Annotated in this window: 89 protein-coding genes; 61 read left to right on the plus strand and 28 right to left on the minus strand. The window is 66.9% G+C overall.

Translation table 11 applies throughout. From position 1 onward, the window contains the following. A partial coding sequence (locus tag GPA25_RS24210) for an Ig-like domain-containing protein (protein WP_169260521.1) occupies window positions 1–1711 on the plus strand: 1711 nt, incomplete at its 5' end. 66 nt (window positions 1712–1777) lie between these two features. On the opposite strand, the gene GPA25_RS11455 is transcribed toward GPA25_RS24210, so the two are convergent. The 6 genes from GPA25_RS11455 to argS all read right to left on the minus strand — a co-directional run bounded on the left by GPA25_RS11455 (window position 1778) and on the right by argS (window position 11668). Continuing rightward, window positions 1778–6598 (minus strand): NAD-glutamate dehydrogenase, encoded by a 4821-nt coding sequence (locus tag GPA25_RS11455; protein ID WP_169260522.1) that lies wholly within the window; start codon window positions 6596–6598, stop codon window positions 1778–1780. A gap of 142 nt (window positions 6599–6740) precedes the next feature. Then, window positions 6741–7652 (minus strand): DMT family transporter, encoded by a 912-nt coding sequence (locus GPA25_RS11460; protein ID WP_169260523.1) that lies wholly within the window; start codon window positions 7650–7652, stop codon window positions 6741–6743. 12 nt (window positions 7653–7664) lie between these two features. After that, window positions 7665–8480: an SDR family oxidoreductase gene (locus GPA25_RS11465; RefSeq protein ID WP_343034907.1), complete on the minus strand. Its 816-nt coding sequence runs from the start codon at window positions 8478–8480 to the stop codon at window positions 7665–7667. A gap of 95 nt (window positions 8481–8575) precedes the next feature. Beyond that, a complete protein-coding gene (locus tag GPA25_RS11470) occupies window positions 8576–9220 on the minus strand; it encodes a thiol:disulfide interchange protein DsbA/DsbL (RefSeq protein WP_169260524.1) in 645 nt (214 codons plus the stop codon). Between the two features lie 75 nt (window positions 9221–9295). Continuing rightward, window positions 9296–9889 carry an SPOR domain-containing protein gene (locus GPA25_RS11475; protein ID WP_169260525.1) on the minus strand — a complete coding sequence of 198 codons (594 nt, stop codon included), beginning with the start codon at window positions 9887–9889 and terminating at the stop codon, window positions 9296–9298. A gap of 15 nt (window positions 9890–9904) precedes the next feature. Then, window positions 9905–11668 (minus strand): arginine--tRNA ligase, encoded by a 1764-nt coding sequence (gene argS / locus GPA25_RS11480; RefSeq protein WP_169260526.1) that lies wholly within the window; start codon window positions 11666–11668, stop codon window positions 9905–9907. Window positions 11669–11813: 145 nt separating this feature from the next. Here argS and ubiB point away from each other — a divergent pair, with 145 nt between their 5' ends. The 10 genes from ubiB to GPA25_RS11530 all read left to right on the plus strand — a co-directional run bounded on the left by ubiB (window position 11814) and on the right by GPA25_RS11530 (window position 25567). Further along, the gene (gene ubiB / locus GPA25_RS11485; RefSeq protein WP_169260527.1) at window positions 11814–13343 is read left to right on the plus strand and encodes a ubiquinone biosynthesis regulatory protein kinase UbiB; all 1530 of its coding nucleotides are present in this window, start codon (window positions 11814–11816) and stop codon (window positions 13341–13343) included. Window positions 13344–13433: 90 nt separating this feature from the next. Then, window positions 13434–15590 (plus strand): ornithine--oxo-acid transaminase, encoded by a 2157-nt coding sequence (gene rocD, locus GPA25_RS24215; RefSeq protein WP_169260528.1) that lies wholly within the window; start codon window positions 13434–13436, stop codon window positions 15588–15590. 168 nt (window positions 15591–15758) lie between these two features. Next, window positions 15759–17225: a high affinity choline transporter 1 gene (locus tag GPA25_RS11495; RefSeq protein ID WP_169260529.1), complete on the plus strand. Its 1467-nt coding sequence runs from the start codon at window positions 15759–15761 to the stop codon at window positions 17223–17225. Between the two features lie 345 nt (window positions 17226–17570). Continuing rightward, complete coding sequence (hcrC, locus tag GPA25_RS11500) at window positions 17571–18047, plus strand: 4-hydroxybenzoyl-CoA reductase subunit gamma (protein WP_169260530.1); 477 nt, start codon at window positions 17571–17573, stop codon at window positions 18045–18047. Beyond that, the gene (gene hcrA, locus GPA25_RS11505) at window positions 18044–20434 is read left to right on the plus strand and encodes a 4-hydroxybenzoyl-CoA reductase subunit alpha (protein ID WP_169260531.1); all 2391 of its coding nucleotides are present in this window, start codon (window positions 18044–18046) and stop codon (window positions 20432–20434) included. Before hcrC ends, hcrA begins: the two co-directional genes overlap by 4 nt. Beyond that, complete coding sequence (gene hcrB, locus GPA25_RS11510; protein ID WP_169260532.1) at window positions 20434–21414, plus strand: 4-hydroxybenzoyl-CoA reductase subunit beta; 981 nt, start codon at window positions 20434–20436, stop codon at window positions 21412–21414. The genes hcrA and hcrB overlap by 1 nt, the downstream gene beginning before the upstream one ends. 1 nt (window position 21415) lies before the next feature. Next, the gene (locus GPA25_RS11515; RefSeq protein WP_169260533.1) at window positions 21416–22411 is read left to right on the plus strand and encodes an XdhC family protein; all 996 of its coding nucleotides are present in this window, start codon (window positions 21416–21418) and stop codon (window positions 22409–22411) included. A gap of 208 nt (window positions 22412–22619) precedes the next feature. Beyond that, the gene (locus GPA25_RS11520; protein ID WP_169260534.1) at window positions 22620–24275 is read left to right on the plus strand and encodes a sensor histidine kinase; all 1656 of its coding nucleotides are present in this window, start codon (window positions 22620–22622) and stop codon (window positions 24273–24275) included. Then, complete coding sequence (locus GPA25_RS11525) at window positions 24272–24937, plus strand: response regulator (RefSeq protein WP_169260535.1); 666 nt, start codon at window positions 24272–24274, stop codon at window positions 24935–24937. The genes GPA25_RS11520 and GPA25_RS11525 overlap by 4 nt, the downstream gene beginning before the upstream one ends. Before the next feature lie 183 nt (window positions 24938–25120). Further along, window positions 25121–25567 carry a hypothetical protein gene (locus GPA25_RS11530; RefSeq protein ID WP_169260536.1) on the plus strand — a complete coding sequence of 149 codons (447 nt, stop codon included), beginning with the start codon at window positions 25121–25123 and terminating at the stop codon, window positions 25565–25567. Window positions 25568–25645: 78 nt separating this feature from the next. Here GPA25_RS11530 and GPA25_RS11535 read toward each other — a convergent pair whose 3' ends face one another. Further along, entirely contained in the window at window positions 25646–26749 is a 1104-nt protein-coding gene (locus tag GPA25_RS11535) for a substrate-binding domain-containing protein (RefSeq protein WP_169260537.1), read from the minus strand. Between the two features lie 376 nt (window positions 26750–27125). Here GPA25_RS11535 and GPA25_RS11540 point away from each other — a divergent pair, with 376 nt between their 5' ends. From GPA25_RS11540 to GPA25_RS11585, 10 genes are all read left to right on the plus strand, one after another. Further along, window positions 27126–27947: an ABC transporter substrate-binding protein gene (locus GPA25_RS11540; RefSeq protein ID WP_169260538.1), complete on the plus strand. Its 822-nt coding sequence runs from the start codon at window positions 27126–27128 to the stop codon at window positions 27945–27947. Window positions 27948–28069: 122 nt separating this feature from the next. Beyond that, entirely contained in the window at window positions 28070–29083 is a 1014-nt protein-coding gene (gene ubiU, locus GPA25_RS11545; RefSeq protein WP_169260539.1) for a ubiquinone anaerobic biosynthesis protein UbiU, read from the plus strand. 5 nt (window positions 29084–29088) lie between these two features. Next, a complete protein-coding gene (locus GPA25_RS11550; RefSeq protein WP_169260540.1) occupies window positions 29089–29985 on the plus strand; it encodes a U32 family peptidase in 897 nt (298 codons plus the stop codon). 25 nt (window positions 29986–30010) lie between these two features. Beyond that, window positions 30011–30517 carry a ubiquinone anaerobic biosynthesis accessory factor UbiT gene (gene ubiT, locus GPA25_RS11555; protein WP_169260541.1) on the plus strand — a complete coding sequence of 169 codons (507 nt, stop codon included), beginning with the start codon at window positions 30011–30013 and terminating at the stop codon, window positions 30515–30517. A gap of 93 nt (window positions 30518–30610) precedes the next feature. Further along, window positions 30611–31690 (plus strand): VanZ family protein, encoded by a 1080-nt coding sequence (locus tag GPA25_RS11560; RefSeq protein ID WP_169260542.1) that lies wholly within the window; start codon window positions 30611–30613, stop codon window positions 31688–31690. Window positions 31691–31774: 84 nt separating this feature from the next. Further along, window positions 31775–32095 (plus strand): (2Fe-2S) ferredoxin domain-containing protein, encoded by a 321-nt coding sequence (locus tag GPA25_RS11565; RefSeq protein WP_169260543.1) that lies wholly within the window; start codon window positions 31775–31777, stop codon window positions 32093–32095. Further along, on the plus strand, window positions 32092–32739 hold the full coding sequence (locus GPA25_RS11570; RefSeq protein WP_169260544.1) for an alpha/beta hydrolase: 648 nt from the start codon (window positions 32092–32094) through the stop codon (window positions 32737–32739). The genes GPA25_RS11565 and GPA25_RS11570 overlap by 4 nt, the downstream gene beginning before the upstream one ends. A 27-nt stretch (window positions 32740–32766) precedes the next feature. Then, window positions 32767–33378 (plus strand): glutathione S-transferase, encoded by a 612-nt coding sequence (locus GPA25_RS11575; protein ID WP_169260545.1) that lies wholly within the window; start codon window positions 32767–32769, stop codon window positions 33376–33378. 55 nt (window positions 33379–33433) lie between these two features. Continuing rightward, entirely contained in the window at window positions 33434–34417 is a 984-nt protein-coding gene (locus GPA25_RS11580) for an ATP-binding cassette domain-containing protein (RefSeq protein ID WP_211163079.1), read from the plus strand. Window positions 34418–34419: 2 nt separating this feature from the next. After that, window positions 34420–35217, plus strand: a complete 798-nt coding sequence (locus GPA25_RS11585) for an ABC transporter permease (protein WP_169260546.1) — start codon at window positions 34420–34422, stop codon at window positions 35215–35217. A gap of 399 nt (window positions 35218–35616) precedes the next feature. Here GPA25_RS11585 and GPA25_RS11590 read toward each other — a convergent pair whose 3' ends face one another. The 3 genes from GPA25_RS11590 to GPA25_RS11600 form a co-directional block, all read right to left on the minus strand. Further along, the gene (locus GPA25_RS11590) at window positions 35617–37260 is read right to left on the minus strand and encodes an ATP-binding response regulator (protein WP_169260547.1); all 1644 of its coding nucleotides are present in this window, start codon (window positions 37258–37260) and stop codon (window positions 35617–35619) included. A 64-nt stretch (window positions 37261–37324) separates the two neighbouring features. Further along, the gene (locus GPA25_RS11595; RefSeq protein WP_169260548.1) at window positions 37325–38761 is read right to left on the minus strand and encodes a sigma-54-dependent transcriptional regulator; all 1437 of its coding nucleotides are present in this window, start codon (window positions 38759–38761) and stop codon (window positions 37325–37327) included. A 127-nt stretch (window positions 38762–38888) separates the two neighbouring features. Beyond that, window positions 38889–40067 carry a PAS domain-containing protein gene (locus GPA25_RS11600; RefSeq protein WP_169260549.1) on the minus strand — a complete coding sequence of 393 codons (1179 nt, stop codon included), beginning with the start codon at window positions 40065–40067 and terminating at the stop codon, window positions 38889–38891. Window positions 40068–40501: 434 nt separating this feature from the next. On the opposite strand from GPA25_RS11600, the gene GPA25_RS11605 reads away from it, so the two are divergent. From GPA25_RS11605 to GPA25_RS11620, 4 genes are all read left to right on the plus strand, one after another. Beyond that, window positions 40502–41980 carry an RNA polymerase factor sigma-54 gene (locus GPA25_RS11605; protein WP_169260550.1) on the plus strand — a complete coding sequence of 493 codons (1479 nt, stop codon included), beginning with the start codon at window positions 40502–40504 and terminating at the stop codon, window positions 41978–41980. A gap of 141 nt (window positions 41981–42121) precedes the next feature. After that, window positions 42122–42511: a ChaB family protein gene (locus GPA25_RS11610; RefSeq protein ID WP_169260551.1), complete on the plus strand. Its 390-nt coding sequence runs from the start codon at window positions 42122–42124 to the stop codon at window positions 42509–42511. A gap of 427 nt (window positions 42512–42938) precedes the next feature. Beyond that, complete coding sequence (locus GPA25_RS11615) at window positions 42939–43379, plus strand: PRC-barrel domain-containing protein (protein ID WP_169260552.1); 441 nt, start codon at window positions 42939–42941, stop codon at window positions 43377–43379. Window positions 43380–43598: 219 nt separating this feature from the next. Beyond that, window positions 43599–43760, plus strand: coding sequence for a DUF1328 domain-containing protein (locus GPA25_RS11620; RefSeq protein WP_169260553.1), 162 nt, complete (start codon window positions 43599–43601; stop codon window positions 43758–43760). A gap of 141 nt (window positions 43761–43901) precedes the next feature. On the opposite strand, the gene GPA25_RS11625 is transcribed toward GPA25_RS11620, so the two are convergent. Then, window positions 43902–44840, minus strand: a complete 939-nt coding sequence (locus GPA25_RS11625; protein ID WP_169260554.1) for a GGDEF domain-containing protein — start codon at window positions 44838–44840, stop codon at window positions 43902–43904. Between the two features lie 394 nt (window positions 44841–45234). On the opposite strand from GPA25_RS11625, the gene GPA25_RS11630 reads away from it, so the two are divergent. The 12 genes from GPA25_RS11630 to GPA25_RS11685 all read left to right on the plus strand — a co-directional run bounded on the left by GPA25_RS11630 (window position 45235) and on the right by GPA25_RS11685 (window position 54045). Further along, the gene (locus GPA25_RS11630) at window positions 45235–45456 is read left to right on the plus strand and encodes a CsbD family protein (protein WP_169260555.1); all 222 of its coding nucleotides are present in this window, start codon (window positions 45235–45237) and stop codon (window positions 45454–45456) included. An 18-nt stretch (window positions 45457–45474) separates the two neighbouring features. Next, window positions 45475–45930 carry a hypothetical protein gene (locus GPA25_RS11635; RefSeq protein ID WP_211163074.1) on the plus strand — a complete coding sequence of 152 codons (456 nt, stop codon included), beginning with the start codon at window positions 45475–45477 and terminating at the stop codon, window positions 45928–45930. A gap of 257 nt (window positions 45931–46187) precedes the next feature. Next, the gene (locus tag GPA25_RS11640) at window positions 46188–46361 is read left to right on the plus strand and encodes a DUF1328 domain-containing protein (protein ID WP_169260556.1); all 174 of its coding nucleotides are present in this window, start codon (window positions 46188–46190) and stop codon (window positions 46359–46361) included. A 281-nt stretch (window positions 46362–46642) separates the two neighbouring features. Continuing rightward, the gene (locus GPA25_RS11645; protein ID WP_169260557.1) at window positions 46643–47614 is read left to right on the plus strand and encodes a Bug family tripartite tricarboxylate transporter substrate binding protein; all 972 of its coding nucleotides are present in this window, start codon (window positions 46643–46645) and stop codon (window positions 47612–47614) included. A 109-nt stretch (window positions 47615–47723) separates the two neighbouring features. Further along, window positions 47724–48707: a Bug family tripartite tricarboxylate transporter substrate binding protein gene (locus GPA25_RS11650; RefSeq protein WP_169260558.1), complete on the plus strand. Its 984-nt coding sequence runs from the start codon at window positions 47724–47726 to the stop codon at window positions 48705–48707. Then, a complete protein-coding gene (locus tag GPA25_RS11655; RefSeq protein WP_169260559.1) occupies window positions 48704–49189 on the plus strand; it encodes a tripartite tricarboxylate transporter TctB family protein in 486 nt (161 codons plus the stop codon). Before GPA25_RS11650 ends, GPA25_RS11655 begins: the two co-directional genes overlap by 4 nt. A gap of 1 nt (window position 49190) precedes the next feature. Then, entirely contained in the window at window positions 49191–50708 is a 1518-nt protein-coding gene (locus GPA25_RS11660) for a tripartite tricarboxylate transporter permease (RefSeq protein WP_169260560.1), read from the plus strand. A 14-nt stretch (window positions 50709–50722) separates the two neighbouring features. Next, the gene (locus tag GPA25_RS11665; RefSeq protein ID WP_169260561.1) at window positions 50723–51472 is read left to right on the plus strand and encodes a YjbE family putative metal transport protein; all 750 of its coding nucleotides are present in this window, start codon (window positions 50723–50725) and stop codon (window positions 51470–51472) included. A gap of 21 nt (window positions 51473–51493) precedes the next feature. After that, the gene (locus GPA25_RS11670) at window positions 51494–51934 is read left to right on the plus strand and encodes a universal stress protein (protein ID WP_169260562.1); all 441 of its coding nucleotides are present in this window, start codon (window positions 51494–51496) and stop codon (window positions 51932–51934) included. A 17-nt stretch (window positions 51935–51951) separates the two neighbouring features. Further along, the gene (locus tag GPA25_RS11675; RefSeq protein WP_169260563.1) at window positions 51952–52944 is read left to right on the plus strand and encodes a tripartite tricarboxylate transporter substrate-binding protein; all 993 of its coding nucleotides are present in this window, start codon (window positions 51952–51954) and stop codon (window positions 52942–52944) included. Window positions 52945–53014: 70 nt separating this feature from the next. Beyond that, a complete protein-coding gene (locus GPA25_RS11680) occupies window positions 53015–53464 on the plus strand; it encodes a universal stress protein (protein WP_169260564.1) in 450 nt (149 codons plus the stop codon). A gap of 122 nt (window positions 53465–53586) precedes the next feature. Continuing rightward, window positions 53587–54045, plus strand: coding sequence for a ferritin-like domain-containing protein (locus GPA25_RS11685; protein WP_169260565.1), 459 nt, complete (start codon window positions 53587–53589; stop codon window positions 54043–54045). Here the strand turns inward: GPA25_RS11685 and GPA25_RS11690 are convergent. Beyond that, window positions 54042–55625, minus strand: a complete 1584-nt coding sequence (locus GPA25_RS11690; RefSeq protein ID WP_169260566.1) for a SagB/ThcOx family dehydrogenase — start codon at window positions 55623–55625, stop codon at window positions 54042–54044. The two genes, GPA25_RS11685 and GPA25_RS11690, sit on opposite strands and share 4 nt — an antisense overlap. A gap of 229 nt (window positions 55626–55854) precedes the next feature. On the opposite strand from GPA25_RS11690, the gene GPA25_RS11695 reads away from it, so the two are divergent. After that, complete coding sequence (locus tag GPA25_RS11695; RefSeq protein ID WP_169260567.1) at window positions 55855–56631, plus strand: ferredoxin--NADP reductase; 777 nt, start codon at window positions 55855–55857, stop codon at window positions 56629–56631. A gap of 87 nt (window positions 56632–56718) precedes the next feature. Here GPA25_RS11695 and GPA25_RS11700 read toward each other — a convergent pair whose 3' ends face one another. Beyond that, on the minus strand, window positions 56719–57468 hold the full coding sequence (locus GPA25_RS11700; protein WP_169260568.1) for a TorF family putative porin: 750 nt from the start codon (window positions 57466–57468) through the stop codon (window positions 56719–56721). A 334-nt stretch (window positions 57469–57802) separates the two neighbouring features. Here GPA25_RS11700 and GPA25_RS11705 point away from each other — a divergent pair, with 334 nt between their 5' ends. Beyond that, window positions 57803–60463, plus strand: a complete 2661-nt coding sequence (locus GPA25_RS11705; protein ID WP_169260569.1) for a molybdopterin-dependent oxidoreductase — start codon at window positions 57803–57805, stop codon at window positions 60461–60463. 55 nt (window positions 60464–60518) lie between these two features. Here the strand turns inward: GPA25_RS11705 and torT are convergent, their stop codons facing one another. Beyond that, window positions 60519–61598: a TMAO reductase system periplasmic protein TorT gene (gene torT, locus GPA25_RS11710; protein WP_169260570.1), complete on the minus strand. Its 1080-nt coding sequence runs from the start codon at window positions 61596–61598 to the stop codon at window positions 60519–60521. Between the two features lie 209 nt (window positions 61599–61807). Between torT and torS the strand changes: the two genes are divergently transcribed. Beyond that, window positions 61808–64822: a TMAO reductase system sensor histidine kinase/response regulator TorS gene (gene torS / locus GPA25_RS11715; RefSeq protein WP_211163075.1), complete on the plus strand. Its 3015-nt coding sequence runs from the start codon at window positions 61808–61810 to the stop codon at window positions 64820–64822. Between the two features lie 4 nt (window positions 64823–64826). On the opposite strand, the gene GPA25_RS11720 is transcribed toward torS, so the two are convergent. After that, window positions 64827–65552, minus strand: a complete 726-nt coding sequence (locus GPA25_RS11720; RefSeq protein ID WP_169260572.1) for a response regulator — start codon at window positions 65550–65552, stop codon at window positions 64827–64829. Between the two features lie 319 nt (window positions 65553–65871). Between GPA25_RS11720 and GPA25_RS11725 the strand changes: the two genes are divergently transcribed. The 7 genes from GPA25_RS11725 to GPA25_RS11755 all read left to right on the plus strand — a co-directional run bounded on the left by GPA25_RS11725 (window position 65872) and on the right by GPA25_RS11755 (window position 72716). Next, window positions 65872–66192, plus strand: coding sequence for a hypothetical protein (locus GPA25_RS11725; protein ID WP_169260573.1), 321 nt, complete (start codon window positions 65872–65874; stop codon window positions 66190–66192). A 207-nt stretch (window positions 66193–66399) separates the two neighbouring features. Further along, window positions 66400–67527, plus strand: a complete 1128-nt coding sequence (locus tag GPA25_RS11730) for a WD40/YVTN/BNR-like repeat-containing protein (protein WP_169260574.1) — start codon at window positions 66400–66402, stop codon at window positions 67525–67527. Next, complete coding sequence (locus GPA25_RS11735) at window positions 67524–67790, plus strand: MoaD/ThiS family protein (RefSeq protein WP_211163076.1); 267 nt, start codon at window positions 67524–67526, stop codon at window positions 67788–67790. The genes GPA25_RS11730 and GPA25_RS11735 overlap by 4 nt, the downstream gene beginning before the upstream one ends. Before the next feature lie 108 nt (window positions 67791–67898). Next, entirely contained in the window at window positions 67899–69716 is a 1818-nt protein-coding gene (locus GPA25_RS11740) for an ankyrin repeat domain-containing protein (RefSeq protein ID WP_169260575.1), read from the plus strand. A 133-nt stretch (window positions 69717–69849) separates the two neighbouring features. Then, window positions 69850–70257, plus strand: coding sequence for a VOC family protein (locus GPA25_RS11745; protein WP_169260576.1), 408 nt, complete (start codon window positions 69850–69852; stop codon window positions 70255–70257). Between the two features lie 130 nt (window positions 70258–70387). Continuing rightward, window positions 70388–71554, plus strand: coding sequence for a DUF3108 domain-containing protein (locus tag GPA25_RS11750; RefSeq protein ID WP_169260577.1), 1167 nt, complete (start codon window positions 70388–70390; stop codon window positions 71552–71554). Between the two features lie 367 nt (window positions 71555–71921). Beyond that, window positions 71922–72716: a hypothetical protein gene (locus GPA25_RS11755; protein WP_169260578.1), complete on the plus strand. Its 795-nt coding sequence runs from the start codon at window positions 71922–71924 to the stop codon at window positions 72714–72716. A gap of 135 nt (window positions 72717–72851) precedes the next feature. On the opposite strand, the gene GPA25_RS11760 is transcribed toward GPA25_RS11755, so the two are convergent. From GPA25_RS11760 to GPA25_RS11775, 4 genes are all read right to left on the minus strand, one after another. After that, window positions 72852–73595: a Mut7-C RNAse domain-containing protein gene (locus GPA25_RS11760; RefSeq protein WP_169260579.1), complete on the minus strand. Its 744-nt coding sequence runs from the start codon at window positions 73593–73595 to the stop codon at window positions 72852–72854. A 17-nt stretch (window positions 73596–73612) separates the two neighbouring features. Beyond that, the gene (locus tag GPA25_RS11765) at window positions 73613–74161 is read right to left on the minus strand and encodes a DUF2946 family protein (protein ID WP_169260580.1); all 549 of its coding nucleotides are present in this window, start codon (window positions 74159–74161) and stop codon (window positions 73613–73615) included. Window positions 74162–74228: 67 nt separating this feature from the next. After that, window positions 74229–75620, minus strand: coding sequence for a sensor histidine kinase (locus GPA25_RS11770; RefSeq protein ID WP_169260581.1), 1392 nt, complete (start codon window positions 75618–75620; stop codon window positions 74229–74231). Window positions 75621–75760: 140 nt separating this feature from the next. Then, a complete protein-coding gene (locus GPA25_RS11775; RefSeq protein WP_169260582.1) occupies window positions 75761–76438 on the minus strand; it encodes a response regulator in 678 nt (225 codons plus the stop codon). A gap of 114 nt (window positions 76439–76552) precedes the next feature. Between GPA25_RS11775 and GPA25_RS11780 the strand changes: the two genes are divergently transcribed. Together GPA25_RS11780 and GPA25_RS11785 are read left to right on the plus strand one after the other, a co-directional pair. After that, window positions 76553–77626: an ABC transporter substrate-binding protein gene (locus GPA25_RS11780; protein WP_169260583.1), complete on the plus strand. Its 1074-nt coding sequence runs from the start codon at window positions 76553–76555 to the stop codon at window positions 77624–77626. A gap of 75 nt (window positions 77627–77701) precedes the next feature. Further along, complete coding sequence (locus tag GPA25_RS11785) at window positions 77702–78781, plus strand: PA0069 family radical SAM protein (RefSeq protein ID WP_343034908.1); 1080 nt, start codon at window positions 77702–77704, stop codon at window positions 78779–78781. A 10-nt stretch (window positions 78782–78791) separates the two neighbouring features. On the opposite strand, the gene GPA25_RS11790 is transcribed toward GPA25_RS11785, so the two are convergent. The 4 genes from GPA25_RS11790 to GPA25_RS11805 all read right to left on the minus strand — a co-directional run bounded on the left by GPA25_RS11790 (window position 78792) and on the right by GPA25_RS11805 (window position 84634). Continuing rightward, on the minus strand, window positions 78792–79199 hold the full coding sequence (locus tag GPA25_RS11790) for an acyl-CoA thioesterase (protein WP_169260585.1): 408 nt from the start codon (window positions 79197–79199) through the stop codon (window positions 78792–78794). 84 nt (window positions 79200–79283) lie between these two features. Continuing rightward, entirely contained in the window at window positions 79284–81989 is a 2706-nt protein-coding gene (locus GPA25_RS11795; protein WP_169260586.1) for a CoA-binding protein, read from the minus strand. 28 nt (window positions 81990–82017) lie between these two features. Next, a complete protein-coding gene (locus tag GPA25_RS11800; protein ID WP_169260587.1) occupies window positions 82018–83304 on the minus strand; it encodes an ATP citrate lyase citrate-binding domain-containing protein in 1287 nt (428 codons plus the stop codon). Between the two features lie 265 nt (window positions 83305–83569). Continuing rightward, window positions 83570–84634, minus strand: a complete 1065-nt coding sequence (locus tag GPA25_RS11805) for a porin (RefSeq protein WP_169260588.1) — start codon at window positions 84632–84634, stop codon at window positions 83570–83572. A 179-nt stretch (window positions 84635–84813) separates the two neighbouring features. Between GPA25_RS11805 and cutA the strand changes: the two genes are divergently transcribed. From cutA to nusB, 6 genes are all read left to right on the plus strand, one after another. Beyond that, window positions 84814–85170 carry a divalent-cation tolerance protein CutA gene (gene cutA / locus GPA25_RS11810; protein WP_169260589.1) on the plus strand — a complete coding sequence of 119 codons (357 nt, stop codon included), beginning with the start codon at window positions 84814–84816 and terminating at the stop codon, window positions 85168–85170. 124 nt (window positions 85171–85294) lie between these two features. Beyond that, a complete protein-coding gene (gene dsbD, locus GPA25_RS11815) occupies window positions 85295–87118 on the plus strand; it encodes a protein-disulfide reductase DsbD (RefSeq protein WP_169260590.1) in 1824 nt (607 codons plus the stop codon). A gap of 87 nt (window positions 87119–87205) precedes the next feature. Continuing rightward, complete coding sequence (locus tag GPA25_RS11820) at window positions 87206–87811, plus strand: riboflavin synthase (RefSeq protein ID WP_169260591.1); 606 nt, start codon at window positions 87206–87208, stop codon at window positions 87809–87811. Next, window positions 87808–88896, plus strand: a complete 1089-nt coding sequence (ribBA, locus tag GPA25_RS11825) for a bifunctional 3,4-dihydroxy-2-butanone-4-phosphate synthase/GTP cyclohydrolase II (protein WP_169260592.1) — start codon at window positions 87808–87810, stop codon at window positions 88894–88896. The genes GPA25_RS11820 and ribBA overlap by 4 nt, the downstream gene beginning before the upstream one ends. Before the next feature lie 85 nt (window positions 88897–88981). Then, window positions 88982–89452: a 6,7-dimethyl-8-ribityllumazine synthase gene (gene ribH, locus GPA25_RS11830; RefSeq protein ID WP_169260593.1), complete on the plus strand. Its 471-nt coding sequence runs from the start codon at window positions 88982–88984 to the stop codon at window positions 89450–89452. After that, window positions 89449–89898 carry a transcription antitermination factor NusB gene (gene nusB / locus GPA25_RS11835; RefSeq protein WP_169260594.1) on the plus strand — a complete coding sequence of 150 codons (450 nt, stop codon included), beginning with the start codon at window positions 89449–89451 and terminating at the stop codon, window positions 89896–89898. Before ribH ends, nusB begins: the two co-directional genes overlap by 4 nt. A gap of 55 nt (window positions 89899–89953) precedes the next feature. On the opposite strand, the gene GPA25_RS11840 is transcribed toward nusB, so the two are convergent. The 5 genes from GPA25_RS11840 to GPA25_RS11860 form a co-directional block, all read right to left on the minus strand. Continuing rightward, window positions 89954–91150 (minus strand): amino acid aminotransferase, encoded by a 1197-nt coding sequence (locus tag GPA25_RS11840; RefSeq protein WP_169260595.1) that lies wholly within the window; start codon window positions 91148–91150, stop codon window positions 89954–89956. 165 nt (window positions 91151–91315) lie between these two features. Continuing rightward, a complete protein-coding gene (locus GPA25_RS11845) occupies window positions 91316–92716 on the minus strand; it encodes a DEAD/DEAH box helicase (protein ID WP_169260596.1) in 1401 nt (466 codons plus the stop codon). A gap of 436 nt (window positions 92717–93152) precedes the next feature. After that, on the minus strand, window positions 93153–93431 hold the full coding sequence (locus GPA25_RS11850) for an HU family DNA-binding protein (protein ID WP_169260597.1): 279 nt from the start codon (window positions 93429–93431) through the stop codon (window positions 93153–93155). A 139-nt stretch (window positions 93432–93570) separates the two neighbouring features. Next, on the minus strand, window positions 93571–94668 hold the full coding sequence (locus tag GPA25_RS11855; protein ID WP_169260598.1) for an alkene reductase: 1098 nt from the start codon (window positions 94666–94668) through the stop codon (window positions 93571–93573). A gap of 111 nt (window positions 94669–94779) precedes the next feature. After that, complete coding sequence (locus GPA25_RS11860; protein ID WP_169260599.1) at window positions 94780–95709, minus strand: LysR family transcriptional regulator; 930 nt, start codon at window positions 95707–95709, stop codon at window positions 94780–94782. Between the two features lie 102 nt (window positions 95710–95811). Here GPA25_RS11860 and aptA point away from each other — a divergent pair, with 102 nt between their 5' ends. The 6 genes from aptA to GPA25_RS11890 form a co-directional block, all read left to right on the plus strand. Further along, a complete protein-coding gene (gene aptA, locus GPA25_RS11865; protein ID WP_169260600.1) occupies window positions 95812–97119 on the plus strand; it encodes an omega-aminotransferase AptA in 1308 nt (435 codons plus the stop codon). Between the two features lie 45 nt (window positions 97120–97164). Beyond that, window positions 97165–98658 carry a CoA-acylating methylmalonate-semialdehyde dehydrogenase gene (locus tag GPA25_RS11870; protein ID WP_169260601.1) on the plus strand — a complete coding sequence of 498 codons (1494 nt, stop codon included), beginning with the start codon at window positions 97165–97167 and terminating at the stop codon, window positions 98656–98658. A gap of 260 nt (window positions 98659–98918) precedes the next feature. Further along, window positions 98919–101816 (plus strand): type VI secretion system tip protein VgrG, encoded by a 2898-nt coding sequence (locus GPA25_RS11875; protein ID WP_169260602.1) that lies wholly within the window; start codon window positions 98919–98921, stop codon window positions 101814–101816. Between the two features lie 9 nt (window positions 101817–101825). Continuing rightward, window positions 101826–102740: a DUF4123 domain-containing protein gene (locus GPA25_RS11880; protein ID WP_169260603.1), complete on the plus strand. Its 915-nt coding sequence runs from the start codon at window positions 101826–101828 to the stop codon at window positions 102738–102740. A gap of 54 nt (window positions 102741–102794) precedes the next feature. Next, a complete protein-coding gene (locus tag GPA25_RS11885; RefSeq protein ID WP_169260604.1) occupies window positions 102795–103241 on the plus strand; it encodes a DUF3304 domain-containing protein in 447 nt (148 codons plus the stop codon). 51 nt (window positions 103242–103292) lie between these two features. Next, window positions 103293–104601, plus strand: a 1309-nt coding sequence (locus GPA25_RS11890; protein WP_211163077.1) for a T6SS phospholipase effector Tle1-like catalytic domain-containing protein, incomplete at its 3' end; no start/stop codon positions are given.

A 104601-nucleotide genomic window follows, 5' to 3' on the forward strand; every position in this document is an offset into this window, starting at 1 on the left:
TACCGCGCTCAGCGACACCGACTCCAGCTCGCAGGTGACCTTCACCTTCAGCGAAGCGCCGGTCGGCTTCACCGCGGGCGACATCGTCGCCGTCGGCGGCACCGTCACCAACCTGCAGGCCACCGCCGATTCGCTGGTCTACACCGCGATCTTCACGGCAACCGACGGCTTCGCCGGCACCGCCAGCGTGAGTGTGGCCAATGACCTCTATACCGATGCCGCGGGCAACCTCGGCTCGGGCGGCAGCGACACCGTGCCGGTCGATCGCAGCAACCCGACGCTGACCGTCAACATCGTCGATACCGCGCTCAGCGACACCGACACCAGCTCGCAGGTGACCTTCACCTTCAGCGAAGCGCCGGTCGGCTTCACCGCGGGCGACATCGTCGCCGTCGGCGGCACCGTCACCAACCTGCAGGCGACCGCCGATCCGCTGGTCTACACCGCGACCTTCACGACCGATGGAACCTTCACCGGTACGGCCAGCGTGAGCGTAGCCAATGACCTCTACACCGATGCCACTGGCAACCTCGGCTCGGGTGGCAGCGACACGGTGCAGGTGACGATACCTCCGGTCATTTACGATGGCTCGGACTGGCAGGTCCAGAACGGCGCCATCCAGCCAAAGGGGCAAGGCAGCATCACCTTCACCGCTGGGGCATCGATCCACTTTGACTTCCATGTCAAGGATGGCGACGCAGTGCTTGCGCTGGACGCGGCCAGCAAGTTCTTCGCCAAGACGGGCATGACGGCGTCGATCGACAAGATCTTCAACGATGCCAATGAGACCGTGTACCGCGTAACGCTGACCAACACGACCGCTCAGCAGATCTCGATCGGCAACAGTGAGCAACTGGGGCTCGTCTGGAGCAACGTCAACAATGTTGCCAATGACGTCTCGCTCATCAACTCGGACGAGTACGTACTGCTGAACAACGACGGTGCGTCGATCAAGGTGGCGACATCGGCGTTTGCCGGCACCACCACCGTGAGTGGCGACCAGGACTATATCTGGCTGTCGAGCAGCAAGACCGGCCAGGAATTCGTGAAGGCGCCGATTTCCACCGGCGAGGTCGGCGACACGGTCGCGGGCAGCGGCGGGGACGACATTATTTACGGCAACCCCGGAGCGAACATCGCAGGGCTATCCAACGACAACCTTGCGGGTGGCGACGGCAACGACCTGATCGATGGCCGGTCGGGCAACGACATCCTGGATGGCGGCGCCGGCAATGACCACGTCCTTGGCGGATACGGCAACGACGCGCTGCTGGGCGGCACAGGCAACGACATGCTCTGGGGTGACGCGGGTAACGATACCCTGTCCGGAGGTGCCGGCAACGACATCCTCCACGGCGGATTGGGCGCCGACACCTTCAAGTGGACGCTTGCCGATGCCAGCTCCGTGGATGTCCCAACTGACGTGATCAAGGACTTCGACGCAGCCGCGTTTGGTTCGGGTGGCGACCGGCTGGATCTGAAAGATCTGCTGGAAGGCACGTCCGCAACAAACGAGAGCTTGGGCAATTACCTGGACTTCAGCTTCGACAGCGGCACGAACTCCACGACCATCGCCGTGCACTCCGGCGGCACCGGCGCACCGGTCGATCAAGTCATTGTGCTGGAGAACGTGAATCTCGCCGGCAGCTTTGCTGACGATGCGGCCATCATTTCCGACCTCTTAAGCAAGGGCAAACTCATCACCGACTGAGGTCCTTGCGAACCACCCGGCAGCTCGTCTCGCCGGGTGGTTTTTTCCTTTCAGCGGCCCCCCGCCTCACGCCATCCCGCGCAGCTCCCGCAGCAGCACCGACAGCATCGACATTTCGATGCTCGACGCCGATTTCACGTCGGCGAGCAGATGGCGGTAGCGTTCGATGTGCCGCAGATGCGCCGTCTCCCACGCGGCGACCAGCACATCCGGCGTGGCGAGCTCCGGCGACAGTTTCACGACGTCGGCGGCGAGCGCGCGCGCCTGGTTCGACAGGTCTATGCGCAGCGCCCCGCGCGCGAGCGCCTGCCAGCGCGTGTCGGCCGGCAGGGCCGAAATGTGCGCACCGAGCCAGTACAGGTCGAGGTGACCGCCAAGGGTGAAATACACCGCCGCGACGGTCGCTTCGGGACGCCCGCTGTCCGCTGCGACTTCGACGAGGTCAAGCGCGGAGTACAGCTCATCGAGCGAGGCGACGCGCCGGGCGAGTTCGTCGGGCACGCCGCGCTCGACATAGCGCCCGGCCATCGCGTCGAGTTCGGCGCGATAGTCGTCCGACACCAGTTCGTGCAGATCCGCCGACAGCGCCGCGACACCGGGCGAGAAGTAGGCGCGCGTCGCCTGCAGATCGGTGAGCCATTCGCGGTGGCGCAGGAACCAGAGCGTGCCGCGCTGCACGAGGCGACCGCAGTCGAGGATCATCGCGGTCTGCACGGCGTCCTCGACGAGGTTGTCGAGGGCCTCGATCGCGCGCCAGGTGGGCACCAGCCCGAACACCTCGCGCGTCGCCATGTAGGCGCGCACGATGTCCGGTGCCGACGCGCCGACTTCACCCTGCAGGCGGCTGACGAAACTCGGGCCGACGCGGTTGATCATGCTGTTGACGACGTGCGTGGAGATGATTTCGCGGCGCAGCGGATGTCGGGCGATCTGCGTCGCAAAGCGCTCGCGCAGCGGCTGCGGGAAGTAGCGCGACAGCGCAGTGCTGATGTAGGGGTCTTCCGGCACGTCCGAGGCAAGCACCTCGTCGTACAGTTCGATCTTGCTGTAGGCGAGCAGCACGGCGAGTTCCGGCGCAACCAAACCCATGCGTGCCGCGGCGCGGTCGGCGATCTCGTCGTCCATCGGCAGGAATTCGAGCTTGCGGTTGAGGCGCCCGGCAATGCTCAGGCGGCGGATGAAGTCTCCCTGCTCGTCGAGCAGGGTCGCCCCACGCGAGCACGTCACCGACAGCACCTGCGTCTGCGCGTAGTTGTCACGCAGCACCAGCGCGGCGACTTCGTCGGTCATCTCGACCAGCAGTGCATCGCGCTGCTTGCCGGTAAGCTCGCCTTCGATCACGACGCTGTTGAGCAGGATCTTGATGTTGACCTCGTGATCCGAACAATCGACGCCGCCGGAGTTGTCGATCGCATCGGTGTAGAGCTTGCCGCCCTTGAGCGCGAACTCGATGCGCCCGAGCTGGGTCATGCCGAGGTTGCCGCCCTCGCCGATGACGCGGCAGTGCAGTTCGGCGCCATTGACCCGCACCGCGTCGTTGGCACGGTCGCCGACTGCGGCGTCGGTCTCGCTCGCCGCCTTGACGTAGGTGCCGATGCCGCCGTTGTAGAGCAGATCGACCGGGGCGCGCAGGATCATGCGGATCAGATCGGACGGCGCCAAGGCTTCGGCATCGATGGCCAGCACTTCGCGCATTTGCGGCGACAGCGTGATCGACTTGGCGCTGCGCGGCCATACGCCACCGCCTGCCGAGATCAGGCTTTTGTCGTAGTCGCCCCAGGACGAGCGCGGCAACGCGAACAGGCGCGCGCGCTCGGCAAACGAAGTCTCCGGATCGGGATCCGGGTCGATGAACACGTGGCGGTGGTCGAACGCGGCGACCAGGCGGATCTGCCGCGACTGCAGCATGCCGTTGCCGAACACGTCGCCGGACATGTCGCCGATGCCGACGACTGTGAAAGGCTGCTCCTGCGTATTGAGTCCGAGTTCGCGGAAATGGCGCTTGACCGACTCCCATGCGCCGCGCGCGGTAATGGCCATCTTCTTGTGGTCGTAGCCGGCCGAACCGCCCGACGCGAATGCGTCGCCGAGCCAGAAGCCGTATTCGGCGGCGACCGCGTTGGCGTAGTCGGAGAAGCTCGCCGTGCCCTTGTCGGCAGCGACCACCAGATAGGGGTCGTCTGCGTCGTGGCGCACGACGTCGGGCGGCGGCACGACCTGCCCCTGCACAAGATTGTCGGTGAGATCGAGCAGCCCGCGCAGGTACAGGCGGTAGCACGCGATGCCCTCGGCGAGCACCGCCTCGCGGTCGCCGCCGACCGGGGGATTCTTGACGACGAAGCCACCCTTCGAGCCGACCGGCACGATCACCGCGTTCTTGACGATCTGCGCCTTCACCAGCCCGAGGATCTCGGTGCGGAAGTCCTCCATGCGGTCGGACCAGCGCAGGCCGCCACGCGCGACCTTGCCGCCGCGCAGGTGCACGCCCTCGAAGCGCGGCGCATAGACGAAGATCTCGAACATCGGCAGCGGCTGCGGCAGGTTCGGAATGCGCTTCGGATCAAACTTGAACGACAGGTAGGGTTTCAGTTCGTCGTCCGCGCCGCGCTGGTAGTAGTTGGTGCGCAGCGTCGCACGCACCATCGCGAGGAATTGCCGCAGGATGCGGTCCTCGTCGAGGTTGGCGACATTGTTGAGCGCGTCGTCGATGCCGGCGAGCAACGCGGGCGCATGGCGCTCGCGGGCACTCTCGCGCGCCGGATCGAAGCGCAGCGCGAACAGTTCGATCAGTTGCCGCGCGAGCCGCGGATAGGCCGCCAGCGTCTGCTCCATGTAGGCCTGGCTGAACGTGAATGCCGCCTGCTTCATGTGCTTCGCGTAGGCGCGCAACACCGTGATCTCGCGCCAGGTCAGGCCTGCGAGCAGGGTCAGGCGGTTGAAATCGTCGCTTTCGATCTGGCCGCGCCATGCGCGCAGGAAGGCCTCGTGGAACAAGGGCCGCAGCCTGTCGATGTCGAGTTCCTCGGCGCCCGGATAGGCCAACCCGAAGTCGTGGATCCACACGTTGCGCCCGTCCTGGCGCTCGATCTGCGACGGGCGCTCGTCGATCACTTTCACGCCCATGCGTTCGAGCATCGGCAGGCTCTGCGACAGCGGCACCGGCGCGCCCGTGCGGTAGATCTTGAAATTGAGCCGCCCCGGCGGCGCCTCGAGCGGGATGTAGAGGCTCATCGCCAGCCCGTCGTCGTCGATCGACTCCATCTGCTCGATGTCGAACACCGCCACGCGCGGCGAATATTCCTCGCGGTAGCCGGCGGGGAAGCCCGTGCCATAGCAACGCAGCAAGGCCATGCCGCGCTCCTCGCCGCAATGCTCGAGCAGCACACGCTGCAGTTCGTCCTCCCAGCGCCGCGTCGCACGCACCAGGCGCTGTTCCAGCTCATACACCTCGAACGGCGGGATCACCGAGTCGCGCGTGCGCACGATGATCAGGATGCGCGCCAGCGCCGACTCGGAAAACTGCACGTCGAAGTCCGAGCTGCTGCCGTTGAAAGCTTCCATCAACACCGCCTGCATGCGCAGCCGCTGGTCGGTGTTGTAGTGTTCGCGCGGCACGTAGATCAGGCAGGAGACGAAGCGCGCGAACGGATCGCAGCGTACGAACAGGCGCGTGCGCTGACGCTCGCCGAGCCGCAGGATGCCCATGGCCTGGGGGTAGAGTTCCTCGGTCTCGATCTGGAACAGCTCGTCGCGCGGATAACGTTCGAGTATCGTCAGCAGCGCCTTCGCGGCATGGCTCTTGGGCATCAGGCCGGCGCGCTCGATCACCGCATTGACCTTGCGACGCAGGAAGGGGATCAGCTTCGGGCTGGTGCTGTAGGCCGTGGACGCGAGCAAGCCGATGACGCGCCGCTCGCCGCACACGTGGCCGCTGGCGTCGAAGCTCTTGATGCTGAAACGATCGATGTAGCCGCCGCGATGCACGGTCGAACGCGTGTTCGACTTCGTCACCGTCAGCAGGATCGGCAGGTTCGGCAGCGTCGTCTTGAGTTGCGCGGGCAGCGCACCGAAGGAGCGCGACAACCCCTCGCCCGCCTTCTCCCGGAGCAGGCCGAGCCCGGAACCGGTGCGAATGCGCAGTTCGGGCTCGCTCTCGGTCGCGGTCAGCTCGTAATCGCGGCAGCCGAGCAGGACGAGGTTGTCGTCCATCAGCCACTTCAGGAAAGCCGCGGTCTCGGCCGTTTCCTCGGCGGGCACGGGCAGCGGATTCTGTTCGATCTCGCGCGTGATGTCCGCCATGCGCTGCTGCATCGCCGGCCAGTCGGTGACCGCCGCGCGCACGTCGGCGAGCACGCCCTCGAGGCCGCAGCGCAGCGCTTCGAGATCGGTCGCCTCGGTGCGCCGGTCGACCTCGACATGGATGATCGACTCATAGTGCCCCTGCTGCGCGTCGGCCCCTTCGGCAAGCTTCAGGTACTGGCCGGCGTCGTCGCGCACGATGCGCATCACGGGATGGATGATCAGATGCAGCGTCAACCCCTGGCGATTGACCTCCATGGTGATCGAGTCAACCAGGAAGGGCATGTCGTCATTGACGATTTCGACCACCGTATGGGTCGACTCCCAGCCATGCTCCTCGAGTTTCGGGTTGTACACCCGCACGCGCGTGCCGCCGCGATGCTTGCGGCTGAAGTGCCAGTGGCTGAGCACCGCACCATACAGATCCTCGACCGAACGATCGGCGAGATCCTCCGGGGCCACCTGACCGAACCAGCGCCGCGCAAACGGCGCGACCAGGGCGACCTGATCTGCGGGCAAACGGGTTTCGATCTGCTCCAGAACCGCTTCACTACTCGCGGCACCGCTTTCCGAATGGCGTGACTGCATCGCTGTCTCCCGCTTATCGGGGGCCGCGCCGCGACAGGTCATGCAGCCGGACATCGCCGCCCCACATTATTCGGATAACCATACGCGGATCGCGTGCGACGGGGAAGAGGCGGCGTTGCTGAAGCGGAAACCGCAAGCCGGATCAGCGTGCGGCGACGACGACGGCGCCGGAACGATTGGCCAGAAAGACCCCCGATACCACCATCGCGCCGCCGACGAGACTCGCCAGCACCGGGCGTTCGCCGAGGAAAATCACCGAGAAGATCACCGCGAACACCGGCACCAGATTGGTGAACAGCGTCGCGCGCGCCGGGCCGATCGCGGCAACCGCCTGGTTGTACCAGACAAAGGCGAGCGCGGTGCCGCACACGCCGAGGTAGGCCATCGCCAGCCACGACGCGCTGTCCGGCCAGCTCACCGCGCCCCCGGCGAGTTCCGCCAGCGCCGGCACCGCCAGCATCAGCGTGCCCCACAAGGTCGACCAGGTCGTGGCCGCCGTCGCCGACAGGCCCTCGAGCGCGCGTTTGCCGATGATGGTGTAGGCGACCCACGCCACCACGGCGAGGAAGATCCACAGCTCGCCGAGCCCCACCGCGCCGCTGAACGCGGCGGCCACGTCGCCGTGCGTGATCACCAGCGCCACGCCCGCCAGCGAGATCGCCACGCCGACAAAGCGCATCGCGCTCCAGCGCTCGCGCATCAACACGCGCATCACCAACATCGTCATGATCGGCGACAGCGCGACGATCAGCGCCGCGCGCGATGCCGGGATGAGCGCGAGGCCGGCGAAGAAGAAGGCGTTATAGGCGAACACGCCGGTCGCCCCGAGCAGCAGCGTCGCCACCACCTGGCGCCGCGCGAGCCGCGGGAAATTGCCCGTGGCGACCGCGAACACCAGCAGCGGCAGCAGCGCCGCGACGAAACGTCCGGTCGCGGCGAGGAAATGCGGCATGTGCTGCGCGAGATGGCGACCGGCAATGAACGCCCCGCCCCAGAACGCCGTGGTCAGCACCAGCTTGAAATAGCCGCCGAAGGAATGCGCGCCTGCGCTCATCCGCGGCGCGCGCTACAAGGGCAGATCGCGCGGCTTGCGGCCGGCGCGGGCGAACAGCGCATCGAACACCGGGTTCGGCAGCGCCCGCAGCACGCTTGCGACCAGGCCCATCTGCCACGGCACCACGGCATACCCGCGGCCCGCATCGATCACCTTCGCCATCCGGCGCGCGGCATCGTCGGGCTGCAGCATGAAGGGCATCGGGTACGGGTTGCCGGCGGTCATCGGCGTGGCGATGTAGCCCGGCGCCAGCGTGACGACGCGCACGCCGCTGCCGTGCATTTCCACCCGCAGGCTTTCCAGATAGGCAATCGCCGCCGCCTTCGACGCACTGTAAGCGCCTGCGCCGGGCAGGCCGCGGATGCCGGCGACCGAGGCGATCCCGACCAGACGGCCGGAACCACGCCCACGCATCGCCTCGACGAAAGGCTGGAAGCTCGCGACCATGCCATTCACGTTGGTGCGCAGTACGCGCTCGAAGGCGTGAAGATCCTCGGCGCATTCGGTCAGCGTTCCGACCGACACGCCGGCATTGGCGATGACGATGTCGGGCACGCCGAAATGGTCGATATAGGTCCTGGCGGCCAGCGCCAGCGCCGCGGCGTCACCGACGTCGGCCGGCAGGGCCAGATGCCGGCCGGGCAGCGCGGCCGACAGGGCGGCCAACGCGTCGCCGCGCCGCGCCACCAGCCCGAGACTGGCGCCACGCTGTGCATAGTGACGCGCGAAGGCCTGCCCCAGGCCGCTCGACGCGCCAGTCAGAAAAACACGAAGTCCGGCCGGAGCCGGACTTGTGCGGGACGCAGCGGCGTCGGATCGGTGCGTCACGTATGCATCGCTTGAGTCATGACTTGCGAAGGCGGAATCCGGCAGGAGCGGCTGAAACCGCTCCTACACGGCCATCTGCATCGCAACCGTGGCGATCAGGACTTGCCCTTTTCCGAACGCGAACGCGCGATCAGTTCGGTCACCGTCTTGAGCATCGCCTCGTGACTGCCGGCGGTACTCGCCGACACCATGAAGCGGCCGTCGACCGCCATCAAGGGCACGCCGCTGACGCGGTAGGCCGCGGCAATCTGGTTGGCACGCTGCACGCGCGACTGCACGCCGAAGGACTTGTAGGTCTCGGTGAAGCGCTTCGCGTCGGTGACGCTGCCGATCCAGTCGAACAGCACGTCTTCCTTGTGCAGCTGGCGCTTCTGCTCGTGGATCGCGGCGAACACCGCCGGTCCGTGCTTGCCTGCCTCGCCCATCGCCTCGAGCGTGTAATAAATGCGCGCAAGCGTGGTCCATTCGGCACGGTTGAAGGTGATCGGCACCTTGATGAAATGAACGTCCGCCGGCAGGGCCTTGCTCCAGGTGTTCAGCAGCGGCTCGAAATCATTGCAGTGCGGGCAACCGTAGGAAAAGAACTCGATCACTTCCACCTTGCCGGGAAGCTCGGTCGGCACCTTGGCGCCGAGCGTCTGGAAGGGCTGGGCACCGGCACGCTGGGCATAGGCCGCGCCGCCGAGGGCCGCGAAGGCGACCAGGGCGGACAATTGCTTGAGTGCGACACGACGATTCATTCATTGCTCCCGAGTTGATGACAGGGTCTCAGACGGCAAACGCTGGCGGATGTTCCCGCAATCGCGTCCGCATATTCAGTTTGTTGCCGGCGATGCGGAATTGGCTTTCACCACCGAGGCGGTGAAACCGGCTTCGGCCAGCCGCGCACGCACCGGGTTCATGTCTTCCGGCTTGCCGAACGGGCCGACGCGCACGCGATGCATTGTCCGGCCATCGGGCAGTTGCGCGCGTTGGGCGCTCGCTTCGATGCCATTGAGCGCAAGCTTGGCCTTGAGGTTGTCGGCTTCGGCCGGATTTTCGAAGGCACCGATCTGCAGGTACAGCTTTTCGGCCTTCGCAGGCGCGGCCACCGGCGTGGCAGGCTTGCTCTCGGTCGGTGCGCCGTCGCCCTGGGGCAGAATCTTGTAGAACTCGAAGTCCGGCTTCACCACCGGACGATCACCGGGTTTGCCCGGCAGCGAGGCCGGTTGGTCTGCCGCAGGCGCGCGCGACGCGGTCGGAGCCGCCGCCGGGGGCGCCTGGAACGGCGAATTGCGGGTGAAATACCAGGCGGCTCCGGCCGCGAACACGGCCCCGAGCACCAGGCCGATGAAGATGCCGACGATGACGCCGCCGCGGCTCTTTGCCGGCTGGCGGGTCTTCGGGCGGGGCTTGCGGTCACGGCTCACTAACTTCTCCGGAAATTACATCGACTGCGGCGCGGATACGCCGAGCAGCGCCAGCCCGGAAACCAGCACCTGACGCACGGCCGCAGCGAGTGCCAGACGCGCGAGACGCAGCGCGGCATCATCGACCAGCATGCGTTCGGCGTTGTACCAGCTGTGGAATTCGCCGGCGAGATCCTTCAGGTAGAAGGCGATCTGGTGCGGCGCGTAGTCGGCGGCGGCGTTCTGCACGAGCTCGGGGAAGCTGCCGAGACGGGCGCACAGCGCCAGTTCGCGCTCATTCTCCAGGCACGCGAGATCGGCGGCGCCCAGTTCGGCGAGGTCGCCGCCCCATTGCTGCAGCACCGAACACACGCGGGCGTGAGCGTATTGCACGTAATAGACCGGGTTCTCGTTGCTCTGGCTCTTCGCCAGATCGAGGTCGAAGTCCAGATGCTGATCGCTCTTCCTCAGCACGTAGAAGAAGCGGCACGCATCGTTGCCCACCTCGCGGCGCAGTTCGCGCAGCGTGACGAATTCGCCCGAGCGCGTCGACATCGCGGCCTTCTGGCCGTTGCGGTACAGCACCGCGAACTGCACCAGCGCCACCTCGAGCTTCTCCGGCGGCAGGCCGAGCGCGGCGAGCGCACCCTTCACGCGCGGGATGTAGCCGTGGTGGTCGGCGCCCCAGATGTCGATGATGCGATCGAAGCCGCGCTCGTACTTGTTCAGGTGGTAGGCGATGTCGGACGCAAAGTACGTATACAGGCCGTTCTCGCGCTGCACCACGCGGTCCTTCTCGTCGCCGAAAGCGGTCGAGCGGAACCACTTGGCGCCGTCCTGCACGTAGATGTGGCCGTGCTTTTCGAGCTGCGCCACCGCGCGCTCGACCAGCCCGGTGTCGAACAGGCTCTTCTCCGAGAACCACTTGTCGAAATGCACGCCGAACTCTTCGAGGTCCTCGCGCCCGTCGCCAAGCTGCTCGTTCAGCGCGAAGCCATGCACCCAGTGGTAGTCCTCGCCGAGCAGGCGCTTGGCGTTGGCAATCAGCACGTCGAGATGCTCCTCGCGCTGCTGCTTGGCCTCGTCGTCCTTGCGCTCGACCGCCGGCAGGCCGGGAGCGCCGTCGAGGAGCTGCACCGCGGTGAATTTGGCGAAGCGGTCCTGGTGGCCCTCGCGCATCTCGCGCGCCATGTTGATGACGTAGTCCCCCTGATAGGCGTTGGGCGGAAACGCGATCTCGATGTTGAAGAAGGCGAGGTAGCGCAGCCAGGTCGACAGCGCGAGGATGTCCATCTGCCGACCGGCATCGTTGATGTAGTACTCGCGCGTCACGTCGTGCCCGGCGAAGTCGAGCACCGACGCCAGCGACGCGCCGTAGGCCGCACCGCGGCCGTGGCCGACATGCAGCGGACCGGTCGGGTTGGCCGAGACGAACTCGAGCTGCACCTTCTGGCCGCTGCGCGCACCGCGGCCGAAGTCGCCGGCGCGTGCCAGCACCTCACTGACAACGCCGGTCTTGGCGCCGGCCGCGAGAGTGAAGTTGATGAAGCCGGCACCGGCAATTTCGGTCGCGGCGACCATCTTCGACGCGGGCAGTTCGGCCATCAGCATCGTCGCGAGATCGCGCGGACTGCGGCGCAGCGGCTTGGCAAGCTGCAGCGCGAGATTGGTCGCGAAGTCGCCATGTCCGGCCTGTTTCGGGCGTTCGAGATGGATCGGGGTATCGGTCAGGTCGGGCGCCACGCTCTTCAGCGCAGTACGCAACAGCTCGGCAAGATGGACTTTCGGATCGGCGCTCATGGCACTCGGGATTGCGGAAAAGGGCTGAATTATAGCGGATCGGCCTCATCAGACCGGTGCTGCATCGCACAGTGCACGGAATCTCGGCTTTCACCGGGCAGCCTTTCGGGCTAAAGTCCGCGCTTTGCCTCTTCCGCCTCGTCCCGTGCGCCTGTTCCGCCTCGCCAAGATCGTCACCGTGGGCCTTCGCTTCGGCCTTGACCAGATGGTGCTCGACGCCGATTCGAGCGGCCGCCTGCTGCGCGTCTGGCACGCCGTGTTCTTCTGGCGCCATCCCAAGGAGCCGCGCGGCATGCGGCTGCGCCAGGCGCTGGAGTCGCTCGGCCCGATCTTCGTCAAGTTCGGCCAGATGCTGTCGACGCGCCGCGATCTGCTGCCGCCGGACCTTGCCGACGAACTCGCGCTGCTGCAGGACCGCGTGCCGCCCTTCCCCACCGAGCAGGCGCTGGCGGTGCTGGAAGGTTTCTACCGCAAGCCGGTCGACGACGTGTTCGTCAATTTCGAACGCACGCCGGTCGCTTCCGCCTCGGTCGCGCAGGTGCATTTCGCCGAACTGCCGGACGGCACCGAAGTCGCGGTGAAGATCCTGCGCCCGGGCATCGAGCGCGTCATCGAACACGATCTCGCCCTGCTCGAAACCGCGGCGATCCTGCTCGACAAGCTGTGGGTCGAAGGCCGGCGCCTGAAGCCGCGCGAAGTGGTGGCGGAGTTCAGCAAGTACCTGCACGACGAGCTCGACCTGATGCGCGAGGCGGCGAACTGCTCGCAGCTGCGGCGCAACTTCACCGATTCGAAGCTGCTGCAGGTGCCCGAAGTGTATTGGGACTGGTGCGGCAAGTCGGTGATGGTGATGGAGCGCATGCACGGCGTGCCGATCTCGCAGATCGAGGCGCTGAAGGCGCAGGGCACGGACCTGTCGCAGCTGTCGCGCGCCGGCGTCGAAATCTTCTTCACGCAGGTGTTCCGCGACGGTTTCTTCCACGCCGACATGCACCCCGGCAATATCTTCGTGCATGCCGACGGACGCTACATCGCGCTCGATTTCGGCATCGTCGGCACGCTCACCGAAGTCGACAAGAACTACCTGGCGCAGAACTTCCTCGCCTTCTTCAAGCGCGATTACAACCGCGTCGCGCGCGCCCATATCGAAGCCGGCTGGGTGCCGGCCAACACCCGCGTCGATGAATTCGAAGGCGCGATCCGCGCGGTGTGCGAACCGATCTTCGACCGTCCGCTGAAGGACATCTCCTTCGGCAAGACGCTGCTGCGCCTGTTCCAGACCGCGCGCCGCTTCGAGATGGAAGTGCAGCCGCAGCTCGTGCTGCTGCAGAAGACGCTGCTCAACATCGAGGGTCTCGGGCGCCAGCTCGACCCGGACCTCGACCTGTGGAAGACCGCCAAGCCTTTCCTCGAACGCTGGATGGACGAGCAGATGGGCTGGCGCGGGCTGCTGCGCGGCATCAAGGAAGAAGCCCCGACGTGGGCCGCGACACTGCCGCAACTGCCGCGCCTGGTGCATCAGACACTCACCGACACGGCGCACCAGCAGACCGCGCAGCGCGAGGAGCTGGCCCGTCTGGCCGCGAACCAGCAGCGTCAGGACCGCGTGCTCCGACTGGTCGGGGTGCTGCTGGCGGCCATGGTCGGGATCGAGCTGTACCGCATGTTCGGTTGACCCGCGCCTGAACGTTTTTTGCGGGCGGATATCGAACGCTTAAGCGCTTCGACTATTCGTCCGCAGCCTCTGCGGGCAGGGAGGATGGTCATGACTCACTCGGCCCCGCTTCATGTCCCGGCACATGGAGCCGCGCGCACCGACGTGCGCATCATCGGCGTCGCTTCGGCGCTCGGCGCCCCCGCTGCGGGCCCCGACGCCGGCCCCGCCGCGCTCGAACACGGCGAACTGCTGCATCGACTGCGCGGCCTCGGCATTGCCGCAAGCTGGCACGAAACCGTGACGCCCCTGCAGGTGCCGCACGCCGGGGCGCCGATGCATGAACGCCTGGCCGCCGTCGGCGATGTCGCGCAGCGCGTGGCCGATCATCTCACCGCGCTGGCGCCCGAGGCTTTTCCCTTCATCATCGGCGGTGACCACGCGGTCGGCATCGGCACCTGGCGCGGCGTGGCGAGCCGCGTCGCGGCGCGCGGCGAACTCGGCCTGATCTGGATCGACGCGCATCTGGACAGCCACACCGACCACAGCACCCATTCCGGCAATATCCACGGCATGCCGCTGGCGGCACTACTCGGCGAAGGCAACCCGGCCCTGACCGGGGTGAGCGGCCCGCCGCTGAATCCCGCCAACGTCTGCATCATCGGCGCACGCGCCTGGGAGCCGGAAGAACGGGAGCGTCTGCAGCGCCTCGGGCTGCGCATCTTCGACATGGCCGAAGTCCGCGAACGCGGCATGGCGGCGGTGTTCTGCGACGCGCTGAGCGTGGTGCGCCGGTGCAGCGTGGCCTTCGGTGTCAGCATCGACCTCGACGCGCTCGACCCGCAGGACTTCCCCGCCACCACCTGCCCGGAAGCGGACGGCATCGCGCCGGAGGATCTGTGCAACGCACTGCTTGCGCTGCGCGCCTGCGGCGACTTTGTCGCGCTGGAAATCGTCGAATACCTGCCGCATCTCGACCCCGCCGGCACGGGCGCCGCGTGGGTCGCGAACCTTGCCGGCGCGGCGCTGGGGCCGGGCACCTATCCCTTGCGGGCGAAGGAACGCCACTTCGGCGCGCACAACTACGCACCACTGCCGGTCGTGTTCCATCGCGGCCAGGGCGTGTGGCTGTGGGATGTCGAAGGCCGGCGTTACCTCGACATGATGAGCGCCTATTCGGCGGTCAGCTTCGGCCACGCCCACCCGCGCCTGCTGCGCGCGCTGAACGACCAGGCGCAGCGGCTTGCGCTGACCTCGCGTGCGTATTCCAACGACCGCCTGCCGCTGCTGCTGGAGCGTCTGAGCGGACTGTTCGGCTACGATCGCGTGCTGCCGGTGAATACCGGACTCGAAGCGGTCGAGACGGCCCTCAAGGCGGCGCGCAAATGGGCCTACAAGATCAAGGGTGTGGCCGGCGAAAAGGCCGAAATCATCGCCTGCGAAGGCAATTTCCACGGCCGCTCGATCACCATCGTCGGCATGTCGTCGGAAGCGCAGTACCGCGACGGCTTCGGCCCCTTCCCGGCAGGCTTCAAGCGCGTACCGTATGGCGACACCGCGGCGCTGGAAGCGGCGATCACGCCGGACACCGCGGCCTTTCTGGTCGAAGCGATCCAGGGTGAAGGCGGCATCATCGTGCCACCGGCCGGTTACCTCGCGCGTTGCGCCGAGATCTGCCGGCGCCACAACGTCCTGTTGATCGTCGACGAGATCCAGACCGGCCTCGGGCGCACCGGGCGGCTACTCGCCTGCGACCACGACGGCGTGCATCCGGACGGGCTGATCCTCGGCAAGGCGCTCGGCGGGGGGCTGCTGCCGGTGTCGGCCTTCCTCGCCGACGCGGCGGTAATGGACGTCTTCCACCCCGGCGACCACGGCTCGACTTTCGGCGGTAATCCGCTCAGTGCCGCGGTGGCGCTGGAAGTGCTCGACCTGCTGGAAGAAACCCGTCCGTGGGAGCGTGCCGCACGCCTCGGCGAGCGCCTGATGAAGAAACTAAGCGAAGCGCACCTGCCCTGCATACGTGCGGTACGCGGCCGCGGCCTGCTGATCGGGGTCGAACTCGATCCCGCGGTGCTGCACGCAAGCACCGCCGCCGAACTGCTGCTCGCGCACGGCATCGCCACCAAGGACACGCACCACACGGTGATCCGTTTCGCGCCGCCGCTGGTGATCACCGAGGCGGAGCTCGACCACGCCGCCGATGTCGTCATCGACACGCTCGGCGCCGCCTGCCGACGCCACGCGAGCGGGCCGCTGCAGCCCTGAGGCGCACGCCAGTTGCCGCACCGCGGCACGCCCGCAATGCCGCACCACAAAGGTGCGTCAACACCATGCCGCGCGCGGGGTTCACGCTCCCCGCGCGGCGGCATTCATTGCTAAACTTCGCCCCCTGAATTCACTCCACCCAACGCGCTCCCGCGGAAAGGCCCAAGCATGTTGATCGGCTTCGTCATCGCTTATCTTCTCGTCTCGATCGGCGTCGGCCTGTACGCCGCCACCAAGGTCAAGACCACTACCGACTACGTGGCGGCCGGTCGCCACTTGCCGCTGTACATCGTTACCGCCACGGTGTTCGCGACCTGGTTCGGCTCGGAGACGGTGCTCGGCATCTCCGCGACCTTCATCGACGAAGGCCTGCGCGGCCTGTGGTCCGACCCCTTCGGCGCATCGCTGTGCCTGATCCTTGTCGGCCTGTTCTTTGCACGTCCGCTGTACCGCATGAACCTGCTGACGCTGGGCGACTATTACCGCACGCGCTACGGTCGCACCGTCGAAGTGCTGTGCTCGCTCGCGATCGTGATCTCCTACCTCGGCTGGGTCGCAGCCCAGATCACCGCATTGGGCCTGGTGTTCAATATACTCACCGATGGCGCGATCTCGAACGAGGCCGGCATGATGATCGGCGCCGCGGTGGTGCTCATCTACACGCTGTTCGGCGGCATGTGGTCGGTGGCGCTGACCGACTTCATGCAGATGATCGTCATCATCATCGGCCTGTTCTACATCGCCTGGCTGGTCGGCGACATGGCCGGCGGCGTCGGCATGGTGTTGAATCATGCCAGCGAGGCCGGGAAATTCAACTTCCTGCCCGCATTCGAGGCCAAGGACATCATCGCATTCCTTGCCGGCATCCTGACCATGGGCTTCGGCTCGATTCCCCAGCAGGACGTATTCCAGCGGCTGAACTCCGCGCGCAACGAAAAGATTGCCGTGCGCGGGACCCTGCTCGGCGGCTCGGGCTACTTCGTCTTCGCCTTCGTGCCCCTGTTCATCGCCTACTCGGCCGCACTGATCGACCCCGAACTGGTCGCGGAGTACCAGGACAGCGACAGCCAACAGATCCTGCCACAGCTCATCCTCACGCACACGCCGCTGTTCGCGCAGGTGATGTTCTTCGGCGCACTGCTGTCGGCAATCATGAGCACCGCGTCCGGCACGCTGCTGGCGCCTTCGGTGACTTTCTCCGAGAACATCCTGCGCGGCACCTTCCCCAGGATGAAGGACCACAGCTTCCTGTGGCTTACGCGCAGCGTCGTCGTTGCCTTCGCGCTGTTGATCACCTGGTATGCGATGAACACCGAAGAGAGCATCCACGGCATGGTCGAAAACGCTTACAAGGTCACCCTCGCGACCGCCTTCGTGCCGCTTGCCTTTGGCCTGTACTGGAAGCGCGCGAGCACGCAGGGCGCGCTGGCGTCGATCCTGCTCGGACTGGTCGTGTGGGTGCTGCTCGAGATCGTCGCACCCGAAGCCGACGTGCCGCCCCACTTCGCCGGCATGCTGGCCGGCATCATCGGCATGCTGGCCGGCTCGCTGCTGCCACAGACGCTGGTGAAGCCGGTGCACGGCCACGTCGCGAGCCATCTGCAGACTTCGCATCACGGCCACGCGGGGCACTGAACACTGCAAGGCGCACTCGCGCCCGGGAACCCCGCGCTCCGCCCCGCCTGCCCGACAGCCGGGGCGTTTTTTTCGCGACCAGAAATCCATGCGCGCCCGGCGGGCAAAAACCGCCGTGATTTGTTGCAGCAACGGGCCTGCGGCGCGTCGGCGCGCACGCGTCAATCGCGCTTGAGTCATGACGTTTCGCCCCGCCGGGCGATTATGGCGTATGCACTGACATTCATATTTCCCAACACCTCGAACGGTGCTAGCATCGCTTCACGTTAAATTGTTTGACGTCAAACTATGTTGGCGGATCGACCTTGCCGGCCATGGCAGCGGCGATCCACAAGAGGAGGCGATGTGAAGACCCTGCTGAGACTTTCGGTGAATGGCCGGCTGCGCGAAGACGCGGTCGCCGAGAATGCGCTGTTGCTCGACTACCTGCGCGACACACTGGGCCTGACCGGCACCAAACAGGGCTGCGACGGCGGCGAGTGCGGCGCGTGTACGGTCCTCGTCGACGGCCAGCCGCGGCTCGCGTGCAGCACGCTGGCGCACAGCGTCGCCGGGCGCCGCATCGAGACGATCGAGGGCCTGAGCACCGAGGGCAACCTGTCGCGGCTGCAACGCGCCTTCCACGAGCACCTGGGTAGCCAGTGCGGCTTCTGCACCCCCGGCATGATCATGGCGGCCGAGGCGCTGCTGCGGCGCAATCCGCAGCCCTCGCGCGACGAGATCCGCGCCGCGCTCGCCGGCAACCTGTGCCGCTGCACCGGCTACGTGAAGATCGTCGAGTCGGTCGAGGCGGCGGCAGCTTGCGACGAGGTGTCGGCATGAACGCCCCGGACCGCCCCCTGCCGCGCCTTGAACGAACCACCGGCGAGCCGCGCGGCGTCGGTGCCCGCCTGCCCCTGGTCGATGGGGTCGAGAAGGTCACCGGCGCGGCCCGCTACACCGCCGACCTTCCGGCCGTCGGCGCGCTGGTCGGGAAGATCCTGCGCAGCGCCTGGGCGCACGCCGAGCTCCTCGAAATCGATATCAGCGAGGCGCAGAAGCTGCCGGGCGTGCGCGCAGTGATCACCGGCGACGCGTGCGACATGCCCTACGGCGTGATCCCCATCGCGCAGAACGAATTTCCGCTCGCGCGTGGCCGCGTGCGCTACCACGGCGACCCGATCGCCGCGGTCGCGGCGGTGGACGAAGCGACCGCCGACGCGGCCCTCGCGCTGATCCGCGTGAAAGTACGCGAACTGCCCGCCTATTTCAGCGCGTCAGACGCGCGCAAGCCCGACGCGATGCTGCTGCACGACAACAAGCCGGGCAACATCGAGCGCGAGGTGCATAACGAGTTCGGCGACGTCGCAGCGGGCTTTGCAGCCGCCGATCTGGTCCGGGAGGAAAGCTACGAATGCGCCGAAGTCCATCACGCGATGATGGAGCCGAACGCGGCGCTCGCGACTTGGGACACCGAGCGCGGCCACCTGACGCTGTGGTCGGTGACGCAGGTCCCGTATTATGTACATCTGACGCTCGCGCGCTGCATGAGGATGGAAGCGGCGCATATCCGTGTCATCAAGCCCTACGTCGGCGGCGGCTTCGGCCACCGCGTCGAAGCCCTCAATTTCGAGATCATCTGCGCCCTGCTCGCCCGCGCTGCGCGCGGCACGGTGCGCCTGCTGCAGACGCGCGAGGAAGCCTTCCTCACGCACCGGGGCCGCCCCGAGACCCACATTCGCATGAAGCTGGGCCTGACGCGCGACGGCCGCCTCACTGCCTGTCAGACCGAGATGGTGCAGCGCGGCGGCGCTTACGGCGGCTACGGGCTCGTGACGATCCTCTACGCCGGCGCACTGCTCAACGGGCTGTACGACCTTCCGGCAGTGAAATACGACGGCTATCGCGTGTATTCGAACACCCCGGCCTGCGGGGCGATGCGCGGCCACGGCACGGTCAATGCACGCTTCGCGTTCGAATCGCTACTCGACACGATGGCCGCCGAACTCGGCCTCGATCCGATCGAAGTCCGCCGCAAGAACCTGCTCAAGGCGCCGACCGACACGATCAACGGCCTGAAAGTGATGAGTTACGGTCTGCCCGAGTGTATCGACTGGGTCGAACAGGCGAGCGGCTGGCGCGAGCGGCGCGGCAAGCTCGCCGGCGATGGTCCGATCAAGCGCGGCCTCGGCGTCGCGTGTTCGCACTTCGTCAGCGGTTCGGCAAAACCGGTGCATTGGTCGGGCGAACCGCACGCGGTGATCGTGCTGAAGGTCGACTTCGACGCCAGCGTGACGATCCTGACCGGCGCCTCCGACATCGGCCAGGGCTCCTCGACGATCATCACGCAGGTCGTCGCCGAGGTGCTGGGCATCGACTACTCGCGCATCCGCCTGATCGCTACCGACTCGGCGATCACGCCGAAGGACAACGGATCGTACTCGTCGCGGGTGACCTTCATGGTCGGCAACGCGGCGCTCGATGCGGCCGAGAACCTCAAGCGCGTGCTCGTCACCGCAGCGGCGAAGCGACTCGAAATCAGCGAGGCCGAGGTCGACTGGCTGGGCGAAGCGGCGGCCGTCGCAGGCGATCCCGCACGCCAGATTCCGTTCGCCGAGGTCGTCGAGGAGGCGCTGGTCGCGACCGGCACGATCACCGCGAAAGGCACCTTCACCTGCCCGCCCGAGTTCCAGGGCGGCAAGCAGCGCGGCGGGGCGGTCGGCTCGACGATGGGCTTCTCCTACGCCGCTCAGGCCGTCGAGGTCAGCGTCGACACCGAACTCGGCAAGGTCACGATCGACAAGGTGTGGGTGGCGATCGACTGCGGCTTCGCGCTCAACCCGATGTCGGTCGAAGGCCAAGTGCAGGGCGCGGTGTGGATGGGCATGGGGCAGGCGCTGTCGGAGGAAACGGTGTACGAGAACGGCCGCCACAAGGCCGCGAACCTGCTCGACTACCGCGTGCCGACGATCGTCGAATCGCCCGACATCGAGGTGCATATCGTCGAGAGCATCGACCCGAACGGCCCGTTCGGCGCCAAGGAGGCGAGCGAAGGCCCGCTGTCGGGCTTCATGTCGGCGCTCGCCGCGGCGGTCGAGGACGCCACCGGCACGCGCATCCGGGCGCTGCCCTTCACCCCTGACCGCGTGTTCAACGCACTCAACCGCAAACCCCGCGTCGGCACCGCTGCGCCGGCGAATATGGCCACAACGGCGAAAGGAGAAGCATGATGGGTGCCCTGTCCGAATTCCGTCTGCTGAGTCCGGCGAGCGCCGCCGAGGCGGTGCGCCTGCGCGGCGCGCACCCGGCGAGCCGCTTCATCGCCGGCGGCACCGATCTGCTGCCGAACATGCGCCGCGGCCTTGTCGGCGCCGAAGTCGTCATTGACCTGGCCGGCATCGGCGAAATGCGCGAAGTGCAGCACACGGGCGACGTCCTGCGCATCGGTGCCCGCGTCACGCTCGCAACCCTCGCCGCCGACGCCACCGTGCTTGCCCGCCTGCCCGCGCTCGCCCAGGCCGCGCTGGCGGTCGCCGGGCCGACGCACCGCAACGCGGCGACGCTCGGCGGCAACCTGTGCCTCGAGACGCGCTGCCAGTATTTCAACCAGAGTGAGCATTGGCGCCAGGCCAACCAGTACTGCATGAAGCTCGCTGGCGACGTCTGCCGCGTCGCGCCGAAGTCGAGCCGCTGCTACGCGGCCTTCAGCGGCGACGTCGCGCCGGCACTGCTGGCGCTCGGCGCCGACGTCGAGATCCTCGGCCCGCAGGGCGTCCGCCGCCTGCCGCTCGCGGAGTTCTATGTCGATGACGGTATGCGCTGGCTCGCGCTCGGGCCCGACGAACTGCTGCTGGCAGTAACGATGCCGCTCGCCAATGGCTGGGTCAGCACCTACGAGAAGCTGCGCGTGCGCGGCGCGATCGACTTTCCGCTGACCGGTGTCGCAGTCGCCTTGCGGCGCGACGGCGACACAATCGGCGAACTGCGCATCGCCTGCACCGGCGTGTCGTCGCGCCCGGAATTCATCGCGGGCCTCGACGAACTCGCCGGCAAGCCGCTCGACGATGCGGCCTTGGCTACAGCGGAACGCCACATCAAGCGCGGCATCCAGCCGATGGAAACGACGCTCGTGAGCGTGCCCTACCGTCGCCGCGCGACGCCGGTGCTCGCCAAGCGCCTGGTGCGCCGGCTGTGGGACGAAGGGAGCTGACATGGACAGCGTCAATCTCGAAGTACTGCGTCAGGCGGTCGCGTGGTCTGCGGCCGGCGTGCCGGTCACGCTCGCGACGGTCGTACGGACCTGGGGTTCGTCGCCGCGCCCCGAAGGCGCGCTGCTCGCGATCGCCGGCGACGGTCGCCTCGTCGGCTCGGTGTCCGGCGGCTGCATCGAGGACGACCTGCTCGACCGCCTGCGCAACGAACGCCCCAAGCGGCCCGAGCACGTCACCTACGGCATCACCGCCGAGCAGACGCGCCGCTTCGGCCTGCCCTGCGGCGGCAAGCTTGAATTGGTGCTCGAACCGGTAGGGGCCGACAACCGCCTCGCCGAGGTGCTCGCCGGCATCGAGCGCGGCGAAATGGTCGCGCGCCGCCTCGATCTCGCGAGCGGAGCGGTCGATCTGCTGGCCGATGTTCCCGACAGCGCGGTGGTGTTCGACGGCCGCACGCTGGTGGCGGCTTTCGGCCCGCGCTGGCGCATGCTGATCATCGGCGCCGGCCAGCTGTCGCGCTACCTCGCCGAGTTCGCGCTGGCGCTCGACTACCAGGTGACGATCAGCGAACCGCGCGAGGAGTATCGCGAAAGCTGGGCCGTGCCGGGCGCCAGTGTGACGATCGAGATGCCCGACGACGCGGTGATCGCACTGCGCCCCGACCGCCGCACCGTGATCATCGGCGCGACGCACGACCCCAAGCTCGACGACCTCGCGCTGATCGACGCACTGAAGACCAACGCCTTCTACATCGGTGCGATCGGCTCGCGCGCGAACAGTGAACGGCGGCGCGAACGGCTGAAACTCTTCGACCTCACCGATGCCGACGTCGACCGCCTGCTCGGCCCGGTCGGCCTGCCGCTGGGCAGCCGCACCCCGCCCGAAATCGCGCTCGCGATCCTCGCCGACGTCACCGCGCGCCGGAACGGCGTGCGTCTGATCGCCGCCGACGCGCGTCCCGAATCGGTCGACGACGCCTGCCCGACACTCGCCTGATCGGAGAGCCCCGAACGTCTCGCCCCCCGGCGACAGCCGGGATGAGGAATTTCTTGATAGCGCAACGCGTGATTGTTGCCAGTCTCGCCCCCAAGCCTCTATGCTGCATAGCAACACAAGCTAAACGCGGCGCGCCCCGTCATGTGGGCCGTCACCACGCCACGCTGCGTGCTTGTATCCAGCACAGTCGTCGAGATGAGGCCCGCACATGGTTGCCGAACCAAGCCGAACCCGCTGTCGCGCCTGCCTGGATTCGGCGTGCCTGGCGCTCCTGTATTTCGCCAGCGCAAAAATCGGTCTGGTCTACGCCGTTGTCGGCGGCGCAATATCGCTGGTCTGGCCGCCCAGCGGGATCGCATTGGTGGCAGTGCTGGCCTTCGGCAAGCGCGTGTCTCCCGGCATCGCCGCGGGCTCGTTTCTGGCCAACGTGTCGGCAGACGTCCCGCTACCGGCTGCGGCGGGCATTGCCACCGGGGCCACACTCGCAGCCCTGGCCGCCGCGCACCTCCTGCAACATCAGGCCCGGTTTCAGATCGCCCTGAATCGCACGCGGGATGTCCTGGCCCTGATCCTGCTCGCCGCCATCCTTGGCACGACCATCAGCGCCTTCGTCGGCGTGACGTCCCTGGTGGCGGGCGGCCTTGTACCACTCCCCGGGTTCGCCTCGGCATGGTTGAAATGGTGGCTGGGAGACATGATCGGCGTGCTCGTCGTGGCCCCGCCGCTGCTGGTCTGGCTCAGCCACCCGCACCCGATCGCATCGACGCGCAAGGCCGTCGAGGCGGCCGGGCTGGTCGCAGCCCTCGGCTGCGTCAGCTACCTGATCTTCGGCGCCCCCGAACTCGCGGGGCACGGCTACTACCCGGCAGCGCTCGCGATCGTGCCCTTCATCATCTGGGCAGCCCTGCGCTTCGATCACTGGGGAGCCAGCCTCGCCATCCTGGCGGTTTCCATCGTGGCGATCTGGGGAACGACCGGGGGAACCGGCCCACTTGCGGCGGACTCGCCGGTCGACAGCCTGGTGCGCTGGAGCACCTTCGTCAATCTGCTGGCTGTCACCGGGCTCCTGCTCGTCGCCTCGCATGCCGAGACACAGCGCGCCCAGACCGAACTCAGAGCGTCGCACGCCGAGCTCGAACGACGCGTCCGGGAACGCACCGCCAGTCTGGCCAGGACGAATGCCGAACTGCGCGAGGAAATGACCGCGCGCAGGCGCCTCGAACGCAAACTGGTGCGGGTCGGCGACGAACAGCTGAAGGCCACCGGCCGGGAATTGCATGACGGACTCGGACAACACCTGACCAGCATCGGACTCTACGGTGCAACCCTGGAGCACAAGCTCAGGGCCCAGGGACATCCGGAGGCCTGCGACGCGGAACGCATCGTGACCCTGGTGAAACAGGCCGTCGCCATGATCCAGGCGATTGCCCGAGGTCTCTACCCGGCCGCCCTGGAATCCGCGGGGCTCGTCGCAGCACTCAGAAATCTGGCGGAGAGCACGCATTCGCTCAAGAAGATCGACTGTGTCCTGCGTAGCGCGCCGGAACTGCAGCTCCGCGATTCGCTCGTCGTCATCAATCTCTATCGGATCGCCCAGGAAGCGATCAACAACGCACTGAAATACAGCCAGGCCCGCCACATCTGGATCGACCTGAGCTGCAGCGATGGCATGCTGACGCTCTCGGTCAGCGATGACGGCATCGGGATCGATCCGGCATCGGCCGACCGCAGCGAGGGGCTGGGACTGCACAACATGCGCCACCGCGCGAACCTGCTCGGGGGGTCGTGCGCCATCGACCGGAATGCGCACGGCGGTACGACGGTCGCCATCAGTTACCCCGTAGCGGAGGCAAGCGCATCATGAACGACGCAATTCCTCCGGCCGCCCGCCGCCGCATCCTGATGGTCGATGACCACCCGATCATCCGCGAGGGCATGGCCAAGTTTCTCAATCTTCAGGACGACCTCGACCTCTGCTACGAAGCCGGCAACGCCCGGGAAGCCCTGGCCACGATGCAGGCGTACAGGCCCGACATGGCGATCGTCGACATGACACTGCAGGGCGACTCGGGACTGGAACTCGTGAAAACGCTGCGCCACCGCTATCCGGAACTGCCGATCCTGGTGATGAGCATGCACGATGAAGGCCTGTTCGCCGAACGCGTGCTGCGCGCCGGCGCCAACGGTTACCTGATGAAGCTCGAGGTCACCGCGCATATCCTCGCGGCCATCCGCCAGGTGCTGGCCGGCAATATCTATCTCAGCGAGGCCATGCACGAGCGCATCGCCCAGCGGCTGGTCGGGCCCAGCAAAGCCCCCAGCGGCCCGATCGCCAGCCTGACCGAGCGCGAGTTCGAAGTCCTGCACCTGATCGGACTCGGCTTCGGCACCCGGCAGATCGCTGAAAAGCTCAGCCGCAGCATCAAGACCATCGAAGCCCACCGCGCCAATCTCAAGGAGAAGCTGCACCTGCCGAACGGCCCCGATCTGGTGCGCTTCGCGGTTCAATGGCTCGACAGCGAATGAGCGAACGGGCATTTCATCTGAATAGGGGATTCCACTAGCGCAAATCAGGGAGCATCCCCGATATGTGAATGTGCTGGCGGCACGTACATTGGCATCGTGCCTGCACGTGAACCGAAGCCGTTATGCGGTGCGTACTCGAAGGCATGGAAGTGACCGGATCACATGCACTGCGAGGATAGCCCCATGAAACTCGAAATGACACTGCTGGCCATTGCGGCCGCAACGGTTGCAACGCTGGCCGGATCAGCGTTTGCCGCCCCGGACAGCGCGCACGGCGCCGGAAGGGCGCGAGCGCCGGGCGCCAACAACGGCGAAGTCCTGGTACTCGTCACCAAGGGCAGCTGCGACGCGGCCGCCCGCGGCACGATCACCGCGACACCCGCCAGGGTCTCCGGCGACAGCGCGCCCGTGCAGAACGTGAAGAGCGCACGGGGCGCGGGGCGGGCTCGCGCGCCCAGCCCTAATGATGCCGGGGCCCGGGCACTCGTCCCGAAGGGCGCCTGCGAGAAAGTCGCCAGCGGCATCGATACCGTCACGCCCGGCAACGTGGCAAGACCGACGAACGGACGGAGCTCAGGAAGAGCGCGAGCGACGAGCATTACGAAATACCTGGCAGCATGGTGGGGATGAAGAAGCACGCCCATAAGCCGTGCCTTCGACACTTTCCGGGGACTGCGGCGGCCTCATTGGCAGGCTGCACCGGTCGTTCTACTTGTACCAGGGCAGCGTGCGCCGCAGCGACACGATCTCGCCCGCGGCTTCGGCGTCGTAGCCCGGCACGGCCGCGGCCTGCCGGCGGAAGGCCGCGCCGCGCAGCGCGGCCAGCACCGCCTGCATCGCCGGCGTTTCCAGCACGTCCTTGATACACACGAGGAAATACTGCTCGTGCGCGAGGGGCACGAAGCCGAGTCCGAAACGATCGGCCGCGGCACGCAGGCCGAAGCCGCAGTTCGCCGCACCGGCGGCGACATTCGCCGCGACCGACAGATGGGTGTGCTCCCCGCTTGCATAGCCGGCGATGTCGGCCGACCAGACGCCCGCGCGCACCAGCAGTTCGTCGAAAATCAGCCGCGTGCCGGAGCCCTGCAGCCGATTGACGAACACGACGCCGGGTCGGGCGAGGTCGTTCAGCGTGCTCAGCCCGAGCGGGTTGCCGGCGGCGACCATCAGGCCCTGCTCGCGGCGCGCGACGCGGATCAGCTTGTGCGTGCCGAGACGCAGTTCGCGCCCGAGCGCGGCATGGATGCGCGAACCGCGCCGGCACAGGTGCTCGTCGTCGAGCGGCAGGTGGATGCCGGCAAGTGCGCAGGCGCCGGCGTTGAGGCGTTCGAGCGCCTGCGTGCTGCCGACGTATTCGACATCGAGCAGCACCCGCGCGTCGCGCAACAGCGCCTCGCGCAGCGCACCAAACAGCAGATCGTGACTGGCGCAGGTCGGCAACAACTGCAGCCCCGGATCGACCGCCAGCAGCAATTCGCGGTCGATCTGGCCGGCGAGGCTCTCGGCCTGCGGCAGCAGGCGCGCGAGGATGCGCTTCTCGGCCCACAGCAGGCGTTCGCCGAAAGCCGACAGCTGCGCCGCGCGCCCCTGGCCGCCAGTGATCAGCGCCTGGCCGAAGGCCGCCTCGTGCCGTTTCAGCTCGCCCCAGAGGTGACGATAGGACAAGTTGAGCTGCGTCGCAGCCTTGCCGATCGAGCCCTGCGCGTGAATCGCATCAAGCATCGCCAGCAGCGGATTCTGCAGCTGCAATGCGCCACCGGGCCGCACATCCGCGGCCCCGGCGACGAAGCGGTAGTCGAGTGTCACGCTCATCCGAAAAGCTTAACCGAAAACGCTGCACGCCCCTCCCGGCGGGGGCGCACAAAAAGCAACACGCATTCTTGCCGCGGCCGATTCGCATGAGGCGGCGCCATCGTCCTGCAGGAGCGACTTCAACCGCGAATCGGCCGCCGTAAGACCGTTCGCGGCTAAAGCCTCTCCCACGAACTGCTTCATGCAAACACGATCGCGATGACAAATGGAATCGTCGCGACATCGCGATCGAACTTATGCAAACAATTTCCGAAGCAGCGGCATTTCATCCCGCATCGAACTGGCGGCTCATGCACGGCTTTGATACAAACAGCCACGGCATGCGCACGGATTCGCCCACGGCAGGTCCGTTTCCCCCATCACACGGAGATCCTTCATGGCACGTCTGCTTCGCCCCCTGCTGCTCACCTTCGCCTGCCTGCTCGGCCTCGCCGGCGCCCAGGCCGAGGACAAGTTCATCATCGTCTCGTCGACCACCTCGACGGAGCAGTCCGGGCTGTTCGGCCACATCCTGCCGGCCTTCGAGCAGCAGTCCGGCATCAAGGTGCGCGTCGTCGCGCTGGGGACTGGCCAGGCGCTCGACACCGCGCGCCGCGGCGATGCCGACGTGGTGTTCGTGCATGACCGGGCGGCCGAGGAGAAATTTGTCGCCGAGGGCTTCGGCGTCGAACGCAAGGAAGTGATGTACAACGACTTCATCCTCATCGGCCCGAAAACCGACCCGGCGAAAGTCGCCGGTGGCCGCGACATCGTCGAGGCGCTGAAGAAAGTCGAGACAGCGAAAGCGCCGTTCGTGTCGCGCGGCGACAAGAGCGGCACCCACGCCGCCGAACTGCGTCTGTGGAAGGCCACCGGCATCGATCTCGAGCAGGCGAAAGGGCCGTGGTACCGCGACTCGGGCTCGGGCATGGGCCCGGCGCTGAACATGGCGGCCTCGCTCGGCGCCTACATCCTCGCCGACCGCGGCACCTGGCTGTCGTTCAAGAATCGCCAGGATCTGACAATCGCCGTCGAAGGCGACAAGCGCTTGTTCAACCAGTACGGCGTGATCCTCGTGAACCCGGCCAGGCACCCGCACGTCAAGCGCGAGCTGGGCCAGCAGTTCATCGACTGGATCGTCTCGCCGGCGGGCCAGAAGGCGATCGCCGATTACAAGATCGACGGCGAGCAGCTGTTCTTCCCGAACGCGGCCCGGTAATCCCGGCGGGCGTCCGGCCGGGCACTTTTGTGCGCCCGACCGGACCCGCCCTTGACCCCGGTCAACGCGGTCGCGCCCGAGTCGCACTATGGTTGCGGAGCTTTTTTCCCCAGCCCCCCGCCATGACCTCCAATACAAAGATCGAACTCGTCTGCCCGGCAGGAAGCCTGCCGGCGCTGAAGACGGCCGTCGACCATGGTGCCGATTGTGTCTATCTCGGCTTCAAGGACGCGACCAACGCGCGCAACTTCACCGGCCTGAACTTCGACGCCAAGGCGATGAACGAAGGCGTGCGCTACGCCCACGACCGCAAGCGCAAGGTATTGCTGGCGCTCAACACCTACCCGCAGGCCAGTAACTGGTCCGGCTGGACCGCGGCCGTCGACCGTGCCGCCGACCTGGGCATCGACGCGATCATCGTCGCCGACCCCGGCCTCATGGCCTACGCGCAGAAGACCCACCCGCAACTGCGTCTGCACCTGTCGGTGCAGGGCTCGGCGACCAGCTACGAGGCGATCAATTTCTACGCCGAACGCTTCGACATCCAGCGCGCGGTGCTGCCGCGCGTGCTGTCGCTGCCGCAGGTCGAGCACGTCATCGCCAACACCCAGGTCGAGATCGAAGTCTTCGGTTTCGGCGGCCTGTGCGTGATGGTCGAGGGGCGCTGTGCGCTGTCAGCCTACGCCACCGGCGAATCGCCGAACTGCAACGGCGCCTGCTCGCCGGGCAAGCACGTGCGCTGGGAACAGACGCCGCAGGGCATGGAAACACGCCTCAACGGCATCCTCATCGACCGCTTCGACGACGGCGAGCGCGCCGGCTACCCGACGCTGTGCAAGGGCCGCTTCGACGTCAATGGCGAGACCTATTACGCCATCGAGGAACCGACCAGCCTCAACACCCTGGAGCTGCTGCCCGAACTCGCCCGCGCCGGCGTGCGCGCGATCAAGATCGAAGGCCGCCAGCGCAGCCCCGCCTACACCGGCCAGGTCACGCGCGTGTGGCGCGAGGCGCTCGACCGCGTGATGCGCGACGCCGACAGTTTCACCGTGCAGCCGGCGTGGATCGCCGAACTCGACAAGATCTCCGAAGGCCGCAGCCATACGCTGGGCGCGTACTACCGGCCGTGGAAATGAACAGCATGAAAATCGCTCTGGGTCCCCTGCTCTACTACTGGTCGCGCCAGGCTACGCTCGACTTCTACGCGCAGATCGCTGCGAGCCCCGCCGACATCGTCTATCTCGGCGAAACCGTGTGCTCGCGGCGCCACGAACTGCGTCACGACGACTGGCTCGACGTCGCCGCGATGCTCAAGGCCGCCGGCAAGGAAGCCATCCTGTCGTCGCAGTCGCTGATCGAATCGGAATCCGACCTCAAGGCGCTGCGCCGCATCGTCGCCCAGTCCGATTTCCGCGTCGAAGCCAACGACATGTCGGCGGTGCGCCTGCTGACGGTGGCCGGACGGCGCGACTGGGTCGCCGGTCCGACACTCAACATCTTCAACCCGCCGACCCTGTCGCTGATGGCCGAATCCGGCGCGACGCGCTGGATGGCGCCGCCGGAAATGTCCGGCGCGGTGCTCGCCGAACTGCTCGCCTCCGGCGCGCCCGCGATCGAGACCGAAATCATGGCCTGGGGTCGCCTGCCGCTGGCCCATTCGGCGCGCTGCTTCACCGCGCGCCACTTCAACCTGCAGAAGGACACCTGCGAGTTCCGCTGTCTCGACATGCAGGACGGCCTGGCACTGCGCACCCGCGAAGGGGAAGCCTTCCTGACGCTCAACGGCGTGCAGACGCAGTCCGCGCGGGTGCATAACCTGCTCGCCGACCTGCCCTCGACCCGCCAGGCGGCGCAGGTCCTGCGCGTCAGTCCGCAGGGCGAGAACACCGTGCGCGTGCTCGAACTGTTCCGCGACGCGCTCGGCGGCAGCATATCGCCGCAGGACGCCTTCCGCCGCAGTGCCGACTGGATGGTCGAAGCCCCGTGCAACGGTTTCTGGCACGGCCGCCCCGGCGTCGAGCAATACGTGACAACCTGAACCAAATTTCCGGAGTCCGACCCCCATGAGCTCATTCCGCATCCCGGCCTTCACGCTGCCCGCAGCGCTCGCACGCATCGCCGCGCGCCTGCCGCAGCGCCCGCCGACCCTCGCGCTGACCACCGCGTTGAACCTCGCGCTGGGCCGCATCCTGTCGCGTGAAGATCTCGAACCGCTGACGGGACGCCACCTGCGCATGCGTGTGCGCGACGCCGGCCTGACGCTGGATTTCACCCTCGGCCCGCGCGGCTTCGTCGCCCTGTCCGGCGGCGGCGAGCCCGACCTGACGCTGACCGCCAACGTGCGCGACTACATGGCACTCGCGTTGCGCGAGGAAGACGCCGACACGTTGTTCTTCGGCCGGCGCCTGCTGATGGAAGGCGCGACCGACCTCGGCCTGCTGGTCAAGAACACGCTCGACGCCGTCGACTGGGACGCCTTGCAAACGGAATACGCCCCGGCCAACGTCCTGCGCCGCCTCAACCCGCTGACGCGCAGCCGTCCGCAGCAGCACACGCTCGGCATCCGCTAAGCCATTCCCGCGCGCCCGACGACACGTCCGGGCGCCACGTGAGGCATCCGGGCTAGAATCGAGGCTTCTCGATTCTTGTGCCCGGACCCGCCGATGCCCGCCGCGCGTGCCGTTTCCCCATTGCCGCGCTACCTCGCCGTCGCCTACGGACTGTTGATCGTCTACGCCTGTCTGCACCCGCTGACCGGCTGGAAGCCCACCGGGCTGCCGCTGCTCGACTTCCTCTCCGCACCGTGGCCGAAGTACTACCGCAGCGCCGACCTCATCCTCAACGTGCTCGGCTTCCTGCCCTTCGGCTTCGTGCTCGCGCCCGCACTGCCGCAGCGCCTCGGGCTCAGCGGGGCGGTGATCGCCACCACCCTGATCGCCGGCCTGCTGAGTTTCGGCATGGAAATCACGCAGAACTTCCTGCCGACGCGCGTATCGTCCAACGTCGATCTCGGCTGCAACGTGCTCGGCGCATTGCTTGGTGCGCTACTCGGCGCGCGCTGGGGCCACCCGTTGTTCGACGAGCGCGGCTGGCTGCACCGCTGGCGCTCGGCGCGCATCATTGCCGGCCACCTCGGCGATCTCGGGCTGATCCTGCTGGGATTGTGGCTACTCGCCCAGTTGACGCCCGACCGTGTGCTGTTCGGCAGCGGCGACCTGCGCCAGTTGCTCGGCCTGCCGACCCCGCTGCAATTCGAGCCGGAGCGTTTCATCCTGCTCGAAACGACGTTGGTGGCGATCACGGTGGTCGGGGTCGGGCTGTTTACGCGCTGCATGATGCACGCCGCCAGTCCCTTGGCGATTGCGCTGCTATTGCTGCTGGGGCTGGGCGCGAAGACGCTCGCCACCGCCTCCTTTTTCCTGCCCGGAGCGCCGCTGCTCTGGCTCACCCCGGGCACGCAGCAGGGCCTGCTGATCGGCCTCCCGCTGCTCGCCGGTGCGCTATTGCTGCCGCGCGTGTTCCAGCACGCGCTGGCGGGGGTCGCGTTGCTGGCGGCGACGACTTTGACCAACCTGCTGCCGGAGAATCCGTATTTCCAGGTCGGTCAGCAGATGCTGCAACAAGGCAACTTCCTCAATTTTCACGGTCTGACCCAGCTCAGCGCCAACCTGTGGCCGTTTCTCGCGCTCGCTTACCTGTCGGCCGTCGGTCTCCTGCGTGGCGAGCATCTGGCGAAGCGCTGAGGGCGCCCGGCGGCGGCGCCACGGCTATAATCGGGCGCATGCGGGCGGCCACGGGCCGGTCCGGTCACCTCTGCGGAGTCCCTGATGAGTTACTTCAAGCACCACGTGTTTTTCTGCTGCAACCAGCGCGAACCCGGTGATACCTGCTGCAACGACCACAAGGCCACGGTGATGCAGGCCTATGCGAAGGATCGCATCGGCGCGCTCGGGCTGAAGGGCCGCGGCAAGGTGCGCATCAACAAGGCGGGCTGCCTCGACCGCTGCGACGAAGGGCCGGTGCTGGTGGTGTACCCCGACAACGTCTGGTACACCTACATCGACCAGGAAGACATCGACGAGATCATCGACGAGCATCTCGTCCATGGCCGCATCGTCTCCCGCCTGCGCCTGCCCGATAATCCATGACCCGTCCGCTGCCCACCCAGAGCGTCCTGCTGCGCGGCCCGGACGGCGCCATCGATGCCCTCATCGACGCCCCGGAGACGGCACGCGGCATCGCGCTCGTGTGCCATCCGCACCCGTTGTTCGGCGGCGCCAACACCAACAAGATCGCCCACACGCTGGCGCGCAGCCTGCGCGACCTCGGCTACGCGGTGATCCGGCCCAATTTCCGCGGCGTCGGCAAGAGCGACGGCGTGCATGACCACGGCACCGCCGAGACCGAGGACATGCTGTCGGTGCTCGCGTGGGCACAATCGCGCTGGGGCAGTCTGCCGCTGGCACTGGGCGGCTTCTCGTTCGGCGCCTTCGTGCAGACGCGCGTGGCCGAGCGCCTGGCCGGCGGCGTGACGCCGGTGCAGCGCATGGTGCTGGTCGGCACTGCCACCGGTGAAGTCAGTGGCGCGCGCAGTTATACGACCAGCCCGGTGCCCAAGGACACGCTGGTGATCCACGGCGAGCAGGACGAAACCGTTGCCCTCGCCAACGTGCTCGACTGGGCGCGACTGCAGGAACTGCCGGTGGTCGTCGTCCCCGGCGCCGACCATTTCTTCCACGGCAAGCTGCACCTGATCCGCGACATCATCGCCCGTAACTGGGCGCCGCTCTGAGCGGCCGCCCCCTCGCAGGAGATCGCCATGAAGCTTTTCGCCTCGCTCACCAGCCCGTACGCGCGCAAGATCCGCATCATCCTCGCGGAAAAGCGCTTGCCGTTCGAACTGGTGGTGGATTCGCCGTGGGAAGGCAACACGCGCATTCCGAGCATCAACCCGCTGGGCAAGGTACCCGCACTGGTTACCGAGAACGACGAGGTGTTCTTCGATTCGCCGGTGATCGCCGGCTACCTCGAAACGCTCGATGCCACGCCGCGCCTGGTGCCGAACGATCCGCTCGACGCGGTGCGCGTGCGCCAGCTCGAGGCACTGGCTGACGGCGTGACCGACGCCGCGGTGACGGCGCTGCTCGAGTCGCGCCGGCCCGACGGCCAGCGCAGCGAGCTGGAAATGGATAGGCAGATGGAAAAAATCGATCGCGGCCTCGACGAGCTGGAACGGCGCGCCAGCGGGCGTACCTGGCTGCACGGCGACAGCCTGAGCCTGGGCGACATCGCCGTCGCCGTCGCGCTCGGCTACCTCGATCTGCGCTTTGCCCACCACGAGTGGCGCGACACACACCCGGCACTGGCGGCGCTTGCCGATCGCATGTTCGCGCGCCCGAGCTTCACCAGCACCAGGCCGCCGGTAGGCTGATGCCGTGACCGGCGCCCGTGTCGGCTCCGTGCATCCACCCGCCGCCGTCGGGCGCCTGAGCGTCGCCCCTGCGGCGCGTTCGGCGCTCGCGCTGCCGCTGGAAATCCGCGGTCTGCGCAAACGTTACGGCGACACCGAAGTGGTCGCCGGCATCGACCTGACCCTGCGAGCGGGCGAGTGCTTCACCCTGCTCGGCCCCAACGGTGCCGGCAAGACCACGACGCTGCGCTGCGCACTGGGGCTGACCGCACCATCGGCCGGCGAGATCCGCCTGGCCGGACTGCCGGTGCCCGAACGCGCGCGCGAGGCGCGGGCGCGCGTGGGCGTCGTGCCGCAGCAGGACAACCTCGACCCGGATTTCACCTGCGCCGAGAACCTGCTGGTATATGGCCGCTACTTCGGCCTCGACGACGCCACCATCAACGCGCGCATTCCCGAGCTGCTGGCCTTCGCCGGCCTCGAGAGCAAGCGCGACGCACGCATCCAGTCGCTGTCGGGCGGCATGAAGCGGCGCCTGACGCTGGCGCGCGCACTGGTCAATCGCCCCGAACTGCTGATCCTCGACGAGCCGACCACCGGCCTCGACCCGCAGGCCCGGCACCTGATCTGGGAACGCCTGAAGCAGCTGATCCGCGCCGGCACAACGGTGCTGCTGACGACCCACTTCATGGACGAAGCGGAACGGCTCGCCGACCGGCTGGCGATCCTTGACGCCGGGCGCATGCTCACCGAAGGCAGCCCGCGCGAAGTCATCGCCGCGCAGATCGAACCGCAGGTGGTCGAGGTGTATGGCGACTGGAACGGCAGCGGCGAACGCGCAGAGGGCACGATCAGCGGCGCGCAGGCGTGGGCCGAAACGCATGCGGGGGCGTTTTCGCGGCGCTTCGAAGTCAGCGGCGAGACCGCCTTCTGCTACCTCGAGGACGCCGCGCCGCTGCTCGCCCACCTTGCCCAGCAGCCCGGGCTGCGTTACCTGCGGCGGCCGGCAAACCTCGAGGACGTGTTCCTCAAGCTCACCGGGCGTGAGCTGAGAGACTGAGCATGCAGACCACCCTCGTCCGCTCGCGCTTTCGCCCGCCGCAGGTTTCGCGCCGCTTCATCCCGGTGTGGCGGCGCAATTTCCTCGTGTGGCGCAAGCTCGCGCTGCCCTCGGTGCTGGGCAACCTCGCCGACCCGATGATCTACCTGTTCGGTCTGGGCTTCGGCATCGGCATGCTGGTGCCGGAGATCGGCGGCGTGTCCTACATCAGCTTCCTCGCTGCCGGCATGGTGTGCTCGTCGACGATGAACAGCGCCTCCTTCGAGGTGCTGTACTCGGCATTCTCGCGCATGCACGTGCAGAAGACCTGGGACGCGATCATGAACGCCCCCGTCGATCTCGACGACATCGTGTTCGCCGAACTGGTGTGGGCGGCGTCGAAGGCGCTGCTGTCGGGCGTGGCGATCCTGCTCGTCATCGCCGCCTTCAGCCTCGTCGACACCCGCTACGTGCTGTGGCTGCTGCCGCTGATTTTCATCATCGGCGTGAGCTTCGGCGCGCTCGGTCTGGTGATGACCGCACTCGCCCCGAGTTACGACTTCTTCATGTACTACTTCACGCTGTTCATCACGCCGATGACGCTGGTGTCGGGTGTGTTCTTTCCCGCCGAACAACTGCCCGCCGCGGTGCAGTTCGTCGCATCGCTGCTGCCGCTGACGCACGCCGTCGAACTCGCGCGCCCGCTGCTGCTGGGCAAGGCGCCGGACGACATCGTGCTGCACCTGGGAGTGCTCGTCGCCTATGGCGCAGCCGGCTTCTGGATCGCGCTGGGCTTGACGCGGCGGCGACTGCTCGGCTGACAGCACCGCGCCGGCAGTCGCGCGCGCCATTTCCGCTCATGAAACTTGTTTGGTCCGGATGCCAGTCTTCACGGACGGGCTCCTGGCCGCGTTGCGCGCGATCCGTCCTGCTTCCGGATCCAGCCGACCCGCTGGTCCCCCTGGTCCCACGACGAACACTGCGGCGTCATGCAACGCTCGATACCGCCAAATTGCAGACTGGTACAGTTCATCCATCGTGCGCGGGTTACCTGCAATCGGCGTGCCTTGCAGACGCATGGCGATGCCCCCCAACCTTCAGGGCAGTGAAAAATCAGCTACGGTGTCAGACCGCGGGGCGCAACGTGGAGTCGCGCAAGGGGCGTCTTCGACCACCGTCGGCGTAGTCGATGCAGTGCTCGAACCAGTCTGGCGCCCCACTCATTCTGTGGTGGAAGTGCGCTCCGGCGGCTCGCTGTCGCGCGGCCCGGCGAGCACAGCGATGGCATCGATCAGCCGGCTCGGTTCGACCGGCTTGGCGAGACACTCCTGAAATCCGGCTGCAGTGAACTCGCTACGATCCAGGTGGGTGATCGCGGTGACTGCGATCGCCGGAATGAAGGGCAGCGCGTCGATGGCACGGACCTTCGCCAACACGCTGAAACCATCTTCTCCTGGCATCGCGATGTCGAGCAGCATGACCGTCGGCACGAGGAAGGTATGGGTGTCGCGAAGCATTGCCAGCAGGTCGCTCCCCGCGGCGAAGGTGTGCACCCGCCCCCCCGCGCCGGTGACGACAAGTTCCGTCACATCACGCACATCGGGGTCATCATCGACCACCAGCACCAGAACGCCACGCAGCGTTGCGCCGGACTCCGGTGACCCGCTAGTCGCGATCGCCGGCACGACGCAAGACGTCGCGCCACCGGTCGCGGGCAGTTCGACAGTGAAGGTGGTCCCGGCATCCGCGCCCGGACTCGCGACCCGCACTGTCCCGCCATGCAGTTCCACCAGATGGCGCACCAGCGCGAGACCGATCCCCAGGCCCCGGTAGCGGCGCGTCGTGGACGAATCGGCCTGGCTGAAGCGGTCGAAGACCAGGGGCAGGAAATCCGCATCGATGCCGACACCGGTATCCGATACCGACAGTTCGATCAGCTCGCCGAAGCGACGCAGATCGATTTCGACGACACCGCCCTCGGGCGTGAACTTGATCCCGTTCGACAGCAGGTTGATGACCACCTGCTGCAGACGGCCCGGATCGCCGTCGGCGGTGACGACCGGATGATCGGAGGAAAACCGCAGGTCGATGTTCTTTGCGAGGGCGCTGGCACGCGAGACGTCGATGGCGGAATGGACGAGCTCCACCAGATTCACCGGTTGTCGCTCCAGAACCAGCTTGCCGCAGATGATCCGCGAAATGTCGAGCAGGTCGTCGATGAGGCGCGTCTGGTGCTCGACGTTGCGACGGATCGCCTGCGCCGACCGCGTCACCAGGATCGGGTCCGGATGCGGCGTGCCGGAAAGGAGATGGCTCCAGCCCTTCAAGGCATTGAGAGGCGAGCGCAGTTCGTGGGAGACAATCGCGAGGAACTCGTCCTTCGCACGGTTCGCCTGCTCGGCCTGCCCGCGCCGGCGGTGCTCGGTGACGAGCAACTGTTCGAGTTCCCCCTGCGCACGCTTGTGCGCGGTGATGTCGGTGGCAACCCCCACGACGCCGAGGATCTTGCCTTGCTCGTCGCGCAGCGGCGACTTCGTGACCAGGAAGGTTTGCACGCCGGAAGCGGTCCGGTGGGACTGTTCGAGGGTGATCGGTTCGCCCCTCTCGAGCACGCGCTGGTCGCTCTCGCGGATCCGGCCGGCGTCGTCGGCCTCGCCGAACAGCACGATGTCGTTGCGCCCGAGGACCTGTTCAAGGCTCAGTTCCAGCGCGTGCAACACGGCCGGATTGGCCATCAGGATGCGGCCATCGCGATCCTTGGCGAAAATCAGTTCCGGGGTGCCGGCCGCAAAGATCTGTAGCAGCAAGGCACTTTCGCGCCAGCCCTCTTGCGCCCGATTCAGAGCCGCCGATTGCTGGTCCATTCGCTCATCCATTCGCGCCGGCGCGACATCGCTGCCACACCCGTCTCCCTTCGCCCCCCGGCGCTCACGGCGGAGGGGCTGCAGGGCCTTCTTCGGTCCACCCGATCGGATCCGCTGCGTCGTCGCCGAATGCCTCCTCCGCTTCCGCTTCGTCGGCGGCATCGGCATTACCGCCGTGGTAGACGGCAAGGCGGTTGTATAGCGTCTTCAGGCTGATGCCCAGGATTTCAGCGGCTTTGCGCTTGACGTTGCCACAGTCGAGCAGCGTGGCTTCGATCAGTCGCCGGTTGACGTCTTCAAGGGTGCTGCCGATGCGCACCGTCAGCAGCGAAGTCGGCATCGGCTGGACGAAGGTTTCGGGTGCCAGCGCGACGTCGATGACGTCGTCGGCGAGAATGAAGACGCGCTGCACGTAGTTCTTCAGCTCACGCACGTTGCCCGGCCAGGAATGGGCGTAGAGGGCGGCGATGGCGGCCGGCGAGAAATGCTTGTCGGTGTGTTCCTCGGCATTGAGCCGGGCGAGGAAGTGCTGCGCCAGCAGTTCGAGATCGGTGCCGCGCTCGCGCAGCGGCGGCAACTGGATCGGGAACACGTTGAGCCGGTGATAGAGATCCTCGCGCAGGCGTCCGTCGGCCACTGCCTGCTCGATCGGGCGGTTGGTGGCGGCGATGAGACGCACATCGGCGGCGATGGGTTCGTTGGTGCCGACGCGCATGAAGGTGCCGGTCTCCAGCACGCGCAGCAGCTTCACCTGCAGTTCGGGCGGGGTCTCGGTGACTTCGTCGAGGAACAGGGTGCCGCCGTGCGCACGCTCGAAAAATCCGCGGTGCTGCCGGTCGGCCCCGGTGAAGCTGCCCTTCTCATGGCCGAACAGCTCGCTTTCGATGAGCTGCGGCGAGACCGCCCCGCAGTTGAGTGGCAGGAAGGGTTGGCGTTTGCGTCGCGAGAGATCGTGGATGGTCTGGGCCGCGACTTCCTTGCCGGTTCCGCTTTCGCCGATCAGCAGCACGGTCGCCGAGGTGGGCGCCACGCGCGTCAGTTGGTCATACAGACGGTGCATGACCGGTGAGGCGCCGAGAAACTGCCCGAAGTGGCCGAGCTGGCGCAACTCCTTGCGCAGTTCGCCGATTTCCTCGCGGAAGTGTTCCGGTTTCGGCACCCGCTGGAGAATGCCGCGCAGGCGCTCGACGTCAATCGGCTTGACCAGGTAATCGGTGGCACCCGCGCGCAGCGCCTCGATGGCGCTCTCCATGCTGGCGTGACCGGTGACGACCACAAACTCGGTCGATCCGCCCGATTCGAGCGACTCCACCAGTTCGATACCCTGGCCATCGGGCAACATCAGATCCGTCAACACCACATCCGGCTGGGAACGGCTCAACACGGTGCGGGCCGCGCGCAGGGAATCGGCGCTCGCCACGGTGAAGCCCTCGGCGCGAACGAATTCCCTCATCCATTCGATCGCCTCGGGATCGTCGTCAACCAGCAGTACCTGCGGCATGTCCCCTCCCGTCGTGCTCACCATCGTAGCTGCGATGGTGAGCATTCCTACCTATTCATTGTAACTTTTACATACAACCCCCTCCACGGGGCGAGGGTTCCCCCCGATCCTTCCGTCAGGGCGGGCACTAGCGTCGCGCCTGATCGGTGACGTCCTCCGTCACGCCGAGAACACGCATCACGCGGCCGCTGGAATCGCGGCTGACGACCCCGCGGTCGCGCATCCGCCGCGTTCCGCGCGGGGTACGCACGCGGTACTCATGGTCGAAGCGACCGCTGGCAACCTTGCCCGCCAGGACCTGCCCGACGCGCTCCCGGTCATCCGGATGCACCGCCCGCAACCATTTTTCCGGATCCGGCTGATCGCCGGACTGGTCTTCACGCAGACCGAACAGCCGGCGGTACGCCGGGCTGACGTAAAGCCACTTGTGGCGGACCGGATCGAGCACCCAGAAGATTTCGCTGATGGTCTCGGCCAGTTGGCGAAAGCGCTCCTCGCTTTCGCGCAACGCTGCTTCGGCGCGTTTGGACGGCGTGATGTCGATCATCACACCGAAGAGGCTCAAGGGATTTTCGAAGTCGTCGCAGTGGCACTCGGCCGAGGCCCGTACCCAGCGTTCCTCGCCACCCGGCAACAGGATGCGAAACTCCACTTCGAACCTGCCGCCCACCTCCACCGCCCGCTCGAACAGGAGCGTGACCCGCGGACGATCGAGCGCATGAACCGTGGCGAGGAACCCTTTGTAAGTCGGCTGCGACTCCGCCGGCCAGGCGAACAAGTGGCGTGATTCGTCGCTCCAGCTCAGCACACCGGTGCCAAACTCATACGTCCACCAGCCCAACCGGGCGCTGCGCACGATCAGGGCGAAGCGCTCGGCCTGCTCCCGCAGGGCCTGTTCGAGGTGCCGACGCTCGATGAGGCTCTCGGGTGCCTGCTCGAGCACGCCCGCGAGCACGGAAGGCGCGTCCGTCTCGCCCGCCGCGTCGGCCGTGATCACGGTTCCCAGAATTGCGGCCGGACGGTCCGCCGCGTCACGTGTGAACACGGCCACCTGCAGGCGCACCGCACGCCAGCCTCCATCGGCATGGCGCAGCTGCAAGGTCGCGCCGGCCGAGTCGCCGTTGCGCAGCGCGCTCACCCTTTGAATCAGCGCCTCCAACCGCGTGCGGTCATCTTGATGGACCAGCGACCGCAGCGCCGCAGCATCCATCGCAGCGAGATACTCCTTGGGATACCCGAGCATGGAGGTAAAGCCATTCGATCCGAGAGGGATGAGGTGTCCGCCCTCGGCATCAAAGATCCCCACTCCGCCGGGTACCGCGGCGGCGGCGCGCTCCAGTGCGTGAAGAACTGCATCGCTTGCGAACATGGTTGGAACGGCCTCTCGAGTCTTGAAAGTTCAAATCGTCCACTTGCTACCGGGTCCTCCGAGTAAGCCGGGCCACTGGCCCGACAGCGGATTGGCTCGTCGTACCTGATTTGCCAACCCGCATCCAAGCCTTCGTCCGCGGCGCAGGCGGCGTCCTCTATTTCTCAGCAATTGATGTTCCCGGCGCCCGGCGGTCGGGCGGTTCGGCGGGCCGGCAATTCTTACTCGCGGCTTGTAAGACTTTCCCGCGCGTCTCACCCCGTCTGTCACCACGTGGCCGCATTGCAGGGCTTGCATCACTGGGAATGGATCTTGCGCCGTCAAGGGAAGTGGATAGACCGGCCTGCAAACGGCACGCCCAGGAGGACGTCATGAGTCTCGGATTGGAGCTTCGGCTGCGCCACCACCTTGCGATCACGCCACAACTTCAGCAGGCCCTGCGCCTGCTGCAGCTGTCGTCGCCGGAATTCGCGCAGGAGGTCGAGCAGGCGCTCGCCACCAACCCCTTCCTTGAAGAGGACGACGACTCGCCCCGACACGGCACGCCACCGGCTCCCCCCGCCGAGGCACCGCCGCACGAGGACGCGGCTGCCGCTGCCCGCGCGGACGTCGAAGCGGACGCTACCGCCGACGGCGGATGGCAGGCCATCGGCACGGACGGCGCGCGTAGCGGCATGGCAAGTGACAAGGACGACGACTGGACCGAATGGTCTCCCGCGCCGGTGAGCCTGCACGAGAACCTTCGCCAGCAGTTGATGCTCTCGCCGATGAGCGACCGTGACCGCGCGCTGGCCTACCTGCTGATCGACGAGATCGGCGATACGGGTTATCTCGAAACGTCCCTCGAGGAGCTGGCGGCGCAGGTGGCGCCCGAAGACCAGGTCGAGCCGGAGGAACTGGCGGCGCTGCTCAAGCTCGTGCAGCAGCTCGACCCGCCGGGGATCGCCGCCCGCTCGCTGCAGGAATGCCTGTTGCTGCAACTTGCAGCGGTGCCGCAGGACCACCCCGGCCGGGCGGTCGCGCTGCAACTCGTCGGCGAGCATTTCGAACTGCTGGCGCGGCGTGAATTCACCCATCTGCAACAGCTCACGGGCTGCAACGAGGCGGCCCTGCACACTGCGCGCGCCCTGATCCGCTGCCTCGACCCCAAGCCGGGCCTGCTGCTGGGGCCGGACGACACACGCTATGTCGTCCCCGACGTTCTCGTCAGCCATGTGCGTGGCCGCTGGGTGGCGGCCCTGAACCCGGCAGCGCAGCCGCGCGTGCGCATCAACCGCACTTATGCCGAGATCGCCGCCTGCCGCCACGGCGGCGAATCGTCGTTCGGCCGCCAGTTGCAGGAGGCCCGCTGGCTGCTGCGTCACGTCGAACAGCGCTTCACCACCATCCAGCGCGTCGCCGATGCCATCGTGGCGCGCCAGAGCGCCTTCTTCGAATACGGCGAGGCAGCCATGCGGCCACTGGTCCTGAAGGACATCGCCGACGAACTGGGCCTGCATGAATCGACCGTTTGCCGCGTCACCAACGACAAGTACATGGCCACCCCGCGCGGCCTGTTCGAATTCAAGTATTTCTTTTCGCGCCAGCTCGTGATGGACGACGGCGGGGCCTGCTCCGGCACGGCCATCCGCGCCGTACTGAAGGCGCTGATCGCTGCCGAAGACCCGAAGGATCCGCTGTCCGACGCGCAGCTCACGCGCCTGCTGGCCGAACAGGGCCTGCGCCTGGCGCGGCGCACCGTCACCAAGTACCGTGGCCTGATGCATGTGCCGAGCGTCGAACTGCGGCGCGTTGCGGCGCGGCGCCTACAAGTGCGGGTTGCCAGCGCCGAACAACCCGATTTCGCCTGATCGCGCCGCGATGTTCGCCAGACATCGCCGCCGCGGGGAACACGCCTTGCAACCCGGTGCACGGCGCGCAAGCGTCGGCGCGGTCGAAATGCACCGACCGAATCGCACTGACTTGCACCGCGCAACGACAAGGAGGAAATCATGCCCAAGCACGGAGTCAATCTACCGCGGACACTTCAGCGTTCCCCCGCCAAGGCGCAGCGAACCTATGCGGAGGTGTTGAAGAACGCCGAGGAACAGTACGGAAGCGGCGAACGGGTGGCCAGGACGGCCTATGCCGCACTCAAGCACAGCTTCGAGAAGGTCGGAGATCATTGGGAGTCGAAAAAGCACCCCGGACCTTCCGATTCCCGCTCGCAGCAAACAAGCGCGGACAAGCGCCGCGGTCGCGGCGAGACCTTTGGCGGCGTCGATGTCGAAGGTCACACCCGCCAGGAACTCTACGCCCGTGCACGGGCCCTGGACATTCCGCGACGCTCCACCATGAACAAGGAAGAGCTGGCGCTGGCGATCAGCAAGAAGCAGGATTGAGCGGGTGACGAAAGGAATCCGGAGTGTGGCCGGGGGCCGATGTCGCCGGCTCTGCGCGGTTCGTCGACGCGCAGATGACGACCGGCGCGACGCCGGCAGGCAACTTTGACGTCCGGTGTGTAATTTCTTCCCTGCACCGATGGGCGCCCAGCCGCAAGCGGGATCCGCGGCCGAAGGGCCCGCCCGGCAGCAGCGGCGCAACGTGTTCCCCCTGCGCCGGGCACGACGATTGCCCCAGCACTGGAGCGCCCAGCACGCCGAAAACCGGCTGCATGCAGTATCCAGGACGGCGCTCGGCGCCTGGTCGTCCATCGCCCTTTGCCGGCGACGGCAGGATCGTCCAGGCAGTAGCGGACGACTTGAAGGGCAGTGGCTGCTGTTCAGCACCGGCGCCACGCCCATCCATCAACCCGCAGGAGATACAGCAATGGCAAGCGTACATTCTGGTAGCACCGCCCGGGGCGAAACGCGCATCATCGGCACCCAGCACGAGCCCGGTTCCGGCCCCGGTCCGGAAATCATGGCCGCGGACACCCTCGAAGGCGATGACGTGGTGAACCATCAGGGCGAAGACCTCGGCATGATCAAGGAAATCATGATCGACGTCGCGGCCGGCCGGGTCGCCTATGCGGTATTGGCTTCGGGCGGCTTCCTCGGTATTGGCGACAAGTATTTCGCGATCCCGTGGAGCGCGCTGACCCTGGACGCCGACAACAAGCGTTTCGTCCTCGACGTCGACAAGGAGCAGCTGAAAAACGCCCCGGGCTTCGACAAGGACCACTGGCCGACGATGGCCGACCCCGCCTGGGCCACCGAAGTGCATCGCTACTACGGTCAGCCGACTTACTGGTCGCCACCGGAGCTATGACCGGCTCAAACTGCGCCCACGGCGCAGTTTGAGGCTCACTTCGCTCACCCCGGGCAGCGCATCGGGGTGAGCGTTTTTTTCGTTCGTTCTGCCATACCCGACCGCCAGCTGCGTACCAGCCCTCTCGGCCGGCGGAATCAGCGGTGATGGTGTGCGGAGATTCCTGGGCACGACGATTGCAGTGGCCATTGGCACCACATCAGTCAATGGAGGTGTGCCATGTTGCACTACGCTGCAGTGTTTCTGGTGATTGCGCTGGTCGCGGCGCTACTGGGCTTTGGCGGCATCGCCGCCGGTGCCGCGGAGATCGGCAAGATCTTGTTCTACATCTTCCTGGTGATCGCACTGGTGTCATTGGTTGTCGGACTTCTCCGACGATGAAGCGGTCCTGATGAACCCGAAGCGTACCAAGGACGATGGAAGCCACTCCGCGCCGGGCCAGGGATCCGGAAGTCAAGGCCTGTCAGGTCGCTGTCGAAAACTGCCGCGGCGTGGTTCAGCGGCCGGGGATCAGTCCCTTCCTCATCGCCGGCCTGCGGCGGCAGGGTTTGCTGACCGCCGTTTGGGGGTGCGCTCCGCAAGCTCGACGCGGTTTCGGCCCCCTTGCTTGGCCCGGTAGAGCGCCGCGTCGGCATCCGCAATCAAACGCTTGATGCTGCGTCCGGACGCAAATTCGGACACTCCGATCGACAAGGTCACCGTCGCCACGACGTTGCCGTCACGAATTTCGGCCGCACCGATACGTTCCCGCAGGCGATCCAGCACGCTCCGCGCCTCCTCCCCGGAAGTCTCCGGCAGCAGCACCAGGAACTCCTCTCCGCCATAGCGAAAGACCTGGTCATAGGGGCGCAGACCGTCCGTGAGCCGAGCGGCCAGTTCGGCCAGCACATGGTCGCCGAAGGGGTGCCCGTGCGTGTCATTGACCGCCTTGAAGTGATCGATGTCGGCCATGGCCACGGTGAACGGAATTTTTCCGCGGCGCGCGCGGGCGAGTTCTTCCTTCAATTCGCGCTCCATGACATGGCGCGTAAATACGCCGGTGACCTCGTCCACTTCGATAAGCGTGGCGGCGGTATTCGAATGCAGGCGATCGGCGAAGTCCTGGAATGCTTCGACGGCGCGCAGTAGACGGGCGAGCTTCGCGGGTTTCAGCGTGTCCGCGCGAGATCGGGCAAGGCAATCCTCGGCGAGCGCATGCACGGCGCGGTGGCGCGCGAGCAGGCTGCGGTACGCTCCGCTGGCCTCGATCTCGGGACCATATCCGCCCGCCACGGCCTCTTCAAAACGACATGCCAGCGTGGAATCGAAACCCGCATCGGAAGCGTCGCGCGAATCGGGAAAGCGCAAGCTGAACATCACGCTCATGAGATGTTCCAGATGCGCCTTCAACCCGCGCCGGAGATCTCTCAGGAAGTGATCCAGTTGCAGGTTGCTGACTTCGCTGGGGAGGCTGTCTGCCATCACATGAACTCGGTTTGTCGGGCGCGCGGAAGTCCGTTTCGCAATCCACCACGCACCGATCCAGCTCGGGGCACTGCGCGCATGGCGCAACTGAGGCTGGGCGGGACGGTCCGCAGCGCCCGCCCTCACGGTCAGGGCAAGACCGTACGAGCGAGCATACACCCTGCCCCGCGAGCAAGCCGTGTGCCCCGCGCCGTCGCCGGGCGCCGAACCTGGCCTCCATCCGTGCCACCTTGAAATATTTACATCGCAATGTGTAATTCCTTGCCCTGATGAACCGTGGAGTCACGCAAATACCTGATCTTTCGGGACGTGCACCGGTGGCACAGGGTTTGCACGTCAAGTGCGGGTCGGCACTTCGCGCCGCATCCAACCTGACTGAAAGGAGAGCGAAATGAACTGGGATCGTATCGAAGGGAACTGGAAGCAGTTCAAGGGGAAAGTCAAGGAAGAATGGGGGAAGCTGACCGACGACGAACTCGATCGGATGGCGGGGCAGCGCACGCAACTCAGCGGCAAGCTGCAGGAGCGTTACGGCATCGCGCGAGACGAAGCCGAACGTCGGATCGACGAATGGCTCGACCAGCAGGCCGACCAGATCGACCGGACCCACTAAGGATCAGGAGATGACGTCATGATGAACCTGAAGATCACCACTGTCGCCGCAGCGATCGTGTTCGCGTGCTCGAGTGCCATCGCGACCGACGCCATGACAAAGGACGAAGTCAAGGCCGAGAAGGAACGGATCGAGTTGGACTACAAGACGGCCAAGAAGGCGTGCGACGCCATGACGGCCAACGCGAAGGACATCTGCGTGGCCGAGGCCAAGGGCCAGGAGAAGATCGCGAAGGCGGAACTTGCGGCGAAGGAAAAGAGCACGCCCAAGTCGCAGTACGAAGTTACGATGGCCAGGGCCGATGCGCAATACGATGTCGCGAAGGAGCGCTGCGACGACATGAAGGGCGCCGAGAAGGACGTCTGCGTCAAGGACGCCAAGGCGGTCCATTCCCGCGCCAAGGAAGATGCCAAGGCCGCGCTCAAGACGAGCGACGCGCGCCGCGAGGCGGGCAGCGGCGTCGCACAAGCTTGATGCCGCGTACCGGCCCACGCGCGAACGCCGCGACGGCATGGCTGGCGAGACAAGTAAATGCGTCAGTGATGCAAGTCTGCGGCACGCGCCGCAGCAACGGCCTGCTTCGACACTCGGCCGGGCGCGCCCGCCCGGCTGGTGCCGGCGTGTTGGCCTAAGCCGCTGAACGGCTTCCACGCCGACTTGTCCACTGCCATGATCGGCAGTTGGCCGCGCGGCGATCGCAGCCGCCGGTCCCACGCACCGGAGGCATGCACATGCTGAAATGGGCCATCTTTTTCTTCCTGATCTCGCTGGTCGCCGGGATCCTGGGCTTCACCAATGTCGCCTCGGGTGCTGCGGCAATCTCCAAGGTGCTGTTCTTCATCGCGCTGACGCTCTTCCTGATCGTCCTGGTGTTCGGCGTGCTGCTCGGAGTTCTGGTGTTCTGACCTGCGGACGGTGGCATGCCGGTCGCGGACGCTGCGGCTCGATGCGTTCGCGGGAGGGCGCCGCGACTCCCGGCTGCTTTAACGAACTGCGCTCCCGGCGCCCGTCCTCACGCGGGCCACGGAAACCTGACAGGCACTGAAAGCCAATCGAAAGCCCTCCTCCGTATCGTCCGTCTCCATGCAGGGACGGACCGCTTTGGCCCTGCAAGGAGCCAAGCCCGTCGAGACCGGATGCAAGAGAGACCGCACGACGGGGATCACATACCAAGGAGGAGATATTCATGTTCAGGAACATCGTCAGGACCACTCTCGTCACCGGCGCACTCGGTTTCGGTTTCCTTGCCAGCGCACCGGCGCTCGCGCTCGACAGCATCAAGATTCTCGTGCCGGCGAACCCGGGCGGCGGCTGGGACCAGACCGGGCGGGCGCTGCAGGCGGCGATGAACGCCGAGGGCATCGTCAAGAAAGTCACCGTCGACAACAAGGGCGGGGCGGGCGGCACGATCGGGCTGGCGCAGTTCGTCAATGGCGCGAAAGGCGACGGCAGCGCGACGATGGTCGGTGGCATGGTGATGGTCGGCGCGATCGCGACCAACAAGTCGCCGGTGAATCTGACCCAGGTGACGCCGCTTGCGCGCCTGACCGGCGAATCGCTGGTGGTCGTGGTGCCCGCGAGTTCCAAGGTGCAAACGCTGAAAGAGCTGCTCGACCAGTTCAAGGCCAATCCCGGCTCGGTGTCGTGGGGCGGCGGCTCGGCCGGCGGTTCGGACCACATACTCGCCGGCATGATCGCGCAGGCAGTCGGCGTCGATCCGTCGAAAGTGAACTACATCGCCTACGCCGGCGGCGGCGAGGCGCAGGCGGCGATCATGGGCGGCCACGTCGCGGCCGGCATCAGCGGCTTCGGCGAGTTCCAGTCGCAGATCAAGTCGGGCAAGCTGCGCGCGCTGGCGGTGTCGGGCACCGAGCGCATTCCGGGTGAAACCGTGCCGACGTTGAAGGAGCAAGGCGTCAATGTCGAACTGGTGAACTGGCGTGCGATCTTCGCCGCGCCGGGCATCAGCGACGCGCAACACAAGGAACTCGTCGCGGCGCTCGACAAGGCAGTCGCGTCGGCGTCGTGGAAGGAAACCCTGAAGCGTAACGACTGGACCGACATGTACCTCAGCGGCCCCGAGTTCAAGAAGTTTCTCGATGCGGACATCGAGCGCCTGACCAAGCTGGTCAACGACCTCGGCATGGCCAAGAAATAAGTCCGTCGGCGCCGCGGGCGGGAACCCCCGCGCGCGGCGCACGCCTCAGCTCCCGAGCCCGGCCGCCAGCGCGGCACAGGCCGAAGCACACCGTCTGGAGACGCTCCGCATGCTTCCCAACATCAATGGCGCCGGCATCGGCCGCGCGCTGAGGACCACCCTCGTCGGCGTCACGCTCGCGGCCGCCACCACCGTGGCGCTTGCCGCCGACTACAAGATCCTCGTGCCCGCCGCGCCCGGCGGCGGCTACGACCAGCTCGGCCGCGCGGTGCAGGCGGCGCTGCAGGCCAGCAAACTGGCCGATCGCGTACAGGTTACCAACGCGGCCGGTGCCGGCGGCACCATCGGCCTGGCGCAACTGATCAACAACAGCAAGGGTGACGGCCACGCGCTGATGGCGAGCGGCAAGGGCATGGTGTCGGCGGTGTTCATCAACAAGTCGCCGGTGACTTTATCGAACGCCACGCCGATCGCGCGCCTGACCGGCGAATACGAGGTGCTGGTGGTGCCGGCGAGTTCGCCGCTGAAGACCATGGCCGACCTCGTCGCCGCCTATAAGGCCAACCCCGGCGCGGTGTCATGGGCGGGCGGCTTCGCCGGCGGCGTCGACCAGCTCACCGCCGGCATGATCGTGCAGGCGATCGGCGGCGAAGCGGGCAAGTTCAACTACGTGGCCTTCGGCAGCGGCGGTGAGGTGCTGGCGCAGGTGCTCGGCGGGCATGTCACCGTCGGTCTGGGCGGCTATAACGAATTTGCCGGCCAGATCAAGGTGGGCAAGCTGCGCGCGCTGGCGGTCACGGCCCCCGCGCGCGTCAAGGACATCGACGTTGCGACGCTGAAGGAACAGGGCATCGACGTCGAATTCGTGAACTGGCGCGGTCTGATGGCGGCCCCGGGCATCACGGAGGCGCAGCGCCAGGAACTCGTGAAGGTGGTGACGCAGATGGCGAAGAGCGATCAATGGAAGGCGACACTGGAAAAGAACGAGTGGGTCGACATGCTGATGACCGGCGACGAGTTCAGGAACTACGTCGAGGCCGAGCAGAAGACCGTGCTCAAGCTGGTGAATGACCTCGGGCTGGTGAAGAAATGAGCACGCACGCGCGCATCCATCCCGGCGAGCTGCTGATCTCGCTCGCATTGCTGGCACTCGGCAGCTTCGTGGTGCTCGAGACCCAGGGCATCTCCGAGACCCAAGGCTACTCGCAGGTCGGACCGCGCCTGTTTCCCTATCTGATCGGCACCGGCCTGACGCTGTGCGGTGCCTGGCTCGGCTGGCAGGCGCTGACCGGCGGCTGGCGCAACGTGCCGCTCGACGATGGCACGCACGCCGCGCCGGACCGCATGGCCTTCGTCATCATCAGCGCCGGCGTGCTGCTGCACATGGTACTGATCGGCTGGGCCGGCTTCATCCTCGCCTCGACGCTGCTGTTCGTCTTGATCGCGCGCGGCTTCGGCAGCACCAAACCGGTACGCAACCTGATCATCGCGGCGGTGCTGAGCGCCGTCGTGTTCTTCCTGTTCACGCAAGGCCTGGGGCTGACTCTGCCCGCGGGTCCGTTCGGAGGCGCATGAGATGGACACCCTGAACGCACTGATGTCGGGCTTCGCGGTGGCGCTGAGCCTGCAGAACCTGCTGCTCGGCTTCGTCGGCGTCACGCTCGGCACCGCGGTCGGCGTGCTGCCGGGCGTCGGCCCGGCGCTGACGGTGGCCTTGCTGCTGCCGGCCACCGCGAGCTTCGACCCCACCGGCGCGCTGATCATGTTCGCCGGCATCTACTACGGCGCGATGTTCGGCGGCTCGACGACCTCGATCCTGCTGAACACGCCGGGCGAATCGGCGACCATCGTCACCGCGATGGAAGGCAACATGATGGCCAAGCGCGGCCGTGCCGGTCCGGCGCTGGCGACCTCGGCGATCGGTTCCTTCGTCGCCGGCACGATCGCGACGCTGCTCCTGACCTTCGTGTCGCCGATGGCGGTCGACGTCGCGCTGAAGTTCGGCCCCACCGAGTACTTCGCGGTGATGGTGCTGGCCTTCGTGACGGTGTCGGCGGTGCTCGGCGCCTCGCCCGCACGCGGTCTCGCGAGCCTGTTCCTCGGCCTGACGATCGGCCTCATCGGCCTGGACAGCCAGACCGGCCAGGCGCGCTTCACGCTGGGCATCCCGGAACTGCTCGACGGGCTCGACGTCGTCGTCGTCGCGGTGGGCCTGTTCGCGGTCGGCGAGACGCTGTACGTCGCGACCTACCTGAACCGCACGACCGACACGATTGAGCAGATGAAGGGCTCGATCTGGATGAGCAAGGAGGACTGGAAACGCTCGTGGAAACCTTGGCTGCGCGGCACCGCGCTGGGCTTCCCGTTCGGCTGCATCCCCGCCGGCGGCGCCGAGATCCCGACCTTCCTGTCCTACGCGACCGAGAAGAAACTCAGCAAGCATCCCGAGGAATTCGGCAAGGGCGCGATCGAGGGCGTCGCCGGGCCGGAAGCGGCGAACAACGCGTCCGCCAGCGGCACGCTGATGCCGCTGCTGACGCTGGGCCTGCCGACCACCGCGACCGCCGCGATCATCCTCGCCGCCTTCCAGCAATACGGCCTGCAGCCCGGCCCGCTGCTCTTCGACACGCAGCCAGAGCTGATCTGGGGCCTGATTGCAAGCATGTATATCGGGAACGTCATTCTGCTCGCGCTGAACCTGCCGCTCGTCGGCCTGTGGGTAAAATTGCTGACGATCCCGCGCCCGCTGCTCTACGCCGGCATCCTGATCTTCGCGACGATGGGCGCTTACGGTCTGCGCAATTCGTGGTTCGACCTGGCCTTGTTGTATGGTATCGGCGTGATGGGCTTCGTCATGCGTCGGTATGACATCCCGGTCGCACCGGTGCTCGTCGGCATGATCCTCGGGCCGCTGTCGGAACAGCAGTTCCGCCGCGCGCTGGCGATCAGCCAGGGCGACCTGACGATCTTCGTGACCCAGCCGATCTCCGCGACGGTACTCGCGATCACCGCGCTGGTGGTGATCGTACCGCAGGTGTGGCGCCTGATCCGCCGCATGCGGGCGAGCGCCATCGGCCACGAATCCCCTGTATGAAAGGAGACTGACCCGTGTTTGAATTCATGATGGACGGCGCCTTCTGGGTGTCGGTATTGCAGATCATCGCCATCGACATCCTGCTCGGCGGCGACAACGCGGTGGTGATCGCGCTGGCCTGCCGCAAGCTGCCCGAGCACCAGCGCAACAAGGGCATCGCGTGGGGCGTGCTCGGTGCGATCGGCTTGCGCGTCGTGCTGATCTTCTTTGCGCTGCAGCTGCTCGAACTGCCCTTCCTGAAGCTCGTCGGCGCGCTGCTGCTGCTGTGGATCGGCGTCAAGCTGATGCAGCCCGAGGACGAGGACGGCCACGGCAATGTCGAAGGCAGCACGCACCTGCTCGGCGCGATCAAGACGATCGTCATCGCCGACGCGGTGATGAGCCTCGACAACGTCATCGCAGTGGCCGGCGCAGCGAAGGGCGATCTCTCGCTGGTGGTGTTCGGCATCGTGATCAGCATTCCGATCATCGTGTGGGGCAGCAAGTTCGTGCTCAAGCTGATGGACCGCTTCCCGGTCGTCATCACGCTGGGGGCCGCGCTGCTGGGCTGGATCGCCGGCGGCATGCTGGTCGGCGACGTGGTGCTGCGACCCTATATGGAAGGCATGCCGGGCTGGCTGCATTACGTGACCTCGGTGGTCGGCGCGCTCGCCGTTGTCGCCATCGGTGCCTGGCTGGCGAAACGCCAACGCGGCGAACCCTTGCCGCCACTGGTCGAACTGGCCGTCGAAAACGCCAACGACACCCCATCGCACGGCAAGTGAAGGATTGGAAAGGAGACAGCGATGCTGAAAGTACTCGTACCGGTGGATGGTTCGGACAACGCCAACCGTGCGCTCGACCACCTGCTCAAGCTGCGCGCGACCAATGGCGAACTCGATATCCATCTGCTCAACGTGCAGATCCCGATCGACTCGGGCCACGCGCGCATGTTCGTCAGCCACGAGGACGTGGAGGGCTTCCACCGCGAGGAAGGGCTCGCGGCGCTCGCCGCCGCCCGGCGCACGCTTGACGAGGCCGGCGTGCCCTACACCCACCACATCGCGGTCGGCCACGTCGCGGACACGATCATCCGCTACGCGACCGAGCGGCACTTCGACAAGATCGTGATGGGCACGCACGGCCGTGGTGCGCTCCTGGACGCGCTGCTGGGGTCGGTGGCGCACGCGGTGCTCGAGCGCTCGCCGATTCCGGTGACGCTGGTGAAGCCCAACGCAGCACGCTGACCCGTACGGAGATCCGCATGACACACAAGACCCGCGGCCTGCCCGCCGCGCTGCTCGCGCTCGCCTGCGCGACCCAGGCCCTGCCCGCAGGCGCCGCCGACCAGCCGACCGCGCCGGCACGCAAGCCCGCGATCATGATCATCGTGCCCTTCACGCATGGCGGGCCGACCGACGAACTCGCGCGCCTCCTTCTCGCCCCGCTCGGCAAGGCACTGCAGCAGAAGGTCGTCGAGCGCAACATCCTCGGCGCCGGCGGCACGCTGGGCACCGAAAAAGCCAGCAAGGCCAGGCCCGACGGCACCACCTTGCTGCTGTCGAACATCGGCCAAGCGACCAGCCCGAGCCTGTACCGCGACCTGCGCTACGACCCCATCGGCGACTTCGAGCCGATCGGGCTGATTGCCGAAGTGCCGATGATGCTGGTCGCGCGCGCGGGACTGCCGGCCAAGGATCTCAAGGGGCTGCTCGCCAGCGACACCAGCGCGCTCAGTTACGCGCATGCCGGCGTCGGTTCCGCCTCGCATCTGTGCGGCCTGCTGTTCATGAACGCGACGCGCAGCAAACCGCGGGCGATCACTTACCAGGGCACGCAGGAAGCCTTGTCCGACCTGGTCGGCGGCCACGTCGATCTGCTGTGCGACCAGCCGACGAACACGCTCAAGGCGATCAAGGCCGGCCAAGTACGTGCCTATGGCGTGACCAGCAAGGCGCGCACGGACGTGCTGCCGCAGGTGCCGACGCTGGCCGAAGCCGGCCTGGCGGACGTCGAGCTGGTGGTGTGGCACGGCCTCTATGCGCCGAAAGGCACGCCGCGCGAGACCATCGAGCGCCTTGCCACGGGATTGCGCGAGGCCCTCGCCGACCCGGCGCTGAAGACACGGATGGCCCAACTCGGCGCCATCCCCGCGAGCGCCGGGCAGGCGACCCCCGAGGGCCTGCGCCAACGGCTGACAGCCGAAGCACTGCGCTGGGAACCGATCCTCCGCGGGGCCAGCGTGCGCGCCGACTGAGCCGGCACTGCGGAACGCGCCCCCGATCGCCGCATGCCGACGCATCCACTCTCAATCTGAAGGAAGCACCATGTTCAAGCACATCCTCGTTCCCACCGACGGCTCGCCACTGTCCGACGAAGCACTGGTCCGCGGGATCGCGCTCGCGCGCGACCTGCATGCACGGCTGACGATCCTCAACGCCACCGCCGAAGCTCCGTTTCCGGTGACCAACTTCGGCGAGGATGGCCACTATGACGCCGAAAAATCGCGCCGCTTCGCGCAACAGGCCGTGGCGCACGGGCAAAGCATCGTCGACGCCGCGGTCGCCCGCGCGCGCGACGCCGGCGTCGACGCCGAACCGGTCCTCGAAACCAACGACACCCCCCACCAGGCCATCATCCGCACCGCCACCGAACGCGCCTGCGACCTCATCCTCATGGCCTCGCATGGCCGCCGCGGCATCAACGCACTGCTGCTCGGCAGCGAAACCAACAAGGTGCTCGCGTACTGCAAGATCCCGGTACTGATCTGCCGCTGACACCCGCCCGACACCGTGCCTGACGATCGCTGCCCCCGGCAGGCGCCACAGCGGTGAACTAGAGTGTAGCGAGGCGGCGTTCCGGAAGCCCCGACGCGGCGCGCGCAGACAAGGAGAACGACATGGCGGAACTCGACAAGGAAGCAACCGTTTCGGTACTGAACCACATCCTCGAAGCGGAACTGGCCGGCGTCGTGCGCTACACGCACTACTCGTTTCTGGTGTTCGGCTTCGGCCGCATCCCGATCGTGTCGTGGCTGAATTCGCAGGCCGAGGAATCGCTGATGCACGCGCGCGCAGCAGGCGAATGGGTCGCGACGCTCGGCGCTCACCCCTCGCTCGCGATCGGCCCGCTGCTCGATTCGCACCAGCACGATATCGGCGCGATGCTGCGCGAATCGCTGGATGCCGAGCGTGCCGCGCTGAATCTCTACCGCGACCTGCTCACACTGGTCGCGGACCGCTCGGTGGCGCTGGAGGAATTCGCGCGCCAGATGATCCAGACGGAGGAACAGCACCTCGCGGAAGTCGACAAGATGCTGCGCAAACCCGGCGACCTGTCGGCCTTCGCCCCCGCTTAGCGACCGGCGACCGGGTACGGCGGCAGCGAACTCAGCCGCACATCCTCGATCGGCCCGCCGACGGTGAAGTGATACAGGCTCTGCCACTCGCTTCCGGCGAGGCCGAGGAGCGTATGCATGGCATCGTCGAAATAGCAGCCGATGCCGGTGCCGCGCAGGCCGGCGGCCTCCGCCTCGAGATACAGCACCTGGCCGATCATGCCGCATTCGCGGAACAAGGCCGGGTAGCGCCACGGCTCGCGCAGGGCGAGGCCGAAACGCCCCAGCATGCCGAGCGCGAAGCACGAATCGGCGGCGATCTCCTGATGGCAGCAGATGTGTTGCGCCGCCGCTCGCAGGTCGTAGGGGATCAGCAGGTACAGCGGCAAGTGCGGCGGGCCGACCTTGTGCCACGCCCAGTCCTCGCGCAGCGCCGCGCGCAATTCGTCGAGCGCCGTTGCATCGCGCAGGAAAACGTACAGCCCCGCGTCAAGCCCGGTGACACGATGGACGAATAGCGCCAGATGCACCTGCGGCCGCGTCGCCCACGCACTCCACGGCGGCACGCCGGGGCGCGGCAACAGGGTGTCGAGCATCGCGAAGAAGGCGTCCGCGCTCATGCCGGTCACTCCGTCGAAGGCGACCGCGCTGCGGCGCTGGCGGACCAGCGTTGCGACGACCAGCTCGAGGGCCGGCTGCGCGGGCGGCGGCAAGGCCGGCGTGGCGGGTACCACCTCCGCCGTGATGCGCGGCTTGTGCGCAGCGGCATGCACCGCGTCGATGTCGTGCCAGTCCACATGGCTCGTGCTGAGCCGATTCGCCGCGCCCTGCCACGTGCAATGTCCACTGAGGGCGACGAGCGCATCCACGTCAACGGTCACCTGCGCCGCACCAAGCAGCATCAGCACGTCCGGCGCTTCGCGTTCGGCCGTGCCGAAGTCGGCCTCCCGATCGAGCCCGGCGAGACGTGCGATGTCGTCGTCGCCGACCGCATCGAGCACCCGCGCCGACCAACCGAGCGCCGCAGCCGCCAGCGAGACGGCGGCGATTGCATGACCGCAGTCGTGCTGGCAATAACGGTAGGCGCGCATGCCGTACTTCCACGCCTCGCGCCAGTGGATTGAACTCAAGGCGACCAGCACCGCCGGCCCGCGAAACGCCGCATCCCAGTCGTCACCGGCCTGCGCCCGCTGTTCCAGCACGTGCTTGCGGCTCAGATAGTGATACACGCCCGCGGCGACGCCGGGCAGTGCCGGCGCAATCAGGTAGCCTTCGGTCGGATGCAGGTTGCCGCTCGAAGGATTGCAGCGTAGCGCCCAGCGCGAGCCGCCGAATTCCTTCCACGCCGACAGCGCCAGCGACAGTTCGAACAGCAGGCCGACGTGTTCGCGATCGAGCGGCGCCGGCGCCGGCAAGCTGCCGCGGCGCACATCGTTGTAACGCGTCGCCAGCCCGTCCGCCGCCAGCGGCAGCGCCACCTGTGGCGCACCCGCATAGCTGCGCCACGGATCCGGCTGATTTGCCCAGTCGAGCCGGCCCGGTCCTGGCGCATAACGCTCGGGTCGGTGCTTGCTAGTCTCATGATATGCACGGATGGTCATGGCAGCGCCCCTCGGCGGCGATCCGCCGGTTCTTCATTATTCCACCTGCAAGCGGCACAAACGCTGGCAACTGCGACGACAGCGTCCCGATCAACGCGCAAGAACCCTTCCAGCGCGAGGCCCCAAGACCGGCCATTTATATAACTTATTGGACAGACCATATAGCCCGCGACGCTGCATGGCCGCAGTACAATGCGCGCCTTCCGTGCAAAGAACAGAAAAAGCAGCCATGGCAGCATACATCACCGAAAAGATCGTCAGCGTGCATCACTGGAACGACACGCTGTTCTCCTTCACGACGACGCGCGACCGCGCGCTGCGCTACGAAAACGGCCAGTTCGTGATGATCGGACTGGAAGTCGACGGTCGCCCGCTGACGCGTGCCTATTCGATCGCCAGCGCAAACTACGAGGAAAACCTTGAGTTCTTCAGCATCAAGGTGGCCGACGGCCCGCTGACCTCGCGCCTGCAGAAAGTGCAGCCGGGCGACGAACTGCTGGTATCGCGCAAGCCGACCGGCACGCTGGTGCTGCACGACCTGTTGCCGGGCAAGCACCTGTACCTGTTCTCGACCGGCACCGGACTCGCGCCCTTCATGAGCGTGATCCGCGATCTCGACGTATATGAGCGCTTCGAGAAGGTCATCCTGATCCATGGCGTACGCACCGTCAGCGAAGTCGCCTACGAGCACTACATCACCCACGAGTTGCCGCAGCACGAGTTCCTCGGCGACGCGGTGCGCGAAAAGCTGATCTACTACCCGACCGTCACGCGCGAGCCTTTCCGCAACCAGGGCCGCCTCACCGACCTGATCGAAAGCGGCAAACTGTTCGAGGACATCGGCCTGCCGCCGCTCGACCCGGCCGTCGACCGCGTGATGATCTGCGGCAGCGCCGCGATGCTGAAGGACTCCCGCGAACTGCTCGACCGCCGCGGCTTCAAGATGTCCAGGCGCATCGGCGAGCCGGGCGACTACGTCATCGAGCACGCCTTCGTCGAAAAGTAAGGCGGCACTTCGCCGCATGGCATCGCAGGGGCGCCGCGGCGCCCCTTGTGTTTTTCGGCGTGCCCCGTCGGGTGCCAAGCCTCGCCGTCAGAAACTCTTGGATACCGCGAACACGACGCGTTCCTTGAAGATCTTGCGTCCCGACGGACTGCCATAAACTTTGTGCCCGCGATCGATGTCGGTGTCGTGGTAGCGCAGGTCGAAGTCGAGGCCCCACAATTTTTTCGTGACGCCGACGTTCCAGTGGCGCCAGCCTTCGGCGCCGTCGCCGGTCAGCTCCTGGTAGCCGAAGGAGCCATCGACCGAAAAATCGTGGGGGAGCGCAACTTTCGGGTGGATCGCGTAGTTCACGCCTTTCCAGCCGTTGACGCCGAACCAGTCGTCGAGCGTCGGCGTCACTTCCAGCTTCAGATTGACCGGCCCGAACTGCTTGCTGACGTACATGTAGAGTTCGGAATAGTTGTAACGGCTGGCGCCCGGGTACTGGTAGGCGAAGGCCATGACATTGTAAGCGACGCCGCTATCGCCGATGTCGCCGTACTTGCCGACGTAAGGGCCGACCACGGCGGAGATGTCGGGCGAGCCCTCGAACTTGTTGGTCGAGCCGAAGTAGCCGACATAGGCACCGCTCGAGTGGGTCCATGTCAGCGACGCCTGGACCGCGGGGATCTCGCCGCTGACCGTTTCCGATTCGCCGCGGAAGACGTAGTCGGTGGCAAATTTGACCGATCCGCCGATCGTCCCGCCGAGCACTTCCGGCTTGTCCTCCGCGAAAGCGGTGTGGGTCAGCGCGACCGCGATGCTCGCGATCATCAGTCTTGAATAGTGGCCGTTCATGGTGTTCTCCCGTCATCGTCGTTGCAATTCGTGCGCGGTCCGAGGGACCCGTTCGAGACTGGATGATGGGGATCGGCGATGAACGGCACTGTCGAAAATGGTGAATGACGGTGGCAGTTTGTAAGTCGTCAGAACGCGGCATATCGGTTTAAAAACAAGCCCATGGATTCGTGACGACCTGGCGGAAGGTGAATGGTCGGGCGTCCCGTTAACATCGATTAACCAAACTCAACCAAGTCCCAACAAAACGAATCCGTCTGTTCATCGGCCGTCTCTAGGATGGTGGTCAGGTAGCGCTTTCGGGCAAGGCCGACACTGATCAGGAGATGCAATCATGGGCATTACAAGAAGGGAATTTCTCAAGGCGTCCGTCGCCTCCGCCGTCGCGGCGAACGGTCTGACCTGGTTTGGCGCGAGCGACGTCTTCGGCGCCGACACCGTCGTGATTCCGAGCGCGAGCCACTGGGGACCGTTCAAGGCGGTGGTCAAGAAAGGCGTGCTGGTCGGTATTCAGCCGCTCACCGATATCGACGCAATGCCGACCAAGATGCTCACCGAAGGGCTGATCAGCCGCGTTTATCACAAGACGCGCGTTCAGTACCCGATGGTGCGCAAGTCCTATCTCGCGAACCCGATGGGCGACACCAAGCCGCATCTGCGCGGCAAGGAACCTTTCGTGCGCGTGGGCTGGGACGAAATCCTCGCGATCACCGCGAACGCGATCCTGACGACCGCCGAGAAATACGGCAACGAAGCCGTGTTCAGCAGCTCCTACGGCGGCTGGTCGCACGCCGGCCTGTTGCGCCCGCAAGTGTTGCAGGGGCGCCTGTTCGGCCTGATCGGCGGCCATTCGGTGACCACCGGCGACTATTCCGGCGGCGCCTCGCAGGTCAGCCTGCCGCACATCATCGGCGACATGGAAGTGTATTCGCCACAGACCGCGTGGGAAGTGATGGCCGAGCACACCGAAGTCATGGTGTGGATCGGCTGCGATCCGTGGAAGAACAATCGCATCGAATACACGGTGGCCGACCACCAGATGTTCCCGCGCTGGAAGGCGATCAAGAATCGCGGCGTGAAGTTCATCTCGATCAACCCGCAATACACGACGACCGACGAGGCGCTCGGCTCGGAGTGGGTGAAGATCGTGCCCAACACCGACACCGCGCTGTTCCTCGCGATGGCCTACCACGTGTATACGACGGGCAAGTACGACAAGGCCTACCTCGACAAGTACACGGTCGGCTTCGACAAGTTCCTGCCCTACCTGCTCGGCAAGGATGCCGACGGCACGCCGCCCAAGACCCCCGAATGGGCGGCGAAGATCACCGGCATCCCGGCGCGGAAGATCGTCGAACTGGCGGAGCTGTTCGCGACCAAGCGCACCCAGTTCGCCGGCGCCTGGGCGCTGCAGCGCGCGCACCACGGCGAGATGACGCACTGGGCGATCATCAACTTCGCCGCGATGCTCGGCAAGATCGGCAAGCCCGGCCAGGGTGTCGGCTTCAGCTGGCACTACGGCGGTGGCGGCATGCCGCAGTCGAACCACCCGATGCCGGTCGGCCTGTCGCAGGGCCGCAACCCGGTGAAGGCGCGCTGCCCGGCGTCGCGCATCAGCGAGATGCTGATGAACCCCGGCAAGCAATACACGCGTGACGGCGCGGTGCACACCTATCCGAACGCCAAGCTGATCTACAACGCCGGCAACAACTTCATGTCGCACCAGCAGAACACCAACGAGCTGCTGCGCGCGATGAACCGGCAGGTCGATACGGTGATCTGCCAGGACCCGTGGTGGTGCGCCTCGTCGCGCTTCGCCGACATCGTGCTGCCGGCGACTTCGGCGCTCGAACGTGACGACATGAGCTCCGGCGGCACCTACAGCAACGACAAGATCTACGCGATGCGCCAGGTGATCCAGCCGTACGGCGAGAGCCTCGACGACTTCGAGATCTTCCGCCGCCTGGGCGAGCTGATGGGCGTCGGCTTCCAGTTCTCCGAAGGCAAGACCGTGCAGCAGATCCTGCGCGAGTCGTACGACCGCACGAACCCGACCGTACCCTTCGACGAGTTCTGGGAAAAGGGCATGGTCAAGATCGACGTACCCGAGAAGATGCGCCAGTGGGTGCGACACGGCGACTTCTACACGGATCCGGTGAAGAGCCCGCTGCACACCAAGTCCGGCAAGATCGAGCTGTACTGCTCCGAGATCGACAGCTTCAAGATCGCCGACTGCCCGCCGATCCCCAAATTCCTCGAACCGGCCGAATACCTCGGCAACGCCAAGCCCGGCCAGGTGCATGTCGTCAGCCCGCACCCGTTCAACCGCGTCCATTCGCAGATGGCGCAGGCCGACGTGCGCAAGTACGAGAACGTCAAGGGCCGCCAGCATGTGCGCATCAGCGTCGAGGACGCCAAGGCCAACGGCATCAAGGACGGCGACCTCGTCGAACTGCACAACGAGCGCGGCGCGCTGATCGCCGGGGCGGTGGTCACCGACCAGATCATGAAAGGCGTGGTCAGCCTCGAGGAAGGCAACTGGATCCAGCTCGACTCGCGCGGACGCTGCAACAGCGGCGCGATCAACATGATCACGACCAGCGTCGCGTCGAGCGGGCTGAGCCAGGCGACCAGCGCCAACACCTGCATCGCGAGCCTGAAGAAATGCACCGATGCCGAGTCCGAGAACCGCGCCTATGAGCCGCCCCCGATCGAGACCGCCGGCAAGCTTGCGCTCGACGTGGCGAGCATGAAGCTGATGGAGCGCGCCGCCGAGCTCAAGGGCGCGACGATGGCGAGCATGTCGGCAGGCGAAAAGCTCTTCTACGAACGCTGCACGCTATGCCATGTGCCGCGCGAACCGGGCGACTACACGAAGAAGCAGTGGCACGGCATCACGCAGAGCATGTTCCCGCGCGCCGGCCTCGACGACACGCAGAAGAAGATCGTGCTGGACTTCCTCGAGAAGAACGCCAAGGACGCCGCCGCAATGTAAGCACCGGCGCCCCGACCGGGGCGTCCCGGCACGAAGCCCGGCCACGAGCCGGGCTTCATTTCGTCGACGCGGGCGGAAAACTGAACTGCGGCGTGAAGGTGCTCGGCGGCAGCGAATCGTCGAGATCGATGCGTTTCAGCCCATCGCGGTCGACGACCTGTACGTGCGGACCGATATGTCGCGCAAACCTCCGCCCTTCGAGCAGATCGACCGCCTGGCCGACCGACAGCCGCCCCTGCAGCACCGGCGCGTCGGACGGCGCCGCGACGATGCGGCCGCGCAGGATGCCGCGATACACCGCCGGGGTGAAATAGGTCGCGACGATGCCGACGCCGTCCTGCCGGCCGCGCTCGCGCAGCACGCTGATCGCCGCCTCGGCCATCAGCGCATTGCCGACCAGGTAGCGGACTTCGGGATGCTGATCGAGGGTGCCCTGCACGAGGTTGCGCTGGATCGATTTCGCGGTGTCGCCCCATGCGGTACTGCGGATCACGATGCGGCTGTTCGCGATCGCGTCGCGAAAGCCGCGGTCGACGAAAGGCACCCAGCCGGCGCCCTGCGGGCCCGGAAACCACGCGATCGGGATCTCCTCCCCGCGTCCCGGGTGACGCCGGACGAGGTATTCGCCGGTCAGTCGTCCCATCTCATGCCACGACACGCCGACCTTCGCCGCGATGCCTTCGCCAGCGACATCGTTGACGGTGGCGAGTACCGGAATGCGCCGCGCCACTTCGCCGATCACGTCGGACAGGCCGTCGAACGACACCGTGCCGACGATGACCGCGTCGACCGCCGGGTCGCTGCCGCAGGCCTTGAACTGCTCGCGCTGGATCTGCAGGTTCGGATAGCCGCCGGCCTCGACGAAGCGCACCTCGACGCCGAGCCGCCGCGCCTCGTCGATCATGCCGTAATTGACGCCCAGCCAGTACGCGTCCTTGATGTGCGGAAACGCCGCGCACAAGGTCCAGCGACGCGTTGCGGGCCGCACGGGCGCGTAGGCTACCGGCGTGCCGGGCTGCGTGTAGTCGTCAGGAGCTTCCCAGCGCATGATTTCCCGCGCGGCGACTGCCGGCAACGGAACGCTGCCGCACAGATCCAGCAGCACGCTCGCAACGACGACGGGGAAACGCCGCATGGATGGTCTCTCGAGGGGGAAGGCGGGCGTTCGCAGCGCCGCCACCGAACCCGCGGTCGCGCCGCGGGATGCCGCAAACACCCGCCGTTGCCTGACACCGGGCGGGCGCGCAAAATGTTAGTCCAATCGCCAAGCGGGGACAACGTCATTCCCACTAGACTTTCCGTCGTCGTCCCTCCACGGCACCGCCGGCAAGCGGGCCAGGAATGATGGCTTGGATCAAGCGCCTCGACGCGCGCCTCGGCCTGATCGGCAAGCTCATCGTCGTCCTGGCCGCGGGCGCACTGCTCACCGTGGTCATCGCCGCGACCGCGTGGGTGAGCTTTCAGCAGGTGGTCGCCACGCAGCGCGCGATCATCGACGACGCGGTGCCTGCGATGAGTGCGGTGCAGGCGGTGGCGCGTCTCAACATGCGTGTCGCCACGGTGGTCGAACAACTTGGCCGCGCGGAATCGACCGCCGAAGTCGATCGCCTGCAGCAGGCGTCGGGCGAGCAGCTTTCCGAGATGCGCGGCCTGCTGCAGCGTCTTGAGCAACGGCATTTCGAACCGGGCCTCGGCACGGCGGTCGCCGCAACGCTCGATTCGATCGGCACGAACCTCGTGCGTCAGGCGGACGAAGTGCGCCGCCGCCTGGAACTCGGGCAACGCGAACAGACCCTGCGCGCCGAGCATCAGCGTGCCGTGCTGGCGCTGGTGATGCTGTCCGAGTCGCTCGCGGCGAACGCCTCGACGGCGACAACGGCGACCATTTCCAGCCTGTATCCGCTGATCGGCGGCAATCCGCCGAAGGAGCGTGTCTTCGCATCGCTCGACCGCCTGATCGAGGTCAACATCGACCGCATGGAGCGCATGGCCGAATTCCAGCTCGTGTGTTTTAACCTCAAGACACTGCTCGAACGCCTCGAACGCGAGGAGAACCCGGACGCACTCCCGCCCCTGCAGGCAAGTTTCAGCACGAATCTGGAAATCCTGCAGCGCCGCCTGCAGGACATTGGCGATCCGGGCCGCAAGGCGAGCGGGCTCGGGCATTACGCAGTCCTCACGACCGGTACAGCACCCGACGGGCTGTTCGCGATCCGCCGGCAACGGCTCGAACTGACGCAATCGTTTCAGCGCCTGAGCGACGACGGCGGCGCGCTGGCCGCGCAATTCGGCGACCAGGCCGGTGAGCTCGTCGCCGCCGCCGGCCGCGCGATCGACGTCGCCGGCGACCAGTCGAAGCGCGCGGTCGAACGCGGCATCATCGGTTTTCTTGCCGTCGCGGCGATGCTGTTTTTCGCCCTCATGGCGACCCTGTGGGTGCTGTTCCGCTACCACGTGCTCGGCCGGCTGCAGGGCATGGAGGCGGCGGTGCGCTCGCTGGCAAGCGGCAATCTCGACATCAGCATCGCCACCACCGGCAACGATCCGCTCGCGCCGCTCGGCCGCGCCCTCGAACAGTTCCGCGACAACGCCCGCGAACGGCTTCGGCTGGAAGCCGAATTGCTGCGCCACCAGCAGGAACTCGAAGACCAGGTCGCGTTACGCACCGCCGAACTGCAGCACAGCAACGCATTGCTCGAGCGCGAAGTCTCCGAACATGCCATCGCGCGCCGCGAAGCCGAGGAAGCCAACCGTGCGAAGAACGTGTTCCTCGCGACCCTCAGCCACGAACTGCGCACCCCGCTCAGCGGCGTCAGCGGCAGCGTGCAGTTGTTGCGCGACACCGGCCTTGACGCGCGCCAGCAGGAATATGTGCGCATGATCGGCTACGCGAACGCGACGCTGCTGGAGACCCTTGAGGACATGCTGAGCTTCTCGCGGCTGGAAGCGGGCAAACTCGATTTCGAGCATGTTCCCTTCGCGCTGAGCGACACGATCGACAACATGCTGGCGCTGCAGACCGTCTCGGCACGCGCCAAGGGCATCGCGCTGATTCGCGATATCGCCGCGACGGTGCCCGAAATCGTCGTCGGTGACCGCCGCAAGCTCAACCAGATCCTGCTCAATACCATCGGCAACGCGATCAAGTTCACCGACGAGGGCTCGGTGACGGTGTCGGTGCAAGGCGGGCCTGCGGCCGCGGGAGAGCGGGTGCGGCTGCGCTTCACGGTCAGCGATACCGGCATCGGCATCCCGGCCGATCAATGCACGGAAGTGTTCAAGCCCTTCGTGCAGGTCGAGGAGACCGCCCACCGGCGGCACGGCGGCACCGGCCTGGGGCTGGCGATCTGCCAGCGCCTGGTCGAGCTGATGGACGGCCGGATCGGACTCGAAAGCGTTCCGGGACAAGGCACACAACTCAGCTTCGAGTTGCCCTTCGAAGTCGGCAGCGACATTCCGCAGCCGCTTGCAGCCGCCCCGGTGGCGCGCTCGCCGCAACGGCCGCTCGACGTGCTCGTCGTCGAGGACGACGAGATCAATCGCATCGTCAGCGTGCGCTACCTCGAATCCCTTGGCCACCGGCCGCTGACGGCCGCTGACGGCGACGAGGCCATCGCGCTGCTCGGCCAGCGCCGCGACCCGATCGACCTCGTGCTGATGGACATCAGCCTGCCCGGCGCCTCGGGGCTGGAAGTTACGCGGGCCATTCGCGAACTCGCCGGGGGGCGCTGGGCAACGCTGCCGGTCATTGCGATGTCGGCGCACGTTTCGGCCGATGCGACGGACAAATACGTCGCCGCGGGCATGGCCGGGTTCCTCAGCAAACCGTTCGACCGTGCCGATCTCGCGCGCGCACTGGCGGCGGTGACGCAGGCCGCCGCGCCAGCGCAAACAGGCCGGAGTGGCGAAACCGGGCCGGCACCCGCCGATGTCCCGGCTGCTTCGGCCACCGACCGCGCATCACCCGAAGCGCTGCTCGACCACGACTATCTTGCCGGCGAAATCGAAACGCTCGGCGCTGGCACGCTCGCGCACCTGCTCGAACTCTTCCGTGACGACGCCCGGGAAGCCTTTGGCGAATTCGAGCGCTGTATCGCGGCGCAGGACTGGCAGGCCCTAGGCAAGCGCGCCCACCGCCTGCGCAGCGCCGCCGGCAATCTCGGCTTCACGCGCGTCATCGCCGAATCGCGGCAGCTTGAAACGGCAACGGGCGGCACAGGCAGCGACGCAAAATCCGAGCTCGCCACGATTGCCCCGCTGGTCGAACGTCTGCACGGCAGCTGCCGGCTCAGTTGCGACGCCTTAGCGCAGCAATTGGCGGACGCCGGGAACCGGTCCCCCGGCCGCGGCCTCACTTGAGGCGCTATGACTTGACGTCGGCAACAAGCAGATAGCCCTCGCCACGCACGGTGATGATCAGCTCCGGATTCTTCGGATCATCTTCAAGCTTGTCGCGCAGCCGCGAAATCAGCACGTCGATCGTGCGATCGTTCGGATCCCACGCACGGTGGCTGACACTCTGCATCAACCGTTCGCGGCTCAGCACGACACCGGGACGGCGCACGAGGCTGGAAAGCAGCTCGAACTCGCCGCGCGTCAGGCTTTCCTTCTTGCCGTCGGCTGCGACCAGTCGCCGATGGGCAATGTCGAGACTCCAACGACCGAAGCTGCACGTCTGGCGTTCCTGCGCCACCGGCCGGTTGCGGTGTCCGCGCAGGATGATCTTCACGCGCGCGAGCAGTTCGCGCGAATTGAACGGCTTCGTGACGTAGTCGTCGGCGCCTGACTCGAGGCCGACGATCTTGTCGATGTCGTCGTTGCGGCCGGTGACGAGGATGATGCCGAGATGTTCGTCATGCGCGCGCAGCTCGCGCGCAAGCTCCAAGCCGTCCTTGCCCGGTAGGCCGACATCGAGCAGAACGACGTCGATCGCTTCGGAGCGCAGGATGCGCCACATGTCCTCGCCGTTGTTCGCGACAATGACGGCATAGCCCTCATTGGAGAAATACGCGGTGAGGCGCGCGCAGGTGACGGGATCGTCATCGACGACGAGAAGCCTGGAGGGTCGATTCTCGATCACGGCGGGCAAGCAACCAGTGTTGGCGGGCGGGACAGTCTGCCACTTCGGTGCGCCACGAATGGCGCTTCCGGCAATTATATCGGGATTCGCTGCACGCAACGCCCGCCGCGGTCGGTTATCGGGCTGGCAGACGTGCGCGCGGTAAAGGAAGGCCACCGCGAGCACCTGTCGTCCGCAAACGATGTCACCCGAACAGGGTAGTCACGCGTTATATTCCTGCACGCAGGTGCAAGACCGCAGTTCTCGACAAGACCTCTCCGGAACACCGCCGGTGGCAGGAGGCGTAATACGCCACGCGGACCGACCCGGATCACAAGGAGATACCCGCATGTCCCGATTGATCACCGCCGTCCTCGCCACCCTGTTCGTCGCCGGCACCGCGTTCGCGCAGGCACCGGCCGCGGCACCCGCCGCAGGAGCCACCGCAGCGCCTGCGGGCGATTCGATGTGCGAATCCAAGGCCGTCGACAAGAACGGCAAGCCGCTTGCCGGCGCCGCCAAGTCGTCCTTCATGAAGAAGTGCCACGGCGACGCCGTGAACACGGAATGTTCGGCGAAGGCGCTCGACAAGAACGGCAAGGCGCTCGCGGGCGCCGCCAAGAACTCGTTCATGAAGAAGTGCATGGCCGACATGAAGGCCGCCAAGTAGGACAGGACGCGCGACCGCAGGACGTGCCGGCCCGGTGGCCGGCATTTTTTTGGCTGCGGACAAGTGGTCGCGCCAACGACGGAAACCCGAGCATCTGCAGGGGCCGGGCGCCATCCCGGGGCTCGGGCTGCCCCCCGCCCGACGCAACCACGTCCTTGTTTCCCGGCATAGAAAAACTATTCTGAGAACTCTAAGGAGGATCAGCGCATGGACCAGAGCATATTGCTGGTGGGGACGCGCAAGGGCGCCTTCATCCTGCACGACGACGGCGGACGCAAGGACTGGCGCGTTTCCGGTCCGCACTTTCTCGGCTCCGCGGTGCATCACATGGTGCTCGACCGGCGTGACGGCAAAACGCTGCTGCTCGGCACCCGTCCGGGACATCTCGGCCCGACGGTGTTCCGCTCCAGCGACCTCGGTGCGCACTGGCAGGAAGCCGCGAAACCACCGGCCTTCGCCCCGGCGGCGGACCCCGCGGCGGCGGCAGCGAGCGTCGACATCGTCTTCTGGCTTACCCCCGGCCATGCCGACGACGCGGGCGTGTGGTATGCGGGAACCGTGCCGCCGGGCCTGTTCCGCTCGGCCGACGGCGGCAACACCTGGCAGGAAGTGGCGGGCCTCAACAGCGGCTATCTGCCGGGCATCCAGCAGTACATCGGGGCGGTTCCGGGCGGCCCGCCGCTGCATTCGATCTGCATCGATCCGCGCGACGCCGCGCACATGTACATCGCCATTTCCTCGGGCGGCGTGTTCGAGACCGGCGACGCGGGCGAGACGTGGCGGCCGCTGAACCGCGGCGTCGCCGCGACCTTCATGCCCGACCCGGCCCCCGAACTGGGGCACGACCCGCACCGCGTCGCGCAGCACCCGCTGGCGCCCGACCGGCTCTACCAGCAGAACCACTGCGGTATCTACCGCCTGGATCGCCCCGGCGAGACCTGGCAACGCATCGGTGCCGCGATGCCCGCCGAGGTCGGCGACATCGGCTTCCCGGTGGTGCTGCACCCGCGCGACCCGGACACGCTGTGGGTATTTCCGATGGACGGCACCGAAAACTGGCCGCGCACGTCCCCCGATGGCCGGCCGGCGGTGTATTGCAGCCGGGATGGCGGCGAGAGTTGGGCACGCCAGGATGACGGGCTGCCGCGCGAACAGGCGTGGTGGACGGTCAAGCGCCAGGCCTTTTGCGTCGATTCAGGCGACCCGGCGGGCCTGTATTTCGGCACCACCAGCGGCCAGCTGTGGGCGAGCGCGGACGAAGGCGCGACGTGGCGCCGCATCGCCGAGCACCTGCCGGAAATCTTCGCGGTGGAGGCCGCGACGGTGTCGTCATGAGCGTGCGCGTCGTCGTCCCCGGCCAGCTCTACAGCTACACCGGCGGCCAGTCGAAGCTCGACGCTGACGGCGGCACGCTGGGCGAAGTCCTCGACGACCTCGACCGGCGCCACCCGGGACTGCGCTTCCGTGTCGTCGACGAACACGGGGCGATCCGGCCGCACGTGCGTTTCTACATCAACCGTGCGGCGGCGACGTCGCTGGCGCTGCCGCTCGCACCCGGCGACGAGTTGCTGATTGTCGGCGCGCTCAGCGGCGGCTAAGCGTAGGATTGTGCGCAGCCGACCGATCGCCGCCGTTGCGCGCCCGCGCCGGCGAGGGTCGCGGTCGGGCCGGGCACCCGGCAAACCAGCAGCCAGGAGCGCCACTGCATGGCCACTTCGGCGATCTTCATCAGCTATCGGCGCGATGACACGAGCGGTCACGCAGGTCGGGTGTTCGATCGCCTGTCACGGCACTTCGGCGCCGACCGGGTGTACCGCGACGTCGACTCCATCGGTGCCGGAGAGGACTTTGCCGACGCCATCCGGCACAAGATTCACCAGTCGGACGTCCTGCTCGTCCTGATCGGCAGGGACTGGCTCACGGCCACCGACGACGAAGGCCACTGGCGCCTCGCCGACGACAAGGACTTCGTGCGCGTCGAGATCGTCACCGCGCTGAAGCGCAAGATCCGCGTGATCCCGGTACTGCTGCAGGACGCCGCGATGCCCAGGGCGAAGGATCTGCCGGCCGATCTCGCGGCGCTGGCGCAGCGCAACGCTTTCGAAATCCGCGACACAAGCTTCGACCAGGACATCGCGCAGCTCATCCATGTCCTCGCACCGGGCTGGCGCCACAAGCTGTTCCGCCTCCTGCGGCAGCGCCCGCTGCATGCCGCCGCGCTCGCGCTGGCGGCGACGCTGCTGGGCCTGTGGGCTTACCCGCAATTCGTCGATACGCCCGACAAGGTGCGCGTGCGCATCAACCAGATGGGGCTCGCCTACGACGCCAACACCTTCGTCGATCTCGCGGAAAAGAACGACGCCCAAGCGGTCGCGCTGTATCTGCGCGCCGGCATGCCGGTCGACAGCGAGGACCATGTCGAAACCACTGGGCTGATGCGGGCAGCCCGCGCCGGGCACCTGGCGCTGGTGCAGGAACTCGTTGAACACGGCGCGGACGTCAATCGCGCCCTGCCGTGGGCCGCCGGAGCCGGGCAGCGCACCGTGCTGGACGCCCTGCTCGCAGAGAAACCGTCGCCCGAGGCGATCAACGAGGCGATGGTCGCAGCGGCCGACGGGCCTACGGAGATCATGCAGCTGCTGCTCGATCTGGGCGCCGCGGTCGATTACCCCGGCGATCGCGACACGGCGCTGGGCGCAGCCGCCAGCGCCTTGAACCTCGAGAGCGTCCGTCTGTTGCTGGCGCGCGGGGCGCACGTCAATGCCGAAACCGGCAATGGCTGGCAGCCCCTGCATCGCGCGGCCGACGCCAGCCGCCAGTCGGGCGAGGCACTGCAGCGTCAGCTCGAGCTCGTGCAGATGCTGCTCGACAAAGGCGCACAGCTCGAAGCGCGCACGCGCTCGATGCAGGGCTGGCAGCCCACCCCACTGCTGGTGGCGATCCGCAAGCCCGCGCCCGAGGTTGCGCGGCATCTCATCAAGAAGGGCGCCGATGTGAATGCGCAGACCGGCGACTTGAGTGGCAACACGGGGCACACCGCATTGATGGCAGCGGCAGACAATGGCCTCGCCGAGGTGGTGCAGGCCCTGCTGGCGAAGGGCGCATCGGTCAACGCCCGGGACAGCGCGGGGCAAACCGCGCTGATGCTGGCTGCCGGCGGATATCGCGGCACCCAGCCGGAAGTGGTGCGCCTGCTGCTCGACGCCGGTGCCGATGTCGATGCACGCAGCAACTCGGGCGCCACCGCATTGATCCGCTCCACCAGCCGCAACAATGAGGTGCTGCCGCTATTGCTGGAGCGCGGCGCCAACGTCCATGCTGCGACGCGCAACGGCTGGACGGCACTGATGGTCGCCGCCGAAGTCGGTCGGGATGCAGGCGTCCGTCTGCTGCTTGAAAAAGGTGCCGATCCCCGCCTCACCAATGAGGATGGTCTGAACGCCGCCGCCCTCGCGGCCAAGGGCGGTCACACCAAAGTCCTGCGGGCGCTCGGCGTGGCGCCCGCGCCAGTCCCCGCACAATAAGCGACGGCAACGCGCTGCCGGCTCCGCAAGCGCGGGGAATCCCCTGCCCTGCCTGCGAGCGCCCGGGAAATTGCGATTGAAAATCAGTTCGCGTCGGCTATGTTGAACCATCCTCATCCGCAGGAGCACACACATGGCCAGACAGATCTACGTCAATCTCCCGGTCAAGGAGCTCAAGCGCACCAGCGAGTTCTTCGGCGCCCTCGGCTTCGCCTTCGAGCCGAAGTTCTCCAACGACGACGCGATCTGCATGATCATCGCCGATAACATCTTCGTCATGCTGCTCGTCGAACGCTTCTTTCAGACCTTCATCAAGAAGGAAGTGTGCGACGCGAAGAAGAGCACCGAAGTCCTGCTCTGCCTGTCGTGCGACAGCCGCGATCACGTCAATGCGCTTGTGGCGAAAGCGGTTGCAGCCGGCGGTAGCATTCCGCGTGACGCGAAGGACCATGGATTCATGTACGAACACGCCTTCGAAGACCCTGATGGCCACATCTGGGAGCTGATCTACATGGAGCCGGACGCCGCCCCCGCCGACTGAGCGGCGCCCGCCTGCGCCGACGCTTTTTCTCGGCCGATCGGCGCGCGCACACGAGTCGCGCTAGAATTGCGCCCGCCCGCACCACAATGTTGCCGTCATCCCGGTTTTCGAACGGCGCGGGCGCTGATCCATGACCGCATCGATTCCCGCCTCCTCGCCCTTCGTCTCGCGCCGCCTGCTGCTTGCCATCGGGCTGTCGCTGCTGCTGCACGCCCTGCTGTTCATCGGGCCGCGCCTCGATCTGAGTCCGCTGCCCGATCTCAAGCCGCTCGATGTAAAGCTGGTGCACAGCGCGCCGAAACTCGAACCGCTTCAGGTTCCCGCAGCACCTCCGCCGGCACCGGCCAGGAAGAAACCCCCGCGCCCGAAGGAGCCCCCCCGCACGGCGCAGGCCGAACTCGGCGAGCAAAAGCTCGAACCGGCCGAGGTGCCCGTGGTGGCGGAGCAGCCGGAAGAACCGCCGCCTCTGGCCGAACCGCTGGAACAAAGCGAGCCCGTCCCCCCAAACGAGAACGTCGCATCCGCCGAAGCGCCCGAGTCCAGCGAGCCCGCGGCGACGGAAGACGCGATCCCGCCCGGCGACACGCCGGCCCCACCGAACGCCGCGCCGTCGGCAGGCACCGCCTGGCCGCGCGCCGGACGCATCAGCTATATGGCGCTGATGGGCGAGAAGCACATCCCGATGGGCAAATCGACCCACCAGTGGGAAGTCACCGCGGACGGGCAATACCGGATCTCCGAGCTGATGGAACCGACCTCCGTGTCGGAGATTCCCTGGTACCGGCCCGGTCGCACGCTGCGGGAGAGTTCCGGACACATCACCGCCACCGGCCTGCGACCGGAGCGTTTTGTCCAGCGCGAAGAAGGCCGTCCGGGCGAATTGCGTGCCGAACTGGACTGGTCGGCACAGGAAATCCGCAGCGGCGCCGGCAGCAGCGCACTGCCCGAAACGGCTCAGGACGCGCTGTCCTTGCTCTACCAGCTCGGCTATCCGGGCGTCGCGGCGGGCGGCGACCTGCCGGTGACCGTCGGGGGTGCGCTGCAGACCTACCGCATCGAGCAGCTCGGCGAAGAAACCGTGCGCCTGCCCTTCGGTGAACGCTGGCGCACGCAGCATGTCCGCGCCCGCTACGGCGCCGCGCGCGAAATGACGGATGTATGGCTGGCGACCGAGCACTTCGGGCTGCCCGTCCTGATCCGCCGGGTCGATGACAAAGGCGTCATCTACTACCTTGTGGCGACCGAAGTCCTGGTCAGCCACGAACCCTCGGGCGCGCCGCCGCCGACCGTTCGCTGAGCAGCTTGCGCGCCACGACGCGGATGCCGCGGTCCTCGCCGGTGCCGGGCAAGCCGCGGCAGGCATTGGCGAACGTGCCTGAAGGGTGATACGGCGTGATCAGGCCGTGCGACAACGACGAAGCACGCAAGTCAGGCATCCTGGCGCTGCCGGGCGGGTAGCAAGGGCCGTCCGCGGTCCGTTACGTCGCGTAACGATGCGATCGGCAATATTTCCGTGCTCCGCGTTCACAATGGCTTAAAAGGGCGGAAGATGTTGACTCGACTCATCGCCGGAGTCTCCCGCGTCCGCCGCGGTTGAGACCTCCGGACCCGCATCAGTCACCGTTTTCAGTTCGCCAGAACCGGCAATGAACAGGAGAAACATCATGCATTCTCGACTCAAGCGCCACGTGCTGTCGGCGCTGTTGATCGCAGCACTCGGCGGTTCGGCAGGTGTGACGCTGGCACAGACCGCCTCCGGCGACATCAATTCGGCTGCGGCGAGCTTCGATCGCACCGCGAGCAGTGCTCCGACCCGCGCCGCCGAGAACATGTCGCAGGATTTTTCCACGCTGGCCGGCAGCGAGTCCAACGCCCTGACCCTGATTGAAGGTCTGCGCAGCGGCACGCCGATCACGCTGGAATCCGAAACGCCCGAGACCGAACCGGTAGCGATCACGCCGAGCGCGCCGATGGGTTACGGCAACGTCTTCATCACCCTCGCCCTGGCGCAGGCCAGCCTGACCCGGGCCGGCATCACCGACCCCACGTCGGCCGAACTGGCGACGGCGCTCACCGGCGGAACGATCCTGATCAATGGTCAGGAGACGAACTTTGAGGGCATCCTGACGATGCGTGCTGCCGGCATGGGCTGGGGGCAGATCGCCAAGGAAAACGGCTTCAAGCTGGGACGGGTGATCAGTGCGATCAAATCCGGCAATGAGCGACTGGCCAAGTCGATCAAGTCCGGTGACGCACGCAGCGAACGCGCCGCCACCAAAGCCCTCGAAAAATCGGACAACCGCGCGCGGACCGACGTCGCCGCCAAGGGCGACCGCCCGGTGAAGCTCGAACGCGTGTCGCGGCCGGAGAAAGTCGAACGTGTCGAACGTCTGGAACGTGTCGAGCGTCCGGAAAAGCCCGAACGCCCGGAAAAAATGGAACGTCCGAGCAGGAACTGAGCACCTCTCGCAGGGGGCGAATGCAGACCGTTCGCTCCCTCGCAGTCCCTTCAGGGCCGATTGGATCGTCCCCGACGGGCGACCGGTCCCGGACGCCGCCCTGCCTGCCCGGGGGCGGCACGGCGCAGTGAACAGTCACTGATCCGGCAGCAAAGTCTCGATCAATTCCCGCATCCGCACCCAGTGCGAGCCTTCCCAGAACACGCGCTTGCACACGTCGCAGGTGCTGAAACGCTGGCAGCGCTCGCGCACGCGCGGCGGCAGGCGGTGTTCGACAAGGGTCTTGTCGATCGCGTGCAATGGGGCGTTGCACGCGAGACACAGCGTAAAGGGCCGCGCGCTGCGGGCGAGGTCGAGGCGGTCGAGGATTTCCGCGAACTGCTGGGCCGGCTTCAGCGCATGCACGTAACAACCGTGGCTAATGGTACGGCGTTTGAGCAGTTCGCGATCGCGGGTGAGGACGACACGGCCGTCACGGGTGGCGATGGCCTCGATCTCGGGGTCGGCGAAGTTGTTGTCGTAAAGCGTGTCGAAACCGGTCATGCGCAGCAGGCGCGCGAGCCCGCCGAGGTGGGCGTCGGCAACGAAGCGTGTGCGGCGCAGCGGGTGTTCACGCACGCGCAGCAGCGGCGTGATGTCGAAGGCCTCGAACTTGGGATACACGGCGACGCGGTCACCGTCGCGCAGCAGGCGGTCGAACATCGACGATTCGCCATTCACCAGCACCAGTTCGACTTCGGTGTGCGGTACGCCGAGCGCTTCGATCATGTGCTTGACGGTGGCGTCGCGCGCGCAGGGCGTCGTGAATTCACGGTAACGACGTTCCGGCGCGAGGAAGTCGTTGAGTTCTTCGTAGAAGCGGAAGGTCGCCGTCACCATGGCCGCTGGGGGTGAGTTCAGGGCGTCGGGCGCGGCCGAAAGCCGAAGCGCGCGGGCACCTCGTCACGCGCGATGGACTGCAGCGGCAGTCCGTGCCAGAACACGCCGGCACCACCTTCCATGACATCAAGCAGCGCGGTGTCGTCCGCAGGGCTGCCGTCGCCACGCTGGCAGGCGGCAAGGAACGCGGCGAGGTCGCGGTCGTCGAGCAGCCCGATCCCGGCCGCGGTGTGCAGCAGCACGCTGCCCTCCTCGTCCAGATAGGCGGCGTCGGGGGCGCTGGCGGCGATGCCGGTGTGGGTGCCGAGCCCGCCGTCCGGGTCCAGGCGGAACACCCACGGTGTGTAGTCGAGCATCACGAACACACGCTGCGGGCCGTTATGCACCAGCCAGTTGCCGGCGCCGTCGCTGCCGTAACTGTTGTTGAGGAAGCGGATCAGGCCAGGGTGCGCAACCGGCTCGCCCTGCAACCGCCAGAGGCCGCGGCGATCGAGCGACAGCCAGTCGTAGCAGGCGGGGACGTCGGGCCAGCGGGCGATCGCTGCAGGGTTCGGGGTAGACATCATCGACGGAGTGCGGATCACAAAGCGTCAGGATAGCGCGCTATGGCCCGGCGCGCAGGAGCGGACGAGCTTAGGCCAGGGGAAGCTCGATCTCCACGCACAGCCCGCGCCCGCCTTCGCCGTCCTTCAACGTGATCTTGCCGCGGTGCGCCCAGCAGATCTCGCGCACGATGGCGAGGCCGAGGCCGCTGCCTTCGGTGTCGCGCTGGCCGAGGATGCGGTAGAAGCGCTTGAACACGTTCTCGCGCTCGGCCGCGGGGATACCGGGGCCCTCGTCGCTGACGCTGATCACCGCCACGTCGCCCCACGCGCCGGCCGCGACGACGACATGGGCGTCGGGCGGGCTGTAGCGGATGGCGTTGTCGATCAGGTTGGCGACCATCTCGCGCAGCATCGCGGCGTTGCCGTGCAGCGTCAGCGGCGCATCCGCGCCTTCGTAGGCGAGGTCGACGCGCTTTTTCAGCGCCAGCGGCACGAGCTCGATCGCGACCTCCTTGACCAGCGCGGTGAGGTCGAGCGGCGCGCGTTCGCCGATCAGGCCGTTGACCGCCTCGGCGTGCGACATCGCGAGCATCTGGTTGGCGAGCCGCCGTGTCGAGTGGATGCTCGCCAGCAGGCTCGCGAGGGTGCGGCGCATCTCGGCCGGGTCATCCTGACGCAGGCCGTATTCGGCCTGGGTGGTGAGCACCGCGAGCGGCGTGCGGATCTGGTGCGCGGCGTCGGCGAGGAAGCGCCGGCGCGCGACGAGCATCGCCGACAGGCGCTCCATGTGGTGATTGATCGCATCGATCAGCGGACCGACCTCGCTCGGCACGTTGCCGGTCGGCACCGGGGTCAGGTCTTCCTCGTCGCGCTTGCGGATCGCTTCGCGCAGTTCGAGCAGCGGACGAAAGGCCGACGTCAGCGCGAGCACGATCAGCAACGCCCCGACGCCGATCAGCGCGAGCTGGCGGCGCAGGCTGTCGAGGAACAGGTCGCGCGCGAGTGCGGTGCGCGCCCCGGTGGTTTCGGCAAACACGATCAGCACCGCGTCGCCGCCAGTCAGCGCCGGGTCGTAGAGGCGCTTTCGCATCGCGCCGAGGCGCACATCCTGGCCGCGGTAGCGCGCATTGGTAATACGCACTTCGCCGCTGTCCGGCGGCAATTGCGCTGGGGCGAGGTCGGCATAGCCGGTGAGCAGTTCGCCGCCGGGCGCGACGATCGCGTAGAAAATGCGCTCTTGCGCACTGTCCTCGAACACTTCGAACGCGGAATACGGGATGTCGACATGGATCTCGCCGGCCAGCGAGTGCGTGCGTTCGCCCACCGACTTGATCGACGCGGTAAGCGAGCGGTCGTAGGCGCGATTCACGACCTCGAGCGCACTGCGGTAGGACAGCACCGCATTGATGACGAGCAGGATCAGCAGCGGCGGCAGCAGCCACCAGCCGACCCGCCGGCGCAGGCTGTAGCGCGGTCTCATCGCCGCCGGCTGCGCCCGGAGCTGGCGAAGAAATCGTCGCGAGCGGCCCGAGTTCGTCCCGAGAAGCGCAGCCGTACAAGTGGTACGGCGAGCATCGCAGGGGCGAAATCGGGCTGCGCAGTAGATTTATTCACCAGCGCTCAGTCCGCGGGCGCTTCGGCGAGGAGGTAGCCGAGGCCGCGCAGGGTGCTGATCGCGACGCCGGAACCTTCGAGCTTCTTGCGCAGGCGGGAGACGTAGATTTCGATCGCCTCGACGCGCGCCTCGGCGTCGAAGTCGAACACCTTTTCGAACAGCGCCTCGCGCGCGACCGGCCGACCGACACGCGACAGCAGCGCTTCGAGCACCGCCAGCTCGCGCGGCGTCAGCGCCAGCGGCTTGCCCTCGACCGAGACCATGCGCGTGGTGGTGTCGAATTCGAGCCGGCCGATGCGCACCAGCGGCACGAGATTGCCACTGCGCCGCAGCAGCGCCTTGATGCGCGCTTCCAGCTCCGCCAGTTCGAAGGGTTTCGGCAGATAATCGTCGGCACCGAGGTTGAGCCCCTTGACGCGGTCTTCGGTAGTGCCGCGCGCGGTGAGCACCAGCACCGGCGTCGGCGCGCCCTGCTGGCGGCTGCGTAGGCGGCGCAGCACCTCCAGCCCGTCGAGGCCGGGCAGCGACAGGTCGAGGATCACCAGGTCGTAAGCCTGGCTGCGCAAGGCGTGATCGGCATGATCGCCGCGGTCGAGCACGTCGAGCGCATAGCCTGCGTGGCGCAGCGCTTTCGCAACCCATTCGGCAAGTTCGGCGTGATCCTCGACAAGCAGCAGGCGCATGGTGGGCCTTGAAATGAAATCGAAAGTGAAGCGAAAGCCTGGCTGTTCATTATTGTCGCAAAACGCCGGGCCGGCCAAGCCGCGGGCCAGTAAGCGGCGACCGGAGGAGAAGGGATGATCGGGATTCGACAGTTGCTGTGCGCCGCGCTGCTGCTCGCCGCGCCTCCGGTTTTCGCGCAGGCGACACCCGACCGCCTCGCGGCGGCGGTGCGCGAGGGCGGCAAGGTGGTCGTGTATGCGGCGACCGACCGTGAAATCGTGCAGCCGGTGCTCGACGCGTTCGAAGCGCAGCATCCGGGCGTACGGGTCGACTACCACGACATGAACTCGGCCGACCTGTATCAGCGTTTCGTCACCGAAGCCGCACAGGGCGGCGGCGCCGACGTGCTGTGGAGTTCGGCGATGGATCTGCAGGTGAAGCTGGTGAACGACGGCTACGCTCAGCCGTACCGCTCCGCCGAAACCGTGGCGCTGCCGGCGTGGGCAGTGTGGAAGGACGAAGCGTTCGCCACCACCTACGAGCCGACCGCGCTGGTCTACAGCAAACGCGGGCTCGCCAAGGAGGAGGTGCCGGACACCCACGCGGCGCTGATCCGCCTGTTGACCGAACAGCCGGCGCGCTTCCGCGGGCGGCTGGCAACCTACGATCCGGCCCGTTCGGGCCTCGGCCTGCTGCTGCACAGCCAGGACGCGCAGGCCAATCCGACCGCGTTCTGGCAGCTCGCCCGCGCGATGGGTGCCGAACATGTCGAGCTGCACGTCAGCACCGCGACGATGCTCGAACGCATCGCGTCCGGCGAGGTGCTGATCGGCTACAACCTGCTCGGCTCCTACGCATACTCGCGCGCGCAGCTCGACCCGGCGATCGGCGTGGTGTGGCCGCGCGATTACACCCTGGTGCTGAGCCGCGTGGCCTTCATTGCGCGCAAGGCGCCCCATCCGGCCGCCGCGCGGCTGTGGCTGGATTTCCTGCTGTCGGAGCGCGGCCAGACGATCCTCGCCGAGCGCGCCGGCCTGTTCTCGGTGCGCGAGGACGCCGCGGGCAAGACCGCCGCATCCGGCCTGCGCCAGCAACTGGGCGGCGCATTCCGGCCGATCGCACTGGGCACCTCGCTGCTCGCCTATCTCGACCAGATCAAACGGCGGGACTTCCTGCGCCAGTGGGAGGCGGCGATGCAGACGCAATAGGGCCCAAATCGGCGTCCGAACCCGGCGCGACCCGGGGGAGTCATAGTCGGAAGCGTGGAGCATTCGGGGGCTGACGTGGACAACGGAAATTCGGGCGGGGGATTCCGCGGACGCGGCGCCGGATCGAACACCGCGTCACGCTTCCTCGCCTGGGAACGGGTGCCGGACGTCGATCCAGGCGACGAAGCGGTGACCGGCGCAGCGCGCGTGCCGACGACGCTGTTCGACGATCGCGCCAAGACCGTGATCAGCTGGAACGCATCGCCGGACATTCCGTTCGACCGCTCGGTGAATCCCGCGAAGGGCTGCGAGCACGGCTGCGTCTACTGCTACGCGCGACCGACGCACGCCTATCTCGGCCTGTCGCCGGGCCTCGACTTCGAGACCAAGATCTTCGTCAAGCGCGACGCGGCATCATTGCTGCGACAGGAACTGATGCGGCCGGGCTATCGCCCCGGCGTGCTCGCGCTCGGCGCGAATACCGACCCCTACCAGCCCGTCGAACGTGAGCTCGGCATCACGCGCGCGATCCTCGAAGTCCTCGACGCGTTCGGCCATCCCGTCTCGGTGACGACCAAAGGCGCGCTCGTCGAACGCGACATCGACATCCTCGCGCGCATGGCCGGGCGCGGCCTCGCGCAGGTCAACATCTCGCTCGCCACGCTCGAACCCGAACTCGCCCGCCGCATGGAGCCCCGCGCCGCCGCCCCGCATCGCCGCGTCGAAACGCTGCGCCGTCTCGCCGCCGCCGGCATCCCGACCGCCGTGCTGGTCGCGCCGGTGATCCCCGCGCTGACCGATCACGACATCGAACACGTCCTCGAAACCGCCGCAGCCGCCGGCGCGTCGCAAGCGTACTACGTGCTGCTGCGCCTGCCGCTGGAAGTCCGGGATCTCTTCGTCGACTGGCTCGAGCGGCATTACCCGGACCGTGCGAAGCATGTGATGAGCCTCGTGCAGCAGGCACGCGGCGGCCGCGACAACGACCCGCGTTTCGGCAGCCGCATGCGCGGCACCGGCGACTATGCCGACCTGATCCGGCAGCGCTTCCGTCTTGCGTGCCGGCGCAACGGGCTCAATGCCCGCACGCTGGAATTGCGCACGGATCTCTTCGGTCGCCCGGACTCGGCGACGCCCCAACTCGCGCTGTTCTGAGCGGACGCGCTCAGGCGGCGTCGCCAGTACCCGCGCTGATGACGCGCGGGCGCCCCCCCTGATCGAGCGCGACGAACACGAAAGTCGCGTCGGTGACCTTGACCCGCTCCTCGCCGTCCCGCGAGCGTCGCCAGGCTTCGACCTGGATCGTCATCGACGTGCGGCCGATGCGCGTGATCTCGGCGTGGAGACTCACCTCGTCGCCAATGAACACCGGCTGCAGGAAGGTGATGCGGTCCACCGACACGGTCGCGCAGCGGGTGCGGGCGCGGCGCGCGGCGACGTTGCCGGCGGCGAGGTCCATCTGTGCCATCAGCCAGCCGCCGAAGATGTCGCCGGCGGGGTTGGCGTCGGCGGGCATCGCGATGGTGCGGATCGCGGGCTCACCGCGCGGGGTGCCTGCGGGGTGTTCTTTCATGGATATCTCCGGACAAAATCGGTAGGAACGCGGGAAATCCGCCACGGCGACGGACCGGACAGTCCGCCGCACGCGGCACACGCCTCAGCTGACGAAGCGGCACTGCGAAGCCGGCGTGCGCGTATCCATATTACGACCGCGATTGAGGTGATCGTCGACTTCGGCAGCGCAACCCAGCATCCGCGCGTACAGGAACACCGTGAAGGCCGCCGACTCGAGCGCCGCCTCGCCAATCTCGCCGGCGCGCCACGGTTTCCACGTCAGTTTCAGCAGCAGCGCGGCGATCACCGCGTCGATATTCACGCAATACACCGTGCGCGACACGCCGGCCTCGTGCAGCGCCCGCACCAGCGTGCGGTAGAAGTCGTGGAACACGTTGGATTCGCCCCGCGCGTCCATCAGATCACGGATGAACACCTCGCGCGGATCGACGTTCACCGGCCGGTCCTTGAACACCGGGTGATTCACGCCCGGGATCTTGCGCACGTCGAGGCTGCCGGCGGACTTCGCGCCCGCCTTGTAATGCGCGTAGTCGTCGGCGTAGCGCCGCGCGAGCGCCGCGAGGTCGATGCCATGCGCCGGATCGCCGGGATCGGCGAGCGCGCTGTCGCGGAACTGCCCGATCAGGAACTGCACGCCTTCGAAGCCGTTGCCGCCGTGTGCGTAGCCGGTATGCGTCAGGAAGCCGACGAGTGCCTTGTTGAGCTGCACGCGCTGCGGCGACTCCGGGCCGTCGGCCGACACCGCGCCTTTCGCACCCTGCGCCGAGATCGTTCCGGGGCCGTTGGTCAGCAGGATGCCGACCAACGTCTGGAACGCGAAGAGGTCCGCAGCGTCCGGGGCACGGTCGAGCAGCGCTCGGCAAGCGACCTCGGTGATCGAAGCCTCGCCGAGCAATTTTTCCATCGGGATGCCGCAGAAGCTCTCGGGCCGGTGACGGTCGGCAGCCGTCGAGGCGCCGATCAGCGTGCCGAAGAGCCGCATCCACCACGGCAACGTCTCGACGGTGAGGCGCGACACGCGCTTGCGCATCAGCGGCCCCCACGCCAAGGTCGTCGTCACCGCGGCAAGCACCGCGTCGGCGCTGACCGGGCGACCGAGGCTGCGCAGATAGCGCACGAACACCGAGCGCGCGGCACGCGCATCGAGCCCCGCGAGCATCGCATCCGCCCGCGTGTCGGGCACGTCGGCGGCGACGAGACGGACGAGCGCCTCGTCGTCGGCAAGGGCACCAACGTTGAAATCCTCGGCGAGCGCATCGCGCAACCCGGCCTCGCTGAAGCGCTCGATGAACGCAGCGGCGATTGCGCGCGCCCGTTCGGCGCGCTTCGGGCCGACGATCGAAAGCGCCGAGGCGAGCACCGAGTTCGGCGCATTGCCCGCGTCCCGCGCGGCAACCGCGGCGGCAAGCGCCGGATCGCCATAGAGGTTCACGCAAGCCGCGAGCGCGACATTGACCAGCTTGCGGTCGTTGTCGCCGCCCGCTTCGCGCAGTAGCGCGAGGCCGACGTTCGCCTCCAGCGGCAGACGCGCCGCCTCCAGCACGCTCAAGCCGTGCAGGCTCGACACCTGGGTCTTCGGATCCATCTTCGACGCGCCCGATGCGTCCTTCAGCGTCTCGCGCGGGAACACCGCGCCGACCTGCTTCGCAAGCGCAGCGATCTGCGCGCGGTAAGGCTCGCCCGCCGCAACGACCGGCAGGTCGAGCTTTTCCGGCAGCGCGATGCCGAGGTTCGCGCCGAACCACGGTTTGAGCTCCATCGTGCCTTCGGGCGCAAAGTCCGGCAGCGTCGCGTTCGCGCGCATCACCGCGGTCAGCGCCGCCGGAATATGCGCGATATTCGTGACGACCGCGCCCTTCGCCGAGAACACCGGATTCTCCGGCGTGTACAGGCCATCGACGCCGAACTTCTCCATGAACCAGCGTTCCTTCGCCGCCGCGTCGTCGTGGCCGCCCGCCATCGCGCCGGCATGGCCGACCGCGCGCGTGAGCTTGGCCTTCCAGCGGCCGACGACGCAGGCGACGACCGGCTTGGTGAACTCGGCGTCGCGCTCGTAGTAGCCGCCGGGCTCGCAATAGAGCACTGCGGCCTTGCTGCGCGCGTCGTTGGCGAGCGCGAACGCGAACTCGGGCGCCGCGTAGTGGATGTAAACGTCCTTGCCGCTCGACACCAGCGTCGTCGTACCCCAGCCCGCCATGCGCAGATACTGCGCGATGGTCGTCGTGAAGCCGCCGGAATTCGACAGCACCGCGATCGAGCCGCGCTTGAGCGTATCCGACGGACTGTCGCCGCCGAGCGCGCCGCCGATGCGCACCTGGTTCCACGCATCGGCCACCCCGAGGCAGTTCGCGCCGAAGATGTCGATGCCGTGCTGCTGGCCCATCGCGCGGATCTCGCGTGCGTCATGCACGGAAATCTTCTCGGTGATGATGAAGATCTTCTTCAGTTCCGGATTCACGCGGATCAGTTCGGCGACGCCATCGCGTGCGGCCGACGGCGGCAGATAGACGACGCCGCAGTTGAAGCGGTGGCCGTCGTCGAGGCCCTCGCGCACGCTGTTGTAGACCGGGATGTTGCCGGCCGGCGTCTCCAGCACTTGGCCGCGCCGCCCCGGCGAGGTGCCGAACACGACGTTGCCGCCGGACCACGCGTGGCCGACCGGCGTCACCTCGCTCGACTCGCCGCCGAGAATGTTCAGCACGCACACCCGATCGTGTTGCGTCGCGATCTGCGACAGCGAACTGATCCCCACGTAATACTTGAAATCGCCCACACCCTGCTGGTACATGCCTGTCTCCTTGAATTCTTCTACGCGTTCAGACGGCCGTCGCCGCGGTGATGCCGAGCCTGCGTGCCACCACTTCGCGGCCGCCGGCCTTCATCCATTCGTTCACTTCGCGCGCGTAATCGACGACCTCGCTCATCGCCGAGTCGAAGCCGAACAGGCGATACGGCAGGCCCAGCGCCTCGCAGGTATCGCGCATCACGCCCATGCCGCGCACCAGGTTCGGACCGCCGCGGCCGACAACCACATACAGCGGGGTCGGGCCGTTCCGGCTGAAATGCTCACGCAGCGCATCGGCCATCGCGCGGAAGGTCTCGAAGATGTCGGTGTTGTTCGACTTGCCGCCGATCACGAACAGCACGTTCGACTGCGCGAGCCAGTGCTTGAAACAGATCGCCGCGACCGACTTCATCTTTTCGTAGGGCGGATTGCCACCGAAGTCCGACGAAATGATCGCGTCGTCGCCGAGCATTTCGGTGACCAGCGAGTTCGCGCCACCGCCGAAGGTCGGCGCGAGAATCGTGCCGTGCTCGTTGATCACATAGACGTCGCTCTGCCCCTGGTGCGTGCGCAGCTGGTTGATCTCCTGCTCGAAATCCGAATAGTCGGCGGCGAATAAATGCGCCGGCAGGTTCAGCCGGTGCCAGCGCGGGTCGTCGCGGTCGAAACCGCACTTGAAGTCGCACGCCACCGGCGTCAGTCGCCCGCGGCGGTCCGGGCGCATGCGGATCGGGTTGAGTTCGAGCGTCGTCATGCCGAAGTCGTGGTACAGCTCCCACAATTTGGGGAGCTGCTGCACCAGCGGCGAGATGATCTCCTTCGGCGCACCGATGTCGGCGAGCGCGTTGGCGACGACGAAGGCCTTCAGGCCGGTCAGCGGATCGAACGGGATCTGCGCCACCTGTGTGCGATCGAGCTCCTCGATGTCCATGCCGCCGCAATGCGTCAGGGTCATCGTCGGCGCGCGGAACTGGGTCGCGTCGGTGATCGAGAAATACACCTCATGTTCGGCCGGCACCGCCGCCTCGAAAGTCACGCCGTTCGCCTTCGCGACCTGGTTGCCGTGGCGGTGCTCGACGAAATACAGGCGCTCCTTCTCGGCGAGCGCGCTCTTCAGGTCCTTCGCGCGGCCGATCAGGCCGGCCTTGCCCTTCTTGCCGACGCCGCCCTTGAACACCGGCTTGACGAACACCGAGCCGTGGCGCTCGATCAGGTCCTTGATCGCCTCCTCGCTGGCGTCTGGGCCGAGGACCTCGGCGGCGGGGAAGTCGGCAAAGCGCAGCAAATTCGCGCCGTGAAGCATTCCGGTGATCTGCATTGTGGCTGTCTCCGTGGGATGGGTTCTTGTGTGAGTACCGATGCTGCGGCAAGCGCCTTTCGGAACGCTTTCGCTGCGGGCGCGACACTGCACGACGCAAACACATGAATGGGGCACGAAGGGACAGCGCAAGCGGCGCAGACGCGGCCGGGACATCAGCGGCCGGTAAACGAAAAACGACCCCGAGCAGCGAAAGACTCCGCCATTCAGGGTCGCAGAAGGGTGCCTGTCGAAGACACCCGAGGAGAAACGTCGTTCTTCTTGCTTAGAACTTGTGCCGGATACCCGCCATCACGACGCGCGGATCGTCGCCCGCCGCCGGTGTCAGATTGCCGATCGCGTAGTTCGCGTTGTCCTTGTTGGTGAGCTGCGAGTAACCCGTATATAGAGTAGTACGCTTTGACAGATCGTGCAGGTAATACACGGACCAACCGTGAGCATCTTCACCCGCGGCGTCTTCCGATTCATTGCGGTTCGCGTAGCTGATCGCGACCGTGCCCTGCGGACCGGCCTTGATCTCGGCGCCGATATCGTAGGTGCGCGCCTTGCCGTCGCCCTGGCTGCCGCTTTCCTTGTCGCGCGTGTAGGCGAGGTAGGCCTTGACCGGACCGAAATCGTAGGAGAAGCCCAGGCCGTCGGTGCGCACCTTGCCGCCGGTGGCGTCGCGCTGCATCGACTGCGTCACCAGCGAGCCGGCGATCGGGCCGTTCTTGTACAGGCCGGCGATGCCCCAGCCGTTGCCTTCGCGGCGCGCGTCGCTGCTCGACCCGTTCTTCTCGCCCAGCCAGTAGCCGACGTCGGCCGAGAACCCGGCGAATTCGGGCGAACGGTACTTCACCATGTTGTCAAAACGCACCTCATAGGCGGGCCTGACGCTGCCGGCCTTGCGTGACAACAGGCCGGGGCTGCGGTCGGCGCTGCCGGTCGCATCGAACGGGTCGATCGCGACGAAGGCTGGCGAATACTGGCGCCCCAGGGTCACCCGGCCCCAGCCGCCCTCGAGCCCGACGAAGGACTGGCGGCCGAACAGGCGTCCGCCCTGCTCGGAGCCACCGGCCGACGGATCGAAGCCCCCCTCCATCGTGAAGATCGCCTTCAAGCCGTTGCCGAGATCCTCACTGCCGCGGAAGCCGAAGCGCGTGCCGTTGAGTTCGCTGTGATCGACGCCGGTGCGCCGCTGGCTTCCGGCCCGCTCGACGGCGAGGTTGATGTCGATCAGGCCGTAGATCGTCACGTTGGAGTTGGACGGCGCCGGCGACTGCGCCTGGGCGGCCAGCGGGGTGGCAAGCGCCAGGGCAATGACGGTTGCCGGCAGGGTTTTCCGATGCATGTGTGCTCCTCCATTATTAGCTGTAGTGACCCGCAACACCGACCTTGCGGCACGGGCACGGAAGGCATTGAACGCCCATCAGCTTTCGATCAGCTTTCGATCCCTGTCGCCCCGCATCACCCGCCCCGCCGCCCCGCGAGTCTGGGACAATTGGCCATTGCCTGCCGCGGAGACGCCCGATGACCGAAGCGCTTGTCGTCCTCACCAACTGCCCCGACGCCGAGCACGCTGGTGCCCTTGCTGCGCAACTCGTCGAACGCAAACTTGCCGCATGCGTGAATATGCTGGCGCCGTGCCGCTCGGTTTACCGCTGGCAGGGGACAATCGAGACCGCGGACGAGGTGCCGCTGCTCATCAAGACCACCCGCGATCGCTACCCGGCGCTGGAGGCGGCGATCCGCGAGCTTCACCCCTATGAACTTCCCGAAATCGTCGCGGTCCCTATAGTGCGGGGTCTGCCCGCGTACCTCGACTGGATAGCCGCAGAGACTGCACTGGCACCCACCGGGGACGCGACGGCCCCGCCCGATTCATGACAGGCGCACGGCTTCCGCGCGCCTGTCGCGCTTCCGAATCCGGTTTGTCTTGATCCAAATCGAAGGCCCGCCGCTGCAGCCGTCCTACAATCCAGCCCAACTGCAACGCCCCTACCCGCCCCCCATGCACCGACTCCTGTCCCTGATTGCCCTGCTCGCGAGCCTGTTTGCCCTTTCCACCCCCGCGCAAGCCGCGGATTCGCCGATGCGCCCGGAAGAAGCCTTCGTGGTGTCCGCGCAGGCGCTCGATGCCCGGACGGTCGAAGTCACCATCAAGATCGCCGCTGACTATTACCTCTACGGGGACAAATTCCGCTTCCGCGCCGATCCCGCCGGCGTCACGCTCGGTACGCCGCAGCGGCCGCCGGGCAAGATCAAGCAGGACGAGTTCTTCGGCGAGGTCGAGACCTACCGCAAGATGGTGAAGATCCTGCTGCCGGTGACGGCGCCGGACGGCGTGACGATGTTCCGCCTGACCGCCACCAGCCAGGGCTGCTGGGACGGCGGCATCTGCTACCCGCCCAACGAGCAGCACGCCGACATCGACCTGCTCGCGAAACCGGTCAAGACCGGCGGCAATTTCTTCGATGGCCTGCTCTCCGGCGACGACAGCGCCGCGACCAAGACGAGCGCCGACGCTGCCGTCGATGGCGACGAGAGCGGCCGCATCGCGGGCATGCTGCGCAACGCCAGCGTGCCGCTGGTGCTCCTGAGCTTCTTCGGCTTCGGCCTGCTGCTGTCCTTCACGCCATGCATGTTCCCGATGATTCCGATCCTCTCCGGCATCATCGTCGGCCACGGGCACCACATCTCGCGCGGGCGCGCGCTCACGCTGTCGCTGGTGTATGTGCTGGGCATGGCCATCACCTATGCGGCCGCGGGCGTCGCCGCCGGGCTGTCCGGCACGATGCTGTCGGCGGCGCTGCAGAACGCCTGGGTGCTCGGCGCCTTCGCGCTGGTGTTCGTGCTGCTGTCGCTGTCGATGTTCGGTTTTTACGAACTGCAGCTGCCCACCGCGCTGCAAAGCCGGCTGTCCTCCACCGCCAGTCATCAGCAAGGCGGCAACCTCGGCGGCGTCGCGGCAATGGGCGTGCTGTCGGCGCTGATCGTCGGCCCCTGCGTCGCCGCGCCGCTCGCCGGCGCGCTGCTCTACATCGCCCAGACCGGCAATGCCCCCCTCGGCGGGCTGGCGCTGTTCGTCATGGCGCTCGGCATGGGCGCGCCGCTGATTGCCGTCGGCGTCGCCGCACGCTCGGTGCTGCCCAAGGCCGGCCCGTGGATGGAAGGCATCAAGAAAGCCTTCGGCGTGATGCTGCTGGCCGTCGCCGTGTGGCTGCTGACCCCCGTCGTGCCGCCACTCTTGCCGATGCTCGCGTGGGCCACGCTGCTGGTGTTCTCGGGCATCTTCCTGCACGCCATCGACCCGCTGCCCAGCCACGCCAAGGGCTGGCAGCGCTTCTGGAAGGGCGTCGGCGTGGTACTGCTGATCGGCGGCGCGGCAATGCTGGTCGGCGCGCTGGCCGGCTCGCGCGACCCGCTGCAGCCGCTCGCGGTGCTGCGCGCCGAAGTCTCGTCGGCCACGGCCAGCCAGCCGCTGCGTTTCGAAAAAGTTGCCTCGGTCGCCGAACTCGACGCACGCCTGGCCACCGCCGACCGTCCGGTGATGCTCGACTTCTACGCCGACTGGTGCGTGTCGTGCAAGGAGATGGAACGCTTCACCTTCAGCGACAACGCGGTGCAGGCGCGCATGAACCGCATGCTGCTACTGAAGGCCGACGTCACCGCCAACAGCGACGACGACAAGGCACTGCTCAAGCGCTTCAACCTGTTCGGGCCGCCGGGCACGATCTTCTTCGACGCTGCGGGCAAGGAGCGCGACGGCCTGCGCGTGGTCGGCTTCATGAAAGCGGAACCCTTCGGCGCGGTGCTCGATCGCGCGCTGCGCTGACCCACGCCGCGTCCGGCGCGGCGATTTCACCGCATTTCGCCGCGCATCGCCTACAATTGCCCCTCCATCACTCGCGCGACCTCCCCCATGTTTTCCGGAATCGTGGCCGCCTGCGGCCGAATCGAACGCATCGAACCCCTGCAGGACGGCGTACGCCTGACCGTTAACGCCGATGGCCTGGACCTCACCGACGTGCAGCTTGGCGACAGTATCGCCAACAGCGGCGTGTGCCTGACCGTGGTGGCCCTCGACGGCTCGCGCGTGCAGTTCGACGTATCGCGCGAAACGCTCAACTGCACCACCGGCCTCGATGAAGTGGGCAACGAAGTGAACCTCGAAAAGGCACTGCGTCTGGCGGATCGTCTCGGCGGACACCTCGTCACCGGCCACGTCGATGGCGTCGGCGACGTATTGAGTTTCACCCCGGTCGGCGAGAGCCACGACCTCGTCATCCGCGCCCCCGCCGCACTGGCCGGCTACATCGCGCGCAAGGGCTCGGTCACCATCAACGGCGTCAGCCTGACCGTCAATCGCGTGCACGGCGACGAGTTCTCGATCAACCTGATCCCGCACACCGTCGCCGTCACCAATCTCAAACAGCTCGAAGCAGGCAGCCGGGTCAACCTCGAAATCGACCTGATCGCCCGCTACGTCGAACGCATGCTCGCCTGGCGCGAGGAGTCCGCACAATGACCGCCCTGTCCCCGATCACCGAAATCGTCGAAGAAATGCGCGCCGGCCGCATGGTCGTGCTGGTCGACGAAGAAGACCGCGAGAACGAAGGCGATCTCGTGCTTGCCGGCGAACACGTCACGCCGGAAGCGATCAACTTCATGGCGAAGTACGGCCGCGGCCTGATCTGCCTGACGCTCACCGAAGCGCGCTGCCGCCAGCTCGGCCTGCAGCTGATGGTGCGCGACAACCGCTCGCCGCACGGCACCGCCTTCACCACCTCGATCGAAGCGGCCGAAGGCGTCACCACCGGCATCTCCGCGCACGACCGCTCGCGCACCGTGCAGGCTGCCGTCGCGCGCCACGCCAAACCTTCCGACATCGTGCAGCCCGGCCACATCTTCCCGCTGATGGCGCAGAACGGCGGCGTGCTGATCCGCGCCGGCCACACCGAAGCCGGCTGCGACCTCGCCGCCCTCGCCGACCTCGAACCCGCCGCGGTCATCTGCGAAATCCTCAAGGACGACGGCACCATGGCGCGCCTGCCGGACCTGGTCGAGTTCGCGAAGGAGCACGGCCTCAAGATCGGCGCGATCCGCGACCTGATCCAGTACCGCTCCTCGAACGAGCACCTGATCAAGCGCGTCGCCGAGAAGGACGTCGACACCCCGCACGGCCGCTTCCGTCTGTTCGCGTTCGAGGACAAGACCACCGGCGAAGTGCATTTCGCGATGTCGAAGGGCGATATCCGTTCCGAGCGCGAGACCCTCGTGCGCGTGCACGAGCCGATCTCGGTCGTCGATTTCCTCGACGCCGAAAGCGCCCGCCACACCTTCCCGGTCAACCAGTCGCTCGCCCGCCTCGCCCAGGCCGAGCAGGGCGTGATCGTGCTGCTGTACCGCCCGCAATCGGGCAGCGAACTTCTCGCGAGCCTGACCGGTGACGGATACCAGCCGCCGAAATGGGACGCGCGCCTGTTCGGCGTCGGCGCCCAGATCCTGCGCGATCTCAATGTCGGCAAGATGCGGCTGCTGTCCAGTCCGCGCAAGATTCCGAGCATGGCCGGCTTCGGCCTGGAAATCACGGGCTTCGTCGAGCCCGTCTGACGACCGCTTCCGGCCGGCTTTCACGCCACCTTTCATCCACCGGGCGCCCCCGCGCACCCGGCCATTCGTCACTCAAGAACCCGCTATGGCACGCTACGACAACATCCCCGAATTCGAACCCGACCTGGACGGCCGCGGCCTGCGCATCGGCATCGTCATGAGCCGCTTCAACCAGGACGTGTGCGAAGGCCTGCTGTCGGCCTGCACCGCCGAACTGCAGCGCCTCAACGTCGCCCCCGATCTGATCCGCATCGCCACCGTGCCCGGCGCGCTGGAAATCCCGCTGACGCTGCAGATCATGGCGCGCAGCGGCCGCTACGATGCCCTTATCGCCCTCGGCGCGGTGATCCGCGGCGAGACCTACCACTTCGAACTGGTCTCGAACGAAATGGGGGCCGGCATCAACCGCATCGGCCTCGACACCGGCCTGCCGATCGCCAACGGCGTCCTCACCACCGAGGATGACGACCAGGCGCTCGCGCGCATGCAGGAAAAAGGCTCCGACTGCGCGCGCACCGCGGTCGAGATGGCCAAACTGCTGCGGTTGCTGAAATGAGCGGCAAGGCTGCCCGCCGCCGGGCGCGCGAATTCGCGCTACAGGGAATCTATCAGTGGCTGCTGTCCGGCAACTCGATGCCGGTGATCGAGGAGCACGTCGCGCAGGTCTCGGGTTTCGACAAGGCCGACCGCGAGCTCTTCATCAGCCTGCTGCGCGGCACGCTCGCCAACGTCGAGGCGCTGCAGGAGGAGTTCACGCCCTTCATCCACCGCCCGGTCAATGAGCTGTCGCCGGTCGAACGCGCGATCCTGCTGCTCGCGACGCACGAACTCAAGCACAACATCGAAACACCCTACCGCGTCATCATCAACGAAGCCATCGAACTGGCAAAAAGCTACGGCGGCACCGACGGCCACCGCTTCGTCAACGGCGTACTCGACAAGCTCGCCGCGACGCTGCGCGCCGTGGAAGTGAACGCCGCGCGCGAAGCCGGCAAGCGCTGATCACCCTGTTGCATGCCGTCCGGTTTTGCCGGACCGCATGCAATATCGCAAGAAATCAGTCCTTCAGCACCGCCGCCATCGACGACGCCACGTAATCGACATTGCGATTATTGAGGCCCGCCACGCACATGCGGCCCGAACCCACCAGATACACGGCGAATTCCTCGCGCAGGCGATCGACCTGCTGCGGCGTCAGTCCGGTGTAGCTGAACATGCCGCGCTGCTTGATGAAGTAGCTGAAATCGCGTCCCGGCACCTTGGCGCACAGGACGTCATAGAGCTTCTGGCGCATCGCCTTGATACGCTCGCGCATCTCGGCCACCTCGCCCACCCATTGCGCGTACAGGCCGGCATCGTTCATCACCGCGGCAGTGATCCGGCCACCGTGGAGCGGCGGGCTGGAGTAATTGCGGCGCACCGTGAATTTCAATTGACCGAGCACGCGCGCGGCCTCTTCGGCATCCTTGCACACCACCGACAATCCGCCGCAGCGTTCACCATAGAAGGACAGGTTCTTCGAGAACGAGTTGCTGACGAAGAAACTCACGCCGGCATCGGCCATCGCACGGATGGCGTAGGCGTCGTCGTCGAGGTTGTCGCCGAAGCCCTGATAGGCAATGTCGAGGAAGGGGATCAGCCGGCGTGCCGCGGCAACCGCGATCACCTGCCGCCACTGTTCCTGCGACAGATCGACGCCGGTCGGATTGTGACAGCACGGGTGCAACAGCACGATACTCTGCGGCGCCAGCGTCTGCAGCGTCGCCAGCATCTCGTCGAAGCGCACTCCGCCAGTCGCCGCATCGTAGTAGGGATAGTCGTGCACCGCGATGCCGGCGCCTTCGAAGATCGAACGGTGGTTGTCCCAGGTCGGGCTGCTGACCCACACGTCGCTACCCGGGAAATAGCGCTTCAGCAGGTCGGCGCCGACTTTCAGCGCACCCGAGCCGCCAATCGTCTGGATGGTCGCGATGCGGCCGGCCCTGAGCGCTGCGTTGTCGGCGCCGAACAGCAGTTTTTGCACCGCGGCGCGGTAGTCGGCCGCGCCTTCCATCGGCAGATAGGGCCTCGGCGTCGGCGTCGCGGCATAGACGGCCTCGGCCTTCTGCACCGAACCGAGCAGCGGAATGCGGCCTTCCTCGTCGTAATAAAGCCCGATACCGAGGTTCACCTTCTGCGGGCGCGGGTCCTGGTGAAAGGTTTCAACCAGGGTAAGGATGGGATCGCCGGGATAGGCGTCGACGTGTTCGAACATGGGAAACGGCTCCTCCATAGTGGGTTTGCCTGACGTCACGCCGTGCCGGCGCGTCGCCGCTGCAAACGCCAAGTATGACACCACCGTGAACGCAGCGGGCCCGGGCGCGCATGCTGGATGCGCCACCCGGGCCCGCTTCCCCCACAACTACCGGAGGAAAATCAATCAGCCACGTGCAGCCGGACGCGGACGACGCGCACCTTCCGGACGGTCGCTGCCGAAACGGCCGCCTTCGCTGCGAGCGCCACCGTTCGCATCGCGGCCAAAGCCACCGCGACCGCTCGCGCCTTCGGACGTCCAGCCCTTGCTCGCCGCCGGACGGCCCTCGCGGGAATCACGCCCCCACGACGGGGCGCCGGACGAACGGCCGCCGAAACCCGGCTTGCCGCCGCCGCCGGTCGACGGACGACGCGGCGAGGACGGGCGCTGGGTCGGCTCCAGACCTTCGATGACGTGCACGGCCAGCGGCTTGCCGGTGAAACGCTCGATGGCGCGGATGATGCCCATCTCGCGCGGCCCCGAAAAGGTGATCGCGATGCCGTCGCGGCCGGCACGGCCGGTACGGCCGATACGGTGCACGTAGTCTTCGACCTGACGCGGTGCGTCGAAGTTGATGACGTGGCTGATGCCGGCGACGTCGATGCCGCGCGCGGCGACGTCGGTCGCGACCAGCACGCCGATGCGGCCCTGGCGCAGCTTGTCGAGCGTGCGGTTACGCGCGGTCTGATGCATGTCGCCATGCAGCGCCGCGGCCGAGAAGCCTTTTTCCTGCAGGCTCAGCGACACCTCTTCGGCACCGCGCTTGGTGGCGGTGAACACCACTGCCTGTTGCAGGTCGGCACCGCCGAGCAGCGATTCGAGCAGGCGGTTCTTGTGCACGATGTTGTCGGCGAACAGCAGGCGCTGCTCGATGTTGGCGCGGTTCTCGGTCGTCGGGGCGATTTCGATGCGCTGCGGGTTACGCTGCATCTTGCTCGCCAGGTTGCCGACCACGCCGTCGAGCGTTGCCGAGAACAGCAGGGTCTGGCGGCTGGCCGGGGTCGCGGCGACAATGGTTTCGATGTCGTCGACGAAGCCCATGTCGAGCATGCGGTCGGCTTCGTCGAGCACCAGCACTTCGATATCCGACAGCTTGAGCTTGCGGCGATTCAGGTGGTCGAGCAGGCGGCCGGGGGTCGCAACGATGATGTCGACGGGACGCGACAGCTGCTTCGCCTGGGCAAAGAACGGTGCGCCGCCGACGAGGCAGGCGGTGTTCAGATAGCGCAGATTGCGGGCGTAGGTCTTGACCGCCTTCTCGACCTGCTGCGCGAGTTCGCGCGTCGGCGTCAGAACCAGCACGCGCGGACCGGCGCCGGGAGCCGGCTTGCGGTCGATCAGCCGATGCAGGCTGGGCAGCGTGAATGCGGCGGTCTTGCCGCTACCGGTGTGCGAGGACACCATCAGGTCGGCGCCGGCCAGCGCGGCGGGGATCGCCTGCATCTGTACGGAAGTCGGGACGGTGTAGCCGGTGGTTTCGATAGCCTGCAGCAGCGATTCGTGGAGGCCAAGTTCCTTGAACGTCATGGGTTCTTCCTAGTGTTTCCGTCGCAACGGGTGGTCGCAACGGGATCGGGCCCGGGTAAGCGGGCCAATAAAAAAGCATCGCACCGTCCCATAGGGGACGCGGTGGCGGCAAGCGCGCGATGGGCTTGGGCCGGCCGGATTCCGTCAGACGGAAAACGACCGCGCATCGGCACCAACCGGCATTCGCGATGCCATACGATCAGAAGAACGAATGGAGTTCGACGGGAGGGTCGGGGGCGATGGGGCTGTGGATACAGTCCCTCGGCTGGGTCCGCGGAATCACTGTTCCGCGAGTTAAGACCTGCTAATAGACCGACTGCTGCATTGCACAACGACCGCAATGGTAGCCGATTTTGCCGTTTCGGGAAAGGAAAAAAAAGCGGGGCTCGACGCCGCCTGGCGTCGAGCCCCGCTTCGGTAGAGCAGAACGGCTGGATCAGTTGCCGTTCACAGCGCCCTTGAGGGTGGCGCCGGCGGAGAATTTCGGCACGCGCGAGGCAGCGATCTTGATCGATGCGCCGGTCTGCGGGTTGCGGCCGGTACGCTCGGCGCGCTCGGACACTTCGAACGAGCCGAAGCCGGTGAAGGCAACCTTCTCACCTGCGGCCATGCGCTCGGCAATGATGTCCAGCACGGCGGACAGGGCGCGGTCGGCCTGTGCGCGGGAGACATCCAGACGGTCGGCCAGGGCTTCGACGAATTCACCTTTGTTCATGCTTTACCTCGATTGGTGTGTTTGAGTTGTTCACGAATGCAATCTACCGGGCGGATTCTAGCACCGTCGCGGCTTGCAGGGCATTGCGGTGGAGCATGGATACAACATGAAAATACGTGTCCTGATTCACATCGACAGCTTATCGGGCGAGCAGCGGGTAATCGAGATAGCCCTTGTCGCCGCCCTGATAGAAAGTCCCGGGGTCGCACTCGTTGAGCGCGGTCTGCGTACGGAAGCGTTCGACGAGGTCGGGGTTGGCAATGAAGGGGCGTCCGAAGGCCACTGCGTCGCACACGCCGGCGGCCAGCGCCGCTTCACCGCGCGCCTGGTCGAAGCCACCGTTGGTGACGATGGGCATCGTCGTCAGCGGGCGAAAGTGGCGGCAGACTTCCTGCACGGCGCCCGTTGCGCCTTCGAGCTGGTTCGGCAGGTAGGGTTCGGTCAGATGCAGCCAGGCGAGCCCGTAGGAATTCGTGCGCTTCACGACGTGCTCGAACATCGGCAGCGTGTCCGCATCGACCGCCAGGCCGTGGAAGCGGTTCATCATCGGGTTGAGGCGGAAGCCGACACGCGACGCCGGCAGCTCGGCCGTGACGGCATCGAGCACCTCGAAGAAGAAACGTGCGCGGTTCTCGTGGCTGCCGCCGTATTTGTCCTCGCGCCGGTTCGAGATCGGCGAGAAGAACTGGTGGATCAGATAGCCGTTCGACGAATGGATCTCGACCCCGTCGAAGCCGGCCTGTACGGCATTGCGCGCGGCACGACCGAAATCGGCGACGGTCGCGGCGATTTCCTCGAGTGTCAATGCGCGCGGCGTGACGGTGCTCTGCAGCCCGGTCGAGGAGAACATCTGCCACTGCGGATTGACCGCCGACGGCGCCACCGGCAGCTCGCCGTCGTGGAACTCCGGCAGCGACAGGCGACCGCAGTGCCACAACTGGCAGACGATGCGCCCGCCCGCGGCATGCACCGCATCGGTCACGCGGCGCCAGCCGGCGACCTGGGCATCGGACCAGATGCCTGGCGTGAAGGGATAGCCACGCGCCTGCGCCGACACGATGGTCGCTTCCGACACGATCAGCCCGGCGCTGGCACGCATCGCGTAGTAACGGGCCATCGACTCGGTCGGCGCCGCTTCGGGGTTGTCGGCACGGCAGCGCGTCAGCGGCGCCATCACCACGCGATTGGGCAATGTCAGCGCGCCGAGGCGGACGGGGTCGAGCAGACGTGAAGTCATGGCATCTCCTGAAGCGCGGGGACGAATCACTCGGTCATACAGACCGTCATTCTGCCAAGACCCGGCGACCAATGCACGGTAATGCCCAAGAAATAAAAAAAGAGGTGCCTGTCAGTCAGGCGTGCGCCCTGCGTGCCGCGCCACGAGGATTTCCATGAAACGCCGCGCGATGCGACCGGGCGCCGGGTTGCGCGCCACCGACGCCTGCCATTCGCAGGCGTAGCGCAACGTTTCCGACGCCAGACGGACCAGTTCGCCACGCTCCTCGAACGGTCGCGCGTAGTGATCGGGCAGGAAGCCGATATAGCGCCCGGAGCGGATCAGCAACACGCTCGCTTCCTGCTCGAACGCGCGCGCGGCGGGCTGCAGGCCGAGGCGCCAGAAGCTCTCCATGTTGGGCGAGTGATAACCGAGGCCGACGAAGGCCGCGCGGCGCAGTGCCGCGTCGTCCGGCGGCTGCGCACCGCCGAGCAGCGGGTGCCCCGGGGCCGCGTAGAGCGGCAGGAATTCGTCGAACAGCGACACCGACACGAGGCTTTCGCTGGCGCGGTGGAAGGGGTGCACGGCGACGTGGAAACGCCCCTCGAGGAGACCCTTCTCGATCTCGCTGCTGCCGGCGACATGCACGTTGAGCGTCACCGCCGGCGCTTCGGCGCCAAACTCGGCGATGCTCTCGGCGAGGCGGCAGGCGGGATTCGAGACGATCTTGTCGAACATCGCGAGGTTCAGCTCGCCGCGCATGCCGGCATGCAGTTCGGCGACTTCGCTGCGGAAATGCTCGATCTGCGCCAGCAGGCGGCGCGCGGCGTCGAGCACCACCTGCCCTTCCTCGCTCAGCGCGAAGCCGGCGGGCCCACGCTCGCACAAGCGCACGCCGAGACGCAGTTCGAGGTCCTTGAGATGGCGACTGATCACCGAGCGACTGATATTGAGGCGCAACTCGGCCGCTGCCAGTCCGCCGGACTCGGCAATGGCGATGAAGACTCGCAACAGGCGGAGATCGGCTTCGGCGAGGCTGGCGAGAAGTGCGCGGGGTTTCATGTGGTTATTGTTTCATTCAATCGAAACCTTGCGTACGTGATCTGTAGTTTTTTGCACCCAGCCTTGCGCCTAGGATGAGCACTTCACTCTCCGGAGCTCCGCATGCCCCACGATCAGGCCTTCTGGCTGCCCTTCACCGCCAATCGCAGCTTCTGGAAATCCCCGCGTGTCATCACGGCGGCGCGCGGCCACTACTACACCACCGACGACGGACGTCAGCTGCTCGACGGTTTCTCCGGCCTGTGGACTTCGGGCCTCGGCCACTGCCACCCGAAGATCGTCGCCGCAGTGCAGGAGCAGGTCGCGACGCTGGATTACGCGATGGGCTTCCAGGTCACCAACGACAAGGCCATCGCGCTCGCGCGCGAAGTCGCGGCGCTGGCACCGGCGGGCATGGGCAAGGTGTTCTTCACAAACTCCGGCTCGGAATCGGTCGAAACCGCGCTGAAGATCGCGCTGGCCTGGCACCGCGCGCGAGGTGAGGGGCAGCGCACGCGCCTGATCGGCCGGGAGCGTGGCTACCACGGAGTGAACTTCGGCGGCATTTCGGTCGGCGGCATCGCGCCGAACCGCAAGGCCTTCAGCGCAAACCTGGTTCCCGGCGTGGATCACATCCGCCACACCTACAGCGCCGGCGACATGGCGTTCACGCGCGGTCAGCCGACATGGGGCGCGCATCTCGCGGACGATCTCGAACGCCTCGTCATGCTGCACGACGCCTCCAACATCGCCGCGCTGATCGTCGAGCCGGTGGCGGGCTCGACCGGCATCCTGGTGCCGCCGCTCGGCTATCTGCAGCGCTTGCGCGAGATCTGCGACAAGCACGGCATCCTGCTGATTTTCGACGAGGTCATCACCGCCTTCGGCCGCGTCGGCGCGCCCTTCGCCTCGACGCGCTTCGGCGTCACGCCAGACATCATCACGACCGCGAAGGGCCTCACCAACGGCGTCGTACCAATGGGCGCAGTGATCGTGCGCGACGGCATTTTCGATGCGCTGATGCAGGGCCCCGAGCACATGGTCGAGCTGTTCCACGGCTACACCTATTCGGGCCATCCGCTCGCAGCCGCGGCGGGCCTCGCGACGCTGGCGGTCTACCGCGAGGAAGACAGCTTCGCGCGTGCGCGCGCAACGGAACCCGTTTTCGCGGAGGAGATCCATTCGCTTCGGGGCGAGCCGCACGTGATTGACGTGCGCAACTTCGGCCTGATGGGCGGCGTCGAACTGGCGCCGCGCGAAGGTGCCGTGGGCGCGCGCGGCTTCGACGTGTTCCTGAAGTGCTTCGAGGCCGGGGTGGTCATCCGCAATGGCGGCGACGTCGTGCAGTTCTCGCCCTTCCTCGATTCGACGGCCGACGAACTCGGGCGCATCGTCGACACCGTGCGCCAGGCGCTGCGCAGCCTCGCCTGAGCGCGACAACCACATCCAATCCACTGAGAGAGAGACTAGGCCGCCATGGAAATCCTCGGACATTACATCGCCGGCGCACGCGTCGCCGATGACAATCGCGCGCAGCCGGTGTTCAACCCCGCCCTCGGCCATCCGGTGCGCCAGGTTGCGATGGCCGCGAAGACTACCGTCGAGCAGGCGATCGCCGCCGCGGCCGACGCTTTTCCCGCGTGGCGCAAGACGCCACCACTGAAGCGCGCGCGCGTGCTGTTCAAGTTCAAGGAACTCCTGGAACGCAACGCCGACCGCATCGTCGCGGCGATCGTCGAGGAGCATGGCAAGGTGTGGGAGGACGCGCACGGCGAGCTCGCGCGCGGCATCGAGGTCATCGAATACGCGTGCGGCGCACCGGAATTCCTCAAGGGCGAGCACAGCCGCGACGTCGGCCCGGAGATCGACTCGTGGTCGGAATTCCCGCCGCTCGGCGTGGTCGCCGGCATCACGCCGTTCAACTTCCCGGCGATGGTGCCAATGTGGATGTTCCCGATGGCGATCGCCTGCGGCAACACCTTCGTGCTGAAGCCCTCGGAGAAGGATCCGTCGACCTCGCTGATCCTCGCTGAATTGCTGACCGAAGCGGGCCTGCCGGCGGGCGTGTTCAACGTCGTCAATGGCGACAAGGAAGCGGTCGATACGCTGCTGACCGACCCGCGCGTGCAGGCGGTGAGCTTCGTCGGCTCGACGCCGATCGCCGAATACATCTACGCGACCGGTACCGCGCACGGCAAGCGCATCCAGGCGCTGGGCGGGGCGAAAAACCACGCCGTGGTAATGCCTGACGCGGACCTCGACAACGCGGTCAACGCGATCATGGGCGCGGCCTACGGCTCCTGCGGCGAGCGCTGCATGGCGATCTCGGTGGTCGTCGCGGTCGGCGATGCGGTCGGCGACGCGCTGGTCGAACGCCTGAAGCCCAAGGTCGAGGCGCTGAGGATCGGCAACGGCGACAGACGCGGGCTCGACATGGGGCCGCTGGTGACCGGCGCGCACCGCGACAAGGTGCGCAGCTATGTCGACCTCGGCGCCGAGGAAGGCGCGGAGCTGGTCGTCGATGGGCGCGGGCTGAAGCTTGCCGGACACGAGAAGGGCTTTTTCCTCGGCGGCACGCTGCTCGACCACGTCAGGCCGACGATGCGCGTCTATCGTGAAGAGATCTTCGGGCCGGTGCTCGCGATCGTGCGCGTGCGCAGCCTCGACGAGGCGATCCGCCTGATCGATGCGCACGAGTTCGGCAACGGCACCTGCGTGTTCACCCGCGACGGCGCGGTCGCGCGGCACTTCAGCGACGCGGTGCAAGTCGGCATGGTCGGCGTCAACGTGCCGCTGCCGGTGCCGGTCGCGTGCCAGAGCTTCGGCGGCTGGAAGCGCTCGCTGTTCGGCGACCTGTGCGCCTACGGACCCGACGCGGTGCGCTTCTACACACGGCGCAAGACGATGACGCAACGCTGGGCGATGGCAGGCATCGAAAAGGCGCAATTCGCGTTTCCGAGCAACGGCTGAGTGCGCCGGTGATTGCGTGCGCAATGCGGCGGTGCCGTGTTGCGTGCGCGAAAAGCTGCAGACCTCGGATCGAACGCGCCGCTTTTCGTCAACGCGCGATAAAGGAAAGGAAATCCTCCCCTTGTCGTAGCGGCACGCGAGGCGTTCGTCTGCGAAATTGAATGCAAGTGGCTTCCCAGAACTGCCGCCGCCCCTGAAATATTGCCATTGGCATTAACTCGGGTACCATTGCGGCCTCGATAAATTCCAAAGACATTGCCGTGACGTCGTTCTCTGCCGCAACCCGCCTGTATGGCCTGAGCTGGCACGGCGCCGCCCCGGACCTGCAGGTGGAAGCCTGGTGGGGCCGGGAAGCGCTCTCGGGGGGCTTCGAACTCGTCATCGACACGCTCTCGCCCGACGCCTTCATCGACCCGCAGCGCCTGCTCGGACAGGCGCTCACGCTGCGCGCCACGGTATCCGATGGGAGCCACGTCAAGCGCTCGGGGCTGGTGCGGGCGGTCCTCAAGCTCGGCGCCGACGGCGGCCTTGCGCGCTACCGTCTCACCGTGGTGCCGTGGACCTGGCTGCTCACGCGCGGGCGCCACAACCGCGTGTTCCAGGAAAAATCCGTCGTCGACATCCTCGACGCCGTCTTCGCCGGCTACGCGACGCACGCCGCCTGGCACTGGAGCGAAGACGTCGCGGCCTTCCTCGCCGACACGCGCCCGCGCAGCTACTGCGTGCAGTACCGCGAATCCGACTACGCCTTCGTGTCGCGCCTGCTCGCCGAAGAGGGGCTCGGCTGGTGCATCGACGAGGACGCGCAGGCCCCGGCCCGCCACCGCCTGCGCCTCTTCGCCGACAGCACCCGCTTTGCCGAGGATGCCCAGTCCGAACACGCCAACGGCGGGCGCGGCATCCGCTTCCACCGTGCCGACTCGCAGGAAGCGCAGGACGCGATCGTCGCCTTCGGCGCCCGCCGCCGCTTCTCGATCGGGCTCGCCACGGCGCTCGCCTACGACTACCGGTCCAAGCGCGCGGTGGCCGCGAGCGTGCCCACCGCCCACGCCCTCGGCGGCGCCCACGCGCCACGGCTGGAACGCTACGACTACGCCGGCCCCGATGCCTTCGCCAGCAGCGATGAGGCCGAGCGCCACCAGCGCCTCGTCATGGAAGCGGCCGAAGCCCGCGCCGAGACCTTTCTCGGCCGCGGCACGGTGCGCAGTTTCCGCCCCGGCACCTGTTTCGAACTCAGCGGCGCCCCGCTCGACGCGCGCGCCGATGTCGCGGCGGGACAAGGGGCGGACACGCGGCGTTTCAGCCTGCTCGACATCACCCACGTCGGCATCAACAACCTCGGCGCCGAGCGCATCGCGGCGATTGCCGCGCGGCTGGCCGCCACGGAACTGCCGCACGACGACGCGGCCGCGCTCGACACCGGCGACGCCGTCGCCCCCGTCCGCGCCCCGCGCACGCTGCCGCCCGAGGCCCTGGCGCTCGCCGCCGAGCGCGGTTACGCCAACGTCTTCGACGCCCAGCGCAGCCGGATCCCGTGGCGCCCGCTGCTCGCAGACGACACCGGCGCGCGCATGAATCCGCGCCCGACCGCGCCGGGGCCGATGAGCGCCATCGTCGTCGGCCCGCAGGGCGAGACCACGCCCAACGGCGCCGACGAGCTGTGGTGCGACGCGCTCGGGCGCATCAAGCTGCGCTTCCACTGGCAGCAGGGCGACACGCCCGACGACCGCAGCAGCTGCTGGGTGCGGGTAGCGAGCCGCCAGGCCGGCGCCGGCATGGGCTGGCAGTGGCTGCCGCGCATCGGCCAGGAAGTGCTGGTGACCTTCCTCGGCGGCGACATCGACCGTCCGCTGGTGCTCGGCGCCTTCTACAACGGCCGCGGCGAAGGCGGCGTCGCGCCCACGCCGGGCGGCGCACCGGCCCGCGAGCGCGACACCGCGGTCTTCGATGCCGCCACCGACCATGCCCCGAGCGGCCAGGGCAATCTCGTCGGTCACGGCAGCGGCGGCCACAGCCCCGCCTGGCACGGCGCCGCGGCCGCCAGCCACCGCCACGCAGCCGCGCTCAGCGGCTTCAAGACCAAGGAATTCGGCGGCACGGGCTACAGCCAGCTGCTCTTCGACGACACCGACCAGCAGCAGCGCATCCAGCTGAAGACCACCCAGTACGCCTCGGAACTCAACCTCGGCCACCTCGTCCATCAGGCCGACAACTACCGCGGCTCCTTCCGCGGCACCGGAGTGGAACTGCGGACCGACGCCTGGGGGGCGCTGCGGGGCGGGCGCGGCATCACGCTGAGCACCTGGCCCCACAAGAACAAAGCCGCGCCCGCGGGCGATCTCGCCCCCGGCATGGCCCTCATGAAACAGGCGTGCACGCTCGCCGACACCTTGAGCCAGGCCGCCGCCACCCACCAGACCGTGCAACTCGCGGCGGCGATCGGCACGACCGGCGCGCAGCAAAGCGTGATCGACCCCAACGCCGCCCCGCTCAAGGCGCTCGCGAAAGTCGCGAGCGGCATGGTCGATGCCAAAGACTTCACCCGGGCGACCCGCGACGCCGCCACCAAGAACACCGCCCTCGGGCGCGACAAGGTGCCGCAGCTCACCGACGCCGCGATCGTCCAGGCCGCCAAGGCGGGCATCGGCATGATGGCCGGCCAGAGCCTGCAGTTCGCCAATGGCGAAACCACCACGCTGATGAGCGGCGCCGACACCAACCTGGCGGTCGCCGGCGCCACCCGCATCCACACCGGCCAGGCCATCGGTCTCCTGGCGGGCGCGCTCCGGGCCGGGGACGCCAACACCGGCATCCGCCTGATCGCCGCGCAGGGCGACATCGATCTGCAGGCGCAAAGCGACGAACTGAAGCTGCAGTCGCGCAAGGACCTCAAGCTCGTCAGCGCCAGCGCCCACATCGACTTCGCCGCGGCGAAGAAGATCGTGCTCGCGGTCGAAGGCGGCGCCTCCATCACCATCGACGGCGGCATCACCGTCGAATGCCCGGGCACAATCACCGTGCATGCGAGCAGGAAGAGTTTCAGCGGACCGGCAAAGACCACGTACCCCCTGCCGCAGATGCCGCAAAGTGTGTGCAAGGCCTGCATGCTGGCAGCACTGCGTAGCGGCAGCCCCTTCGTCGCTCCGGCCGCCGCCTGACATCGAACCATGTACTTCGCCATCGAACCGCCTCACGCGTCCCTGCCATTGCAGATTTCGCACGCACTGGCCGAACTGCGCCGCGCGATCGTCGACGCGCCGCTACACGTATTCGCGCTGGTCGACGATGCCTTTGACGAAGCGTTGCTCGGCGCGCGCAAATGGTCACGGCGGCCGAAGTACTCGCTGTACGACGGCACGGCGCTGCACGGGCTCGAAGCGGCGGCGCCGCACCTGCTGACGGCGCCCGCGGCGCCCGACGAACAAAGTGCCTGGCTGCATGAAATTTTCGCTGCCTGCGCGGGCCGTCCGATGCTCAGCATCGTGGCCTGCACCTTGCCCGCCGCGGCGCTGCAGGATCACTTGCGCCCCTACCTCATCGCCCGCACCCCCGACAGCCTGGAGTGGCCGGTGCGCTGGGGCGACACGCGCGTCTTGCCGGGCCTGATCGACACGCTCGAACCCGGCCGCCGCGAACACCTGCTGTCGCCGTTCCATCACTGGTGGTCGACTGCCCGCGACGGTACGCTGATCGGCTGGCAGGGCGGCGCCTGCGCGGCGCCCAAGCCTGCCGACTGCGACAAATTACCGATTCGTGATGCAACCTTCGCCCGGCTGGTGGAACTCGCCGAAGCCGACGCAGTGCTCGCCAATATTCACGATACGCAGCCGGACCTGCTGCGGCAGCATCGCCCCTTCGACTGCCACGATCGCGTTGCCCGCCACCTCGTCATCGCCAGCACGTGCGGCATCAGCGCGGCGGGCGCGCGCCAGCACTTCAGCGTGCTCGCGCTATGCCTCGCCGACGACTTCACCGAACACCCGGCGATGGCCGCCCTCCTGCAACGCGTCCGACAGGGCGCCGATTACCGCACCGAGATCGGCACCCTTCAGACCGGCTTCTGGCAGGAAGCCGCCGCATGAATAGCGTACCCACGCAAACCTCACCGCAACCCGACCAGAATGAGACGAATCGACATGAAATGGATACTTGTTTTCGCGTGTGCGCTGTTCCTCAACGCTTGCGCCGTGCTGGCGAAAAAGGAAAGTCCGACTGCGACGGCGCAGGTGGGGATCGTCAATCACACCGGCAAATACATCTACTCGGCGACAGTCGATGGCTCGGGCGGCGGAAACATGCCGGCCTGGGGAGCTGGCGTCGCGGATATCTGTTGCACGTCGATCCCGCGCGTCTGGTATCCCGGAATGAAAGTGTTGGTGCGCTGGAACATGCCCGAGGGCATCAAAGACGTGATCAAGGAAAAGGTCGTCGAGATCGAGCAGTACAACGAAACGGGAAGCATCTATATGCATTTCTTCCCGAACGACGAGGTACGCGTGGTAGTCAGCTGGGTTGGCCCGCGAAACCCGAAACACCCCATCCCTCCCCCGGCCAAACCCGCTGCTCTCGAGTCCGTCAAGTGATTCGTCATGATCTTAGCCCCGCCTGCCAACGCCCCTTTTCCTGCTGAGACCGTGCTCCAGCCTTCAGCGCAAGGGCACTCCGCGATCGCGCTTGCGAGTTGCGATAGTGCCTCCGACGCCCCCTGCAGCATCCCGGTACACGTTGGACTGTTCTTCGATGGCACCAACAACAACCAGGAACGCGACCGGGACGGCAAGCGGATCGGTCTGTCCGACCCGAGGACGAAGATCCCCGCGCCGATGGCGAGCAAACCACTCGCGCCAGAAGAGTGTTGCCATAGCAACGTGGTGCGCCTGTTTCGCGCCTTTCCTGGCGACAAGCAGGATAGGGGGTACTTCCGTAACTACATCCCCGGCGTGGGGACGCCGTTCAAGGAAATTGGTGAACTCACCGAGACTGCTGGTGGCAAGAGGTTCGCCACGGGCGGCCAACCGCGCATCGTCTGGGGGTTGCTTCAGGTTTTGAATGCCCTCCACATGACAGCCTATCGTCAGGAGCCGCTCTACAAAGACGAATATGCCGGCCAGCTTGCCCAGTCCTACGGCAGTGAAATCGGCCGCATCGAACAACGGGGCAACGGCAAGGGCCCGGTGACGGTGATGACGCACCGGAAGTGGTTCGCCCCGCACCTCGCACGGCTCAAGGCAGCGCTCGGCGCGACGCCGAAACCGACAATTCCTTCGCTGACCATTTCGGTCTTCGGCTTCTCGCGCGGGGCAGCGGAGGCGGTGGCCTTCTGCCATCTCTTCGACGAACTGCTGGACGCGGGACGCCTTGCGGGCATCCAGGCACGCATCAGCTTTCTGGGCGTGTTCGACACGGTGGCGAGCGTCGGTGGCTCGGCCTCGATTGCGAGCACCCTGCCGCTGCCCGATGCGGTATTCGACGGACACTGGTGGTGGGCGGACCGGATCCTCGATCCGCTGCCGGATTGCGTGCACGGCGGACGGCACTTCATCTCGGCCCACGAATTGCGCATGAATTTCCCGGCGACGCGGCTGCAGGGCAATATCAAGGAGGTATATTACCCCGGCGTACATTCCGACGTCGGCGGCGGTTATGCCCCCGGCGACCAGGGCAAGGGGCGTGGCAAACAGGCGGCGCTTCTGTCACAGATTCCGCTGCTGCACATGTACCAGGCTGCGCGCGAGGCCGGGGTTCCGCTGGTGCCGTTCAGCGAACTGGAAGCGCGTGACAGGATCGACTTCGAGGTCGACGCTGCGCTCGCGTCGGCGTGGACCGCCTACACGGCCGCATTGGGCGAGCACGGGGCCTTCCTGACAACGCACATGGAACTGTATTACCGCTGGCGCGCGGCGCGGCTCGATACGCTCGAGACCACCGCCAGCTTCCGCGCCG

This window comes from Aromatoleum diolicum, from assembly GCF_012910955.1.
Lineage (GTDB): Bacteria > Pseudomonadota > Gammaproteobacteria > Burkholderiales > Rhodocyclaceae > Aromatoleum > Aromatoleum diolicum.

What these genes read in the sequence shown, in the direction of transcription:
- GPA25_RS11455 (WP_169260522.1), bottom strand. Translation starts at nt 6,598, where the DNA reads ATGCAGTCACGCCATTCGGAAAGCGGTGCCGCGAGTAGTGAAGCGGTT.
- GPA25_RS11460 (WP_169260523.1), bottom strand. Translation starts at nt 7,652, where the DNA reads ATGAGCGCAGGCGCGCATTCCTTCGGCGGCTATTTCAAGCTGGTGCTG.
- GPA25_RS11470 (WP_169260524.1), bottom strand. Translation starts at nt 9,220, where the DNA reads ATGAATCGTCGTGTCGCACTCAAGCAATTGTCCGCCCTGGTCGCCTTC.
- argS (WP_169260526.1), bottom strand. Translation starts at nt 11,668, where the DNA reads ATGAGCGCCGATCCGAAAGTCCATCTTGCCGAGCTGTTGCGTACTGCG.
- rocD (WP_169260528.1), top strand. Translation starts at nt 13,434, where the DNA reads ATGACTCACTCGGCCCCGCTTCATGTCCCGGCACATGGAGCCGCGCGC.
- GPA25_RS11495 (WP_169260529.1), top strand. Translation starts at nt 15,759, where the DNA reads ATGTTGATCGGCTTCGTCATCGCTTATCTTCTCGTCTCGATCGGCGTC.
- hcrA (WP_169260531.1), top strand. Translation starts at nt 18,044, where the DNA reads ATGAACGCCCCGGACCGCCCCCTGCCGCGCCTTGAACGAACCACCGGC.
- hcrB (WP_169260532.1), top strand. Translation starts at nt 20,434, where the DNA reads ATGGGTGCCCTGTCCGAATTCCGTCTGCTGAGTCCGGCGAGCGCCGCC.
- GPA25_RS11515 (WP_169260533.1), top strand. Translation starts at nt 21,416, where the DNA reads ATGGACAGCGTCAATCTCGAAGTACTGCGTCAGGCGGTCGCGTGGTCT.
- GPA25_RS11520 (WP_169260534.1), top strand. Translation starts at nt 22,620, where the DNA reads ATGGTTGCCGAACCAAGCCGAACCCGCTGTCGCGCCTGCCTGGATTCG.
- GPA25_RS11525 (WP_169260535.1), top strand. Translation starts at nt 24,272, where the DNA reads ATGAACGACGCAATTCCTCCGGCCGCCCGCCGCCGCATCCTGATGGTC.
- GPA25_RS11530 (WP_169260536.1), top strand. Translation starts at nt 25,121, where the DNA reads ATGAAACTCGAAATGACACTGCTGGCCATTGCGGCCGCAACGGTTGCA.
- GPA25_RS11535 (WP_169260537.1), bottom strand. Translation starts at nt 26,749, where the DNA reads ATGAGCGTGACACTCGACTACCGCTTCGTCGCCGGGGCCGCGGATGTG.
- GPA25_RS11540 (WP_169260538.1), top strand. Translation starts at nt 27,126, where the DNA reads ATGGCACGTCTGCTTCGCCCCCTGCTGCTCACCTTCGCCTGCCTGCTC.
- ubiU (WP_169260539.1), top strand. Translation starts at nt 28,070, where the DNA reads ATGACCTCCAATACAAAGATCGAACTCGTCTGCCCGGCAGGAAGCCTG.
- GPA25_RS11550 (WP_169260540.1), top strand. Translation starts at nt 29,089, where the DNA reads ATGAAAATCGCTCTGGGTCCCCTGCTCTACTACTGGTCGCGCCAGGCT.
- ubiT (WP_169260541.1), top strand. Translation starts at nt 30,011, where the DNA reads ATGAGCTCATTCCGCATCCCGGCCTTCACGCTGCCCGCAGCGCTCGCA.
- GPA25_RS11560 (WP_169260542.1), top strand. Translation starts at nt 30,611, where the DNA reads ATGCCCGCCGCGCGTGCCGTTTCCCCATTGCCGCGCTACCTCGCCGTC.
- GPA25_RS11565 (WP_169260543.1), top strand. Translation starts at nt 31,775, where the DNA reads ATGAGTTACTTCAAGCACCACGTGTTTTTCTGCTGCAACCAGCGCGAA.
- GPA25_RS11570 (WP_169260544.1), top strand. Translation starts at nt 32,092, where the DNA reads ATGACCCGTCCGCTGCCCACCCAGAGCGTCCTGCTGCGCGGCCCGGAC.
- GPA25_RS11575 (WP_169260545.1), top strand. Translation starts at nt 32,767, where the DNA reads ATGAAGCTTTTCGCCTCGCTCACCAGCCCGTACGCGCGCAAGATCCGC.
- GPA25_RS11585 (WP_169260546.1), top strand. Translation starts at nt 34,420, where the DNA reads ATGCAGACCACCCTCGTCCGCTCGCGCTTTCGCCCGCCGCAGGTTTCG.
- GPA25_RS11590 (WP_169260547.1), bottom strand. Translation starts at nt 37,260, where the DNA reads ATGGACCAGCAATCGGCGGCTCTGAATCGGGCGCAAGAGGGCTGGCGC.
- GPA25_RS11595 (WP_169260548.1), bottom strand. Translation starts at nt 38,761, where the DNA reads ATGCCGCAGGTACTGCTGGTTGACGACGATCCCGAGGCGATCGAATGG.
- GPA25_RS11605 (WP_169260550.1), top strand. Translation starts at nt 40,502, where the DNA reads ATGAGTCTCGGATTGGAGCTTCGGCTGCGCCACCACCTTGCGATCACG.
- GPA25_RS11610 (WP_169260551.1), top strand. Translation starts at nt 42,122, where the DNA reads ATGCCCAAGCACGGAGTCAATCTACCGCGGACACTTCAGCGTTCCCCC.
- GPA25_RS11615 (WP_169260552.1), top strand. Translation starts at nt 42,939, where the DNA reads ATGGCAAGCGTACATTCTGGTAGCACCGCCCGGGGCGAAACGCGCATC.
- GPA25_RS11620 (WP_169260553.1), top strand. Translation starts at nt 43,599, where the DNA reads ATGTTGCACTACGCTGCAGTGTTTCTGGTGATTGCGCTGGTCGCGGCG.
- GPA25_RS11625 (WP_169260554.1), bottom strand. Translation starts at nt 44,840, where the DNA reads ATGGCAGACAGCCTCCCCAGCGAAGTCAGCAACCTGCAACTGGATCAC.
- GPA25_RS11630 (WP_169260555.1), top strand. Translation starts at nt 45,235, where the DNA reads ATGAACTGGGATCGTATCGAAGGGAACTGGAAGCAGTTCAAGGGGAAA.
- GPA25_RS11635 (WP_211163074.1), top strand. Translation starts at nt 45,475, where the DNA reads ATGATGAACCTGAAGATCACCACTGTCGCCGCAGCGATCGTGTTCGCG.
- GPA25_RS11640 (WP_169260556.1), top strand. Translation starts at nt 46,188, where the DNA reads ATGCTGAAATGGGCCATCTTTTTCTTCCTGATCTCGCTGGTCGCCGGG.
- GPA25_RS11645 (WP_169260557.1), top strand. Translation starts at nt 46,643, where the DNA reads ATGTTCAGGAACATCGTCAGGACCACTCTCGTCACCGGCGCACTCGGT.
- GPA25_RS11650 (WP_169260558.1), top strand. Translation starts at nt 47,724, where the DNA reads ATGCTTCCCAACATCAATGGCGCCGGCATCGGCCGCGCGCTGAGGACC.
- GPA25_RS11655 (WP_169260559.1), top strand. Translation starts at nt 48,704, where the DNA reads ATGAGCACGCACGCGCGCATCCATCCCGGCGAGCTGCTGATCTCGCTC.
- GPA25_RS11660 (WP_169260560.1), top strand. Translation starts at nt 49,191, where the DNA reads ATGGACACCCTGAACGCACTGATGTCGGGCTTCGCGGTGGCGCTGAGC.
- GPA25_RS11670 (WP_169260562.1), top strand. Translation starts at nt 51,494, where the DNA reads ATGCTGAAAGTACTCGTACCGGTGGATGGTTCGGACAACGCCAACCGT.
- GPA25_RS11675 (WP_169260563.1), top strand. Translation starts at nt 51,952, where the DNA reads ATGACACACAAGACCCGCGGCCTGCCCGCCGCGCTGCTCGCGCTCGCC.
- GPA25_RS11680 (WP_169260564.1), top strand. Translation starts at nt 53,015, where the DNA reads ATGTTCAAGCACATCCTCGTTCCCACCGACGGCTCGCCACTGTCCGAC.
- GPA25_RS11685 (WP_169260565.1), top strand. Translation starts at nt 53,587, where the DNA reads ATGGCGGAACTCGACAAGGAAGCAACCGTTTCGGTACTGAACCACATC.
- GPA25_RS11690 (WP_169260566.1), bottom strand. Translation starts at nt 55,625, where the DNA reads ATGACCATCCGTGCATATCATGAGACTAGCAAGCACCGACCCGAGCGT.
- GPA25_RS11695 (WP_169260567.1), top strand. Translation starts at nt 55,855, where the DNA reads ATGGCAGCATACATCACCGAAAAGATCGTCAGCGTGCATCACTGGAAC.
- GPA25_RS11700 (WP_169260568.1), bottom strand. Translation starts at nt 57,468, where the DNA reads ATGAACGGCCACTATTCAAGACTGATGATCGCGAGCATCGCGGTCGCG.
- GPA25_RS11705 (WP_169260569.1), top strand. Translation starts at nt 57,803, where the DNA reads ATGGGCATTACAAGAAGGGAATTTCTCAAGGCGTCCGTCGCCTCCGCC.
- torT (WP_169260570.1), bottom strand. Translation starts at nt 61,598, where the DNA reads ATGCGGCGTTTCCCCGTCGTCGTTGCGAGCGTGCTGCTGGATCTGTGC.
- torS (WP_211163075.1), top strand. Translation starts at nt 61,808, where the DNA reads ATGGCTTGGATCAAGCGCCTCGACGCGCGCCTCGGCCTGATCGGCAAG.
- GPA25_RS11725 (WP_169260573.1), top strand. Translation starts at nt 65,872, where the DNA reads ATGTCCCGATTGATCACCGCCGTCCTCGCCACCCTGTTCGTCGCCGGC.
- GPA25_RS11730 (WP_169260574.1), top strand. Translation starts at nt 66,400, where the DNA reads ATGGACCAGAGCATATTGCTGGTGGGGACGCGCAAGGGCGCCTTCATC.
- GPA25_RS11735 (WP_211163076.1), top strand. Translation starts at nt 67,524, where the DNA reads ATGAGCGTGCGCGTCGTCGTCCCCGGCCAGCTCTACAGCTACACCGGC.
- GPA25_RS11740 (WP_169260575.1), top strand. Translation starts at nt 67,899, where the DNA reads ATGGCCACTTCGGCGATCTTCATCAGCTATCGGCGCGATGACACGAGC.
- GPA25_RS11745 (WP_169260576.1), top strand. Translation starts at nt 69,850, where the DNA reads ATGGCCAGACAGATCTACGTCAATCTCCCGGTCAAGGAGCTCAAGCGC.
- GPA25_RS11750 (WP_169260577.1), top strand. Translation starts at nt 70,388, where the DNA reads ATGACCGCATCGATTCCCGCCTCCTCGCCCTTCGTCTCGCGCCGCCTG.
- GPA25_RS11755 (WP_169260578.1), top strand. Translation starts at nt 71,922, where the DNA reads ATGCATTCTCGACTCAAGCGCCACGTGCTGTCGGCGCTGTTGATCGCA.
- GPA25_RS11760 (WP_169260579.1), bottom strand. Translation starts at nt 73,595, where the DNA reads ATGGTGACGGCGACCTTCCGCTTCTACGAAGAACTCAACGACTTCCTC.
- GPA25_RS11765 (WP_169260580.1), bottom strand. Translation starts at nt 74,161, where the DNA reads ATGATGTCTACCCCGAACCCTGCAGCGATCGCCCGCTGGCCCGACGTC.
- GPA25_RS11770 (WP_169260581.1), bottom strand. Translation starts at nt 75,620, where the DNA reads ATGAGACCGCGCTACAGCCTGCGCCGGCGGGTCGGCTGGTGGCTGCTG.
- GPA25_RS11775 (WP_169260582.1), bottom strand. Translation starts at nt 76,438, where the DNA reads ATGCGCCTGCTGCTTGTCGAGGATCACGCCGAACTTGCCGAATGGGTT.
- GPA25_RS11780 (WP_169260583.1), top strand. Translation starts at nt 76,553, where the DNA reads ATGATCGGGATTCGACAGTTGCTGTGCGCCGCGCTGCTGCTCGCCGCG.
- GPA25_RS11790 (WP_169260585.1), bottom strand. Translation starts at nt 79,199, where the DNA reads ATGAAAGAACACCCCGCAGGCACCCCGCGCGGTGAGCCCGCGATCCGC.
- GPA25_RS11795 (WP_169260586.1), bottom strand. Translation starts at nt 81,989, where the DNA reads ATGTACCAGCAGGGTGTGGGCGATTTCAAGTATTACGTGGGGATCAGT.
- GPA25_RS11800 (WP_169260587.1), bottom strand. Translation starts at nt 83,304, where the DNA reads ATGCAGATCACCGGAATGCTTCACGGCGCGAATTTGCTGCGCTTTGCC.
- GPA25_RS11805 (WP_169260588.1), bottom strand. Translation starts at nt 84,634, where the DNA reads ATGCATCGGAAAACCCTGCCGGCAACCGTCATTGCCCTGGCGCTTGCC.
- cutA (WP_169260589.1), top strand. Translation starts at nt 84,814, where the DNA reads ATGACCGAAGCGCTTGTCGTCCTCACCAACTGCCCCGACGCCGAGCAC.
- dsbD (WP_169260590.1), top strand. Translation starts at nt 85,295, where the DNA reads ATGCACCGACTCCTGTCCCTGATTGCCCTGCTCGCGAGCCTGTTTGCC.
- GPA25_RS11820 (WP_169260591.1), top strand. Translation starts at nt 87,206, where the DNA reads ATGTTTTCCGGAATCGTGGCCGCCTGCGGCCGAATCGAACGCATCGAA.
- ribBA (WP_169260592.1), top strand. Translation starts at nt 87,808, where the DNA reads ATGACCGCCCTGTCCCCGATCACCGAAATCGTCGAAGAAATGCGCGCC.
- ribH (WP_169260593.1), top strand. Translation starts at nt 88,982, where the DNA reads ATGGCACGCTACGACAACATCCCCGAATTCGAACCCGACCTGGACGGC.
- nusB (WP_169260594.1), top strand. Translation starts at nt 89,449, where the DNA reads ATGAGCGGCAAGGCTGCCCGCCGCCGGGCGCGCGAATTCGCGCTACAG.
- GPA25_RS11840 (WP_169260595.1), bottom strand. Translation starts at nt 91,150, where the DNA reads ATGTTCGAACACGTCGACGCCTATCCCGGCGATCCCATCCTTACCCTG.
- GPA25_RS11845 (WP_169260596.1), bottom strand. Translation starts at nt 92,716, where the DNA reads ATGACGTTCAAGGAACTTGGCCTCCACGAATCGCTGCTGCAGGCTATC.
- GPA25_RS11850 (WP_169260597.1), bottom strand. Translation starts at nt 93,431, where the DNA reads ATGAACAAAGGTGAATTCGTCGAAGCCCTGGCCGACCGTCTGGATGTC.
- GPA25_RS11855 (WP_169260598.1), bottom strand. Translation starts at nt 94,668, where the DNA reads ATGACTTCACGTCTGCTCGACCCCGTCCGCCTCGGCGCGCTGACATTG.
- GPA25_RS11860 (WP_169260599.1), bottom strand. Translation starts at nt 95,709, where the DNA reads ATGAAACCCCGCGCACTTCTCGCCAGCCTCGCCGAAGCCGATCTCCGC.
- aptA (WP_169260600.1), top strand. Translation starts at nt 95,812, where the DNA reads ATGCCCCACGATCAGGCCTTCTGGCTGCCCTTCACCGCCAATCGCAGC.
- GPA25_RS11870 (WP_169260601.1), top strand. Translation starts at nt 97,165, where the DNA reads ATGGAAATCCTCGGACATTACATCGCCGGCGCACGCGTCGCCGATGAC.
- GPA25_RS11880 (WP_169260603.1), top strand. Translation starts at nt 101,826, where the DNA reads ATGTACTTCGCCATCGAACCGCCTCACGCGTCCCTGCCATTGCAGATT.
- GPA25_RS11885 (WP_169260604.1), top strand. Translation starts at nt 102,795, where the DNA reads ATGAAATGGATACTTGTTTTCGCGTGTGCGCTGTTCCTCAACGCTTGC.